Below are 112,097 nucleotides of genomic sequence, written 5' to 3'. Positions count from 1 at the left end.
AGCAGAGCAATGACCAGGCTGGCCGCCGCCCCCATCAGTGCCTTGGTTTTGCGGGCGCCGGTCACAGGATAATCCGGCAGCGGCGCTGGCTCGATCACCGTCAGGCGCTCGGCCTGATGGCTGGTTTCCAGCCGGAACCCGACCTCGGCCTCGTTGCGGCGGGCGGTCATTTGCGCCAGCTCCCCCTGCAGCTGCTCCATGCGGCGTTCGTAGGCCCCCAGCCTGCGCTCCACTTCCGGAGTGGTCTGCAGAGAGGCCTCGAGCGCGGTCTTGCGCTGGCTCAGAAGTGCCTCCTGCGCATCCAGCGTGGCCAGCCGCTGCTCCGCCTCTTCCTGAAGGCGCCGCGCGGTGGCAGGACGTTCGGTCGCCTGAGCCTGATCGGCGGCACGGCGGATTTCAATCCGCTCGCGGGCGATCTCCAGCAGGCCCTCGTTCATCGCTGCGATCTCGGCCCTGCGGAATTCGATGGTGCCGGGCAGGGTCACATCGTTTTCAATGCGGTAGGCGGCGACCTCGGCCTCCAGCGCCGCAACCTGATCCGCCAGAGCAGCTTCCTTTTCGGCAAAAAAGCTGAGCGTTTCGCGGGCCTGGTCTATGCGGTTGGCGATGCTGAGTTCGATCGTACGGCGGCCAAACTCGCTTGCGACCTGCTGCGCCTGATCAGCCGTGGGCATCCGCGCGGTGATTGTCAGCACCGAGATTGTGCCGTCGTCGGCAAAGCCCTCGCGGGCGGCAGCAACGCCGGTGATCTGCACCGCAGTGCGCAGCTGCACCACCTTTTGCAAGTCAGTCAGGGCCTCTTGATCAGCATAAAGGCCGAATTTCTCGATGATTTCCAGCAAGGTGCCCCGCGCCATCAGGCGCTGCTCTATCAGCTGCATGCGCCTGGCAGAGGAGCCTTCGACAGTGGACTTGGCCAGCTCACCCGCAATCTGCGGCTGCGTGATTTGCAGCACCTCGGCGGTTTCGTATTCATGCTGCTGGCTCGCGGCCAACCAAAGGGACACGAGACAGCCAAGAACAAATACGCAGGCTATGGTGAACAGCCTGCGCCGCACCATGTCGAGAAAATCACCCAGAGAATAAATCGGCCCCATTTGTCTGCTCTCATGCTGCCGGGGTGTCCGGCCCGTCCCATTTCTGCCGGCCTCGCATACGCCGCCGCCCGGCTATTAACCATAGCAACCGGGCTAAACTATGGCGGTTATACATCAGAGAAGCGAACTGTCCGACTTGCGTGCCCGGTTCAGCACCACGCCCAGAAGCTGAGTGTGGCCCGCCAGCATTTTTTCGCAAGCCGCCAGCTGCGCGGCAGTGGTGCTGGTGCCGTCCGAGATAATCAGCACCCCGTCAACCTGCGGCAGAAAGGCGGCGGTGTCGTCATGTTCCAGCACCGGCGGCAGGTCGAACAGCGCGACATCGGCCCCGCTGCGCAGCATCAGGCCGTCCAGGGTTTCGATGCATGTGCCGCTGTGCAGGATTTCAGCCGCATTCTGGTCTGCCGCGTTGTTCAATCCAACCGCCAGCGATGGCAGCGGCCTTAGCAGGTGCTCCTCCATCAGCACGGTGCCGGACAGGACGCCGGTCATGTTGGCCGGTGCCTGCAGCCCTAAGGCACAGGCCACTCCCGGGCGGCGGAAATTCATGTCCATCAGCACTGTACGGCTGCCTGGAACCCGGGCCAGGCTGAGCGCCAGGTTGACCGCCGAAAACGTAGTGCCGCAACCCGCTGCCGGGGCCGTCACGGCAACCCGTTTCCAGCCCCGTGCCTTCAGGGTGTGGAGGAGGCGGGTGCGCAGGAGGTCAAAGGACTTGGCCGCAGGCGCGGTGCGGAACCGGCTGACCAGGGGCAGGCGCGCCTCTTGGTGCCCGGCGCCGTCAAAAGGAACCTGGCGGATACGGTCCCAAGGTTCCGGCAGGGTGGCCGGGAGCAGAGACGGAGCAGCGGACGCAGGCACAGCCAACCGGCTGCCCCCCTCCGTATCAGCGGTAAAGGGAGTGGCTGCCGCCGGGGCACGGCGGCGGCGGAACCGCTTGAAGCCTTGCTCGGTCATACCGTCCTTGTCGTCCTTCCGTGTCTCGCGCGGGCCGCGCAGCGGTCCGGCACCGATGGCCTTTGATGGTGCAAAATGCTTCACAACCGTGCTCCCTGCAATGGCCGGCCGATCCGCTGCCTTTCTCCCTGGGCGCAGGAGCAGCAGATCAGAAAGGCGTTAATATCCCGTCCCCTTCAGCACCACCCCGGCCGTCCGCCAGATGAGCGCCAGATCGCTGCCCAGCGACAGCCCCTGCCGGTACTCCGCATCCGCCTGCGCGCGGCTGGCAAAGCTGCCCTCGTTCCGCACAGACACTTGCCAGACGCCGGTAATTCCCGGCCGCAAGGCGAAATAGGCCCGCGCATCACCATAAAGCGGCAACTGTTCCGGCATCATCGGGCGCGGCCCGACCAGGCTCATCTCGCCGCAGGCCACATTCCACAGTTGCGGCAGTTCGTCCAGCGAGGTTGCACGCAGGAAGCGCCCTACGCGGGTGATCCTCGGATCGTTCTTGAGCTTCTGGGTCTCGTCCCACTCCCGGCGCAATTCGGGGTCGGTTTTCAGATAGTGCTGAAGAAGCTGATCCGCGTCCCGCACCATGGTGCGCAATTTCAGAATACGGAACAACTGCCCGCCGCGGCCCAGTCGCGCCTGGGTGTAAAAGGGCCTGCCGCCCTCCAGCCACAACGCGGCGGCACATAACGCGATCAGCGGTAAAACCACCGGCAGGCTCAGCAGCACAAACAGCAGGTCCAGCCCCCGCTTGCCCAGGGCCGCATAGGGTCCGATACGCGTGCGCCGTGCTGCCTGACGCACCGGCGCAAGACTGTTCAGAGCAGCATTCAAATTGGCCGGCTGCACAGGCAAAGCGCCGAGAAAAGGAGCGGCCTCGGCAGTTTGCCTGCCTTCCACATCCACCCGCACAAAAGACAGCCCCGGACCACCGGAAACCGCATTTCTCATTCCACATCCCCTCGTTCCAGCCAATCCCCACGGCTGGGCCGCCGCAAAAACAGCGGACTTTGACAACTCAACCTGACAGTCCGCAGGCCAAAGGCCGCGGATTGCCGCTACCGATATTCAGGTTTGAAACGGGGCACGCCCCCACGCGCCCGCGCCGTTTTCAGCTGCCGCCCAATACCTTGGCGGCGGTGATTTCCAACACCTTGACCTAATTAAGACAAATTTAGGCAATTGCGCGCAAAATTTTCATTTTCACGCCAAAATTCCGTAAATCACGCAAAGTGCAATGAACCGGCGGAAACAGTGGGTGAAGAGGCAGAAGATTGTTTCGCCAGGACGCAAGGCAGTGGTGGAATCGAAGCAGCGGCGAGAAAGCGCATTAGGCAGCGCGGCTGGCCTTTGCTTCGCCCCCTGGGCTTTCCCTTTACGGAGCCCAAAGGCCTCCATCCTCCCCCCTCTGCAGTGCTGGTTGCAGCAGCTGAACTCAGAACCGGAGCGCCAGGACAGGTGTGCGCAATCGCCTGCGGATAGCCGGAGGCCTGTGATTCGCGCAACTCCCCGGAATTGGTGCGAAGCAAACAGCAGCAACCGTTCTCAAGCCCAGCGCCGGGGCTAGCCCGCAGGCCGCCCACTTGCCCGGTTCCTAAAACACCGCCATAAGCCACGGTCAAGCGATGGCAGAGAAAGTGAGGGCATGATGCAGTCTACCGGCAGCGGCGCCAGCTGGCTGGCCGCCAATCTCGACGGGAAGACACTGACGGCCTGGGCCGTGACCGGAGGCACGGCAGGCCCGGCGCAGGTGCTGCATCTGCAGGACCATAGCAAAACAGCTGTGGCCGCGGGCTTGCGTCAGGCGCTGGCAGGCTCAACGCTGCCGGTGGTGCTGGGCGGCAGCGGCCTTGCGGCGCCGCAGGCGGTACCCGCAGAACCCGCCAAGCTGCCGCTGACCCGAGCGCGACTGGAAGAGCTAACCGTCCATGCTCTGCCGGGTCTGAGCCAATCTGCGCCTGCGGGGCTGATACAGGCGGCGGCAGCCAGACTGACCGGCTTCCTGCGGCTGAACCCTGAATGGGACGGGGTGGTCTGCCTGCCGGGCACGTTCGTGACGCATTGGGTCCAGGTCAGCGCCAGGGAAGCGGTCAGTTTTCAAAGCGCGCTGAGCGGGCGACTGGCGGCAGCAGTTGCCCGGCAGATGGTAATGGAGGCAACTGGCGAATGGGATAAAGCGGCGCTGACAGAGGCGGCGGCCGACGGGATTTCCAAGCCGGAACTGCTGGCGGCGCGGCTGGCATCGGTGCAGGCGGCAGCGGCCCTGGGGCAGCTGACCTCAGAAGCTGCGCGCGGGCGGCTATGGGGACTGCTGCTGGGAGCTGAGCTGGCCGCTGCCCGCCCCTATTGGCTCGGCCAGAATGTAGCCCTGCTTGCCGAAGCGCCGCTGGAGCCGCTCTATGCCGCCACGCTGGAAGCGCAGGCGCTGCCAGTCACGCTGGCGGATTCCCGCCGCATGACGCTGGAGGGGCTTACCAGAGCCTGGTCCGCCAGCTAACCCCAGCGTCAGCCTGATTTCCCGGCTCCTTCAGGCACCTGCCCTGAAGCGTGTTCCCCTGCCTGACGGCGTTTCCGGCGGGCCGGCAAAGCACTGGCCGATCCGCATCCAGTCAGCCGCTGCCGGCCCTCGGACCAGCAGGCGGGTGTCATCGATGCTGCGCACCTGTGTGACAACCCGTGCGAATTCCACCGCGGAGCCTTTGACAAAATTGGAATCCTGGGGTGCGTTCCAATCCCAGACCGCCCCCGATGGCCCGGTCAGCTGCACAAAGGGCGCAGGCTCCGGCACCTCCAGCGCACGGTTTCGGAAGCTCCAGCCGAAAGTCGCCACTCCGAGATGCGCGATGTTGCGGATACGGTCGTGCTCCTGCCGCTCTTGTCCCAGCAGGTCGAACACCTCTTGCCCGTGTGCCCAGGTTTCCATCTGCCGGGCTGTGACCGAGCTGAGCGCGCTCATGTCCGGCCCGATCCATTTCAGCCGCGATTTTGGCTCCGCCGCTGTGAAAGCATCAGCACAGCGCTCTGCCCCCTCCCGCCACGCCTCGAACAAAGCCCGGCCGCTGAGGCCGTCCAGCCAGGGGAACTGGCATGCCAGAATGGAACGGCCGGTCTGCATGTCCCGCAGGACCGGCGCGATGAAAGCTGCAAAAGCGTCTTCCCCCTGTAGCGACGCCTCTGCCGCAGCATTGAACAGGTGCAGATGCCCCAGCACATGGTCGATGGTCCAGCCCTTGAACTGGGTTTCGCGGTGAAACTCCGCCTCTGGCAGGTCCTCCAGAATGGCCGCCAGGACGTGGCTTTCCGCGCGGAAATCTTCGGCCTGCTGCATGGTTCCTCCACCGTCTGCTCCGACCGGCAGGTTAGCCGTTCCGGGTGCAGGCTGGAAACCCGGACGATGCGTCACGAAGACATCGCCGGGAACAGTGCCTCAGGGCAGCGGACCGGTCTTGAACAGGCGTATTTTCAACCCGCCATGTGCGACCGGCGCGCCGAACGGGAGAAACGGAAGATTGGTGGCCTTGGCCAGACTGGTTTCCGAGGTCACAATACCCACGCGCCAGCCGGAGAACCGCTCCGTCAGTACCTGCCCCAACGCGCCGTAGAGGGCATAGAGCAGTTTCTTATTGCCGATCCTGGCGCCATAGGGCGGATTGACGATGACCAGGCCCGGCGGGCCATCCGGGCGCTGCAGGTCGCTGACCGCGGCTTGGGCAAAACGGGTGCATTCGTGCACGCCCGCCCGGTCCGCGTTTGCTGCTGCCATCTCAACGGCGCCCGCGTTGCGGTCGGAGCCGTGGAACAGCATGTCCGTTTCGCGCGTCTCGGCCTGCTGCTTCAGTTCTGCCCAAGCGCCCGCATCAAAGGTCGCTAGCTGTTCAAAGGCATAGCTGCGGCTGCGGCCGGGCAGCAGGCCCTTGGCGATCTCCGCCGCTTCGATCACAAAGGTGCCGGAGCCGCACATCGGGTCAATAACCGGTTCCGTTCCGTCAAAGCCGCATTCGCGCAGGAACAGGGCAGCGAGGTTCTCCCGCATCGGTGCCTTGCCGACCGCCGATTTATGGCCGCGCTTGTGCAGCCCCTCGCCCGAGGTGTCGACGCTGAAGACGCAGAGGTTGTCCTCGATGCGCAGCTTCACCGTCAGCTCGGCATCCTTGGTGACGGGGGCGCCGAGCGTTTCGGCAATGGCCTTTTCCACCCGCTGGGCGGCTGCGCCTGCGTGGTAGATCTTGGATTTCTTGTTGGTGGCAACCTCGACCTTTACCGGCACGTCCGGGCGCAGCACATCGCCCCAGGGGAACTTGCGCGCGCGTTTGTCGAGCTGAGCAAGATGGAAGGCGCGGAATTCGCCGATGCGCGCCAGCACCCGCGCGGCACCGCGCACTGACAGGTTGGCACGCCAGACCTCCGTCCAGCCGCCCTGCACCGTTACCCCGCCCGGCACAGCCTTGGGTGCGGCAAAACCCAGCTCTTTGGCCTCAGCCAGCAGCGCCTGTTCCAGTCCCGGCGGCGCGGTCAGGAAAATCTCGAATGTGCTTTCTTGCGTCATGCCGTCTCTGTAGCGGGAATGCCCTGGCACGGCGACTGCTTTTTTTTCAACGCAAGCCGGGCGAGAAGTTGCGTAGCGTCACAACCCGCAATGCTGCAATGCGGCATGCCCGAACTTGCAAAACACGCTCTTCAGAAAATTACTTTTTCCTTTAAAAACAAATTAGTATGCATTACTAAAAAATTAGTTTGACAACATAATCCAAGATATGAAAACTCTGTAACAGTCAGGTGCCTGGAGTGCATTACTGACCTTACAGACTTTTCAGGGAGGAAAAGATGCGCAGGTATCTTTTGTCCGCAGCGGCCGTTTGTGCGGTGGTTGCGGGAACAATGGCGCATGCCGATGAAACGGCCGCCAAGAAATGGATTGATGAAGAATTCCAGCCGTCGGTTTTGACCAAAGATGAACAGCTGTCGGAGCTGCAATGGTTCATCAAGGCGGCCGAGCCCTACAAGGGCATGGAAATCAACGTGCTGTCCGAAGGCATTCCGACGCACAGCTATGAATCCGAGGTGCTGACCAAGGCCTTCGAGGAAATCACCGGCATCAAGGTGAACCACCAGATCCTGGGTGAAGGCGAGGTCGTTCAGGCGGTGCAGACTCAGATGCAGACCAAGCGGAATCTCTATGACGCCTACGTCAATGACTCCGACCTGATCGGCACCCACTCGCGCCTGCAGCTGGCCTACAACCTGACTGACATGATGGCAGGCGAGTTCAAGGACGTGACCAACCCCGGCCTCGACCTGGATGACTTCATGGGCACCCAGTTCACCACCGGCCCGGACGGCGACCTGTACCAGCTGCCCGACCAGCAGTTCGCAAACCTCTACTGGTTCCGCAAGGACTGGTTCGACCGCGAAGACCTGCAGGCCGCATTCAAGGAAAAATACGGCTATGACCTGGGCGTTCCGGTCAACTGGTCCGCGTATGAGGACATTGCCGAGTTCTTCAGCGAGCACGTCAAGGAAATCGACGGCACCGCGATCTATGGCCACATGGATTACGGCAAGCGTGCGCCGGACCTTGGCTGGCGGATGACCGATGCCTGGCTGTCGATGGCCGGTGCTGGCTCCAAAGGTGAGCCGAACGGCGTGCCGATCGACGAATGGGGCATCCGCATGGAAGAAGGCTCCTGCAACCCGGCAGGTGCCAGCGTGACCCGCGGCGGCGCCGCCAACGGCCCGGCAGCGGTCTATGCGATCCGCAAGTGGGACGAATGGCTGCGCAAGTACGCACCTCCGGGTGCGGCGTCCTATGACTTCTACCAGTCGCTGCCGGCACTGGCACAGGGCAACGTGGCACAGCAAATCTTCTGGTACACCGCCTTCACCGCCGACATGGTGAAGCCGCAGTCCGAAGGCAACAACACCGTCGACGCCGAGGGCAGCCCGCTGTGGCGGATGGCGCCCAGCCCGCACGGCCCCTACTGGGAAGAAGGCCAGAAGGTTGGCTATCAGGACGTGGGCTCCTGGACCTTCCTCAAGTCCACCCCGCTGGACCGTGCTCAGGCTGCCTGGCTCTATGCCCAGTTCGTCGTCTCCAAAACCGTGGACGTGAAGAAATCGCACGTTGGCCTGACCTTCATCCGCGACTCTTCCGTGAACCACGAAAGCTTCACCGAGCGCGCACCCAAGCTGGGCGGCCTGGTCGAGTTCTACCGCTCGCCTGACCGAGTGGCATGGTCACCGACCGGCATCAACGTGCCGGACTATCCGAAGCTGGCCCAGATCTGGTGGCAGCAAATCGGTGACGTGAACTCCGGCGCCTTCACACCGCAGGAAGCGATGGACCGTCTGGCCGAGGAAATGGACATCACCATGGCCCGTATGCAGCGCGCAGACGAGCAGGCGAATGTCTATGGCGGCTGCGGCCCGCGCCTGAACGAAGAGAAAGACGCGGAGTGGTGGTACGCCAATGGCGGCGCCAAGCCGCCGCTGGAGAACGAGAAGCCGCAGGGCCAGACCGTCAACTATGACGAGCTGGTGGCCCGCTGGGCAACCAACTAAGGCCTCCTCCCGGCCCGGCCAGCGATCCCCATCATCTGGCCGGGCTGCATCAGGCCCCGGAGGACCCCTTTCCGTCATCCGGGGCCTTTTTCCCTAAGATTCCAGCGCGCCCCTGCCCCGCGCGCAAACAGGCCGCCTGCCAGAAAGTCAAAGCAAGATGGCACTCGAACTCAAGGGTGTGACCAAGCGCGTCGGCGCCATTCAGCACATCAAGGAAACTTCCCTGCTGCTGGAGCCCGGTCACTTTAACGTCCTCCTCGGCGCCACCGGCTCCGGAAAGACCTCACTCATTAAACTGATGGCGGGCCTTGACCCGATGGCCAGCGGCCAGGTGCTGATGGATGGCGAGGATGTCAGCCGTCTCAGCACCCAGAAGCGCAACATCAGCCTGGTGCATCAGTTCTTCATCAACTACCCGCACATGACGGTGTTTGAAAACATCGCCTCGCCGCTGAAAGTGGCTGGAATGGCGAAGTCGGAGATCGAAGGCCGCGTCGAAGAGGCCGCCGCGATCCTGCAGCTGAAGCCGATGCTGCACCGCCGCCCGCATGAGCTGTCCGGCGGCCAGCAGCAGCGCTGCGCCCTGGCCCGCGCGATTGCCAAGGAAAGCCGTGCGGTGTTCCTGGATGAGCCGCTGGCCAACCTCGACTACAAGCTGCGCGAGGAGCTGCGCGACCAGCTGCCCGAACTGTTTGCAGGCCGCGGCGCGGTGGTGGTCTACGCGACCTCCGAACCCGAAGAGGCGCTGCTTCTGGGCGGCAAGACCGCGCTGATGCGTGACGGCCGGGTGACCCAGTTCGGCCCCACCGCCGAGATCTACCGCAACCCCGGCAATGTCGATGCGGCGCGGGTGTTCTCCGACCCGCCGATCAACACCGCCGAGATCACCAAGCAGGGCAGCATGGCCCGCCTGGGCGCCGGCGTCACCTGGGAGCTGAGCGGCGCTGCCGTTGGGCTGGCAGATGGCACCTACACCATCGCCATCCGCCCGCACCACGTTCTGCCTGTGGCGAAAAACGGCGCCCATGTGCAGCTGTCAGGCCAGGTGCAGGTGACCGAACTCTCCGGCTCCGAAAGCTCCGCCCATTTCGACATGGGTTCCGGCAGCTGGGTCTCGCTGGCCCACGGCGTCCACCCCTATCAGGTGGGCGAGCTGCACGACTTCTACATGGACCCCGCGCAGGCATATTTCTTTGCCCCCGACGGCAGCCGCGCGGCGTGAGGCATCAATGGCTAAAATAACTCTCTCCAAACTGCGCCACAGCTATCTTTCGACGCCGAAGTCCGACTCGGATTACGCGCTGAAGGAAATCGACCTCGACTGGACCGACGGCGGCGCTTATGCGCTGCTCGGCCCCTCGGGCTGCGGCAAATCCACCCTTTTGAACATCATCTCGGGGCTGCTGGTCCCGTCCGAGGGCCAGATCCTGTTCGACGGCAAGGACGTGACCGCCCTGCCCCCGGATCAGCGCAACATCGCCCAGGTGTTCCAGTTCCCGGTGATCTACGACACCATGACGGTGTACGACAACCTGGCGTTTCCGCTGCGCAACCGCGGCCGGGACGAGGCCACCGTGCACCAGCGGGTGATGGCGATTGCCGAAATGTTGGAAGTCACCGGCATGCTGGACCAGAAGGCGGCCGGATTGTCACCGGACAATAAGCAGAAGATCTCCATGGGCCGCGGCCTGGTGCGCGAGGACGTCAACGTGGTGATGTTCGACGAGCCGCTCACCGTGATCGACCCGCACCTGAAGTGGAAGCTGCGCTCCAAGCTGAAGGAGCTGCACCAGCGGGTGAAGGCGACTATGATCTACGTCACCCACGACCAGACCGAGGCGCTGACATTCGCCGATCAGGTGGTGGTGATGCAGTTGGGCGAAGTGGTGCAGATCGGCACCCCGGTGGAGCTGTTCGAACGCCCCGCGCATACCTTTGTCGGCCACTTCATCGGCTCGCCGGGAATGAACATCTTGTCTTGCGAAGTACACAGCGGTGCCGCCGTGTTCGCAGGCCAGCCCATCGCGCTGGAAGGACCCATTCAGGGCGCCGCGGAGGGCCAGACCGAAATCGGCATCCGGCCTGAGTTCGTCTCGCTGGCGGACCACGGCCTGGCCGCAACCGTCACCAAGGTCTCTGACATCGGCCGCCACACCGTGGTGGAATGCGAGGCCGGCGGCTGCCGCGTCAACGCCGTCACCGAAGGCGCCGCGCCGGAAAAAGGCAGCGCCGTGCATCTGGCCTTCCGCCAGGACATGACCCGGCTTTACGTGGACGGCTGGCTTGCCACCGCCCCCGCCAATGCCACCGGCGAACAAGGAGCAGCCTGATGAAAACCGAAAACCAGAAAGCCTGGTTCTTTGTCCTGCCGGTGCTGGCGCTGGTCGCCTTCAACGCGCTCATTCCGATGATGACGGTGGTCAACTACTCGGTGCAGGAGACCTTCGGCGACAACGTGTTCTTCTGGCAGGGGCTGGACTGGTTCCAGCAGATCCTGCGCTCCGACCGCTTTCACGCGGCGCTTGGCCGCCAGTTCATGTTCACCTTCCTGATCCTGATCATCGAGGTGCCGCTGGGCATCGCGATTGCGCTGTCGATGCCGCGCAAGGGCTTCTGGGTGCCGGTGTGCCTGGTGCTGATGGCGCTGCCGATGCTGATTCCGTGGAACGTGGTCGGCGCGATGTGGAACATCTTCACCCTGCCCGACATCGGCCTGTTGGGCTACTTCCTGAACCATGTGCTGGGTATCTCCTATGACATGACCCAGGATCCGGTTGCGGCTTGGGTGACCATTGTCACCATGGACGTGTGGCACTGGACCTCGCTCGTGGTGCTGCTGTCCTACGCGGGCCTGGTGTCGATCCCCGACGCCTATTACCAGGCGGCCAAGATTGACGGCGCCTCCAACTGGGCGGTGTTCCGGTTTATCCAGCTGCCGAAGATGAAAACGGTGCTGACCATCGCCATCCTGCTGCGCTTCATGGACAGCTTCAACATCTACACTGAGCCGTTCGTGCTCACCGGCGGCGGTCCCGGCAACTCCACCACGCTGTTGTCGATCGACCTGGTGAAAATCGCGCTTGGCCAGTTCGACCTCGGCCCAGCCGCTGCCATGTCGCTCATCTATTTCGCAATCACTCTGTTGGTCAGCTGGCTGTTCTACACGCTGATGACCAAAGACGACCTGAACTAAGGGAGGGACCACAATGCAGAAACGATCCATCGTCCCCATCGTCTATATCCTGTTCCTCATGCTGCCGATCTACTGGCTGGTGGCGATGAGCTTCAAGACGACCAATGAAATTCTCGCGGGCTTCTCGCTGTTCCCGCAGACTTTCACGCTGGACAACTACAAGACCATCTTCACCGATCCCAGCTGGTACTGGGGCTACATCAACTCGATCGCCTATGTGTCGATCAACACGGTGATCTCCATCGCGGTGGCGCTGCCGGCGGCTTATGCCTTCAGCCGCTACCGGTTTTTGGGCGACAAGCAGCTGTTCTTCTGGCTGCTGACCAACCGGATGGCGCCTGCAGCGGTGTTCGCCCTTCCGTTCTTCCAGCTCTATTCCGCGGTGGAGCTGTTCGACACCCACCTGGCCGTCGCCCTGGCGCATTGCCTGTTCAACATCCCGCTGGCGGTGTGGATCCTGGAAGGCTTCATGGGGGGCGTGCCCAAGGAGCTGGACGAGACCGCATTCGTCGACGGCTATTCGTTCCCGCGCTTCTTTGCGACGATCTTCATTCCGTCGATCAAGGCGGGCGTGGGTGTGGCAGCTTTCTTCTGCTTCATGTTCTCCTGGGTGGAACTGCTGCTCGCCAAGACCCTGACCGCCGTCGCCGCAAAGCCGATTGCCGCCACCATGACCAAGACCGCGTCCTCCGCGGGCTATGAACTGGGGCTGCTGGCGGCGGCGGGAACTCTGACAATCATTCCGGGCGCCATCGTGATCTGGTTCGTCCGCAACTACATCGCGAAGGGCTTCGCGATGGGGAGGGTGTGATGCTTTCATGGATGGCCTGGACCTGGCCCACTGCCCTGTTGTTCATCGGTATCTTCAGTGCCATCGGCGTGCTGATCATCGCCGAAATCCGCCACCCCGGCGGCGCGGCCCGCAAAGGCGTGCTGGGCCTCACCACCACCCGCGGCGACCGGCTGTTCATCAGCCTGCTCGGCACCTCCTACATCTTCCTGGCCTGGCTGGGCCTGGTGGGGATGCCGCTGTGGTGGCCGCTGGGCCTGTCAATCGCCTGGGGTATCTTCTGCTTCTGGAAGGTCTAATGAGCTGAGCCCATACACAATCGGGACAGGCCTTGAAGGCAAACCTGCCCTGCAAAGCCTTCCCGGCCAAACCCTGAACCAATGCGCCAGGGACCACCGCAAAGACCGGCCCCTGGCCCCGCAACCTGCTGAGAAGCCTCGCGTGACGGCGCACATATTGACAACAAAGCCCAGCCGCCGCGCATCTTCTAAAAAAATAGTTTTCACGGAAGCCTGCTTCCCCTAGCATGACTGGAACGATCACATGAGCCGGACTGCCGAGGCGATGCGCAAGAAACACGACACTTCCCTGCTGACCGAGGTTGAGCTGGAATTCATGACCGTGGTCTGGGACATGGGCGGCGGCACCGTGCGCGACATCCTGGCCGAACTGAACAAGATGCAGGAACGCGCCTATACCTCGGTGGCCACGGTTCTCAAGATCATGGAACAGAAGGGCTTTCTCACCAGCGAGCGCAAGGACCGCTCCCTGGTGTACCGCCCCGCCGTTCCCAAGGCAGAGTATCAGAAAACATCTCTGAAGAACCTTTCGAGCAAGCTTTTCAACGGCGCGCCCGCCGCATTGGTGGCGCGGCTGGTCGATGATGAGGATGTGACCGACGAGATGCTCGAGGAGATGCGGGCGCTCTTGGATGAAAGGCTGGGGGATAATGAACGCTGATGTTCTGCTGAATGCCTATATCGATCTGAACATACTGCTGCTGGCGGGCACGCTGTTGTGGTTCGCTGCCCGCAAGGGGCTCGCGCGCAGCCCTCTGGGACGTGCCTACCGGCCGCAATTGCGGCTGTTGAACGGAATGACAGTGCTTCTGGCGGCTTCACCGCTGCTGATCCTCGCTTTCACCCGCTTCGTCATCGCCCATCCGCCGAATTTTTCCGACATGCTGGTATCGCAGTATCTGCAAGGCAATGTCAGCATGAGCGCAGGCACCTTCGAGACCACCTTGGGCCTGCGCGAGGATGCGGTGCGCGGCCTCACCAGCCTGCAGCCGGCCTGGGCGCAGGCGGTAGCGGCCGCCTTTGCCGCCGGGATGCTGATCTGCCTGGCGCATGTCGCTGTATCTGTTTTCCGGCTGCGCCAGAATCTGTCAAATGCCTTTATTTGGAAACGCATCGGCCGGATGCAGCTGATGGTGTCCGATGAGATCCGTGTGGCCTATTCAACACGCGGGCCGTTTTGCCGCTATGTGGTGCTGCCCACACAGCTGCTGAATGACCCGCGCGACCTGCGCCTGACCATCGCGCATGAACTGCAGCACTTCCGCCAGCGCGACATCGAGTGCGAGTTCCTGCTGGAGATTCTCCGCCCCCTGTTGTTCTGGAACCCCGCGTTTTACCTGTGGCGGCGCGAGGTGCGGCTGCTGCGCGAATTTGCCTGCGATCAGGCCCTGATGGCGCGGCCCTCTTTCGATGTGCGCGCCTATTGCGAATGCCTGATCCGCGCTTGCGCCAATGCTGCACGCGGCCCGGCATTGTTCATCCGCCGCAGCCCGGCGGTAGCGCTCGTCGACCGCCGTGAAACGCGCCGCGGCGCGTCGCTGCAACGGCGGATCATTGCGGTCACGGCAATTCAGCCGCAGGGGCTGAACACGCTTGGCTGGGGAGTGGTTTCCCTGGCAATGGCCGGCGCAGTGCTGGCAACGGCAATGCTGCTGCAGCGACCAAGTGACTGGAGCCATGACCGCATCATGCTGTCGACCATCGTCAACCTGGAGCGCATGGCAACCCGCAACAGCGCCCCAGACCTTGCCGTCAGTGCGCTCAACGGCGGTTTTGCCGTTCCCAGCAAGTAACCACTTCAAGACGGTCCCGGAGTGTTCCCTGCGAAAAGCGGCTGCAACCTGATAATCGGGGCAAAGGCTTTTTCCGGTTCAGGTTTACTCCTGTGTCCGCGAACGGGAATTTCCCGTTCTGAAGGCCTGACGCAGCAGCTGCAGCCGGCTGGCGGCCTCCAGTCGCAGCCGCGCTCCCAGGCTGGCACGGCTGATACGCAGGCTGACGGTTTGCATCCGGCTGTTTGTCATCCGCTTGATGTTGTGGCGGGCAGACCACAAGTTGAACGATGTTGCCCCCCCATCCAGGCTGTGCTTGAGAGACCGGTACATCAACGCCGTTCCGGCCCCCAGCTCGCAACCCTTGGGGGTGATGGCGGTGAAATAGCCGTGATGCGTTCCGCCATACTCCGCCAGATTAAAGACAAAAGCGGCAGGCTCTCCCTGACAAGACACTGACCAGAACCGAAGCGTTCCGTCCCGCGCGCAGCCGCGGATCTGGTCTGCATACAGTTTCAGGCCAATACGGCGCATGCGCGGGCAGTCCTTCCAGCTGGCGGCCACCACCGCGTGAAGAACCTGCACCGCGGCCTCTGGATCATCATCTTGGGTAAACAGGCTGACCTCGCAACTGGCAGCCATCTTTCGCTCGGCAGCGCGCAGATTGCGGCGGTTCTTGCTGCTGAGCTGAGCTTCCAATTCGGCGCTGCTCGACACGCCTTCCGCCAGAAAGTATCCCAGTCCGGGACTGCGCCCGACACTATACCCCTGCCGCACGAAAGCCTGGCCCAGCCAGCGGCCCAACCGGTTGCCCTCCGGCAGGTTTTCAAACGTGAGGTCCAGCCAGCGCATCCGCTCTAATGCCCGTATCAGCGCTCCGGCCAGTTCATCCTGATTTTCCTGCGGATCAGTCAGGAAATCGAATGCCGGAGAGGACCCGAAGACCGGCGGCCCGCCACGCCAGGCCAAGGCAGCCTTCCAATCGCGCCGCCGGAACAGCGGGACAAACCCAGCCAGCTCCTGACCGCGCCACAGGCATAGGCAAGCAGGCTGCTGCCCGACGGCAACCGCCGCACGCGCCCAAGGCAGAAAGAACCCAGGCCTGTCATAGGCGCCGGCGCCGGCCCCTGCAGACAGCGCCCCGAGATGTTCTTCCATCGCCTGCAGTTCACCCAGGCTGCTAACTGTTTCAACACGCAGCGGCTGCATGTGTGGCTCTCCCTATCCCTGCCGATCCTGCGGCCTGATTACGCCCCGAGGCCCGCTCGCTGCTTGCGGCCAGACCCAAGAAGGAAACTCTGGCGGCCGCCGCTTGGCCAGCTGATGCTGAATCGCCGCGAACAGAACCTGCGGCACGGCATGCGCCATCAGCTCCGCTGCCCTCGCCACACGCAGATCCAATGCCGATAGCGCCTGCTTGCGCTGACTATGCGTGGAGAAACTGGAATTCGGAGCAAACTCTGGCGGCAGAATGGCGCTCTTCGCCAGACCGGCCGCAGCCAGCACCGGCGCAAGTGCCCTGTCCGGCTCCCTGCGCAGAGCCTCGAACTCAACCTCGAAGACACGTCCCTTGCCCAGCTGCCGCTGCAACCGCCGCATGCAGCGCTTGTGAAACACGTTCGAGGCGCAGCCCCGCCCGATCAACAAGGCGCGCTTGGGGTAGGGCGGCGGCCGGCGGCCATAAGACCACAGGCGGGAGCGCAGGAAGCCCTGACTCTGCCGGGTGACGCACAGGAAGAGGGCTGTTGGGACGGCCTTGGCGATTGCCGGACCAAGCAGCGTATGATGAGGCGACTTTTCTACCCATGCTGCCGCCCCTGTGCGCTGCACCAGTTCCTCCATCAACCGGCAAAAGAGCTCCGCCGGGCTGGCGCTGGCCTCTGCAGCCTGCTCCCCCTGCTGGCGCGGCATGCTCAGAAGCCGGAAGTACTCGCTGCTGAGGAAGTCCCCCGCCGCATCGGCACGCCAGCCGGGACCAGGCCAGGGCTCCATGGCGGGAGCAAAATGGGAAAAAAAGACGCTTTCATGAACCCCGTGGTGACGCTCTGCCGTTACTGCGGAAATTCCCGGCTGTGCTGCCAGCAGGTTGGCTGCAAGCGTGGTGCCGGATCGTTGCAGGCCCAGAACAAAAATAGGTGTGACGTTCGGCATGCTCATATCCGCCCCGTGGCCTGCGTTCGCAACCCGCGGTAAGCGCGGCGCAGGTTGAACAGCAGCATATGAGCGGGCTGGCGCAACGGCAGCACATAGGCTGGCACCAGTGGAATCACCTCGGGACGGAAGGCCGATTTGAACTGTGCCCGGTTTTCGGCTCCCCGCGTGCCGCCGGAGCCGCTAGCCCCGGGCAACCCCGCGGCCCCGGCCATATCGTAGTGTGCAAAGCCCTGTTCTTGTGCGGCTTTCAAGGCCTCCCAGACCAGCGGATAGCCCGCTGCAGCGCAGGAACAGTCCGTGGCGCGCGCCAGAACCAGCCAGAAGGCGCGGCCGCCGTCCGCGACCATTACATGACCCGCCACCAGCCTGTCTTGCTGCCAAGCCAGAAGAAACGCCCCCTTGTCCCGCGTCATCCGCCATTGCGCTTCGACCGGCGGCACGGATTCAAGACCCAATCCGCGGCTGCGAAAGAAATTCTTCATCAGGGGCTCGAACTGCAACGCCTCCTGAAGACTCGCTGCAGGGCGCACATCGATGCCGGCCTTCTCCGCCTTGCGGATTTGGCGTCTGCAGCGCTGTTTCAATCTGGATTGCAACTGCTCCTCGGTCCCATGCAGAGCAACCAGGCCGGTTTCCGTGTGCTGGGACTGTCCGCTTTCAGGAAGCCGGACTGCGCCCGCGGCCTCTAGCAGGGCGCAAATCTTCATCACATCCTGTTCACCGCTCCAGCGCGGGTTCAGTTGCATCGAGCAGCATCCTTCCCGGCGCAGCCGTTCTGCAAACGCAGGCAGAATACGGGCCAGGTCGTCCGGCGTTCTTGTGACGGGCCCGCGCCGGAAATTGGCCAGATAGCGTCCCGGCGCCATCCGGGTCAGCCGAACGACACCGAAACCGGCAAGACTGCCGTCCGGGGAATAGGCGGTCATTGACACGTAATGGTGGCGCGGCGGCGGCGGGCAATTTGCCGTGTAGTCTGGCGACTGAAGCCAGGTGGCGGAAGGGCAGCCTTGCAGGAAGGCCCTTAGTTCACCAAACGCCGCGGGCGGCAAGTACTGATCCAAGCTGACCCGGATCCCAGCATCTGCGGCACAAAGCGTCTGCAGCATCGTCACAGCCTCCCCTTGCCATCTGCAAGGATATCTGCCCGCCTCGACCGGCGGTTCGCCAGCAGGCCCCGCTGCCCTGTCAGCCCCCGCAATGCGTCCTCAAGCTTCAGCAGCCAAAAGGCAAGGCCGCCCCGCCGCACGCCCCGCAGGCGCCGGACCTGATATGACCCGGTTTCGAAATCCCTCAGGTAATGCGTCCTGCGCCCGAATTCGAAACGCACAGGCTGTCCCTGCCCGATCACCGCCTGAAGACTGCGGTACATAACGCAACGCCCCGGCGACAATTCGGAAAAGGCTTCGTCAAATTCAGAAAACAAGCCGTACCATGTGCTTTGGCAGCGGACCGCACAGAAAGACGCGATGTCCTGTTCACCCGCCCGCAACAGAACCAGGCTGCCGCAGCCCCGCGCTGCGAGGCGCCGCCACAACTCCTGAAGAAAAGCACCGCCGCCCAGCAAGGCCGCCAATCCGGTTCCCGACTTCTGCTTCCAGCTGCGCTGCGAAAGCTTGAGCATTCTTTGAACCGGCGCATTGTCCTGCGACTGAAACACGTCCAGCTCCGCCTTGGCCTCTTGCAACTGCCTGTTGCTGACGCGGACTTTCTTGCGAAAGGAACGGCTGCGGGTTTGAAGGTAGCTTTCCCAATCCCTGAGGTTTTCTGCGATAGAGCTGCCCTGAGCGCGGTCCTGCCACAGCTCCAGCCCGCCAAGCCGCAGGCAACGGGTAGCCAGCACATCGCGGGTGCAGACCCGGAACAGGGCCAGTTCGATGCCCGCCCGCGGCGCCGCCCTGCAAACGGCTCCGAGCAGCGCCCTTAAGGCTTCACGGCTGGTGGCGAGGAACTCGAAAAATCCGGCATAGTTGCACATCCAGCCGGTCAGCACCCGCGGCCGGTAGAAGGGCAGCAGCTTGCTGAACCGCTTGCGGACCAGGCACATCGGCGCGGCAGCGACCATTCTCCCTGCCTGAAAAATGGTGATGATCCGCAGATCACCGGCCGGGCCAAATCCCGCATGCTGTGCCGCAAGCCAGTCAAAGGAGGAATACAGACGCCCGCGGCAGCGTTCATGCATGCTGCGCCACTCCGTTTCCAGCTGCGCGACGTCTTTCCAGCGGCGCAGGATCCGGGTCTGCAGCTGTTCTGGCGCTGCTGCTTTCAGGGCCGCGCCGTCATTCATCGGCCATCCTCCGCGCCGGCGCCCAGCGCACGCTGTGCACCCCAGCCATGGACCGAAGAATTCCAAACCCCATTGCCGCATGACCCAGCACAAAGAACCGGGCCGGGCCGGAGCCGGGCAACCGTGCGGCAGGCGGCCAGACCAGCGCTCCAACCGCCACCCCGTAAACAGCCAGCTGCCCCAGCAGGGCGGCGGAATAGATACCACCTTGCGAAGCCGCCGCGGCGAGGCTCAGCGCCAGCAGCACAGGCAGGAGAAATGCCACCAGCCGGCGCAGCCCTTTGTGCAGCAGCAGTTGCAGCGCGTAGAGCCCGTGTTTACCGGGGTTCATCAGCCTGCGCATGCGCATCAGGGCCCGCCAGCCCCGTTCTGTAGAGCGGACCCTGCGCATGAACTCGTCCCCGGTATGACTGGTGACAACTTCCTGCGCCAAGGCCCTGGGTTCAAACACCAGACGGCGGTGCTTTGCCGGGGCTTGCACCGAGATGTAAAAGTCGTCGGCAACATCTCCGGGGACCCGCTCAGGCACAAGTTCGCGGCGCATGGCGTATAGTGTTCCTTGGGCCGAAACGGCTCCCCCCAGGCGGCTCTCAGCTGCTTTCAAGGCCGCATCATACGCCCAGAACAATCGCTCAGCCCGCGCCAGCCAGCCACCACGTCCCTTGCCGTGCTGCGGTTGCAAGCGGCCGCAGACACCACCGGTTCCCTGCCTTGCGAAGGGTGCCAGCAGATGCCGCAAGGCACCTGGCGCCAGCATGCTGTTGGCGTCGGAGAAGACCACCACATCTGCATGGATCCGGGCCAGCCCGGCAGTCAGCGCCTGCGCCTTGCCGCCATGCTCCGGCGTCTGAAAGGCACGTATGCGCGGGCTGTTCAGCGACAGCGCCTGCTGCAGTGTCGCGTCCTCTGAGCCATCGGAGACCACCAGAACGTCTACCCGGTGCGGACCGCAGTCCTGTTTCAGGACGGTCTTCAGCTTGTCCCGGATCGCGGCTTCTTCATTGCGGGCTGCTATCAGCACCGTGGCATGCAGCGGCGTTTCCGGGGGCAGCGGCGTCCGGCGACCAAAAATTCCGGCCAGAATGCACCATAGCAGCCCGTACCCCGCCAAAGAGAAGGCAACCAGCCCGGCGCATACCCAAAACAGCAAGATCATTCTGCTGCCCTCCCCAGCGCTGCCGCGGAATGGGTGCGGAACAGATCAAGCTGGCGGCGTGCATTGGCTGCCAGTGAAAATTCCTCCTCCACCAGCCTGCGCCCTTGGCGGGCGATGGCATAGGCCGCCGCCGGGTTTGCCTGCACGTCTTCCAGCGCCCTAAGCAGGTCTGCAACTGATCCCGGCTCAATCAGGAAACCGGTCTCGCCCGGGCGGATCAGCTCGGGAATACCGGACACATTGGTGGAAATGACCGGCCGCTGGAACGCAAGCCCCTCAATCGCAACATTGGGAATGCCCTCCGTTCGCCCGGCCGGGCCGATCACCGAAGGCACAGCTATAACATTGGCGCTTTCATAAAGTGTGCTGACCGCAGCAAAATCCTGCTTGCCCAGGAACCTCACCCGCTCTCTCAGGCCCAGGTCTGCTGCCAGCGCTTCCAGCTCTGCGCGCTCCGGTCCGTCCCCTGCCAGCGAGCAGCGCCAGTCCGGAATATCTGTTGCGGCAAGCGCCCGGAGCAGCACGTCAACACCCTTTCGCACCTGCAGCGAGCCGACATAGACCACGTGGAACGGCCCGTCCTGCGACGGCGGGCCAAGCTGCGGGATGCTCTCCACATCGACGCTTGAGTGGATAACCTGAATGTCCTCTGCGCGCAGGCCGCGGACGTGACTGGCCAGGAACGCGCGCCCGAAATTGCTGATGGTGCGGACAAAGGCGGCTTCACCCAGCTTTTCCGCAAGCAGGCGCTGGGTCCGGAAAATATCATGGGCACGGCAGCTGACCGAATAGGGGATGCCGGTCAGCCGGTGAATCACCCAAGCGGCAGTTGCGGGATGACCTGCAAATTCTGCATGGACATGATCGGCGCCCCAATCTGCCAGTTCGCGGGCAATCGCAGAGGCCGCAACGGACACAACCGCGGACTTGCCGGCCAGAACCGGCTTGCCGCCCTGCTGCGCGCCGATCACCGTCAGCGGACCGGCCAGGCGGCCCAGGCCGGCCGTGAAACTGGCGAGTGTGCGCGGGCTTACCAGACCGACATGGCGGGCAATGGCACGGGTCGGTCTGGCAAACTCATGCAGCACTTCGGAGGAGTTATAAGGCGCCAGGTGGTACAGCCGGACGTCGGCTCCCGATTCCAGGAACTTCATCACATCCCGCAGAATGAAGGTTTCAGTGAACTTCGGATATTCCGTGACGATGACTGCCAGCCGCATGTCAGTTACCCTTCCCCCCGCTGCCTGCTTGGCCTGTGCCAGCTTCCCCGGCGTCTCCCCCAAGGCTTAACGTCCGGGCCGCCACGCAAAGTGCTGGCAGGATCCACATAAACTTAGTGTCCTCGTTGGGCATGAACAGCGACGCGATCAAAAACGCGGCAAAACCGTAGGCCACTGCCTTGGCAAAAACCGACAGGCCTGGCACCCCGGCACGCGCGGTCTGTGCAGCTGCCTTCAATGCGGTCAGCATTACCCCCAGGAACAGGGCCAGCCCGATCAGCCCGAGTTCAGCGGCAACTTCCAAATAACTGTTGTGCAGCTGCCGCGGCACCGGTTCCCGTCCCGGATACCAGCGGAAATCCTCACCAGCGTAGAAATGCGGATAGTTGCCGGGGCCAACGCCAAAGACCGGGTTTTCCCAAAGCAGCTGCAATCCGATTAGGTTATAGGAGAACCGGCGCAGCAATGTGCGGTCCGATCCCTGCTCAAAGATTGTGCCCATCCGGTCCCAGTAGACGTCGGGAACGAATGGCAGCGACACCGCCCCCGCCGCGGCAAGGCACATCAGCATCAGCGGAAACAGGCGATGGCTGCGCTTCTGCCACATGTAGACCAGCGCAATGAGCACCAGGGCGATTGCGGCGGATCGCGCCAGCGTCAGCACCAGCGCGGCCATGCCCACCAGCACCACGGCGCCGCTGAACCATCTCAATGGTTTGTGCTCGAAGAACAGAACTGCTGCGGTCACCACTGTGCAAAGCAGCATATGCGCCGCCGTCGTGGGGTTGTAATTCGAGGCCCCCGCACTGCGCGCCTGACCCTCGAATTGGGCGGTGGTGGCGGCGGCTTCAGTTGCCACCAGCCGCACACCGAGCACAGTTTCGGCAAGGACAAACAGACCGGATACTAACCCGGTTCCCACCAGCACCCAGACCATTGCGCGTAGCCGCCCCGGGGTATCCGCCAAAGCAACAATCAGAAAGAACAGAACTATCACGCTGGCGAAACCGATCACATGCTCCTTGCCTGCCGCGCGAAATTCGCAGGTTAGATAAGATATGCAGAGCCAGATCATGAACAATATAACCAGTGACTTAGTCCGGCTGGCCGGCCCCAGCCGCAGATGCCGCGGTTTGCTGTAGCTCTGCAGCAGCAGCCCGCCCAAGGCCGCTGCACTGAGCAGCTTAAATGCCGACAGCGGCAAGGCCTTGGAAAAAATACCCGCCAGCGCGTCGAGGTGGGAAAACACGACCAGCAGCAGCGCCGCCGCATATGGGTTTAGGGCAAGTATCCCGCCAGCGGCCAAACCAGGCACCAGCAGCAGGCCTGCTTTTGGAGACAGTGCAGAATAGGAGACCAGCAGCAGCGCCAAGAAGCCAAGGCCGCCCGCCAGCAGCATATATCCGGTCAGCCGCCAGATCATGCCCGGTGCGCCTCCTGGCGCTGCCGGCTGCGATGCCTGCGTGCTCTCAGGCGTTTGTGAACTGCCTTGCTGAAGCCGGCCGCCAGGATCACCAGATACCAGTATGCGTTGCCCTGAAAGCAACGCACCGTAGCATGGAAGTGCCAGGCATCGACCCAGGCACTTGCAAAGCCAGCTGTATTTTCGCCGACATGCACCCTGCTGATCACCGCCGGATCCTCCCCTGCCCGGTTGCAGCCCTGACCCGCAGTGGTGGCCAAGTAGCCTTCTTCGGCTGCGATCCGGCGCGCCAGGCTGGAGGTGCGGTTCTGCGGCCAGCAAAACAGCACGGGCGCTTTGCCAAGGCGGGCCTTGAACTCGGTTCGGCAACGGGCCAGTTCGGCGCGGACCCTGGCGGTATACTCCGCTCTGGTCTCCAGTTGGCCGTCTGCAAAGGCGGGCGCTGCCAGGGCTGCGTCGCTTTCCGGGATTGCGGTTCCTTCAGGAACGGCCGGAGGGGCTTCCGGCAGATACCAGCTATGCTTGCTTCCGCGCATGGCGGCCCATTGCATCCAGGCGTGCTGCTTCCAGTTCTCCCGGGTGAGACGCCCCACGGCACGGGGGCCGACCGGCACCCGGGTGTGGTCCACCCCGTGCGGCTGCACGTCGAAAACCTTGTCCGGGCTGTCCCGGTCCAGCGCCCGTATCTCACCCCAGCTGAGGTAACCGTCCCAGAAATCCGGCCAGCTGGTGTCCTCCAGGGTCAGCGGCGCGGGCCGGTCCGGAGCGGCAAATTCCAGAGAAACAAACAGCGTCGCCCGCATGCGGTGCCGGCGCAGGATCGGGGCCGCCGCAACCCAGTTGTCCAGATAACCGTCATCGAAATGCAGCAGCACGGTTTCCGCAGGGACGGGCAGGCAGGCACGGCGGCGGCGGATGAATTCTGCGGTATCCATCGCCGTGCAGCCCATCCGCTGCAGCTGCGACAGCTGACGGTCCAGAGTTTCCGGTCGAACCGAGGTTTCAGCCGCCCAGGGCAGCCAGGAAGCATCGGCACTGACACTGTGCCAGGTGAGGCATGGCACGCCGCCGCGGCGGCGCATCCAGCCATCCGCGATCCACAGCCAGCCAGCCAAGGCTGGCAGGCCAGTCCAGGCCGGCACGTTTTCTGCCGGCAGCGCCCCCAAAGCCGGCAGAAGCCAGGCAATCAGAATAGCGGCAATGCCAGCCCCCCAAATCACAAGCGCCCGGCGCCGCTGCGCCTTGCGGCAGCCTCCGGCCAAGGATGTGTTGTGCCTGCGCACCCCCGGTCACCTCCTTTGTCAGCCTTTCAGGTAGACCCCGAAAACATTCTCCACACCCTGCGCCTGAAGGCGGGCAGTCAAGCCTTGGAGCGTTTCCTCGGCCACGGTGCCTGGGCGTATCCCGATCACAACCCAGTTGAACCCCCTGGCTTGGTTCATGGAAAAACTCTCATCCGCACCGCCCAGATCAGTCACCTTGACCCCGTTAACAGGTGCCGCCTCGGCACGCCCGTCCAGCAGCCGCCCAAGCTGTACTACCGTCTCACTGGGACCGCCGGGCACAGCCTGAAGCGCAGTTGAACCTCCTTGCGCCTCTGCGGTTCTGGCGTTTCCCTGCTGATACTGCGCATACTGCTTCTGGCGCCCCTTGAGGCGGCGCAGCGCAACTTCGATCACCGCGGTTAAACGGCGGCTTTCCTTGTCGCTTCCGACAGCCGTCACCGCCCCCTGCCAGGGAATGGCATTGCATTGCAGGTTCATTTGTTTGGCGAGTTCCGCCAGCTTGGCCCGGTTAGGACGGCGCAGCGGCATAATGCCCAGGACACGCGGGCCGAACAGCCGCCGCAGGTCGGCGTCCGTTTTGACCGTGCTGGAAAACGTATCCGCGCATATCACAAGAAAGGCCGACGCCATGATCCAGCCGGCGATGGCAAAGACGGTATTGACGATTACCCTCGGAAAGGCGGGGTAAACCGGCACGATTGCAGGATCGATGACCCGTAAAGCAGCAAAATTGTTGGCCCTGGCCAACCGCAGCGCGTTGATTTGATCTTCCAGCTCAGAGAAATTGCCATTGCCCTTGGCTATTTCCTGGCTCAGCACTTCTTCCATCCGGCGCGAGGCGGCGTCAGCCTGGGCGCGGGCATAGGAAACATACTCCTCGGCCACGAAATTGGCTGCCGCCGCGGCCGCCTCGGGCTTGCCCCAATAGACTTTGATCTTAAGGATGTAAGTGCCTTCAATCATATCCACATCAATGGAATCCTGCAGTGTCAGCACTGCGTCAGTGTAGGGATCGATCTGCACGTGGCGTCCAGAGTTCACGATGTTGTAGACCCGGCGGGCACTGCGCCGGAAACTGGTGAAGCGCTCCGCAATCTGGTTCTTGAGACCCGTAAGCCGGCGGTCAGCTTCTGATGGGGCTGAAGCCGCAGCCGCCGGCCGCGGCAGTCCTTCAGCCTGCTCCGCTATCATCCGGTCAACGGTCTTGGCGGCGATTTCCCGGCTCAGGAGATATTCGATATGCGTTTGCGTCAGCAGATTTGCCGGGTTGATTGTGGTTGAGCGGACAAAGTTCTGGCTGAAGGCCAGTTCTGTCTGGGTCGGCAGCAGCGAAACCTTGGCCGACGCGGTGTACACTGGCGAGAGGTACAGGAGAAAGGTGCTGATTGCGGCGGTACCGCCGACCAGCACTACAAAGGTGAAGGCCACCAGTCCCCAGTAGTAGCGCAGCAACTGGCGGTAATGAGCAATCATGGCCGTCCTCCCGGACGGTTGCGTGCTACTCCGCAGCAAAGTCCCGTCAAACGTGCTGCAATCGCCTGCCGCCGCCAGCTCCTGGTCATGATGAAATTACCGACGATTGCAGCAAGTAGCGCTCGACGAAATGCCGGGCCCCCCTCGATGTGGTGGAATAGGTCGCATAGTTGGCAAATCCGCTGCGGCCGATGCCGACCGGTTCGCAATGTTCAATTCTGGCCCGAACTCTGAGGCGGCAAATACGGCCGGACTTGCGTTTCCGCACCAGCATCAGAAAATGCTCGCCTTCCGGAAAAGGGCGGGTGGAGACAAACTGCACAATCTCGTCCGAAATGCCGCAGATCGCTCCGACGTGGGTGCTGTTGCCGGCGGACAGTTCAACTTTACTGTCAGGGGGGCAATTGAAGCCGGTCCGCAGCCATTTATGCTGCGCCAGCGGACGGAATTGGTCCGCAACTCCGGACAGCGCAAGCCGGGCGGATTTCGTCAGCACGCAGAAGCCGACATAGGCCAGAAAGCCAAAAGCAGCACGGTAGCGGATCGGAGTGCGGCAGCACATCCGGTTGAATCTTGCACGCAGGTTCTTGGGTGTTTCGTGGGTCATCAGCGCCTGTGCGAAACCGACAAGCCCCGGTCGGATACGGAAGCGCTCCTCGTAACCGGGCGCCTCCTCGCGGTAGAGGTCTTCGATTTCCGGCCGGATCGGGCGCGGGCCGACAAACACCATGTCGCCGCGCAGGATGTTGATAAGCTGCGGCAGTTCGTCCAGCCGCGAACGGCGCAGATAAAGGCCGATGCGGGTTTCCGTCATAGAGCGGCGCGGCAGTGTCCGGTCACTGGTCACGGTTTCGGCGCTGTGGCTGAGCGTGCGGAACTTCAGGATATTGAATTCTTTCCGGTCCTTGCCAAGACGGCGCCCTGCATAAAACACGGGGCCGCGAACCAGCAGTTTTTGCATGATAATGATCAGCAGCATAAGCGGGCTGGCAAGCGGCAGCAGCAGCAACGCCAAGCCACGGTTGATCACGGCATCCAGAAGCGGCCTGGAAGGCGCGTAACCGGTGCGCAGCTCAGCGCCGCTGAGCAGCCCCTTGGCCTTTACGCCTGAAAAGGGATCAGAAGCCGGACCCGGAACAATTTCTTCCGCCCCGATACCCTCTGTCGCCTCCGCAGCGCCTGAACGCTGCATTTTTGGTTTGGCCCTGCGGCTTACCGCCCCCGGTCTCCGCGGAGAAACAGTAATCTGATCCTCAATACGAGTTGAAGCGCCGCCCCCCCCGGACGGGCCGCGAAAGAAAACCCGGTTCATTGTATACCCCCATACAATTCCCAGTATTTGAGATAGTTCCGCAGGCCCGTTCACCGTCCCTTAAAAATAGGAAACGGTGAAATCTGCGATGTCCCCTGCCCCCATTGCAATGGAAGGAGACGATTCGTGTCAATTGACCAACCGGCATACGCCAAAGGGCGTACAGAACCATAACTCATTGTTTAAAGTAATAAATTAAAAATTGATGCCCACACCCTTTGGCCGATCGGCCGTGCGTTCCGCCGCGGCAGAACAACAATTTCCCTCAAACCAATGGCCGTATTCAGGAACGGAGCTAAGGTGATTAGCTGGTAAAGAATTCCTTGGTTTCAGGAAAGTGCCGCGTATGAAGCAGCGGGGAACACTGCAAAATATTATCTCGGTCACTTTCTGGAAAACCGCCGGGATGGGGCTGAGCCTGATAATTGCATTGGCCATTGCAAACCTGTTTGGCGCGGGGCTTGCAACGGATGCCTTTTTCTTTGCCCGCCGGCTGGTCTCGAATGCTGCCGCCGGGCTGGAACGCGCCTTTCATCTGCTGCAGGTTCCGCCGCTGGTACGGCTCGCGGAGACCCGGGGACCGGACGCATTGTCCGTGCATTTGCGCAAGCGGCTCTGGCAGGTGTTTCTTGCAGCTGCAGTGATATGCGCTGCAGCCTTTGTTTTTTCCGAGCAGATCGTGGCGCTTCTCGCCCCTGGTTTTTCCGGCGCACAGCGGCAGGCCGCAGAAACCTATTTCCGGGTTCTGCTGGCGGTTCTGCCGCTGTCCGCCGCAACAGCGCTGGCGGGAGCGACACTGAACGCGCTTCGGCTGTTCCGGATGCCCGTGATTGCCCGGCTGATACCGCGTCTTTGCGCGGTCGCCGCCTTGGCTCTGGTGCCCGTATTCGCCTTCGGCATTGGCGCCGTTGCGCTTGCAATTGCAGCAGGCACGGTTTTGATGGCAGGACTTTTTGCATTCTGCCTCCGCCAGGCCTTGGCCCGCAGCTGGACGCCTGTCAAAACGCCTTCCCCGCAGGTCCCCTATTCGCAGCGGCGCATCTGGGCGATGCTGCTGTCGCAGTTTCACGTGATCGGTGCAGCCTGGATCGACATGGCCATGGCTTCGCTGACCGGAGAAGGCGGGATAGCCACGCTGGAGTTTGCCCAGAGGATGACCAACATGGCGCCCGGCGTGGTCACCAGCAGTGTGGTGGTTGTTTACTATACTGAATTTGCGAGCCATCTGGCTCAGGACAACCGGGATGCATTCCGGACCAGCGTGCAGGAGGCCCTGCGGGCCACGCTGTTTTTTGTAATGCCCGCCGCCGTTGCGCTTTTCATGCTGAACAGGCCGCTGGTCTCGGCGCTGCTGGGGCATGGCGCGTTTGCCCCCTGGGCGGTGGCACAGACAGCCGGCATTGTCGCCTGGCTGGCTCCGCTTCTCCTGGTCAATGCAGTGCTGGGAGCCTTGGCATCAGCACTGTTCGCAGACCCTCGGCTGCCGCATGTCAGGATCATTGCCACTTCGATCAGCGCTGCCCTGGCTGTCAGGGTTGCTCTTAACTGGTTGCTTCTGCCCGAATTCGGCATTCTGGCAGTGCCCGCAGCTTCGCTTGTTTCAATGACCCTGCTGATGGGGCTTTTGTACTTCTGGCTGATCCGCTCCCACGGGCCGCTAATTAAGCTTCAGGAAACATGGCCTTTTGCCGCAATGGCGATTGCCTCTGCGGCTGCCGCCATCGCGATCCGGCTAGCTCAAACAGCGGCCGGATCCGGCACTGCCGGCCGGGTTGAAATGATCCTGTTGATCGCCCTCTGCACCCTTTGCGGCGGGCTGGTCTATGTGGCCGCTGCAACGCTTCTGAAAGTCCCGGAAACCGCGCGGATCCGTCTCTTGCTGCACAAGGCTGTGCGCCGGGGGGCTGCGTGAACCGCTCACGGGTCATCCCAAAATCGCCGCCGCTGCGGCTGCATCTGCGCCGCAATGCGCTGCCATTCCCCTTCGGCAGCCCGCACACCTCCCTGACCCGCAACGGGCGGTTTGCAATTCGCGAAGGGCTGCGCGCTCTGGGACTGCCCAAGGGTGCGAAAGTGCTGCTCCCCGCCTGGCATTGCGGGTCCGAGGCAGACGCGGTTCTGGCGGCCGGCATGAAGATTTCCCTTTACCGGCTGCAGCAGGACCTGTCCGCGGATCTTGATGACATACGGCGCCAATTGCAGGGCGGCGCTGTCGCGGCGGTCTATGCCATCCATTACTTCGGCTATCCGCAACCCCTCAGGGAACTGCAGGCCCTGGCGCGGGAACACGGAGCAGCGGTGATCGAAGATGTCGCGCTCGGTCTGTTTTCCTGCACCCCTGACGGCGCCTCACTGGGCGGACAGGGGGACATGTCTGTGTTCAGCCTGGTGAAAACACTGCCGTTGCCGGATGGTGGTGCGCTCTGGCTGCGGCGGCCCTGCTGCAAAGCGACGGACCGGCTGACAGCAATGCCGTTGCGGCCCGCGCTGGCTGGCCTGAAAGGCGTCCTGCGGCGCGGGATTGCGGCTCCCCGGCCAGTAGCAGATGCGCCCGCGCATCTGCTTGAAGCCTGGCACCCTCGCGCCGGAATATCCGAAACGGACATGGGCGGGCGAATATCTCCATTCAGCCGGATTCTGCTGCGTATGGCTGACAGCGGCAAAGTGCGTGCCGCCCACCGGGCAAATTTCAAAACCCTGCAGGACAACGTGCCGCGGCACGCCGGAATGCACTCCCTGATGCCGGACCTGCCAGCCGGCGCCTGTCCGGCATTTTTTCCGCTGTTCACCCGGAACGCGGACCGGGTGCATGCTGCCCTGCACGCGGAAAACATCCAGTCCGTGCGCTTCTGGCGGCAGTTCCACCACGCGGTGGACCTAGCCAGCCATCCCGAAGCTGAGGCGCTCAAACGCTCAGTGCTGCGGCTGCCTGTGCATCCGGGCCTCCGGCCGCAGGATCTGCAACGGATCTGCGCAGTGCTGCACCAGATCATCTGACCCCCTTCAAAGCTGGCAGAAGCGGACATCATCCAGCAGCAGTTCCACCGTCTGAGGGTTTGAATTTGCGGTCACCCCGACCTGGAAACGGTCAGCCTGTTCCTGCACGGCAACATCCATGTGGCGGGACACGACTTCCTGCGTCAGAACCGTGGTGCCGCGGGCGTCGCTGACCACTTCGCCATCCAGCCTCACAACCGAACGGCCCTGTTCCCCGGCGCCCAGCGTCACCTGCCAGGACAGCTCATGCCAGACACCCGCCGCCATCATGTGCGGAACCGATGGAAGAAACGCCTGTTTGATGCCGATCTTGGAACGGTCCACCCGCAGCATTCCGCGGCGCAGGTAGAGCCGCACACCTGGATTGGTGTCCAACCCGCATGAGGCGCACTCAAGGTCCATCAGGATCAGGCTGTTGAGCGGTGTGCCGGGCGGAAAATAGAACCGGGCCTGCATCAGGACCACGCTGCCGGCCTGCAGCGGCTGGAAACGGTGAACATAGTCCGCCTTACCGACCTTACCCTTTTGTTTGGGACCTGCTGTCAGGCGCGCCACCTGATTTCCCGGATGCAGCGGGTCCTCGGCGGGAACCGCCGCGCCGCGCTGCAATTGCACATGCGCGAAACCGCGCCCTTCGCCGGCATCGTCAAAACGCCAGTGCCGGCTGTCCGCGGAGCATTGGCTTGCAGCAGCGGTGCTGCCAACCGCCAGACCGGCTGCGACTGCCAGAATGAAACCCGCCCGCCTGCGCGGACGGCACTTGAGCAATGCCATTGCGGAGCTACTCTCAGTTGAACACAAGCAAAGTATATAGAGCCCATTTCCGGTTTGACCCGGGAATTGCCCTGAAGGACGGAGCAGGAGCACCATGCAACCGCAGCGCATCGCCTTTGCCCTGCCGCATCTGAAGGCGGGCGGGATCGAGATGGTGGTGAAGTCACTGCTATGCAGCCTCGACCGCAGCCGCTGGGCGCCGCTGCTGATCCTGAACCGCGCCGAGGGCGAGCTGCTGGCGCAGCTGCCCTCCGATTTGCCAATGCTGGCATGCGGAGGCAAAGGGCTGCTGCTTCGGGCCTCGGCAATGGCGCGAATGCTGCGCAAGCACCCCCCTGCGGTTCTCTACGCCGGCACAAATGCCATGAACCTCTCCGCTGTCCTGGCAGTCTGCCTGCTGCCGCTCCGGATCCGGCCGCGGCTGATTATCTCCGAACACACTACGGCGGAAAACTATCTGGCCGGTGCGCGCCATCCGCGGCTGCGGAAAACCCTGATCCGCATGCTTTATCCAAGGGCGGACCGGCTGGCGGTGCCGTTGCAAGAGATCGGCGAAGGCTGGATTGAGGCGCTGGCTCTGCCTGGCCCGCCGCTGGCATGCCTGCCGAACCCAGTTCTGAACGCGTCCGAGCTGGACCGTCTGCACCGCGACCCGCCAAACCGGCGGCAAGGGAGAATAGTGGCCGCCGGGCGGCTGATCCCGGACAAGGGGCATGACGTGCTGATCCGTGCTTTTGCGCAAGTGCGGCAGGCCTGGCCGGGCACCCGGCTGCTGATCTACGGCACCGGTCCGCAACGCTCTGCGCTGGAAGCATTGGCACGCAGCCTCGGCCTGTCGGATCATGTTCGGCTGATGGGGTATTCCCCGGACCTGTTGCGCGAATTCGCGCGGGCAGAGCTGGCGGTTCTGCCGTCTCTGCGCGAGGGGTTCGGCAATGTCGCGGTGGAGGCCCTGGCAGCAGGCACGCCGCTGATCGCCAGCCGCTGCCCGGGGCCTGAAGCGATCCTGCAAGGCGGCAAGCTCGGGGTGCTTGTTCCCCCCGGAGACGCCAATGCCCTGGCCGGTGCAATCCTTGAGGCGCTGCGCTCGCCTCCGGAGCAAAATTTGCTGGCTTGCGGACAGGAGGCGGCCGCCGCCTACTTGGAAGAACGCGCCGCTTTGGCGTTTGACAGGTTCGCAAGCGGATTGTTGTCCGCGGATAGTCCTCCGCACTCCACGGCAGGCCGCAAAGCAGCAGGCATCCGGTAGGGCGGGGTCCCTGCTGCGAAGCCTGGGCGGCCAGCAGCCGCTACCCCGGTTCCGCCACTGCAAACCCGCCGCGGCGGACTTCCACAAGATCCCCGGGCAGAACCTCTGTGTCCAGCGCAGCCGGCAGCACCTGCTCTCCCTGACCGGCATTGCGGCGGATGCGGTACTCCGGCGGCAGCAGCGGACCTGTGGCAGGCACTTGGCCCAACGCCGCGGACAGCGCCCTTATCAGTTCGCGCGAGGCGGCGATTTCGGCTTCTTCGGTGCGGATGGCGGCCATCACCCTGGCCAGCTCCGCGGTGATGTCTTCCGCTCGCATCCGGCGGGCATCCTCGACCGAGGCCAGCAGGTTGACTTCCGCCTGACGCGCACGGGCTTCATAGCTGGCCGACAGCATCAGTTCGATATTCTCGTCGTTGTAAATGCTGCGCAGCTGGCGCACCCGCTCAGTGCTGGTCAAACCGCGGTCAAGAAGGCTTTCGAGATCCTTCAACGCTTTAGCGCTGGTTTCAATTTGCTCACGCAGAATGGCCTGCTGATTGGCCAAGGCACTGGCTTCCCTGGCGGCCAGATCCGCCTGGGTCTGCGCAGAGGCCGCCCGCACCCGGTCGCGTTCCACCCGGGAGCGCAGGATCGCCAGTTGCTCGGCTATCAGCTGGTCCGCCTCCGGCCCGGCCAGAGCCGAAAATTCCGCATCTGGCTGCAATTCGACCGCACCGGAACTTTCTGCCAGCAGCCGCAGCCGTTGCGCATGCAGATCCACCATTGCGGACCGGCGCACCGCAATCTTGGAGCGTTCGTCCGCGATCCGTATGTCCAGCTGGCTGGAGGCTGTCTCGCTTTCGCGCGGGTACAGCCCGCCGGACACTGCCAGGATGCGCCCGACCGTCAGCCCCTCGCGAAACGCGATTTCACCGGGCGAGACAACATCGCCCAGCGCGTATACCGGACGCCAGCGCGCTATGCTCACTGCAACTGATGCCGGCAGGCCCGTGCGATCGCTCAGCAAGGCTTCAAGCTTCGCCTCCAGTTCCGCCGGGGTCTGCCCTGCCGCCGGCACTTCGCCAACGACATGCAAGGAAAGCTTGCCATCGGGCCGGATCCTGTAGTCCCGCGACAGGTCTTCGCGGTTCAGCACCGAGATGCTGACGTCGTCTCCCGGCCCCAAAGCTGGCGATCCCGCGACTGCCGTGGCAGCAGCCAGGCAGACAAACACGGCCACTCCGGCGAACCGGGCCTGCAGCTTGGTATTGAAAGTGCGGCGGGCCATCCGCGGTCCCTCCTTATGCCAATTGGGTCAGCCGACGAAGGCGGACCGCTTTCTGGTGCGCAATTGTTTCAGCTTGCGTGCTCTTTTACCCACCGGGCGCAGCAGGTCCTGGGTGGTCAGCAACAGGTCGCCCCAGCCGTAACGGCGGCAGACACGCAGCCGGTGAAAAGTTTCGAATTCATCTCCCAGACGATCCAGGAACGGTGTTGAGCGCAATGTGTTCGAGGTCTTGAGACCACGCTCAATGGCAGCCTCGATCCCCCGCCAGGCCATGATCCGTCCCGGAGAAATTTTGCCGTATGTCTCGTCGAAATCCAGAACCAGCCCGTAAGAGGTGCCGCCTGCCTCGACGCACAGGCTGCTGGCCGCCGGGCGTCCGTCAATGGTCAGCAAATGCACCGCCATCGTGCCGCTGGCTGACATCCGCCGCCAAAGCTCCTGAAAGAAAAGCCGCGTGCGTTTGCCGGTGCCGATGTCAGTGCCCAGCCGGGCTTTCCAGGTCCGGGCCGAAAGCGCCAGCGCAGCCTCCAGGATGCGGTCGGCTGCGGCACCAGGACTGTCTGCGGTCAGCATTTCATGCTCCCGCTGCTGCAGTGCCCGGCGGCCGGCGCGCAGCGAACTTCGGAACTTCCTGCTGCGCCGCGCCAGGCAAGCCTCCAGACCATCATCATGGCGGCAGACCACTGCCCGGATTTCCTGGCGCTGCCGGGTGCGGAACCGGCTTCCGCCCTCCGTCCCGCTGATCCGGGCAAATGCCGCCGCCGCCCGCATCGGCGTCAGATCCGCGATGTCGCAGTCCCGGGCCGCCAGCATTTCCTCCAAAAGCGCGGCAGCATCCGTCTCTTGCCCCGGTACGGCCAGCACATCGTGAAACCCCGCCCGGTCGCTGCACAGCATCGACAGTTTGCGCATCTGCGGCCCGCCCCGCCACAGCGGTTCCCGCTTCACGCCCAGCGGCAGCGCCGCCGTCAGCTGGCCATCCCGCCAGGCACAGCCGATCCTCGGTGCGGCCCCTTCCCCGAAGGCCGAGGACCAGGACAGAATCCAGTCCATTGACGAAAACGGTCCTCCGCCGGAGGCGCCATGCAGTTCCGTCCAGGCAGGCTTCAACGCTTCCAGCGTGCCAAGATCCGTTATGATTTCCGTTCTTACACCCACAATACCCGCCAGCCAGCACACATCTATGCAACCTAGAGGGCCTTCAGGCCTTGTCCACGCGGGCGGCTGAATATTCCGCCGCCATCTGGACAGGCAGATTACCGCAAGACCGGGGCCAAACCGTCGGCGGATAAAGGACCAGTGTTTTTCCGGAGCGGCAAAGCGCCGGGCAGACCGGGCAGTTCCGGCACGCGGGCGCCGGAAACCGCCGGGCCGGCTCAAGAGGATAGCAGCCGGCGCAGCATCAGCCTAGCAATGTGCCATGGCACGCGGAACACCGCGGCCGCTGGAAGATCAAATCAAACGAATGGAGTGTCTCACATGAAAAAATTCGCGCTGACCGCCGCCGCCCTCACGGCTCTGGCCGCTTCGCCTCTGGCGGCGATGGAATCCATCACCGAAGCCGATACCGACGGTAATGGCACCTATTCCCTGGAAGAGCTGCAGGCGGCCTTTCCCGATCTGACAGAGGAAACCTTTGCGACCATCGACGCCAATGCCGACGGCGAGGCGGATCTGGCTGAGGTGAAGGCAGCGGAGGAAGCCGACCTGCTGGCAACGGCCGGCTGATCCCGCGGCAAGGCGGCTCCCCCTAACCCCCAGCCGCCTTGCCACTTACCTCGTCCCAAAAGTTAAATGGTGCAAGGCCCTGCTCTGCAGGGCCTTTTTTCACGCGGCCACTTGCGAAGCTGCCGCAGTTGCGCCTGTCCGCCCGCTACCGCTGCGGCTTGCTCAGCGCTGCCAGCCGTTGCGGAGCGGTCACTACGATATGCTTGCGGGAGGATTGAACGATACCGTCCCTTTGCCAGGCCGACAAAAGGCGGCTCACCGTGTGCAGCGTGGTGCCGGTCATCTCGGAGATATTCCGTCGGGTCACGGGAAAGGCGATCTCGATCCCCTCCTCCACCACGCGACCCGACTGGGTTGCCATCCGATGCAGCGCCGCCGCAACGCGCTGCTCCACTGCTTGCGTCGCCAATTCAGTGATCCGCGTCTGCATCTCGCCTAGCCGCCGCCCCAGGGTTTCGTAGCTTTCAGTGGCAAAGCCCTGGTATTCGGCAGTAAACTTCGCCCACAGGCGCACCGGCCAGGACAGCGCCAGCGTTTCCGAGGCGGCCACTGCGGTTGCCGGGTAGGTATCGCGGTTCAGCGCGGGCGCAATGCCGAACAGCTGACCCGGCGAAATATGCAGCGCAATGATCTGCTCTCCGCCCTCCGTGGTCTTCACCACCCGGACATAGCCATCCAGCAACAGGTGGAAGCGCTCGGCATCGTGCCCTTCGCGGAAGATTTCGGCGCCTTCGTCATAGCGCCTGGGCAGCGCCTGATCGAGGATGTCGCGGATCTGGCCGCGCTTCAGGAGGCTGAAGGGCGGCAGCCCGGTCAGAAGGCTTTCGTCGAGCTTTGACAAGAATGCACCGAGAGTTTGCTGCAGAACAAAGTGGTCCCGCCGCCGTTATCGCATAGTGGCGGCTGAGGAAACAACCATGCGGGAACGCGGGGTAATCCGCTCCGGAGTAAGTTTTGCTCATCCCTGCCCGCTGGCTCTGACCGCGGGGTTTGGCGAAAGATTGCGTCCCTTGCGCCAAACCGGCGGGCGGCACCTGACCAGCGCCGCCCGCCCTTCGTTGACCGGACGCGACGGAGGCCATCATGGCTGCGCGGACAAACAACACTGAGCCTGTTCTGTTTTCTTACGGCTTCCGGCCGTTCTTTCTGGGCGCCTGCCTGTTTGCCCTGCTGGCCATTCCCGTCTGGCTGCTGATCTGGCAAGGCGGCCTGGACTACAGCGGCCCTTTTCCGGCCACCGATTGGCACATACACGAAATGATCTTCGGTTACGGTGCCGCGGTGGTGGCGGGGTTCCTGTTCACAGCGGTGCCGAACTGGACCGGCCGGATGCCTGCACGCGGCTGGCCGCTGGCGCTGATTTTTGGCCTTTGGCTCTTGGGGCGGCTTGCGGCGGCCGGGTGGCTGGGACTGACCGCGCTAGGTGTGATGGCTGTGGACTGCGCTTTCCTGGCCGCCGTCATTGCCATGATCGCACGTGAAATCATCGCGGGGGAGAACTGGCGCAACCTCAAGGTCCTGGTTCCGGTCACCCTTCTTGGTGCCGCCAATGCCTGTTTTCATATCGAAGCTATGACAACGGGCGCGGCGGATGTTTCGCGCCGTCTGGGCATAGCGGTGCTGATCTTCCTGATCATGCTGATCGGCGGCCGCATCATTCCCAGCTTCACCCGCAATTGGCTGGCTCAACGGGGGGCCGCTCGGATGCCGGTTCCGTTTGGAACCTTCGATGCGGTGACGCTGGTTTTTGGTGCCGCCGCGCTGCTGGCATGGACCGCAGCGCCCTGGGCCGCCGTCAGCGGCGCGCTGCTGCTAGCCGCCGGTCTGCTGCACATAATGAGGCTGGCACGCTGGCGCGGTCTTGCCGCATTGCCGGATCCGCTGCTGCTGATGCTGCACCTGGCCTATGCGCTGGTGCCTGCCGGGCTGGTCGCAGCAGGCGGCGTGCCCTTCGGGATGCTGGAACCCGCAGCCCCAGCCCACATTCTGGGCATCGGCGCCATTGGCGGCATGACCCTGGCTGTGATGATGCGCGCGGCCATGGGCCATACCGGCCGGCCCCTGGTTGCAGGCCCTGCCCTGACCATTGCCTTCATGCTCTTGCTCGGCGCAGCAGCCGCGCGCATTGCAGGCGGCGCGGAACTGGCCGCTGGCCTGGATGGATTCACCGTCTCTTCCGGCCTGTGGACTGCCGGCTTTGCGCTGCTGCTTCTGAAGATCGGCCCATGGCTGGTCACCCGGCGCATTGGCCGCAAACAGGTCTCCGGCAAACCGGCCCGGACCCCGTCATAGCCTGCTTCAACAGCCGCGAAGCAGGTTTAGCTCACCTTATTTTTACGGCCTTCTCAGATGTTGCCAATCCGGTTAACTAGGGCTGACAGAGGACGAGGAGGCCTGAATGCGGTGGAATACTGCTGCCGCGGCGGCGTTGTCGCTGCTGGTGTGGACAGTCCAGAGCCTGGCCCAAACGGCCGGGCTCGAAGCGTTTCAGCGCCCCGAAAGGGTGCCCTTTCCCGCTTCTGCCCCCTATAGCCGCGAGGTCGCCACCCTCGGTAAAATGCTGTTTTTCGACCCGCGCCTTTCCAGCGGTCAGAACATAAGCTGCTCCAGCTGCCACAATCCTTCCTTCGGCTGGGAAGTGCCGGTCCCCAAAGCCATGGGCGCAGCAGGCACGCCAGTCCGACGGCATGCGCCGACCCTCCTAAATGCCGCCTGGATCACACCGCTGTTATGGGATGGGCGTGCCGCCAGCCTGGAAGAGCAGGCCATCGGACCGATCACTGCGGGGGACAAGATGAACGCCACCTTCAGCGGCATCACAGAACGGCTGTCGGCGGTGCGCGATTACCGGCTGTGGTTTGAGCGACTGTTTCCTGGCAAAGGCATCCGCAAGGAAACCGTGCTGACCGCGCTGGCCACCTACCAGCGCACCATTGTCAGCGGTGTCGCCAGCTTCGACCGCTGGGTGGAAGGGGATGAAACGGCCGTTTCCAATGCCGCCAAACGGGGCTTTGCGCTGTTCACCGGACGGGCAAATTGCGTGTCCTGCCACGCTGGGTGGATGTTTACAGACAACCGGCTGTATGACATCGGCTTGCAGGCTAGCGATCCGGGCAGCGGCGAACTGGAGCCGCCCGGCAAGGGCCAGATCCACCGCTTCAAAACCCCGGGCCTGCGCAATATCTCGCTGCGGGCACCCTACATGCACGATGGGTCGCTGGCATCACTTGAGGAGGTGATCCGGCACTATGCCGCCGGCGGGGCCGCGGCTCCAGGCCGCACCCCCGACATTGAAGGCTTTGCCATTACTGGCGATGAAATTGCAGACCTCATTGCCTTTCTGGAAACGCTGACGGACACCGGAACCAATGTGCCGTCCCCAATCCTGCCGGCCAACTGATGCACGCGGCTGAGGGCTCCCGGACATGAATATAAAAAGATCGATTGTCCTGCCGGTTCTGGTGATTGCGGCGGCGGCATTGTTTGCTGCAATTCTGGTTGGCGGCATGGCGGTTTTTGCTTCGGCCCGGAAGGATGCGGTGCTGGAATCCTCGCTGGAAGTCACCCGCCGCACCAGCCGCGTCACCGCCGGCATCACCACCGCTGAGGTCTACGCGCTGGAGGTGCTGTCTATGACACGGCTCATCCCGCAGGCAGAGGTGGCCCGGCAATTCCAAAGGCATTTGAATGCAATCAACAGCGACCTCACTGCGCTTCAGGACCTGCCGCTTCAGGCCCCGCTGCGGGCCGAGGTCAAGGCGTTGGACAATGCCTTGGCGGACTGGTGCGTTAAGGCGGTTGTGCTGCTGGGCATCAAGGCTGAACCAGAGGTCCCGACACTCGGCGCGCTAGCGATGAGCAGCGAGGCCGTCACCCGCCAGGCTGATACCGTGACCGCCCTGGCTGCTGAGTATGCCGGTCGGGCAGTTGCGGCGGCAAACGAGGCGCTGACTCGAATCCTGGTGCTGGGGCTGACCGGGACCGCACTGCTGATGACAGCGGCGCTGATGTTTGCCATGCGCAGGGCGCGCGGCTTTTCTTCCGCGATGCAGCTGGCAACCCGAAAGCTGCGGCGACTCGCCACCCGTGAACACCCTGCAGTTCCGGCAAGCGGAAACGAGATTGCTGCCGTGTTCACCGCGCTCGACACGCTGGAAACCAGCCTGCAGGAAAAGAAACGGATCGCCGACCGGCTGTTGCAGGAAAAAGCCCGGGCCGAAGCCGCAACCGAAACCAAATCCCGCTTCCTGGCCACAATGAGTCACGAAATCCGCACGCCCATCAATGGCGTGCTCGGGATGGCAGAGGTGCTGAATGAGACCAGCCTTACACCTGAGCAGAAGTCCTGCACCAGCACCATCCTCGCCTCTTCCGAGGCACTGCTGCGCATCGTCAACGACATTCTTGACTTCTCCAAGCTGGAGGCGGGCAAGACACAGATGCTTGAGCAGCCTTTCAACCTGCGCGACGTGATCTACGACGTGGCGGCGCTGATGTCGCCCAGCGCCACCGCCAAGGGGGTGGAAATCTGCATTGATATCCCCGAAGGCACTCCGGCGGTTTTCCTGGGTGACGGCGGACGCGTGCGCCAGATCCTGATGAACCTCGTTGGCAATGCGGTAAAGTTCACGCTGGAGGGACAAGTCAGCCTAACGCTCAACTACGACGACAGCCATAAAATTCCGCTGTGCATTGATGTGCGGGACACCGGAGTCGGCATCCCTCAAGACAGCATTGGCCAGATCTTCCACGCCTTCGAGCAGGTCGAGAGCACAACAGCCCGGCGGTTCGAGGGCACAGGTCTAGGGCTTGCGATTTCCTCGCGCCTGGCTCATGCGATGGGCGGACGGATCGATGTGGCATCTGAGGTCGGCAATGGCTCCTGCTTCACCGTATGCCTGACGCTGCCGGTGGCAGAGCCGGTTCCGCCCGCCACGCGGCCGTTTGCCGGCAGGCATGTGGCAGTCATTGCCGACCTTCCCTTTTCCCGCGATGTGAGGCTGCGCCAGCTGGAGTTCTGGGGTGCAACCGCTGTCGCTTCTCCCAGCCTTCAAGAGCTGCTGGTGCAGCTGGAAGCTCAGCTGCATGACGGTTGCCGGCCGGATCTGGTTCTGGTCGAAACAAGCCTGCCGCTGGAGCAGGCCAGGGCATTCTGCCTGCAGCTTCACAGCCTGCCGGGCTGCCGCGATCTGCCGATCGTTTTCTGTGCAGGCAGTCCCGTGATCGCCAGCTATCAGGCGCTCAGGGACTGCAGCACGGTGCATGTGCTGATGAAGCCTGCCCGCGGCAAACTGCTGCTCCAGACGCTGCAGGAAGCCCTGAACACCGGGGCAGTTCCCTCGGACGCCCCCCGTCCGCCCGATACCGGGCGCGCGGCAGACCTGTTCGGCGAGCTGCGGGTTCTTGCTGCCGAAGACAACCGCACCAACCAGCTGGTGCTGAAAAAGATGCTTGCCCCGACCGGCATTCAACTTACCATTTGCGGTAACGGCCAGGAGGCCGTTGACACATTCGCCGTTCAGGATTTCGACCTGGTGCTGATGGATATGTCGATGCCTGTCATGGACGGGCTGGAGGCGACCCGGCGCTTGCGTGAGCTGGAACGGGCTAATGGACGCAAGCCCTGCCCTGTTCTTGCGCTCACCGCTAATGTCCTGAGTGCTGATGAAACTGCCTGCCGTGCGGCCGGAATGGACGGGTTCCTTTCCAAGCCTGTGCGCAAGAAGGAGTTGCTGGACCATATTGCGGAGTGGACATGCAGCCCGTCCGCAGGAGGAGCAGATTCGCAGGTCAACCAGGCCTGAAAAGGACCCGCTTCGGCGGCCTCAAGAGATATACCCAACAACTTCCGCGCTAAAAAAACATCACGAAAACTCACAATTTCTCACAAAAATATGATAAACTGAAAGGTGATCCTGTGTCCCTGGCCGTATTTTTTAGTTGGGGCCAGCAGGTGGCTGCCTGCCGCAGTTCGCTGGGGAGCGTGCAGTGCGCGGCGGCATTTTAGTAAAAGTAACGAGTGATTGGGGGATCACATGTCCAATTTAGAGATCGGGGCCGCGCGCCCCGCTGATGGCACTTCCGCAAATCCCGACCATCCGGACTGGGGCGCAACAAACACAGCGCTGATGCTGATGGCGCCCAGCGGCCTGGGCCCGAATGGAGAAATGGCCGGTGGCGACCGGCCCAACCCGCGCGAGATTTCGAATATCCTGTCACAGCAGCACGGCAGCACGCAGACAGCCGGAGGCGCCTCCGACTTCCTATGGATCTGGGGGCAGTTTCTGGACCACGATCTGTCACTATCCGGCGCAGAAAGCGAAATCACCGCACATATCAAAGTGCCCGCAGGCGATCCGTTCTTCGATCCCTTCGGCACCGGCCAGGCGATCATTCCCTTTACCCGGGTGGAGCACCACCACGACGGGTATCACAACGAGATCACGGCCTATATCGACGCTTCAATGATCTACGGATCGACCGAAGAGATGCTCAACGCAATACGGGGCGCCGGCGGCAAGCTGAAGATGACAGAAGACGATCTTCTGCTCCGGGACGGAGACGGCTTCCTGACAGGCGACGTCCGTGCCGCTGAAAACGTCGCTTTGACCTCGATGCACACCCTGTTCACACGCGAACACAACCGCCTGGTCGATGAATTGGCCGCAAGAGACCCGATGCTGACAGATGATCAGCTCTTTGAAGCCGCCCGCGCCCGGGTCGAGGCTCTGGTGCAAGCCGTAACCTTCAAGGAGTTCCTGCCTATCCTGATCGGAGAGGATGCTTTCGGCGCCTATCAGGGCTACAACCCGACTGTTAATCCGGGGATCGCTATAGAATTTTCCACTGCGGTCTACCGGCTGGGACACACGCTGCTCTCCGCCAATCTGAAACGCGTTACCGAGAGCGGAGATCAACTGGATCCGCTGGCCCTGCGCGATGCTTTTTTCCAGCCGCACTTGATCAGCCAGAAAAACATGATCGAAAACGTGCTGCGCGGCGCCGCCACGCAGACCTCGGAAGCCGTTGACACCAAGGTGGTTGAGGACGTGCGCTCCTTCCTGTTCGGGCCGCCCGGCGCCGGCGGGCTGGACCTTGCCGCTCTCAACATCCAGCGCGGCCGGGATATGGGCGTTGCCAGCTACAATGAGCTGCGCGAAGCCCTGGGGCTGTCGCCGGCCGAGAAATTCTCCGACATCACGTCCGACGCAGCATTGGCGGCCAAACTCGAGGAGGCTTATGGCGATACCGATTTGGTCGACGCCTGGATTGGAGGCCTGGCCGAAGATCCACATGGCGATGGCCTGCTGGGCGAAACCTTCACGATCGTCATGATCGATCAATTCACCCGCCTTCGCGATGGCGACCCCTACTGGAGCGAAGAGCGCGAGGGTATTCCGGATAAGGAACTGACCGAGCTGTGGGATACAAAACTGTCTGAGATCATCGTCCGCAACACGGACGTCAGCCTGCTCCAGAAAGACGTCTTTGTTGCCATGGACCGCACGATCGGCACTAATGGCAGTGACGACCTGACAGGCAGCAACGCTCGCGATTTTATTCACGGGCGCAAGGGAGCAGATTACCTAGAAGGGCGCGCAGGAAATGATGACCTGCGGGGGGGCAACGGATGGGATACCCTGGTCGGAAACCGCGGTGACGACTGTTTGGCCGGCGGCCAAGGCAGAGACCTTCTGAGCGGCGGCTCCGGGGATGACTTTATTTTCGGTGGTGCACACAATGACCGCCTCAACGGTGGCACAGGCCACGACGAACTGCTGGGCGGCAACGGTAATGACCAGCTGCGCGGCAAAGGTGGCAATGACATTCTGGATGGGGGCGGTCACAACGACTTGTTGATTGGCGGGATGGGCGATGACCTGCTCACAGGTGGTGCCGGAGCCGATCTTTTTGTATTCCGGTCATCACACACTGGCGGCGACACCATCACGGATTTCGAGCTTGGCGTGGACCTCATCAAGGCGTACGGCGCGACACGCCATTCACTGCAGATCACTGACTACGGAGATTATATCGAGGTTTCCGACGGTGGTAATTGGTCTGTAGCCCTTGAGGGTCTCACGCTGAGAGACTGGCACGACTCCGGCTTCAATCTGTTCTGAGCAGGCAAAATGCACAATCCCCTTGGGGCGAGCGGCAATTTTGGGCCGCTCGCCCTATCGGACACAGGATGACGCCGATCGGAAACTTCCCGCCCCCCCCTCCTGGCGGATGTCGTAACTCCCCAAAACGCTGACGCAATCGAAAGACAGCCGCGTGCCGCGCAGCGCCTAACATTCCCGACCATACTGCCGTCAGGATACTGATCCCGATCCGGCGGCAACCGGCACGGGGGAGGACGCGCAGCCATGAAAGACAAGACGACAACCACAGAACAGGCAATGGCGCTGATCCGCGACGGCGACGTGGTGACCACCACTGGCTTCGTGCAAAGCTGCATCCCGGAAATGCTGCATGCGGCGCTGGAAAAGCGTTTTCTGGCCGAAGGCGCCCCCCGCGACCTCACCCTGATCATGTGCGCGGGCGCAGGCGACAGCAAGGGTTTAGGCACCGGGCGGCTGCATCACGACGGGCTCCTGCGCCGGGTGATCGCCGGCAACTTCGGCCGCATGCCCAAGGTCGCTCAGGCCGCGCAGGAGAACAAGATCTGCGGCTACAACCTGCCTCAGGGGGTGATCTCCCAGCTCTACCGCGCCTGCGCCGCCGGCCAGCCCGGCCTGTTCTCCAAGGTCGGACTGCACACCTATGTCGACCCGCGCCATGGCGGCGGCAAGGTCAACAAGGTCACCGAGGAGGACATCGTCCGCTACCACGAAGTCGACGGAGAGGAATGGCTGTTCTACAAGGCCACGAAAATTGACGTCGCCTTTATCCGCGGCACCAGCGCCGACCGTTCCGGCAACATCAGCATGGAGCGCGAGGCGCTGACGCTGGACTGTCTGGCCCAGGCGATGGCCGCCCACAACAACGGCGGCATTGTCATCGCCCAGGTGGAACGCATCGTCGAGGACGGTTCGATCAAGCCCAAGGACGTGAAGATCCCCGGCCTGCTGGTGGACTGCGTCTGCGTCGCCGATGACCCGGAGATGCACCGGATGAACTACGGAGTGCAGCACAATCCGGCGCTTTCCGGCGAAATCCGCGTGCCGGTGGAGGGCATCGCCAAGATGCCGCTGGACCAGCGCAAGATCATCGCCCGCCGCGCCGCCTTCGAACTGCCGCCGAACGGCGCCGTGAACCTTGGCGTCGGCGCCCCCGATGGCGTCGCGGCCGTGGCAAACGAAGAAAAAGCCACCCCCTACATCACCCTCACCACCGAGGCCGGCGCCGTCGGCGGGGTGCTGGCAGGCGGCTCCAGCTTCGGCTCCTCCGCCAATGCCGACGCCATCATCGACCAGAACCAGATGTTCGATTTTTACGACGGCGGCGGTCTCGACCTTACCTGTCTCGGCATGGCCGAATGCGATGCCGAGGGCAGCGTCAACGCCTCCCGCTTCGGCGGGCGCCTCAACGGTTGCGGCGGCTTCATCAACATCTCGCAGAACTCCCGCGCCGTGGTCTTTGCCGGCACCTTCACCGCGGGCGGCCTGAAGGTCGCGGTTGAAAACGGCGAGCTGCGCATCGTCCAAGAGGGCCGTAACAAGAAGTTCGTGCGCCTGATCGAACAGATCACCTTCTCCGGCCCCTACGCCTCCCAGCGCTCGCAGCCGGTACTCTATGTGACCGAACGCTGTGTGCTGCAGCTGACCCCCAAGGGCCTGGAGCTGATCGAAATCGCGCCCGGCATCGACCTGCAGCGCGACATCCTCGACCAGATGGAGTTCAAGCCGATCATCGAAAACGTCGCCCTGATGGATGACCGCATCTTCCAGGATGAGCCGATGGGGCTGATGAACGACCTCCTGAACCTCAACCTTTCCGAACGCGTCACCTATGACGCCGCCCGCCACACCATGTTCCTCAACCTCGAAGGCTGGAGCGTCCGCAAGAAGCAGGACGTCGAGGACCTGGACCGGGTGCTGCAGGACGCCTTCGCCAGAAGCGGCCGCGATGTCAGCATGGTGATGAACCAGAACGGCTTCCGCATCGCCGAGGACCTGCAAGACGACTACGCCGCCTCGGTTGGACAGACGCTGGAGAAAAACAGCGCCACGATTGCCCATTACACCACCAGCGCCTTCATGCGCTTGAAGATGCAGGGCGAGCTTGCCAGCCGCGGTGTGCAGCCGCACATTTTCGAGAGCGGCGAGGAGGCGCACCAGCAGGCAATCTGGGGATCCTGACTGCCGCAGTTTTCAGGGCCGGCTCCACATTGGGCGGGCCCTGGCAAGTGCTGCCATTCCACTTATTCAGCCCATCTGCCCCTGCCCTCTGCAGCGTGGTTTTTCCGGACGGCATCCAGCACCCAGGCTCGCCTTTGGAAACAGGCTAGCACGTTGAAACTCTGACTATTTCCGGCACTGCCGCCCCCCCCGGGAGCCACTGCGGCAAGGACTGCAGCAGGATTTCCGGCGGAGCCGGAAAAAGAACTGCACTTTTTTTCAAAAACCCTCTTGCACCCCTCCGAAACAAACTTTAGACAGCGCCTCACCGATGGGGTGTAGCCAAGTGGTAAGGCAGCGGTTTTTGGTACCGTGTACCGTAGGTTCGAATCCTACCACCCCAGCCATCGGCCTCTCAAACAAGAAATTAAGGCACTCCCGGGACCCGTAGCACCCGAAATGCCCCCCGTTTTCGGCCCCAGTTGGTTGGCGTGATGGTGGCGGCTTCTGAACGGGTGCTCAGGGTGGGTCGGGAGGCCCCCAGTAGATCGCTGGAGGCCATCGCCACGGTTTAGAGCAAGCTGAGCGTCCCATCTAGAACCAGTAGTGCTTGTTCATTCCAGATGAATGGTCGGACTTTCGGAACTGTTACCATTCCACCGTGCGTAATGAACCGCTGGCCTTCGCAGATCGCCTCCAAAACTTCTTTGCGAAATCGCCAAGCCAAAATTTCCTTGGGGCCCATAGGCGTGTCTGGCGTCGTCAATCGATGCGCCTCCAGCAGTTTTTCCGGCTGAATTTGGTAGCCCAAAATTGTGTTTGCCGGGGTTGTGGTGCCCATGTCGATTCCGCCGGTACGTAAGTTTTCGTCCAAGATCACCGCGTCTGGGATCCATCCACCGGGCACAGGAATGTGGGCGTAATCATGCGGCGCAAACACAACGCGTGGAGGCTTCGTCAGGAAGTACCGTTCCTGCACTTTGTATTGACATTGATTTTTCGAAGGGCAAAAGGCACATACGTCGCGTTTGAGGTTCTCCGACCCCACGGCCAGCGCCAATTCTATGCGGCCAAGCGATAAACACATTGGCTCGTCTCCTCGCAGTTCTGGAACTCGAAGAGATACCCCGCAGGAAATTCCCTTGGACCAGTGCAAATTGCGGCTTGCAAGCGCCGGCTCCGCCCATGATCTTAAATGCTCTAACTCGTCACTTGGGAACAGTTCCCAAAGTTCAGGTGGCAGGAGCGCCTGCGCCTCCAGGCTGCCCCGCCCCTCAGGATGCCGCCCCAGATACCGGCTAAGCTTATCAAGATCGGTCATCACATCGTCAGCAATTTCCTGCGCGATCTCGACCGGCTTACGCAGTCCGGACATGTCAGGAAGATTGCTTCCATCCACCATCGGTTCGAGTTGCCCCTGAAACTCACTCGATACCACCACCTCGATCCAGAGAGTGACGGCTACGACCCGGACCATGACCGCTCCGATTCTGCTGCGTTAAATCCGTACTCACCACAGGCATTTTTTGAAAGTTTTTTGATTCTTGTTGACCGTGTGAAAGTTATCTTGCATTTTTGCCAGACAATCCGTCACCACCGCAAGGTCCGCCACGTTGCCTGCCCCTGTCCGTTCCCAACTGACCCATGCCCTCGAAACCGGTTCGAAAGCCGAGCGGGCCATTGCCAATTACATGCTTAGCACCTTGGATCAGGTTCCTTTCGAGACCGCCGCCAGCCTCGCCGAAAAAGTAGGGGTAAGCGAAGCCACGGTCGGCCGGTTCTGCCGCGGAATCGGCTACACCAGCTTCAAGGACCTGAAGGAGCATCTGAAAGACGATCTAGGGGATCACCCCTGGCTGGTCAGCGACCGGCTGAATGAGCTGCGCAATACCGCGCGCGATGACGAAAGCCATCTTTCCCAAGGGATGGAACTGGAGATCGCCGCGGTCGTGCGGATCTATGAATATGCCCGGTCCCCGGAATGGCAGAATGTCGTCGCCCGGCTGGCCAGAACCCAAAACGTCTATGTTGCCGGGTTCCAGACCGAACGCGGGCTTGCCCAGTATTTCGCCAACCAGATGCAATACCTGCGCGACAAGGTGACCCTGGTTGACCTGGCAGGGGGAAACTTTGCCGAAGTCCTGGCCACGGACCCGGACGCTTGCTTGGTGATCTTCGAGGCCCGCCGCTATTCCCGTCTGGCCAAGCTTCTGGCACGCGAGGCGAAGTCCGCCGGTATCCCGGTTACCCTGATTACCGATGTGTTCTGCGACTGGGGCCATGAGGCCGCCGACGAGGTTTTTGCCGTGCCGACCCAATTCAATCAGTTCTGGGATTCCACGGCGCAGATGGCAAGCCTGTCCAATCTCATCATTAACGGCGTGTGCATGGAACTGGGACCCCAGGTCGAAGAACGCCTGAACCGGATTGCCGGACTGTACGGCCGCTTCACCGGCCATGTCGGCGATCCGGTCGCCGCCATTGAAAAATAAACAGAATTTGGGAACGACAGGAGGACTACCCATGACATTGAAGAAGACACTGACCCTCGCTCTGGCGTCCGCCGCGATGGCCGCCGGCACAGCCTCGGCGGACGGGCTGCGGCTTGGCACAGAGGGCGCCTATCCGCCGTTCAACTACATCGAATCTGACGGCAGCATTGCCGGTTTCGACGTGGAGATCGGGCTGGAGCTGTGCAAACGCATCGGCGAAGACTGCGCAGTGGTGGCGCAGGATTGGGACGGCATCATCCCCGGTCTTCTGGCGGACAAGTATGACTTCATCATCGCCTCGATGTTCATCACCGAAGAGCGCAAGAAACAGGTCGATTTCACCGATCCCTACTACCTGGCCGCGATGACCCATGTGGTGCCGAAAGGTTCGGACATCACCGAATTCACCAATGAGGCGCTGTCCGGCATGGTGATCGGCGCGCAATCAGGCACCACCCAGGCCGACTACATCGAGGCGGCCTATCCGGACGCCGACATCCGCCTCTATCCGACCCAGGACGAGGTCAACCTCGACATGGCCTCGGGCCGCATCGACCTGCAGGTCGGAGACATGCTGCCGATGCTGGACTGGACAACCAAGAGTGATGACGGCGGCTGCTGCGAACTGGCAGGCGAGCCGATCACCGATCCGGCCTTTGTCGGCGACGGCGTCGGCATTGCCGTGCGCCAAGAGGATGACGCGCTGCGCGAGAAGCTGAACGCCGCGCTGGCCGAGATCCGCGCCGACGGCACCTACAAGGCGATCAATGACAAGTACTTCGACATCGACGTCTACACGATGAAGTAACCGGGGCGCTTCCCTGGTCCCTCCAGCCTGAAAAGGTCATCCATGTTTGAACTGTTCTCATACGGTGATGCCGGCTGGGGGGACGAAATCCTGCAAGGGCTGGCGATCACGGTGCAGCTGGCCATCGCCACACTGCCCGTAGGCCTGTGCATCGGCTTTCTGGCCGCCTTTGCCTCGATGTCCCGTGCGCGGCCGCTGCGGTTTCTGGGCTTCGGCTACACCACCATCATGCGCGGCCTGCCCGAGATCCTGACGCTGTTCGTGGTCTACAATGGTGCTGGACTGCTGATCAATGCGGTCCTGCGCTGGTGGGCGCCTGAGGCCTCGCCCATCGACTTCAGCCCGTTTGCCGCCGGTGTGGTGGCGCTTGGCATGGTGTTCGGTGCCTTTGCAGCCGAAGTGCTGCGCGGCGCGTTCCAGTCGCTGGACCGGGGCCAGGTGGAAGCGGGGCGGGCCATCGGCATGACCGGCCGCAAGATCTTTCTGCGCATTCAGCTGCCGCAGGTCTGGCGCTTTGCCCTGCCGGGGCTGGGCAACCTGTGGATCAACATGCTGAAGGATACCGCGCTGGTGTCCGTCATTGCGCTGGATGATCTGATGCGGATGACCAAGGTCGCCGTGGGCGTGACCAAGCAGCCCTTCACCTTTTACCTGCTGGCCTGCCTGATCTACTGGGCGATGTGCGTCCTGTCCGAACTGGTGCTGGCGCAGATGGAACGCCGCGCCAACCGCGGCATCCGGAGGGCCTGAGATGAGCCCCGTCGAAATTCTGGTGCAATACTGGCCCCGGCTGCTGGACGGCACCCTGATGACGATCAAGCTGACGCTGCTGGGAGCGCTGATCGCCGCCGCGGTCTCCCCGGTCTTTGCGCTGGTCCGCGTCCATGCCGCACCGATGGCGCAAGCGCCGCTGCGGATCTATGTGTCGTTCATGCGCGGCACCCCGATCCTGGCGCAGCTGTTCCTGATCTTCTACGGCTCGGGCCAGTTTCGCCCGCTGCTGCAGGAGTGGGGTCTGTGGAGCTTTTTCCGCGATCCGTTCAACTGCGCGCTGCTGGCCTTTGCGCTGAACTCCACCGCCTATCAGACCGAAATCCTGCGCGGCGGCGTTCTGGGCGTGCCCCGCGGCGAGATCGAAGCCGCCAAGGCCATCGGCCTCAGCCGGTTGAAGACGCTGCGCCGGGTGGTGTTCCCGCATGCCTACCGGATTGCCTGGCCCGCGCTCGGCAACGAGGTGATCCTGCTGATGAAAGCCAGCGCTTTGGCCAGCGTCGTCACCGTCTTCGACCTGATGGGCCGCACCCGGCAGGTGTTTTCCAAGACGTTCGACTTCTCGGTCTATCTCTGGGCCGCGCTGATCTACCTCTGCATCACGGCCATTTTCGTCCTGCTCTGGCGGCAGGCCGAACGCCGCCTCAGCCGCCACATCGGCACGCGCAATACCCCTCAAGCCACCGCCCAGCCCCTGAAGGAGACACGGGCATGACCGCACCGGATACCATTGTGAAGGCCGAAGACATCCACAAGTCCTTTGGCAATGTCGAGGTCCTCAAGGGGATCTCGCTGGAAGCCAGGAACCATGACGTGATCTCGATCCTCGGGTCTTCCGGCTCGGGCAAATCGACCTTCCTGCGCTGCCTGAATTTTCTGGAAACGCCGACCTCGGGCAAGGTGACCGTGCACGGCGAAGAGATCCTGGTGAGGAACGGCAAGCCGCAGAACGCGCGCCACATCGAGGCGACCCGGGCCCGGCTGGGCATGGTGTTTCAGCAGTTCAACCTGTGGACCCACCGCACGGTGCTGGAGAACGTGATGGAAGGACCGGTCCAGGTCAAGGGCGAGAGCAAGGCCGAAGCCCGCGACCGCGCCGAAATGCTGCTGCGGCGGGTTGGCTTGCAGGAGCGCATGCAGATGTACCCCGCACAGCTGTCCGGCGGCCAGCAGCAGCGCGTGGCGATCGCCCGCGCCCTGGCAATGGAGCCCGACGCGATCCTGTTCGACGAGCCGACCTCGGCGCTTGACCCGGAGCTGGTGGGCGAGGTTCTGAAGGTGATGCAGGACCTGGCGGCCGAGGGGCGCACGATGATCGTCGTCACTCATGAGATGGGCTTTGCCCGCGAGGTGTCCTCTGAGGTGGTCTTTCTTCACGAGGGCTGCATCGCTGAGCAAGGCCCGCCCGAAGAGATGTTCACCAATCCCAAAACAGAAGAATTCCGCCGGTTCATCGCCAAGGCGATGTGATCCCGGCCCTTATTCAGGTTTCAGATATGTCCAGTGACGCCCTCCTTTCCCCCGTTCCCCTTTACCAAGGCATCCGCATCGAGAGCGCCGAGCTGCGCATCGTCAGCCTGCCGCTGCTCACGCCTTTCGTAATTTCCTCCGGCACGATGACCGCCAAGACCTTTCCGCTGCTGGTGCTGAAGGGCGAAGGCATCGAAGGCGTGGCCGAAGCGGTAATGGACCCGGCGCCGGACTACCTCGAAGAAACCATTTCCGGCGCGATGACCTTCCTGCGTGAGGTGCTGCTGCCGCAGATCGTCGGCAAGCGCTTTGCCTCGCCCTATGATCTGCAGCCGGTCCTGTCGCCCTGGCGCGGCAACCGCATGGCCAAGGCGGTGGTCGAGATGGCGTTCTGGGACCTTTGGGCGAAAAGCCTCGGCCTGCCTTTGCAGGCGGCTCTGGGCGGCACCGGCGATCATGTCGACGTCGGTGTGAGTCTGGGCATCGCGCCGGAGGAGACCACGCTGGAGCGGGTCGGCGCGGCGCTGGAGCAAGGCTACAAGCGCACCAAGCTGAAGATCGCGCAGGGCCATGACATCCGCATCGTCGAGGCGGTCCGCACCGAATACCCCGACATCAAGCTGACCGTCGACGCCAATACCGACTACGGGCTGGCGGATCTGGCGGTGCTGCAGGCGCTGGACGATTTCGGACTGGATTACATCGAACAGCCGCTGGCCCATGACGACATCCACGACCACGCCAAGGTGCAGCGCAGCCTGCGGACCTCGATCTGCCTCGATGAAAGCATCCGCAGCGCCAGCAACGCGCGCAAGGCGCTGGAAACCGGCGCTGCGCGGGTCATCAACATCAAGGTCGGCCGCGTCGGCGGCTTTGCCGAAGCGCGCGCCATCCACGACACCTGCGCCGCCTTCGGGGTGCCGGTCTGGTGCGGCGGCATGCTGGAAAGCGGCATCGGCCGGGCGCACAACATCCATCTGGCGACGCTCGCCAATTTCACCAAACCCGGCGATACCTCCAGCGCCAGCCGCTATTTCGAACGCGATATCACCAACGAGGCGCTGGAGGCGCGCAATGGCGAAATGCCGGTGCCCCGGCAGGGGCCGGGCATCGGCGTCACGCTGGACCGCGCCTATCTGGAGACCGTCACCGACCACACCGAGGAGGTCACCGCATGAACATGCCGAACGCTGGCCTGGTCCTGCGCGAGCTGAGCGGCGTCGCCGAGCTGAAGCACGCGGAGTGGTTTCAGAAAGAAGTCTGGGGCGAAGACGACCCGCCGGACAATTCCGATCTTATGCTGGCGATCCAGCACGAAGGCGGCCTTGTTGCGGGAGCTTTCAAGGACGGGCGCATGCTTGGCTTTCTGTTCGGGTTTCCGACCAGCCAGCCGCATATCCAGCACTCCCACCGGCTGGCGGTGCATCCTGACAGCCGCGGCATGGGGCTGGGCATGAAGTTGAAATGGTTCCAGCGCGACTGGTGCCTGGCGCGCGGCATCACACTGGTGCGCTGGACATTCGATCCCTTGCGCCGCATCAATGCGAACCTCAACATTGCCCGTCTCGGCGGCACAGCCAGCACTTATTACCAAGATTACTATGGCGAAATGGTCGGCATCAATGCCGGCATTCCATCCGACCGGCTGCTGGTCGACTGGCACCTGACTGCTCCCCGCGTCGAAGAACTGGCAAAAGGGCGGAAAACTGTCGCGCCCGGCGTGGCAGAAGGAACCATGATGGTGGAAGTTCCCAAAGACCTGGACAGGCTGCTGGTTTCAGATCTCGACGCAGCAATTTCCGAGCGCCTTCGTGTGCGGGAAGAAATGACTTCAGCCTTCGCTAAGGGGTACAAAGTTGATGGTTTCGATGTCGAGACCTGCTGTTACCTTTTTAAAAGATCCTGAGGCAAAGAATGGACACTATTACACCAATCATCTGGTAACTGAGCCACACCTGTCTTCGAGTAAAATTAGTTCGTGGCTTCTGTTATTGAGAGTCCGAGTGCGGAGCAACAAGGAAGCACGTCATCCCAGCGTATGCAGCATCTATGTCTGCCTATCGGTACTGGATGGAACAGGTCATTCGTGGCGCGATCGCTGAATGTCCAAATAGGACGGATCGCACCACTTTGGCATCGAGGGCGGTTTTCGGACTTTCGCTGCGTCAATCACGAACGGGAGGAACGCGCATTTAGCGGCATATGTAAACTCAGCGGCTTGCAGCGGTCCAATAGGGTTTCGAACTGCATCGCGTACGGCACAGCTGACTTTGGCCTCCTCTGCAGCATTCATGCCAAGTCGATGGGCAAAATCGGCGGCAAAAGGCGCTCCAACTGGCTCCGCAGCTGATGACCGCGAGCCGCCCTTACCGTTACATTCCTAACCCGTCGACATGGTGCGTAGGCAAATGCACTCAAATTGGTTAAGTGAATTTACCCCGCGTGCATTTCTTCGAGATGCAATCTGCACATTGGTCTCCTGATCTTCATAGCGACCGATCTCTGCCTTTCCAAAAGCGGTTGCTGGGACGATGGATGTTGTTGACGGATCCTGGGCTCTCATGTTTTCAGAGGAGTACTTTCCTGATTGGGCTCAAGAGCTCAAGCCTTTGCTAAGGTGATCCAGCAGCAGCCGCACTTTTGGGGACAGGTGACGGTTATGAGGGTATATCGCCCAGATGCCGTCGTCGGGAGCGCGGAAGCGTTCCAGCACCGGAACTAACTCAGCCGCCTCAATCCGGTCTTGAACGTAGTAGTCCGGCAATTGGATGATACCGATCCCTTTCAGTGCCGCGTCAACCAGCGACCAGCCGCTGTTGCAGCGGACGCTGCCGGTGACCCGGATATGGCGGGGCTTTCCCCGCTCATGAAACCGCCAGAAATCCAGCGTCCCTTGCAGGCAGTTGTGCTGGTCTAGCTCGGACAGCGTATGGGGCATGCCCCGCTCTGAGAGATAGCCTGGCGAGGCACAAACGTGGTGTGCTCTCGACGCCAGCCGTTTAGCCATCATGGTGCTGTCTTCGAGGTCCCCGAGCCGGATGGCCAGATCAAAGCGCTCGGCCACGAGGTCGAGCCTCTGGTTCGTCAGTGTCAGGTTCACCTCCAGGTCGGGGTAGCGGACGGCAAAGTCGTTGATCAACGGCGCGATCCGATTTTCCCCGTAGGTCACCGGCGCAGTCAGGTTGAGGCGGCCCTTGGGGGTCTGGTGCAAGTCGGTGACCGCGCGTTCGGCCTCGGCCAGACCATCCAGCACCTGCCGGCAGTGATTGTAGTAGATTTGTCCGGTCTCGGTGATCGAAACCTTGCGTGTTGTGCGGTAGAACAGCTTGACCGCCAGCCGTGATTCCAGCGCGCCGATCTGGCGGCTGACCTGCGCTGTGGAGATCCCCAAACGGTCCGCGGCCGCGGTGAAGCTTCCGGCCTCCGCAACCGCCACGAATTCAGTGACACCTTCCCAGCTGAACACTTTGTTTCCTTTCAATTCCAATGCGCTTTGCCCGCCCTCATTGTTACCAGACCGCAATAGTGATTTGCAAAGTTCGGCAATTAACGCAGGGAGGGAATGGTCTATATCGCTTTCGACGCAATCGAGCCCGGCGGCAGGCCGGGAAACCAACCGTTCTAACTGCAAAGCGAACCCGTATGACCGACATCATTAAATCCAAGGCGGCCATCGCCTGGGGCCCGAAACAACCGCTCTCCATTGAAGAAATCGACGTGATGCCGCCGCAGGCCGGAGAGGTCCGCGTGCGCATCATTGCCACCGGCGTCTGCCATACTGACGCCTTCACCTTGTCCGGTGATGACCCGGAAGGCATCTTTCCCGCCGTTCTGGGCCACGAAGGCGGCGGCATCGTTGAATCCATCGGCGAGGGCGTCACCAGCGTTGCCGTCGGTGACCACGTCATCCCGCTCTACACGCCGGAATGCGGCGAATGCAAATTCTGCAAATCCGGCAAGACCAACCTGTGCCAGAAGATCCGCGAGACCCAGGGCAAGGGCCTGATGCCCGACGGCACCACCCGTTTCTACAAGGATGGCGAGCCGATCTTTCACTACATGGGCTGCTCGACCTTCTCGGAATACACCGTGCTGCCGGAAATTTCGCTGGCCAAGGTGAACCCCGCAGTGCCGCTGGAAGAAGTGTGCCTGCTGGGCTGCGGTGTGACCACCGGCATCGGTGCTGTGATGAACACCGCCAAGGTCGAAGAAGGCGCGACCGTTGCGATCTTCGGCATGGGCGGCATCGGCCTGTCCGCGGTGATCGGCGCAACAATGGCCAAGGCCAGCCGGATCATCGTGATCGACATCAACGAAAGCAAATTCGGCCTCGCCCGCAAGCTGGGCGCGACCGATTTCATCAACCCCAAGGATCATGACAAGCCGATCCAGGACGTGATCGTGGAGCTGACGGATGGCGGCGTCGACTATTCCTTTGAATGCATCGGCAACGTCAACGTCATGCGTTCGGCGCTGGAATGCTGCCATAAGGGCTGGGGTGAATCCGTGGTCATCGGCGTCGCCGGCGCCGGACAGGAAATTTCCACCCGTCCGTTCCAGCTGGTCACCGGCCGGGTCTGGCGCGGGTCGGCCTTTGGCGGCGTCAAGGGCCGGTCGGAACTGCCCAATTACGTCGAGCGCTACATGCAGGGCGAATTCAAGCTGAACGACTTCATCACCCACACCATGGGCCTTGATGACATCAACCAAGCGTTTGACCTGATGCACGAAGGCAAAAGCATACGCACCGTCATCCAATTCGACAAGTAACCCGACTGCAAACCCAAGGCTGCGCCGGCAACGGAGCAGCCAGCACATATGATTTCGAGGCCCGGAATGTCACTGGAAATTGCAAGCGCCAGCAAAAGCTTCGGCGGCTGGACCAAGCACTACACTCATTTTTCGGAAGTGCTGAACTGTGACATGCGGTTTGCGATCTACCTGCCGCCGCAGACCGCGAACGGGCAGAAAGTTCCGGTAGTCCACTGGCTGTCCGGGCCGACCTGCACCGATGAGAACTTCATGCACAAGGCAGGTGCGCAGCGCATCGCAGCGGAATTGGGCATCGCACTCGTGGCACCGGACACCAGCCCGCGCGGCGACGCGGTTGCCAACGACGACAGTTATGACCTCGGCCAGGGCGCCGGGTTTTATGTCAACGCGACGCGGTCGCCCTGGAACCGCCATTACCATATGTATGACTATGTTCTGGACGAGCTGCCGCAGCTGGTCGAGACGGCCTTTCCCGTCAGCGGTTCAGCTTCGGTCATGGGCCATGCGATGGGCGGTCACGGCGCCCTGGTACTGGCCTTGCGAAACCCCGGCCGCTTTCGGTCGGTGTCGGCTTTCAGCCCGATCAGCAATCCGGTCAATTACCCCTGGGGCCGCAATGCGCTGACGGCCTATTTGGGTGAGGATGCCAGCGCGTGGTCCGAATTTGACGCGAGCTTGCTGATGCGCAAGGCAACGCAATTCGTACCGGCACTTGTAGATCAGGGTGATGCTGACGCGTTCCTGGATGAACAATTGCAGCCGGAAACGCTGGAGGCGGCGTCCAAGGTCAGCGGCTACCCGTTAAAGCTCAACCGGCGCGACGGTTATGACCACAGCTATTACTTCATCGCCAGCTTCATTGACGACCACCTGCGGTTCCATATCCAGCACCTTGCTGCTTAGCACCTATCCCAGCAGTCGTCATAATTCCCGAAGGGAGATCACATGAACGATACCGCCCTGATTGGCCTGTCTCTGGCTTCGGTCATGTTGCTCGGCTTGATCCACGTGCTGGCGGACATGTTCCGCTGGAAGAAGCGGCAACTGCCCCAGAAATACTGGCTGTCCTTTGCCGACGGCATCTCGATCAGTTATGTGTTTCTCGGCCTCTTGCCCAAGATCGTTGAAGGCACGGCATATCTTCCTGATACGCTTGGCCGCACGGCGGATATTCTGAAGGACAACCCGTTCCTGCCACTGCTGATTGGTCTGGTTACGTTTTACGGGCTGGAAAGGCTGGTCGAGAAACCGGGCAGTGCAAACGGCGCCCACGCAGGCCACGAGGCGACCGGGCTTCGAGTGACGATTCACCTTGCGTCTTGCACCGTCTACAAGGCCGTCATCGGCTATTTGATCGTGCAGTTGGAAAACCCGGTTTCCATGGCGGTCTTTGTGGTCTCGATGGCGGTCCACTTCCTCGTCGTGGACTATCGGATGATGGACATCCACAAGGGAGTTTATCAGCGCTTCGGCCGGTGGGTGCTGACCCTGGCAATCCTAATCGGCTGGATCGTCGGTGTCCTGACACTGATCTCGCCGACGAGTGTCACGCTGCTTCTGGCCTTTGTCGCCGGGGGGATTGTCCTGGTGGTTCTTGAGGAAGAATTTTCCCGCGAACACCCTTAGTCATTTCCGGCGTTTGTCGCTGCAGTTGCGATCTATCTGACGGCACAGATTGCGATTTGACTTCGCATCAGCGCGCGGCTGCCAAACCTCGTTCGGGGGTTGCCGTTCAGCCGGCCTCCGCCAGTTGCGCCCGGATAAGGTCCGCCGTCTGCGCGAGCGACGCGCCGCCGGGGTTCGGCGGCAGAGAAAACGCCTCGATCCCGTCTTCGAGATACCGTGCCGAAGAGACATCGTGGCGGTGAAACATCGGCACCACATGGGCATGCGCGTGCTGCACGTGAATACCGGTGTAGAAAAAAGAAACCCGTTCGACGCCCCATTCCCGTTTCATCGCCCGCCCCAGCCGCTGCCCAACGGCCATGATCCGCGCTGCGGTGATCTCTGGCAGATCTTCGAACCAGGGATAGTGCTGCTTGGGAATGATCAGCGCATGGCCTTCGCGGATCGGATGGAGATCGAGAAACGCAATCACCAGATCGTCCTCGAAAACCTTGTGTGCGGGCAAATCGGCCTCCGCAATTCGGCAAAAGATACACTCGTCGGTCATCTCAGCTTCCATCCGCCAGCCTCATACCAAAGTCACGTTACAGCGGCGGGCACCCGCTGCAAGTAATTGTCGAGTAGGCTTGGGGTCAACGGGCGCTGTGCCGTTTACGTACGGCAGGTATGGGCCACCGTGGAAAGGGCAGAAAATGTGAATTTGCCAAATCTTCGATGACAACCTCACTAACCTGTGAAAGCGGCCATTCTCAGCCGGGAGATCAATTTCTGCAATGCCGCAGGTAGCGGGCAGCCGGAGTGGCTGCCCTCATTTATGAAGGGTCGAGTTTTTCAAGGCAGGAACGTCAGTCCGCATGCAAGCACCACCCCGGTCACCATCAGCACCACCAGGCAATAACCCATGATATCCTTGGCCGAGAGACCGGCAATCGCGAGCGCTGGCAGCGCCCAGAATGGCTGAATCAGGTTGGTCCAGGTGTCGCCCCAGGCCACGGCCATTGCCGTCCGGGCGGGCTCGACACCCAGGGCCGCGCCGGCTTCCAGCATGATCGGCGCCTGCACCGCCCATTGGCCGCCGCCGGAGGGCACGAACAGGTTGACGATGCCTGCGGACAGGAAGGTGAACAGCGGCAGCGTTTCCGCGGTGGACACCGAGACGAACCAGTTCGACATCGTGACCGCAAGGCCGGAGCCCACCATCATTCCCATGATCCCGGCGTAGAAGGGGAACTGCACGATGATGCCGCTGGCGCCGTCCACCGCCTCCTTGACCGAAGCCAGGAACTGCGACGGACGGCCATGCAGCAGAATGCCCAGGAACAGCAAAGTGAAGTTGACGATGTTGAGGTTCAGCCCGCTGTCAGTGCCGAAGATATAGTAGCCGACATAGCCCAGTCCAAGCACACCGGAGGCCAAGGACAGCGCCATGCTGTTTTCCAGCCGTGCCGATGGCGTCTCCAGTGCGGTCCGGTCAGCCGCATCCTCCTCGCCCAGCTTGGCGGGGTCGATCGTCACTTCCTGTCCTTCGGGCGGGGTGATCAGCCAGTTGACCAGCGGGATGACGATGAACAGCGCCAGCAGGATGCCGAGGTTCATTGGCGAGAAGATGGTTTCGCTGGTCGGCACTATCCCGATCCTGTCAGCGGTGAAATGCCCGTCGGTGGCGATCACCAGCGGGACGGAACCGGACAGCCCGCCATGCCAGACCATGAAGCCGCTGTAGGCGCTGGCGATGGCCAGCCGGTAGTCCAGCCGCGGAATGCAGCGGGCGAGTTCCCGGGCAAACAGCGCGCCGATCACCAGGCCGAAACCCCAGTTGATCCAGGCCGCAACCAGCGACACGAGGGTCACCAGGACAATGCCCTGACGGGGGGTGCGGGCCAGTTTGGCCAGCACCCGGAGAAGGCGCTTGAACACCGGTGTGCTGGCGACCACGAAACCGGTCACCAGGATCAGCACCATCTGCATGGAGAAACTCAGCAGGTTCCAGAAGCCTTCGCCCCAGAACTGGGCCATCGCCACCGGCCCGTGGCCTTCTATCAGCATTCCGGCGCCGAAAACGGCAAGGGTCAGCATCAGGACCAGCACGAAGGCATCCGGAAGGTAACGCTCGACCATGCTGACCGAGGCGCGGGTAATTCCCTGTATCATTTTGTATTTCCTCCGGTTGGATCACTTCCGCGGACGGATCGGCATCCGGGCAGCGAGGCCCAGCTCCGTTTCCAGGACCTGCGCTGCCGACAGCAGATCAAAGTCGCCTTTCGGCTTACCGATCAGCTGCAGGCCCACCGGCAGGCCGCTGCGGGTCGTGCCGCAAGGGATCGAAATTGCGGGGCATCCCGTCAGCGTGATCACGAAGGTCAGGAACATCCAGTCGATATAGCTGGTCAGTTCCTCGCCGCCGATGTGGGTCGGGAAACGCTGCTCCACCGGATAAGGCGGCACCGCCACCGTCGGGCAGGCCAGCAGGTCGAAAGTCTCGAAGAAGGCGGCGACGTTGTGGAAGATGGCGGCGCGGACGCGTTCGGCACGCAGCACCTCGTCGGCGGTGATGTTCTGGCCCTTCTCGATGTTCCAGATGATTTCCGGGGCCACCCGGTCGCGGTCGGTTTCCAAGAGATCGCCGCGCAGGCTGGCGACCAGCACCGCACGCAGGGTCTGAAAGGCCTCCAGGCCGCCGGAGAAATCCGGGCAGGCCTCTTCGACGTCTGCGCCGGCCTGGACAAAGGCCTGCGTGCCGGTGCGGCAGATGTCGGCCACCTCGGGATCCACCTGCGACAGGTTCAGATCCGGCGTGAAGGCCACGCGCCTGGGCGCTTTAGGTGTCCGCACCGCTTCCACGAAAGGTGTTGCGGGCGCCGGAAAGGACAGCGGGTCCCTGGGATGCGCATGGGCCAGCGAGTCCAGCATCAGCGCCGCATCCGCCACATTGCGGGCCATAGGGCCCTCGACCCAGAGCGGATCGAAGGGCAGAAGGCCCGCCCCGCGCGGCACGCGGCCGACGCTGGGGCGCATGCCCACGATGCCGCAGTAGCTGGCCGGAATGCGCAGGCTGCCGCCAAGGTCGTTGCCGGTGGCCAGCCAGGCTTCGCCCGCTGCCAGCGCCGCCGCCGAACCGCCGGAGGAACCGCCCACGGTCATCCGCAGATCCCAAGGGTTGCGGGTGGCGCCGAAAACGGGATTGAAAGTGTTGGCCCCGGCGATTTCGGGAACGTTGGACTTCGCCATGGGAATGCCGCCGCTTTCTTCCAGCGTCTGCACCGTAAAGTCGGATGCCTTTGCCTTGTTTTCGGCAAAGATCGGCGAGCCGTAGGTCGTCACCTGCCCGGCGACATCATTGTAATCCTTAACCGCGACCGGCAGCCCGGCCAGCCAGCCGGGCCGGTCCGCGCCTGCGTGCTGCTGCGACGGGAACGCCTTGGCTGCCTTGCGCGCCTCCTCGAAGAAACGGATCGGCAAGGCGTTGATGTCCGGCTCAACCTCTTCGATCCGGGCGATGGCCGCGTCCACAAAATCGAGCGGTGCGGCGTCCCCGCGTTTCAACACTGCAATCGCCTCGGTTGCCGTCATGCTGATGAATTCATCGGTGGTCTCTGGTTTTACAGTCATCTGGGCTCCTCCCCATAGGTGATGTTGGTCTGACTTCAGCCGCCTGCCAGCGTTTCAGCTCGCGGTATCGCTGGCGGCGGGGGTGTAAAGATCGGCGAAATGCCGGCGCAGCTCGGCCTTTTGCACCTTGCCCATGACGTTGCGCGGCAGCGCGTCGGCCAGCAGGACCGTTTTCGGCTGCTTGTAGCGGGCCAGTTCCCCGGAAAGGGCCTTGAGCAGGGTAGCAGAGTCGAGCGATGCGCCGGGTGCCGGCACGACGATGGCGGTCACCGCTTCGCCGAAATCGGGATGCGGCACCCCGATCACGGCGGATTCGGCCACGCCAGGCAGCGCGTCGAGGGCGGTCTCGATCTCTTTGGGATAGACGTTGTAGCCGCCGCTGATCACCAGATCCTTGTCGCGGCCGATGATGTGCAGGTAGCCGTCGGCGTCAATGCGGCCCAGATCCCCGGTGATGAAGAAACCGTCCTCGCGGAATTCCGCAGCGGTCTTCTCCGGCATCCGCCAGTAGCCCTGGAACACGTTGGGGCCGCGGACCTCGATCGCGCCGGTCTCTCCCTGCGGCAGGGCAGCGCCGGTTTCGCGGTCGGTGATCCGGATGTCCACATCGGGCAGCGCAAAGCCGACCGCGCCGGTGCGGCGCTCGCCGGCATGCGGGTTGGACGCGATCATGCAGGTTTCCGTCATGCCGTAGCGTTCCAGGATCACATGTCCGGTGCGCTCGGCAAACCCGGTATGCACGTCCTGCGGCAGCGGCGCGGAGCCCGACACAAACAGCCGCATGCCTGCTGTTGCCAGGGGGCCCAGCCGGGGCGACTTCAGCAGCCGTGTATAGAAGGTCGGCACCCCCATCAGCACAGTTGCATCGGCCATCTCGTCAATGATCTGATCGACGTCAAAACGGGTCAGAAAGATCATCGTCGCCCCGGCGGACAGCGCCATGTTGCAGGCCACGAACAGCCCGTGGGTATGGAAGATCGGCAGCGCGTGGATCAGCCTGTCGCTGCCGCTGAACCGCCAGGCTTGGTTCAGCGCGACGGTGTTGGAAGCCAGGTTGCCATGGGTCAGCACCGCACCCTTGGAACGCCCGGTGGTTCCTGAAGTATAGAGGATTGCCGCCGGATCATTTGGGCTGCGCTCGACCGGCGCCGGCTGAGGCACGGCCTGCGCGGCGCGCTGCATCAGCGTGCCGCCGCCGTCAGCACCCAGCGTTTCCACCGCCAGCGCGGCGGAAGCGCGTTTCGCGTGCTGGTCCACAGCTCCGGGATCGCAAACAAACAGCCGCGGCTCGGCGTTATCCAGGAAGTAATCGATCTCGGCACCAGTGTAGGCAGTGTTGAGCGGCAGAAACAGGCCGCCCGTCCGCAGGCAGGCCAGATAAAGAAGCACCGCCTCCGCACTTTTCTCCACTTGCACGGCAACCCGGTCGCCCGGGCGCACGCTCAGCTCCTCCAGCGCGGTGGCAAGCCGCAGAACGAGATCGTTCGCAGCGGCATAGGTGATGGGCGGCTGGCCCGGGCGTTCAAACATTACCTTGGCGCCATCCTTGCGGCAGCTGGCATCGAACATTTCAGGGATGGTACTGGTCATTGTCTTGTCTCGCTTCGCAAATGGTGTCGGAGTGCCGGATGGTTCAGGCGCCTGGGCCTTTACCGCTCCGCAGAGCGCGCCGGACGGCGGGACCGCAGGCCACGGTGCCCTCGCTGGCAAAAGCCTCGTGGCGGGCTTCGATCTGATCCAGCTCATAAAGATAGTTGATCATCAGGCCGTGGGCGCGCTGCAGCGCCCCTTCGGCCAGATCAGCGGGCCAGTTGGTCCGGTGCGCGGAGGCGCCGTTGCCCAAGTGAAAACGCGCCACCGGATCCGCGGGCAGACCTGCGCCGGTCTTGCCGTGAACAAAGTACCGCGCCGCCCAGGTCTGGACCTCGGGCGCGAGGGCCTCGCGCAGTTCTGCATCCTGCCGCCAGCCCTCCGCCGCCAGTTCCGCCGCCAGCTCCTGCGCACCGGCGTCCTCCTGTCCGGCCAGCCAGGGGGCAAAACCCGGGGCGGGCGACAGGGTGACAAAAGTGCGGATCTGCGGCAGCTCCTGCGACAGGTTGCGCACCACCTGCTTGATCAGAAAATTTCCGAAGGAAACCCCTTTGAGTCCCGGCTGGCAATTGCTGATGGAATAGAACACCGCCGTATCGGCGGCTTCGCCCCCAGCATCGCTGCTCCCTGTCAGCAGCGGTCCTATGGTGCCGGGGATGCCTTTGCACAGAGCGACCTCGACAAAAATCAGCGGCTCGTCGCCGGTAGCCGGATGGAAAAAGCCGTAGCACCGGCGGTCAGACGGCTCGAGCCGCCGCCTCAGATCGTTCCAGTCCTTGATTTCATGCACTGCCTCATAGGCAACAATTTTTTCAAGGATTGCCGCGGGCGAGTTCCAATCAATCCGCCGCATCACCAGAAATCCTCGGTTGAACCAGGACGACAACAGGTGGCTGAAGTCGCTGTCCAGCGGTGCCAGTTCCGGCGCGCCGCGCATCAGCCGCAGCAGGTCCTGGCGCATCCGCACCAGCTGCAGAGTGCCGCCGGTCGGGTGGTTGAGCATGCGCAGCAGGCTTTGCCGCTTAGGCTCCACAGCCTTGAACAGATCTTCCAGCGCCGCCTCGGTCCTGGCGGTTTCCCATTCCGCATAGGCAGACCGGACTGCAGCAGGATCTGCACTGAAGTCTTCCAAAAGCATCCGGAAGAAACGCGCCTTGCCCTCATCATCCAGCTCGGCGTAAGCGGCCAGCGCCTGTTCTGCCACCGCAATCCGTGAAGCTTCGCCGCCTTTGCGCATGAGTTCAGCGCAGCCGCTGGCAAGCCTGTCCGCGGCCGGTTGCAAGGACGCTTGAGCCGTGGGCTTCGAGCGCATGCGGTCTCCGATGCTCTGCAAAAGGTCGCTCAGCAACGTGATATTCGCCCCGGTCATCACCTCTCCTCCCTAATCCTCCCCCTTCTTATACTTCAATATCGCTCTGTTGTATATAACATGATGTTTTGTGGATTAATCATGCTCAAGCTTCTATATTCCTTGCAGGATTTCAGGGGAGCGCCGTGCATGGCTCGAAAATCAAATACAGTGCGCATCCGCGAAGCGCTCGAAAACGCCATCGTCAATGGCCGATTCGCGCCTGGCATGCGGATTGACCCGGAGGCTCTGGCCCGTGAGTTCGAATGCTCCCGCACCCCAATCCGCGATGCGCTCCAGCAGCTTGAGGCGTCTGGTCTGGTCCGGATCCATTCCAAACAGGGCACCTTTGTCACCGAGTGGAGCGTGGAGGAACTGGCAGAGCGGTTCGAAGCAATGGCTGAATTGGAGGCCACCTGCGCGCGCCTTGCTGCAAGGCGGATCACAGAGGAAGAACTGGCAGACCTGGAGTTGCGGCACGAAACCTGCCGCCATCTGGCTGAGGAAGAGAGGTTCGACGATTACTACTCGGAAAACTCGGCCTTCCATGCCTGCATCTACCGGGCAACCCACAATGCCTTCATAGAACAGGAGGCAAAGCGCCTGCATTCAATGCTGCAGCCGTACCGCCGCATTCAGCTGCAAGTCCGCAACCGGGTAAAGAGATCGTTCCATGAGCACGATGCCGTGGTTGCAGCCATTCGCAACGGCGACGATCAAGCCGCCGACAAGGCTATGCGGGACCATGTGCTTGTTCAAGGCGACCGCTTCCATGATCTGCTTGCCGCACTGCGGATGGATGCCCTGCAAAGGAAGGAAAGCGCTTCCTGATTATGCAGGCTCGCCTGCTTAGTAATTATTGGGGGAAGCTCCACCCTTTCTTACGTATCGGAAATGCATACAGCTGCGCAGGAAGTTTCATCTTAGATGCTGCGCGCTGGCTGAACGGCCAGACCGGGGAAGCAGCAGCGCAGCAACTTAGAGGGCAATCAAAGGCAGGAAAGGGCCGGCCTCTCCCACCAGGACCTGAAGGACGCGCCCATTGCCGCCGCGGCGCGGAGATCGGCTGGTTTGAGCCCATCTTGACAAATGCTGCGCGGCACAGGCAAGTGATAACTGCGCAAAGCAGCTCTCCGGTGTCTTTAGTCATCACATCCGAAAGGAACGAAGCTGCTGGCCATGCCTTCGTTCATCGTCATGATAGTCAGAAGGTTTGCGAACTCTATCTCTTTCTCCGATTGCGGGCAGATGTTTCCCCGGTATTGGCAGCCGCCGGCAATGAACTGTTCGTTTTGTTCCAGAAATCCCGGGCGCATCCCTGCGGCTCCAAGAATGCTCACCGCATCATCAACAGCGCTCCGGTAGAGAGCGCATTTTTTTCGCTCCAGCTGTCAGCCGCGATGCTGCCGGCGCTCGCGCTTGCAGGAATTGCAGAGGTAAGTGCGCAAGGCAGAACGAAGAGAAGCAGAGGTTTACTCATCGGGATAGGGATCCAGGGAGGGCAGCAAAAGGTTGGTTGTGGCGATGCGGGCAAGCTCGGCCAAATGACCTTTCAGGATCAGTGCCCCATGTTTGCTATCGGCGATAAAGAAGGACATTAACAGTGGAGCCCGTGAGGGAGGGAAGACAGCCGCCACCGACGCGGCCTTGCCATCCTGAGTGACGGATGTTTGGCAGAACACAGGCCAGGCGGCGGGAACCCCTGAACGCAACCCCGTGCCAGTGGGCGCCCCCAGGCAGGCAAAATGCTCCTAGGAATGCCCCTGCGCCTAACTGGCTTGTTTCGGGCATGTCGGACCGAAGCAATCATGAACAAAGCAAGGAGTTCGCTGCCTCACCTCTTCCAGCCCGCGGCAATTACTCTCCACAACTGCCAAGCCCAGCTGGTGATGAAGCTGTTCTGGACGCACAAAACAGGGGCTTCGATCCGGGCATCAGCAAGGCCGCACCAATCACCGCAGATTTTTCGCCGTATCAGGAGCCTGAACCGGCCACAGCCAAAGCAAAGCGCTCTTTTTCTCTACCGGGCCTTCAACGGCTGTGCAGGATCTCAGCGTTAAACACCCGGCGCCAGGAAACCAACGGCTCCTGCCGCTCATCCGGTTCACTGGATTGTTTGGCAAAAATACCCTATAGTGGTGCGGCTTACCAACAATTCTGCTTGCCGGACGTTCCGGATGTTCCGCCATGCAGGGAAAGGGGGCGGGATGCTAATCGTGGTCGCACTCGTCTTGATCGTACTGGGGTCCATTGTGTTCCACCTGCTGAGCCCGTGGTGGTGGACTCCGATCGCGTCGAACTGGGACTATATCGACGACACGCTGGTCATCACCTTCTGGATCACCGGCGCAGTGTTTGCTGCCATTGTTCTGTTCATGGCGTACTGCGTGCTGAAGTTCCGGCACCGGCCGGGGCACAAGGCGGAGTTCGACCCGGAGAACAAGCGCCTGGAGTGGTGGCTGACCGGTGTCACCGCCGCCGGGGTGGCGGCGATGCTGGTGCCCGGGCTGTTCGTGTGGAAGCAGTTCGTCACCGTGCCGGAGGAGGCAACCGAGCTTGAGGTCTTCGGCCAGCAATGGAGCTGGGCCTACCGGCTGCCCGGTGCCGACGGTGTGCTGGGCACCGCGGATGCCGAATGGGTGAACGGCGAAAACCCCCTGGGTGTCAACCCGCATGACCGGTTCGGCAAGGATGACCTGATCGTCGAGGGCGGCGAGATCTATCTGCCGGTGGACCAGCCGGTGAAGCTGCTGCTGCGCTCGATCGACGTGCTGCACAACTTCTACGTGCCCGAATTCCGCGCCAAGATGGACATGGTGCCCGGCATGGTCACCTACATCTGGTTCACGCCGACCCGCACCGGCAATTTCGAGGTGCTCTGCGCCGAATACTGCGGCACCGCGCACCCTTTCATGCGCGGTTATGTGACCGTGGTGGAGGCCGAGGAATACCAGGAGTGGCTGCAGGAGCAGCTGACCTTCGAAGAATACGCCAGCAATGCCCGCGCCGCGCAGCCGGTGCAACTGGCGGAGAACTGACCGGCGCAATGCCGGAAGCAAGGCCTGACCGGGCCGCCCCCCTTCTGCGGCCCTGATGGCCCGGCGCGCTGAAAGCCGCCGGGGACAGAGGACACACGCAAGGAGGAAAGCATGGTAGACCGCGGTTCCGACGACCGGATGCAACTGCCGCCGCGCGAAGTCGCAGATGTGATGCCGCCGCATGCGCACAGCTGGATCGGCAAGTACGTTTTCTCGCAGGATGCCAAATACATCGCCATCCAGTATTCCGGCACCGCCGTGGCGATCGGCCTTGTGGCGCTGGTGATGTCCTGGCTGATGCGGCTGCAGCTTGGCTTTCCCGGCACCTTCGACTTCATCACCGCCGAGGCCTATTACCAGTTTGTCACCATGCACGGGATGATCATGGTGATTTACCTGCTGACCGCGATTTTCCTCGGCGGGTTCGGCAATTACCTGATCCCGCTGATGGTCGGCGCGCGGGACATGGTGTTCCCCTTCGTCAACATGCTCAGCTACTGGGTCTATCTGCTGGCGGTGCTGGTGCTGGTCGCCAGCTTCTTCGTCCCCGGCGGCCCGACCGGCGCGGGCTGGACTCTGTACCCGCCGCAAGCGGTGCTGTCGGGCACACCGGGCGGGGCGCAAAGCGGCATCATCCTGATGCTGGTCTCGCTGATCCTGTTCATCATCGGCTTCACCATGGGCGGGCTGAACTATGCGGTGACCGTGCTGCAGGCCCGCACCCGCGGCATGACGATGATGCGGCTGCCGCTGACGGTCTGGGGCATCTTCACCGCCACAGTGATGGCGCTGCTGGCCTTCCCGGCGCTGTTTGTGGCCTGCGTGATGATGCTGTTCGACCGGCTGCTGGGCACCTCCTTCTTCATGCCGACGCTGGTGGAACTGGGCGAAAAGCTCAGCTACGGCGGCGGCAGCCCGATCGCCTTCCAGCACCTGTTCTGGTTCTTCGGCCACCCGGAGGTCTATATCGTGGCGCTGCCCGCCTTCGGCATCGTCTCCGACCTGATCGCGGTGCACGCGCGCAAGAACGTGTTCGGCTACCGGATGATGGTCTGGGCCATCGTGATCATCGGCGCGCTCAGCTTCATCGTCTGGGCGCACCACATGTATGTCAGCGGCATGCACCCGTGGTTCGGCTTCTTCTTTGCCACCACCACGCTGATCATCGCCATTCCGACCGCGATCAAGGTCTACAACTGGGTACTCACGCTCTGGAAAGGCGACATCCACCTGACCATCCCGATGCTGTTTGCGCTGGGGTTCATCGTGACCTTCGTCAATGGCGGGCTGACCGGGCTGTTTCTCGGCAATGTGGTGGTCGATGTGCCGCTCTCCGACACGATGTTCGTGGTTGCCCATTTCCACATGGTGATGGGGGTGGCGCCGATCATGGTGATCTTCGGCGCGATCTACCACTGGTACCCCAAGATGACCGGCCGGATGCTGAACGAGGCAATGGGCCAGATCCACTTCTGGGTCACCTTCATCGGCGCTTATGCAGTGTTCTTCCCGATGCACTACGTCGGCCTGGTCGGCGTGCCGCGGCGCTATTTCGAGATCGGCGAGCCTGAATTCCTGACCGCGCCGGTGGACGGGCTCAATGCCTTTATCTCCTCCGCCGCGCTGATCGTAGGGGCGGTGCAGGTGCTGTTCCTGTTCAACATCTTCTGGAGCCTGCGCCACGGCCGTAAAGCGGGCGGCAACCCGTGGCGCGCGGCCTCATTGGAATGGCATACCCCCGAGACCCCGCCCAGGCACGGCAACTGGAATGAGCTGCCCGATGTCTACCGCTGGGCCTATGACTACAGCGTGCCCGGAGCGCCCGAAGATTACCTCGCCCAGAACGATCCCTGGGTCCCGGACGGGGAGGAACGGCGGCTGTGACGGTCATTCTTGCCTTTCTGGCACTGGTTGCCCTGGTTGCGGGCCTGTGGCTGTCCCAGCAGCGGCTGGCCTCCAAGCCCTGGCTGGAGACCGGGATCGCGCCCCTGGCGGGGCACGGGCCGGGCCGGGCGCCGGGGTTCATCTTCATCGCGGTGTTTCTGGCCGTGGCCGGCGGTCTGTTTGCGATGCTGGGCAGTGCCTTCGTCATGCAGATCGAGGAGACCCCCTGGGAGCTGGTACCGCTGCCCGGTCGGGTCTGGCTCAACACCGCGCTCCTGCTGCTGGCCAGCCTGTTCCTGCAGTTCGTGGTGATCTCGGCACGGGCCGGCACCACGCGCTGGCTGCGCGCCAGCCTGATCGCCGCCAGTGTCGCCACGCTCGCCTTTCTTGCCGGGCAGGTGCAGGTGTGGATCGCGCTGACCGCAAGCGGCTACCGGCTGGAGGGCGCCCCGGCGGCGAGCTTTTTCTATCTGATCACCGGCCTGCACGGGCTGCATGTGCTGGGCGGCATCATTGCGCTGGGGGCGGTCTGCCTGCGCCACGCCGGCGCAGGGGACGTCAGGGCGCTGCTGCCGGGCGTCCGGGCCTGCGCACTGTACTGGCACGCGCTGCTGGCGTTCTGGCTGATGCTGTTTGCGCTGCTGCAGGGCTGGGGCAACGCGTTTCTGGCGCTGTGCCGCGCCGCCGTGAGTTGAGGGGGAGAGAAAACATGGAGAGCAAATTCCAAGGCCAGGACCAGACCCTGCTGCAGCAAGGCCACAGCGGCTTTGCCGCCGACTGGAGCTCGGACCAGCGGGTGTTCAAAAAGGTCTCCTGGGGCAAGGCGATGATGTGGATCCTGCTGCTCAGCGACACCTTTGTCTTCGCCTGTTTCCTGGTCGCCTACATGACCGCGCGCAGCTCGACCACGGTGGACTGGCCGAACGCAAGCGAGGTGTTCGCCCTGCACATCGGCGGCCACAACTTTCCGCTGCTGCTGATCGCCATCATGACCTTTGTGCTGATCTCCTCCTCCGGGACGATGGCGATGGCGGTGAACAATGCCTACCGCAAGGCCCGCGTTCCCACCGCGCTGCTGATGCTGGCGACTGCGGCGTTAGGCGCCGCCTTTGTCGGCATGCAGGCTTTCGAGTGGACCAAGCTGATTTCCGAAGGCGTCCGGCCCTGGGAAAACCCCTGGGGTGCCGAGCAGTTCGGAGCCAGCTTCTTCATGATCACCGGCTTTCACGGCACCCATGTCACCATCGGGGTCATCTTCCTGGTGATTATCGCCAGAAAAGTCTGGCGCGGCGATTTTGACCGCGATGAGCGCAGCTGGCTGTCGAGCGGCAACGGCGACTATGAAGGCGTCGAGATCATGGGGCTGTACTGGCACTTCGTCGATCTGGTCTGGGTCTTCATCTTTGCATTCTTCTATTTGTGGTAGGGAGACAGTATGGCACATTCATCGCAGACCGCCGGGACGCACGCCAAGGCTGCCGTTGATGAGCACGGCGGCCAGCAGCATCCGATCAGGCTCTATCTTCTGGTCTGGGGGCTTTTGTTCGTGCTGAGCGCGGCGTCTTATTACGTCGATTACGCCGGCCTTCAGGGATTGTTGCGATGGACCCTGATCCTCATCTTCATGATGCTGAAAGCAGGCCTGATCGTGGCCGTTTTCATGCATATCGCCTGGGAGCGCCTCGCCTTGAGCTATGCGATCCTGCTGCCGCCGCTGGCTTTGATCGGCCTGCTTGTGATCCTGCTGGTGGAGTCCGATTACACCGTGGCGACCCGGGTGATGGAATTCGGATCCCGCTAGGTCCAGGCGCCACAGACTTCATGAGCGCTGCGTATTCCGCCACTCGAAATAGGCGGGCCGTGATAGCAGCGGACTTTCCTGGCTGACCGGCGTGCAGATGATCCGTCCGGGCCAGTTTCCCGAACCCGCGCGGCAAGCAACTACTGGGGGTCGCCCTGTTCTGCGGGGGACAACCTTCCTCAACCTCATCGGCTTGTGATGCCGGGATAGGGAAAACCAATATCGAAGGACAACCATTCCCGGTCTGAGCTGGCCAGCGCCCCTGTCAGCACCTATCGCCGCGGGTGAGAGCAGGCGGAAGCCTGCACTGTGTGCCGGTGCCGCCTGACAGCAAGCCCGCGTGGCTCAGACGGCAGCAAACGCGATTCCGGCAACCGCGAGATACCTGCCCCCCTTCGCAATGGTCACGATAAGAGCGAAGCGCCACAGCGGCTCGCGCAGGAGCCCTGCCGCCAGCGTCAGCGGATCTCCGATCACGGGCACCCAGGACCCGAGAAGGCTCCAGCGGCCCCATTTGCCGTACCAGGCGGATGCGCGATCCAGCCGCGCGCGCGACACCGGGAACCAGCTGCGATCCGAGAAATGCATCAGATACCGCCCTGCCGTCCAGTTGAGGATTGATCCCAGGACATTTCCTGCCGTTGCGACCGCCAGAAGCAGCCATACCGGGTGGCTGCCGCCAATCAGCATTCCGGCAAGCACAGCCTCTGACTGGGCAGGCAACAGCGTTGCAGCCACGAGGGCTGCCGTAAAAAGGCCGGCGATGGAAACCATCTCAGAAACGCACGGGCCAGCGGCGGTGCAGGTCGTCAATGATGACCTCGTGCTTGTGCCCGCTCGTTCCGTGCTCCTGCAGATGCGGGTGGTCAGGCGGCAGATCGTCGTGGGTGTGCTCAATTTCCCCGGCCGTTCCGCCGGGCCACTGCATCAGACAGGTCACGATTCCGGTCCCGGCCAAGGCGGCCAGGACAGCCAGCGCGGGGACGGCGCCGAACTGTGTCATCAGCCAGCCGGACAGCGGATAGGTGACAAGCCAGCAGGCATGCGACAGCGCGAACTGCGCGGCAAACACAGCGGGCCTGTCCTCAGGGTGCGCCGAACGCTTCAGCAGCCGCCCTGAGGGGGTCAGCACCGCGGAATAGCCGAAGCCGGCAAGCAGCCATGTAAACAGCAGCGCTCCCCAATGCAGACCCGATGCGGCGGTGACCCCGGCGAGTCCAAGCAAGGAGAGGATCATGAGGCCCGCACCCGAAAGCATGACAGGTCGGTCGGGAATCCGGTCCAGAAGCCTTGGCAGCAGCAGCGCTGCCGCCATGGAGCCCGCGCCGAAGGCGAACATCGTCCAGGCCAGCGCGCTTTCCGGCAGGCCGAGCAGACCGCGCACCAGCACGACCGAGTTGACCAGCACCATCGCCCCGGCCGCCGAAACCGAAAGGTTGAGCGCAAGCAGGCCGCGCAGGCGCGGGGTTGCCAGGTAAATGCGCATTCCGCGCGTTGTGCGGTCGTAAATCCCCCGCGGCTTTGCGGCCTGCGGGCTCGGCAGCATCACGGAAACAACCAGCAGTGCAGAGGCGGCAAAGCCTGCGACGGTGCCGAGGAACAGCGTATCGTAGCTCATCATTGCCAGCAGCAGCGCCGCCAGCGTCGGGCTGATGATGTTTTCCAGATCATAGGCCAAACGCGAGAGCGAAAGCGCCCGGGTGTAGCGCGCCTCATCGGGCAGCACATCGGGGATCGTGGCCTGGAAGGTGGGCGTGAAGGCCGCCGAGGCAGACTGGAGCAGGAAGATCAGCACGTAGACCTGCCAGACCTCGGTCACGAAGGGCAGCGCCAGCGCCGCGGCAGCGCGCACCAGGTCCAGCACGACCAGCAGGCGGCGGCGGTTCACCCGATCCGCGAAAGCACCTGCAACCGGGGCAATCCCCACATAGGCCACCATCTTGATGGTGAAGACCGTGCCCAGCACCATCGCAGCGCTGTCACCCGCCAGATCATAGGCCAGCAGCCCAAGCGCAACAGTCGCAAGACCCGTTCCCAGCAGCGCAACAACCTGCGCGAGGAAAAGGTGCCGGTAGGTGCGGTCAGACAGGATATCCAGCATGATTGCCTCAAAGGTAACGTGAAATGGCCTTGAGTTCGGCCCGGTCGGATTCGGAGTTTTCACCGTCGAGGCAGTGATCCATGTGGTCATGGATCAGCGCCTGCTTGGCGTTGCGGACGGCTTTTTCCACGGCCTGAAGCTGCTGCGCGACTTCGAGACAGGGGCGCCCGCCTTCGATCATGCCGATGACCGCGCGCAAATGCCCTTCGGCGCGTTTCAACCGTGCGGAGAGCTTGGGATGGCTTGCATGCCGGTGTGGTTCTATCATAGGAGTGAGCTATCCCCCCAAGGGGGATAAAGCAAGATGGCGTTTAGAGAGCCACGAGCGGGACATGGTGCAGGCACGGATTGCCGGGAAATGGATGGATTGGATGCGGCGGGGCCTGGCCGCGCTCCTTTGCCTGTGCCTTGCGTTCTGGTCGCCCCAGCGAGCCGCCTCCCACATCCCGGATATGGTTATCACCATCCAGGACCATGCGGAGATGATAGATACCCACGGCCATAGCCACGGGTTCGAGGAAGACCTCGCCTGGGCTCTGCACGGCCACAGCCATGATGCAGCCGATCATGACCACAGCCCGGCGCTTCTTGTCCGGGGCTCCTTCGCCGCAGTGCGGGACGTCCCCGAAGCGGCGGCTCCCCCCGCCGGGCCGTCCTGGCGTCCGGGTCCGGTCTATCCCCGCGAGCGGCCTCCGCGCATGTGATCTGGTGCCGCCCGAGCGGCCGCCACACAGAATCCACACACATTTTCGGAGACCAACATGACCGCAGTCTTCCGGGACACGCGCCGCGCCGCATTGCGCAGGCCGCTGTTCCTGACAACTCTTATCCTGCTTGCGCTCGGCGCAACTCAGGCCGCAGCCCACAACGTCACCGAAGGCGACGCCGGCTATATCCAGGAGATCTGGGGAGTAAACATCATCCCCTTCATGTATCTCGGCGCCAAACACATGGTGACCGGCTACGACCACATCCTGTTCCTGCTCGGCGTCGTCTTCTTCCTCTACAAGATGCGTGACGTCGGCATCTACGTCAGCCTCTTCGCCATCGGGCATTCGACCACGATGCTGCTTGGCGTCTGGTTCGGCTGGGGCATCAACGCCTATGTCATCGACGCTATCATCGGCCTCTCGGTGGTCTACAAGGCGCTGGACAACCTCGGCGCCTACCAGCGCTGGTTCGGGTTCCAGCCCAATACCAAGCTGGCGACGCTGATCTTCGGCTTCTTCCACGGCACCGGCCTGGCGACCAAGATCCTCGACTACGACATCGCCTCCGAGGGGCTTCTGGCCAACCTCCTGGCCTTCAATGTCGGCGTCGAACTGGGCCAGCTGATGGCGCTCGCCGTGATCCTCATCGTCATGGGGTTCTGGCGGCGCTCACCGCGCTTTTTCGCCCAGGCCTACACCGCCAACGTCATCATGATGACGCTTGGCTTCATTCTCACGGGCTACCAGCTCACCGGCCTCTTCGTGGCCGCCTGATCCAATAGGAGAACCTCTCATGTTCAACGCAGAGAAACCAAGCCTCGACCAGCTTCCTAGCTCGAAGCAGCTTGTACGCTCCACCGCGATCGCCGGCGTCTCGGCCGTTGCGATCCTCGTTACCGTGGTGCTGCCCGCCGAATACGATATCGACCCGACCGGCATAGGCCGCGTCATCGGTCTCAAGGAAATGGGCGAGATCAAGACCCAGCTCGCGGACGAGGCAGAGGCCGACCGGCTGATGAACCAGGCTACCGAAGAACAGTCCAGCCTGCTGAACGACGTGCTTGGTCTCTTCGTCGGAGCCGCCTATGCGCAGGAAGCCACCTCCGAAACCACCGAGGCATGGCGCGACGAGACCATCTTAACGCTGGAGCCCGGCGAATCCGCTGAATGGAAGCTGGTGATGGAGAAGGGCCAGACCGCGCAATACCGGATGGCCGTTGAGGGCGGTAAGGTCAACTTCGACCTGCACGGCCACGGCGGCGGCAACTCCGTCACCTATGAAAAGGGCCGCGGCTCCACCGGCTCCGAGGGCGCGATCCTCGCTGAGTTCAACGGCGAACACGGCTGGTTCTGGCGCAACCGCGACAATGCGGATGTGACCGTCACGCTTCAACTGAAGGGCGAATACTCCGAAGTGAAGCAGGCCTACTGATACAGGAAGCCGCCACGCGCCTTATAGGTGATGCTGGCGGCTTCCTTCCTGAACACTTTCTGGCGCGCGCTGCCTTGCCGGAGCACCGGCCAGCTGCATCCCCGTTCTCATGACTGACAGCAGGGGCACGGCGGGCCCGGACCGTCTTAGGTGCCGTTCTTCACCTGCCGCTGCAGCCAGGCCGCAAAGCTGCGGGCTGCCGGGCGGGGAACGCCGGCGGGGGTGGCAATGAAGTAGCCCTTGCCCTCGCCCTCTGTGAACAGGGCGCGCAGGCGGCCGGTCTCCAGGTCTTCCAGAACGAACTCCTGGACACTGACCGCAACCCCCTGGCCGGCACGCACCGCCTGCATCAGCAGGTTTCCCGGCAACTGGGTCCGCGAGCCGCGCAAGCTGTCCTTGACGCCCCGCGATTCCAGCCAGCGCGAGGCCTCGGTGGTGCCCAGCTCCTCCAGCCACGGCAAGTCCAGCAGATCCTCCGGAGCGGAAACGCTGCGCCCGTCCAGAAGCCTGTCCGCAGCAATCACCACCATCGGCGACCGCAGCAGCATCCGGGTCTCCAGCCCGGGCCAGATCCCGTCGCCATAGCGGATGGCGATGTCGATGCCGCCGGGTTTCAGCTCAACAATTTCGCCCCTGGGGTCCAGCACCAGATCGACCTCGGGATGGTCCGCCTGAAACCCCGCCAGCCGCGGCATCAGCCAATGAGCGGCGAACATCGGCGTACAGGTGACATGCAGCGGCCGCGCGGCCCCGGTTGCTGAGATGTCCTGCAGCGCGGTCTCGATCGCACCGAACCCCAGCTGCAGCGCCCGCGCCAGATGCGCGCCGTCCGCGGTCAGCTCCAGCGCCCGGCCGCTGCGGTCCAGCAGGGCCGCCCCCAGATAAGCCTCCAGCGCCCGCAGCTGCTGGCTGATTGCAGCGTGGCTGACATTCAAAGCCTCCCCCGCCCGCACGACATTTCCGGTCTCCGTAAAGGCAGAGAAGGCCCTGAGCGCCGCCAGAGGCGGCATGTGAAGCCAATCCATATGTAATCCCAACTTACACATTGCGATTATTCTTAACTCGCAGGAATCGCCGGTTCAGGCAAGAGTCGTGAACAGACGCCAGAACAGGAGATCCTGACATGCTGACTGACATTTACGCCCGTTCGATGATGACCGCCGCCCGGCAGGACTGTGTGCGGCTGCGCGATCTGACCCCTGCCAAGCCGCTGCCGCGCGGAGCCGGGCTGCTGGCCCGGCTGGCCGCCTGGCTGCAGCGGCGCCCGGTGAAAACGCGCTGCGTCCGGCCGCAGAACATCTGAGACCGAAGCCTTCGGGTAACCTCTCCGGGAACAAAAAATGCGCCGGTTTTCCAGGAAACGCGCGAACAGATCGGAAAACCGGCGCATGGCCCGCTTGGCCTGCACGTTGGCCTCGCGGGATTTCTTGCCGCCCGGGAGGGGTCTTGGCCAAGCAGCAATCTCTTTCACCTGCGACACTACCGCGGGTCCGGCGGGCAGAGTTTGATGTTGATCAAACCGGCGTAAATAATTTGCCCGGTTGCGGCAGAAAACTACTCTCAAACCATGGCCAAGGAACTGCGCGAACAGACCACAAGCGGCGCCCGCGCGCCGCTGTCGGCGGATGAAGTCGGCGCGCTTGCGCATCTGTACCGCGGCGAAATCTACCGCAGCACGGTTTGGCGCACCCGGCTAGACACCACCACCAACTGGTCGGTGGTGACACTGGGCGTGGCCCTGTCGATTTCCTATTCCTCGCCGGAAGCCTCGCCGCTGCCGCTGATCCTTGTCGGGGTGCTGATCATCTTCTTCCTGATGCTGGAAGCCCGCCGCTACCGCTACTTCAACGTGTTCCGCGCCCGTGCCCGCTGGCTGGAAACGCATTTCTACACCCCGATGCTGCTTGAGGGCGACCTGCATCTGGAGGACCACTGGCAGGATGTGCTCGCCGCCGACTACCTGCGGCCCGAATACCATGTCGGGGTGATGACCGCGATCGGGCGGCGCATCCGGCGCAATTACTTCTGGATTCTTCTGATCCAGACGCTGGCCTATGCGGGCAAGCTGGCGGTGCATCCGACCGGCGTGTCCAGCTGGCAGCAGGCCCTGGACCGGGCCGACATCGGCCCCTTCCCCGGAGAGATGGTGCTGGCAACCGGCGTTTTCTACGTGGTGCTGTGGGGCGGCATCGCCTGGTGGAGCGCCCGCAACGACGCCGCCCGCGCCCGCAAGCGCAGCTCGAAAACCTCGATGGGCTGAAGCGGGCGGGGCTCAGGCCGGCCACAGCCACCAGACATAAGCCCCGTAGCCCGCCAGAAGCACTGCGCCCTCGCGCCGGGATAGCCGCAGCCCGGTCCAGGCCAGTGCCAAGAAGACCAGAGTCACCGCCAGCATCACCGGGTTGTCGAACGCCGCAATCCGTTGCGGCACGTCCGAAGGCGCGATCAGCGCGGTGGCGCCGCCAATGCCCAGGAGGTTGTAGATATTGGAACCGATGATATTGCCGAAGGCCATCTCGCCCTGGCGGCGCAGCGCCGCCGCGACCGAGGTCGCAAGCTCGGGGGCCGAGGTTCCCACAGCCACGACCGTCAGGCCGATCACCGTCTCGGAAACCTGCATCAAGCGCGCCAGTTCAACCGCCCCGTCCACCAGCAGCCCGCCGCCGCCAATCACCAGCGCCAGCCCGCCCAGGGCGGTGGCCAGCGGGCGCCACACAGGCAGCCTGGCCGTAGCTTCAGGCGATACCGCCGGATCGACATGTTCCAGCGCAGCGGCTTTTTCGTAGAGCGCGCCATGCTCCGCCGCGGGCGTTCTCTCCTGCCGGATGGCGAACCAGACATAGGCCGCCAGCGCCAGCACAAAGGCCAGCCCGGCAGTCCGCGTCACCGGAACGGCCACCGCCAGCAGCGCGAACACCGCCGTTGCCCCCAACAAGACCCCCCCGTCCCGCCGCAGCGCGGCCGACTGCACCGCGATCGGCGCAATCAGCGCCGACAGGCCGGCGATCAGCAGAATATTGGCAATGTTGGAACCGGTGATGTTGCCATAGGCAATCCCCGGCGCCCCGGCCAGTGCCGCCCGGACAGAAGTCACCAGCTCGGGCGCCGAGGTGCCGAAGCCCACCAGTGTCAGCCCGATCACCAGCGGCGACACCCCGAACCGCTCGGCCACCCTCACCGCGCCGCGGACCAGAAACTCGCCGCCAAGAACCAGCAGCAAAAGCCCGCCCAGAAGCGGAAGCCAGATATCAAACACGTGAAACGTCTCCAAGGATGGCCCGGTTTGTTCCAGAGCCGTGCAGCCGGCACCGCTCCCCTGCCCGCCTGGCCTTCGCCCTACCGGCTGTCATCAGTGGATGCCCGCCGGAAAAATGAGATCTCGGCCCCTCCCGTTTCAAGGGGCAGAGCAAAATTATTGCCGCCAGCCGGGTTGCAGAACTGCCGGTGCCGCAACCGGCTGCGGCACCCGCCCCTTTGCACAGCCGCAGGCGGATTGGGCGGAAACCGGCGCATCAGGGCCGCAAAATGGCAAAAGACCGCCTGCTGCAGAAGGTTCAGCGGCCTCCGGCTCCCGCAGGCCTTTCCTCTGCAGAAGCTGAGTTATCTTGTTTCACAAGCACGGCCGCCGGGTTCCCGGCGGCATCAGTTAGAAGGTATGCTTGTTATGAAACGAAAAGTTGTCCCCGCCCTGCTCCTGCTCTCCGCCGCCACGGCATCGCCTGCCCTTGCTGGCGACTGGGAGGGCGGCTACATCGGCGGCCAGATCGGCTACGGCTCCGGGGACTTTGACCTCGGAACCCTTACCGACCTCGACACCGATGGCGCGGTGGGCGGTTTCACGGTCGGCTACCTGTGGGAGCTGGGCGATTGGGCAATCGGACCCGAACTGCAGTATGATTTTTCCGATCTTTCGATCAATTCGGGCGGCGCTTCCGGGGACTTCGACGGGATCGCCCGGCTGAAACTGCGGGCCGGCTACGACCTGGGCAATGCGCTGCTCTATGGCAGCCTCGGCTTTGCCTACACCAACTTTGACGGGCTGTCGGGGGTAACGGGCATCGACCTTGACGACCCCGGATATGTCATCGGCTTCGGCTACGACCATCAGATCAACGACCGCTGGGTGATCGGCGGCGAATACCAGTATCACAAGTTCGATGATTTCGGCACCGACGGCAACGATGTCGATTTCGGCACCCTGCACGTCCGGGCAATGTTCAGGTTCTGAACCCTCGGGCTGGGGCCTGCGCAAAAGGAAAGGGGCCGCAAACCGCGGCCCCTTTGCCGTTTCAGCCGGTCCGGCGTTTATTCGCCGCCGCCCAGCTGGTGCACGTAGGCCGACACCGCGCGGATCTGCGCTTCTGTCAGGCGGGTGTTCCAGGCCGGCATCACGCCATAGCGCGAATTGGTCACGGTCTCGGTAAGCGTTCCGTAGTCGCCGCCATAGAGCCAGATCGCATCGGCCAGGTTCGGCGCGCCCTGCGCGCGGTCACCGGTGCCGTCCTTCATATGGCAGGAGGCGCAATTGTCCGCAAAGACAACCGACCCCGCGTCCACCTTGGAGGCATCCTGCGGCTCGCCCGACAAGGACATCACGTAGTTCACCACCTGGCTGATTTCTTCTTTCTCAAGAAGCTCGTCGCGGCCGAAGGCAGGCATCTCGGAGTAGCGCGCTTCGTCGCTGTCCTCGTTGCGGATGCCGTGGGTGATGGTGGCATGGATATCCTCCACCGAACCGCCCCAGAGCCAGTCGTCGTCCAGGAGGTTCGGATAGCCCTTGGCGCCTGCCGCGCCGGAGCCGTGGCACTGGGCGCACCAGGTCTTGAACACGGCGGAACCGGCGGACACCGCGTAGGAACCCAGTTCCGGGTCTTCCGCGATGGCGGTCAGCTCGACCGCCTCCAGCCTGGCGTTGACCGGCGCGTTGGCTTCTTCCACCGCGGTGATCTCCGCCGCGACATCGCCGCGGGTGGACCAGCCCAGCACCCCGGCGGTGGCGCCGTTGATCAGCGGCCAGGCCGGATAGGCGATGGTGTAAAGGACGCCCCAGATGATGGTGGCGTAGAAGGTCCACAGCCACCAGCGCGGCATCGGGTTGTCGAATTCCTCGATCCCGTCCCACTCGTGGCCTGTGGTGTTCGGATCGCCTTCGAATTTCTGCGATTTCTTGCTCATGCCCTCGCCTCCTTATCCGCGGCGGGTTGGTCCTGGCTGGGCGCAGGTGCGTCGTCATGCCGGAACGGGATGTTTGCGGTGTCCTTGTAGGCCTTGGTGCTGCCCGGGCGGAACGCCCAGACAATCACACCGATGAAGAAGGTGAACAGGAACAGCAGCATCCAGCTGTCGGCGAACTGCCTGAGGAGTGTGTAGAGTTCCATACCAGCCTCCCTCAGCGGCTCGCGTCCGGGGTGAAGGTCGAAAAGTCGACCAGCGTGCCCAGCATCTGCAGATAGGCGATCAGCGCATCAGCCTCGGATATCCCCGGCTTGCCATCAAAGTTGCGCACATTGATGTCCTCGCCATAGCGCTCCAGCAGCCCGTCATAGTCGCTGTCCGGATCGGCCTGGGCGCGGAAGTCGGCCTGCGCAGCCTCGATCATCCCGTCCGTGTAGGGCGTGCCCAGCATCGCGTTGGTCGCCATGATGTCGCCGATGTATTTGCCGTCGATCTTCTGCTCCTCGAGGAAGCCGTATTTCGGCATCACCGATTCCGGCACCACCGACTGCGGGTCGCGCAGGTGGTCTGCGTGCCACTCATCCGAGTAGCGGCCGCCGACGCGGGCCAGATCCGGCCCGGTCCGCTTGGAGCCCCACTGGAACGGACGGTCGTACATCGACTCCGCTGCCAGCGAGTAGTGGCCGTAACGCTCGACCTCGTCGCGCATAGGACGGATCATCTGGCTGTGGCAGACATAGCAGCCTTCCCGGATGTAGACCTCGCGGCCCGCCATCTCGAGCGGGGTGTAGGGTCGCATCCCCTCCACCTTCTCGATGGTGTTTTCCAGGTAGAACAGCGGTGCGATCTGCACCAGGCCGCCGATGGTCACGACCAGGAAGCTGAAGATCAGCAGCAGGGTCGCGTTGGTCTCGAGGATCTTATGTTTGTCGAGAATAGACATTGCTTCCTGGCTCCTTATTCAGCCGGGACCGGGACCGTCAGGCTGGCCTCTTTGGCCGGCGCCTTACGGACCGTCATCCACAGGTTGTAGCACATGATGATTGAGCCGGTGAGGAACATCACCCCGCCAAGGGCCCGGCCGATGTAAGGCCAGAACTTCGCTGCCACAGTGTCGGCAAAGGAGTTCACCAGGAAGCCGTTGGCGTCCACTTCACGCCACATCAGGCCTTCCATGATGCCGGTCACCCACATCGAAGCGGCATAGAAAATGATGCCGAGAGTGGCCAGCCAGAAGTGCCAGGAGACCAGCTTGAGGCTGTAGAGGCTTTCGCGCTTCCACAGCGCCGGCACCAGGTAGTAGAGGGCGCCGAAGGTGATCATGCCGTTCCAGCCCAGCGCGCCGGAATGCACGTGGCCGATGGTCCAGTCGGTGTAATGCGACAGCGAGTTCACCGCACGGATCGACATCATCGGGCCTTCGAAGGTGGACATGCCGTAAAAGCCCAGCGAGATCACCATCATCCGGATCACCGGGTCGGTGCGCAGCTTGTCCCAGGCGCCCGACAGGGTCATCAGGCCGTTGATCATGCCGCCCCAGGAAGGCATCCACAGGATCACCGACATGACCATGCCGAGGGTCGAGGCCCAGTCCGGCAGCGCGGTGTAGTGCAGGTGGTGCGGGCCGGCCCAGATGTACAGGAAGATGAGCGCCCAGAAGTGGATGATCGACAGCTTGTAGGAGAACACCGGACGCTCGGCCTGCTTGGGGATGAAGTAATACATCATGCCCAGGAAGCCCGCAGTCAGGAAGAAGCCTACGGCGTTGTGGCCATACCACCACTGAATCATCGCATCCTGCACGCCCGGCCAGACGATCACCGATTTAGAGCCCCAGATCGACACCGGAATGGTCATGTTGTTGATCAGGTGCAGCATCGCCACGGTGACGATGAAGGACAGGTAGAACCAGTTCGCCACATAGATATGCGGCTCCTTGCGCTTGATGATGGTGCCCAGGAACACCGCCAGATAGGCAACCCAGACGATGGTCAGCCACAGGTCGACGTGCCATTCCGGCTCGGCGTATTCCTTGGACTGGGTCGAACCGAACAGATAGCCGGTCGCCGCCAGCACGATGAACAGCTGGTAGCCCCAGAACACGAACCACGCCAGGTTGCCGCCCCACAGCCGCGCCGCGGAGGTGCGCTGCACCACATAGAAGGAGGTCGCGATCAGCGCGTTGCCGCCGAAGGCAAAGATCACCGCCGAGGTGTGCAGCGGACGCAGGCGGCCGAAGTTGGCCAGGCCGTCGGCCCATTCAAAATTCAGCGCCGGAAACGCCAGCTGAAACGCAATGAAGGTTCCCGCCAGGAACCCGACCACCCCCCAGAAGGCAGTGGCGATTGCGCCAGCGCGGATCACGCTGTCGAAATACTCGTTCTCCAGACCGGCGGCGGCCGGCTTCGGCTCGTCGGTTCGGCGCAAAGTGTAGAGGAACAGGCCGCCCGCCACGATCATCACGATGATCGCATGCACCTGGTAAGCCAGATCCCGCGCGTAGTTGGCACCGATCATCGCAAACAGCGTGACCAAACCAAGCGCTATCAGCTTGATATAATTAGACATCTTGCGTCCCTTTGCCATGCCCCCGCGATTCTTCCGGATCCGGGAACGTTATAAGACCGCGCCCTTCATGCAGAACGCGCCTCCCTCGCGCCTTGATCTGCATCAAGACAAAACCGGGCGACATGTGACACTTCTTCCCGTGCACTGAAACTCCACGCACCCGCGCCGGCCAGGCCCGCGGTGCCTATTCCGCCGAGAGGTGTCAATGTCCTACAAGTCCTTGCTTACCGTTCTTACAGCTGCGGACACCGCAGCGGCGCCTTTGGCGCAAATTGCGGCTCTGGCAGAGGAATTCGGCGCGCATGCAGACGCGCTCTGCCTCGGCGTCGACCGCACCCAGACCGGCTACTATTACGCCGGCGCAAATGCGATGGTGCTGCAGGAAACGCTCGCCCGCGCCCAGGAGGAGGCCGGGTCAGTCCAGGCGCAGGCGGAAGAAACGCTGCAGCAGGCCGGCGTGGTCTTTGGCACAGACAGCGGGGTGGCGCAGATCGCCGATATCGGCCGCCACGTGGCGCGGCAGGCGCGGTTCTCGGACCTTGTTGTGCTGGGTCAGCCCTACGGCGCCGGCAAACGCGCCGAGGCGGAGCCGATTGTCGAGGCGGCGCTGTTCGAGGGCCGCGCCCCTGTATTGGTGGTGCCGGACAACGCCGCGCCGCTGAAGGCGCCCAGGACGGTGCTGGCGGCCTGGAATGAAAGCATCGAGGCCATGACCGCCATCCGCCGGGCGATGCCGTTCCTGAAGGGCGCGGATCTGGTCCGCATCGCGGTGATCGACCCGCCGCAGCACGGGCCGGAACGTTCCGACCCCGGCGGATTGCTGGCGCAGATGCTGGCGCGGCACGGTGTGACCTGCGAGATTGACGTTCTCAGCAAGACAATGACCCGGGTCTCGGACGTGCTGAACCGCCACGCCGCCGACACCGCCGCCGATCTGATCGTCATGGGCGCCTACGGCCACTCCCGCTTCCGCGAGGCGATCCTGGGCGGCGCCACCCGCAACATGCTGGAACAGGCCAGGGTTCCGGTTCTGATGGCGCATTGACGCCTCGCAGCCAGGCCGCTCCCAACAGCAGAAAGGCGCCCCGCAAGGCGCCTTTTCCGTCTTTGCAACCGGTGATCTAGCCTGCCTTGCGGATCAGGCCGATCAGGAACAGCAGGATCACCGCGCCGATGGTGGCGTGGATCAGCGACCAGAAGAACCCGCCGCCTGCGGCAAACCCCAGCGCCGGAAAGATCGTCCCGGCCAGAAAGGCCCCGACCACGCCAACGATGATATTGCCAAGGATGCCGAAGCCGCGCCCTTGCATGATCTTGCCCGACAGCCATCCCGCCAGCGCCCCGATGATCAGCATGCCGATAAGGCTACCAAACTGCATTGCCGCCTCCATTTGTTGTTACGCAACCATTAGAGCACAGCTGCTGCGCCGGGTCACGCGCAGCGGCAGCCGGGCACGGCTACCCCTGCCGGACGTACTGCATCCCGCGGAAGGCGGCGCGGAATTCTGCCGTCTCCGCCGCCAGCGCCGCCGGGTCCTGCGCCCGCAGCCCGCGGGCAATCAGCTCTGCCAGCTTCGGCGCATGCTCCGGCGTGACACCGCGGCGCACCAGCTCGGGCGTGCCGAGGCGCAGCCCGTTCATGTCCCCCGGCACCTCTGCAATGGGCAGGCCGATACCGCAGGCCAGGAAGCCCGCCTTGCGCAGATGCATCGACGCCGCCTGGCCGCCCCCGAACTCCGCCGCTTCCAGCGCGAACTGGTGCGACTGCGTCATGCCCCGCGCGGCGGCAAAAACCGGCAGCCCCTGCCCCGCCAGCTCCTGCGCCAGGGCCAGAGACAGCTGCGCCATCGCCCGGGCATACCCCGCGCCGTGCTCCACCCAGTCCAGCAGGCTCATCGCCAGCGCTGCCGACTTGGCCGCGTCGAAATTCGCGGTCATGCCGGGGAAGGCGATGGCATCCAGGTGTTCGGCGATTTCTGCGTCATTGGTGACGATCAGCCCGCCCGCCGGGCCGCCCAGGCTCTTGTAGGTGCTCATCGTCATCAGATGCGCGCCCTGCTCCAGCGGGTTGGCCCAGTGGCCGCCGGCAATCATGCCGCACTGGTGGGCGGCGTCGAACAGCACCTTGGCCCCAGCCTCATCCGCAATCGCACGGATCTCCGGCACCGGATGCGGGAACAGGTTCAGGCTGCCGCCGATAGTGATCAGCTTCGGCCGCACCTTGAGCGCCAGATCGCGCAGCGCGTCCAGATCAAGAGTATAGCCATCCGCATCCACCGGAGCCGGATGGGTGTTCAGCCCGTAAAGCCCCGCACAGCCGCCGGCATGATGGGTGACGTGGCCGCCCACGGCGGCCGGCGGCGCGATGATCGCATCGCCCGGCCTGGTCAGCGCCATGAAGCCATAAAGATTTGCCAAGGCGCCCGAGCCCACACGGATCTCCGCGTATCGCGCCTTGAAAACCTTGGCGGCGACCGCAGCGGCGATTACCTCGATCTCCTCGATGGCTTCCAGCCCCATCTCGTACTTGCCGCCGGGATAGCCCAGCGACGGGCGGCTGCCGAGGCCGGAGGCCAGCAGCGCCTCTGCCGCCGGGTTCATTACATTGGTGGCCGGGTTCAGATTAAAGCAGTCGCGATCGTGGATCTCCGCATTGCGGTCCGCCAGCGCGGTCAGGCGCGCGGCGGTTTCTGCGCTGGTCGCAGCGGCGGTCCTGGCGGCCATCTTCTGCACATAGTCCTCGCAGTCGGCTGGCACCCAGGTGCGTCGGGCAAGCTCTGTCATGATTTGTCTCCTTCGCCAGTGGCGGGTTTGTCTCTGCCCCCATAAAACCGCCGCTGCCCCCTTGCCCGCAAATCAGATTTCCAGAAAACTAGGGCTAGAAAAATTGAGGCTAAGCCATGGCTGTTTCCCCGCCCCCTGCCCGGTCCCTGCCGCTGACGGCCCTGCGCGCGTTTGAGGCCGCCGCGCGGCTGGGCGGTTTCTCTGCTGCCGCGCAGGAGCTGGGGGTGACACCCGGCGCGGTCTCGGCGCAGATCAAGGCGCTGGAGGAGGCTTTGCAGGCGCCGCTGTTCGACCGCCGCCCCAAGCAGGTGACACTTACGGCCCTCGGCGCGCGGGTTCTGCCCGGGTTCACCGAGGCCTTCGACCAGCTCAATGCCGCCACCCGCCGCCTGCGCGCAGAGGCACAGCCCAGCACCGTCCACATCGCCACCCTGCCCGCCATAGCGCAGTTCTGGCTATCGCCGCGCCTGCCCGGCTTACGCGCCGCAATGCCGGAGATGGCGGTTTCTGTCACCGCCACAGAGGCGCCGCCGAACCTCAAGCGCACGCCCTACGACCTTTGCCTTTTCTACGGCGGCGGTTTGGGGACAGCGATCGAGCAGGATGTGATCTTCCCGGTCTGTGCGCCCGCTATGGCCCGGCAGCTGCGCACCCCTGCGGACCTGCAGTATGTGCCTTGCCTGTCAGACGCGGTCTGGGCGCAGGACTGGGAGCACTGGCTGCAGGCCGCCTGCCCCGGCGAAACCCTGCATCTGCGGGGACCGGAATTCTCGCTCTATTCCCTGGCGGTGGAGGAGGCGGTCAATGGCGCTGGAGTGCTGATCGGCCATCAGGCGCTGGTGGCGCCGCTGCTTGGCAGCGGCAAGCTGGTGGCACCCTTTGCGGAAAGAGCCAGCCTGCCGCGGGACTTGCGGCTGTGGAGCCTGCGCCCCTCCGGCCCGCGCAGCCCGGCGGCGCGGGTGGCGCGGTGGCTGGCGGAAAACAGTCAGGAAACGCGGTGACAGACCGCCTCAGCCGAGGAAACCGCCGTCACTGTCGTCGCCGGCCTCTTCCATCAGGCGGCGCATGTCGGGCACGGTCACATGCCGTTTGCCTTCCAGCTCGATGATGCCGTCCCGCTTGAGAGCCGAGATCTGGCGGCTCACGGTTTCCAGCGTCAGACCGAGGTAGTCGGCCATCGCCTCCCGCGTCAGCGGCAGATCGAAGACCATCCGGTTGGTTGCCCCGCCCGGTGTCAGCGAGGCGTCGCGCCGCGCAATGATCGACAGCAGGCTGGCGATCTTCTCCCGCGCGGTCTTGCGGCCCAGCACCAGCATCCACTCGCGCGCCGCGTCCAGCTCGTCCAGGGTCATTTCCAGCAGACGGTGCGCGATATGCGGGGTGCGCTCCATCAGGTCCTCGAACGGCTTCTTGCGGAAGCAGCACATTACCACATCGGTGGTCGCGACCACGTCATAGGCCGCGCCTTCACGGCCCGGACGGCCGACGAAATCGCTGGGCAGCAGCAGGCCCACCATCTGGGTGCGCCCGTCCTCCATCGTCTGGGTCAGCGAGGCGATGCCCGACACCACGGAGCCCACGAAGTTCATCGCATCACCCGACCAGATGATCGGCTGGCCGGCCTCATAGGTGCGGTAGTATTTAATCGCGTCCAGCTCTCCGAGCTCCTCCGCGTTGCAGCGTGCGCAGACAGCCCGGTGGCGGATCGGGCAGTCACCGCATCTGGTTTGGGCAAGTACAGGAGCGTTCATTCGCTGGTCCGGATTGATCTGGGTCAAGGCTCTGGTTCACGCGCTGCCATAACGCTAATTGAATGGAACAGAAAGCTCAATTGGCCGAGCTGGGTTTGTTTGACGCCAAAGTGCCGCGCTACACCAGCTATCCTGCCGCGCCGCACTTCGGCAAGGGGACTGATTCCGCCCAGTTTTCCGGCTGGATATCGAGGATTCCCCCCGGCAGCAGCATTTCGCTGTATGTGCATGTGCCGTTCTGCCGCAGATTGTGCTGGTTCTGCGCCTGCCGCACGCAAGGGACCCGTTCCGGCGCCCCGGTGGAAGCCTATGTCCAGGTTCTGAAGGCGGAAATTGCCCTGCTCAAGCGGCGGCTGCCCGACGGGATCACCCTGTCGCGGCTGCACTGGGGCGGCGGCACCCCGACGCTTCTGAGTGCGGAACTGATCCGCGATCTGGCCGGTGCGATCACCGGAGCAGTCCCGCTGGCGCCGCGCGCGGAATTCTCGGTGGAGATCGATCCGAATGAAATCGGGGAGCGGCGGCTGGAAGCGCTGGCGGAGGCAGGCATGAACCGCGCCTCGGTCGGGGTGCAGGATTTCGACAGCACCATCCAGCAGGCGATCGGCCGTTTCCAGAGTTTCGAGGCCACGCGTGACGCAATCGATCAGCTGCGCGCGCATGGAATCCGCAGTCTCAACGCCGATATCCTCTATGGCCTGCCGCATCAGACGCCCGCGATCATGACCGAAAGCGTCCAGAAACTCTTGTCGCTGACACCGGACCGCGCGGCGGTCTACGGCTATGCGCATGTGCCCTGGATGGCCGGACGGCAAAGCATGATCCGCTCCGATACGCTGCCGACGCCCGAGGCGCGGCTGGAGCTTTTCGAGACCGCCCGCCAGCTGTTCCTGTGGGACGGCTACCGGGAGATCGGCATCGACCATTTCGCCCGCCCCCACGACGGGCTGGCGGTGGCGCAGCGGACCGGGCGCCTGCGGCGCAATTTCCAGGGCTACACAGACGATCCGGCAGAGGTGCTGATCGGCATCGGCGCCTCGGCGATCTCGCGCTTCCCGCAGGGCTATGCGCAGAACGCGCCCGCCACCTCGGCCTATGTCCGCGCCATCCGCGGCGGGCAGTTCGCCACCGCCCGCGGCCATGCCTTTGGCGGCGAGGACCTGCTGCGGGCGCGGCTGATCGAGGCGCTGATGTGCGATTTCCGCATCTGCCGCGAGGAAATCCTGACGCGGTTTGCCGTGACCGGGGACCGGCTGGAGCAAATGTTTGCCATCGCGGTTACCGCTTTCCCCGGCATGCTGACGGTGTCCGCCGCGGGGCTGGAAATCCGCGATGAAGCCCGCCCGCTGACCCGGATGATTGCCCGCAGCTTTGACGCCTATGACCTCAGCACTTCAGGCCACGGCACCGCCATCTGACACCTGCGCAGGAGACCCGGCGCCCTCCCGCCCGTCGCAACTGCGCCAAAGGCTCAGCGCTCCCGTTGGGCCAGGCTCAGCGCCAGCGGCGCTGAGCCTGGCCCAAGGCCGCCAAGGGGGTCCGGCGCAGCCGGGACGCCTGCGGGCGCGGGAGCCTTCCGCTGCTTTCCAGGCAGCGGCGGATAGGTCAGCACCGCTGCCGCAATGTTTCGCGCGCGAAACATTTGGTCGCATCTGCTGCCGCAACTTATGGGCGTTGCGTGCAGTGCGAACGCATAGATGCAGCAAAGCCTGCCACAGTGTTAAGCAAGGGCGTCTTACCCGGCAGCGGCCAGCAGCTTGCGGGTGTACTCCGCCCGCGGGTTGACGAACAGATCCTCCGCCGCGCCGGTCTCCACCACGTCGCCCTGGTTCATCACCACCACCTTGTGCGACATCGCCCGCACCACGTTGAGGTCGTGGGAAATGAAAAGATAGGCCAGCCCGTAGCGCGTCTGCAGGTCGCGCAGCAGTTCGACAATCTGCACCTGCACCGTCATGTCCAGCGCCGAGGTCGGCTCATCCAGCACCACCAGTTTCGGGCGCAGCACCATGGCGCGGGCGATGGCGATGCGCTGGCGCTGGCCGCCGGAGAACTCATGCGGGTAGCGGTCCATCGCCGCGGGATCGAGGCCCACTTCCGTCATCACCTCCGCCACCAGTTCGCGGGTGTCGCGGTGCTGGTCCACCTTGTGGATGGCAAGACCCTCGGAAATGATCTCGGCGCAGGTCATCCGCGGGCTGAGCGAACCGAACGGGTCCTGGAACACGATCTGCATGTCCTTGCGCAATTTGCGCAGGTCGCGGGTGGACCATTTGCGCAGATCCTGGCCCTGGAAGGTCACCGCGCCCTCCGACGCAATCAGCCGCATGATGGCCAGTGCCAGCGTGGTCTTGCCGGAGCCGCTCTCCCCGACGATGCCGAGCGTTTCGCCTGCCCGCACCGAGACCGACATCGGGTTCACCGCCTTCACATGGCCGACGGTGCGTTTCAGAAACCCGCGCTGAATCGGAAACCAGACTTTGAGGTCCTTGGCCGACACCAGCTCCTGCGCATCCGGGGCAACCGGCTGCGGCTGACCGGAGGGCTCTGCCGCCAGCAGTTTCTGTGTGTAGGGGTGCTGCGGGTTGGCAAAGAGTTCCGCTGCCGGGCCTTCCTCGACGATCTCGCCGCTTTTCATCACGCAGACCCGGTCGGCGATGCGGCGCACGATGCCGAGGTCATGGGTGATGAACAACAGCCCCATGCCCTCGCTTTCCTTGAGCTCTGCCAGCAGGTCAAGGATCTGCGCCTGGATGGTCACGTCCAGCGCAGTGGTGGGTTCATCCGCGATCAGGATGTCGGGCTTGTTGGCCAGCGCCATGGCGATCATCACCCGCTGCCTCTGGCCGCCCGACAGCTGGTGCGGGTAGGAGGTCAGCCGGTTTTCGGCGTCGCGGATGCCGACCTTGTTCAGAAGCTCCAGAATGCGTTCCCGCGCGGCCTTCCCCGCCAGCCCTTGGTGCAGGGCCAGCGATTCCGCCAGCTGGCGCTCGATGGTGTGCAGCGGATTGAGCGAGGTCATCGGCTCCTGGAAGATGAAGCTGATGTCATTGCCGCGCACTTTCATCAGATCTCTTTCCCGGGCGCCAACCATTTCGGTGCCATTGTAGGTCACCGACCCCTCGACCGTGGCGCTGTCGCCCAAGAGCGAGACGGTGGAGAGCGCCGAGACCGATTTGCCGGAACCGGACTCGCCCACCAGCGCCACGGTTTCGCCGCGGTCCACGGAGAAAGAGACGCCGCGCACCGCCTCGGTCACCTTGCCGTCCTGGCGGAAGGAGACGCGGAGGTTTTGGACATCCAGGAGGGGGGAGGAGGTTTTGCTCATTGTTCTTCCCCTTGCAATCCCTTGATGAGGGCAGCGCCCGGCCGCGGGCAAAAGCGGAGCGCCCGCCAATGGGGGCGGTCGGGCGCTGCCCGGCCTGCGGCCGGGCGGGGCATATCATGGGCACCCGCAACTGTCATGAAAACGTCTTCCGAGGATCAAAGGCATCGCGCACACCTTCGAAGATGAAGATCAGCAGCGACAGCATGATGGCAAAGGTGAAGAAGGCGGTGAAGGCAAGCCAGGGCGCCTCCAGGTTCTGCTTGGCCTGCAGCGTCAGCTCGCCCAGCGAGGGTGCCGAGGACGGCAGGCCGAAGCCAAGGAAATCGAGACCGGCCAAAAGGCCGATGGTGCCGGTGATGATGAAGGGCAGCATGGTCAGCGTCGCCACCATCGCGTTCGGCAGCATGTGGCGGAACATGATGGTCAGGTTGCCGACCCCCAGCGCCTTGGCCGCGCGGACGTATTCCAGGTTGCGGGCGCGCAGGAATTCGGCCCGCACAACGCCGACCAGCGCGGTCCAGCCGAACAGCACCATCAGGAAGACCAAGAGCCAGAAGCTGCGGCCCAGGATCGCAAACATGATGATGATGACATAGAGCGAATTCACCGAGCCCCAGACCTCGATCACACGCTGGAAGACCAGGTCCGTGAGGCCGCCGAAATAGCCCTGCACGGCCCCCGCCAGAATGCCCAGCAGGCTGGCGGCCCCGGTCACCATCAGGGTGAACAGGATCGACAGGCGGAAGCCGTAGATCACCCGCGCCAGCACATCGCGCTTGGTGTCATCGGTGCCCAGCAGGTTCAGCCCGCCGGGCGGCAGCGGCGCCGCGCCGGGGCGGTCCACCGTGGTGTCAAAGCTGTAGGGGATCGGCGGCCAGATGGTCCAGCCTTGGTGGAAATCCTCAGCCGAATAGGTGCCTGCCGCGATCTTCTCCAGGATGGTTTCGGGCTCGTCAATGCAGTCCTCGATGCCGCCGGAGCGGATCAGGCATTCGACCTCGGGGTCGCTGTAGACCGCCTCTGTCTGGAAGTCGCCGCCGAACTGGGTTTCCGGGTAGAATTTGAATACCGGCGCGTAGACCTCGCCGCGGTAGCTCACGAGGATCGGCTTATCGTTGGCGATGAACTCGGCAAACAGCGACAGGCCGAACAGCAGCGCAAAAATCCACAGCGACCAGAAGGCGCGGCGGTTGCGGCAGAAGTTGCGCCAGCGGCGCTGATTGAGGGGGGAGAGCGCCATGGATCAGCCTTCCCGCTTTTCAAAGTCGATGCGCGGGTCGACCACCACATACATCAGGTCGGAGATGATGCCGACCACCAGCCCCATCAGGCCGAAGATGTACATGGTGCCGAACATCACCGGGTAATCGCGCGCGACTGCGGCCTCGAACCCCAGGCGGCCGAGCCCGTCGAGAGAGAAGATCGTCTCGATGATCAGCGAGCCTGAGAAGAACACGCCGATGAACACCGCCGGGAAGCCCGCGATCACGATCAGCATCGCGTTGCGGAACACATGGCCGTACAGAACCCGGTTTTCGCTGAGGCCCTTGGCCCGGGCGGTCATCACGTATTGCTTCTTGATCTCATCCAGAAAAGAGTTCTTGGTCAGCAGTGTCAGCGTCGCAAAGGCCGCGATGGTGGAGGCGGTGACCGGCAGCGCAATGTGCCAGAAATAGTCCATGATCTTGCCGAACAGGCTGAGGCTCTCCCAGTTGTCCGACGTCAGGCCGCGCAGCGGGAAAATCTGCCAGTAGGAGCCGCCGGCAAACAGCACCAAGAGCATAATGGCAAACAGGAAGCCGGGGATCGCATAGGCGGCAATGATCACGCCGCTGGTCCAGGTATCAAACGGCGAGCCGTCGCGCATCGCCTTGCGGATGCCCATCGGGATCGAGATCAGATAGGCGATCAGCGTTGACCACAGGCCAAGCGAAATGGACACAGGCATCTTTTCCAGCACCAGGTCGGTGACGTCGATCTTGCGGAAATAGCTCTCGCCGAAGTCAAAGCGGGCGTAATTTCCGAGCATTATCAGAAAGCGTTCCAGCGGCGGCTTGTCGAGGCCGAACTGTTCTTCCAGCTCCTTGATCAGCTCCGGCGGCAGGCCCTGGCGGCCGGCGTAGTTTTCATTGGCGCTGATCGCCTCGGTGCCGGTGTCGCCGCCGCCGCCGGCGAAGCCCTCGAACACGTCGCCGCCGCCTTCGAGCTGGGCGATGATCTGTTCCACGGGGCCGCCGGGCACAAACTGCACCAGGGCAAAGTTCACCAGCAGGATGCCGAACAGCGTCGGGATCACCAACAGCAGGCGCCGGAGGATATAGGCTGCCATGTCCGTTCCTTACCGCAGTGCGCCGGCGGCCTTAAGGGCAGCCTCACGCTCGGCGTCGATCCACCACAGGTCCAGAAGGCCGGTGTCATAGGGCGGCAGGTTTTCCGGCTGGCGGTACATGTCCCAATAGGCGATCCAGTTCACGTCCAGATACCAGGTCGGCACCATGAACCGCTTGGCCCGCAGCACCCGGTCCAGCGCGCGGGCGTTGGCGCGCAGCTCCTCCTGGGTGCCGGCCTTGACAATGTTGTCAATCAGCGCATCCACAGCCGGATCGGCCAGCCCCGCCGGGTTGAACACCGAATATTCATGCGCCTCCGATCCGAAGTACTGGTAAAGCCCGGTCGAAGGCTCCAGCGACATCGGATAGGCGTGGGAGATCATGTCGAACTCCTTCTCCCGGCGGCGGCTGGTGTACTGGGCGTAATCAACCCGGTTCACCACCGCATCCACCCCCATGGTGCGCAGGTTGGAGACATAGGGCTGCACGATGCGTTCGATGGTCGGGCTGTCGGCCAGGAACTCGACCTTCAGCGGCTCGCCTCGTGCATTGCGGCGCATGCCGTCATCGCCGACGGTCCAGCCCGCCTCATCCAGCAGTTTCATCCCCCGGCGCAGGTTCTTGCGGTCGCCGGGGCGAGATGCCTTGGAAGCATGCGCCATCACCGGCTCCGAGGTCAGAATGGACGGGTCGATCTGATCTCCCAGCGCTTCCAGCACTTCCTTCTCGCGGCCCTCGGGCAGGCCTTGCGCGGCCAGCGGCGAATCCTGCCAGAAGGAGGAGCGGTGCCGGAACAGCCCGTACTGCAGGCTCTCGTTGGTCCACTCGAAATTGAACGCCAGCTGCATCGCCTCGCGCACGCGGATGTCCTGGAATTTGGGCTTCAGCAGGTTCATCACAAACCCGCTGGCTGGCGGCACGTTGCCATCGGGGATTTCACCCTTGATCACCTGGCCCTTTTCCACCGCGGCGAATTCATAGTTGGTCGCCCAGTTCTTGGAGTTGTTTTCGGGGCGCAGCGTATAGACGCCTGCCTTGAACCCCTCCATCGCGGCGACATCATCGCCGAAATACTCGACCCGGATGCGGTCATAGTTGAAGCGGCCGGCGTTCACGTTCAGGTCCTTGCCCCAATAATCCGGGCTGCGCTTGTAGACGATACGCTGGTTCACATCCGCGCTTTCCAGCACGTAGGGGCCGGAGCCGATGCCCGGATCCAGCCGCGGCTCATCAATGCGGCGGTTCTCCGGATCTGCCTCGAACCAGGCCTTGGAAAACACTGGCGTGCCGCCGACCTGGGTGATCATCGCCCGGCGCGGGAAGTCAGGGGAGAAGTGGAACTTCACCCGGTGCGGCCCCAGCGCCTCGGCCTTGGGAATGCGCTTGCGCACCGCCTCGGCGTAGGATTGCAGCCCCTGGTCCAGCAGGATGTTGTGGGAAAACACCACATCCTCGGCGGTGACCGGGCTGCCGTCGGAAAATTTCGCTTCGGGCCGCAGGTTGAAGATCACCCAGTCCTGGCTTTCCGGGTACTCCAGGCTTTCGGCAATCAAGCCGTAATAGGACCCTGGCTCGTCGTAGGATTCCACCAGCAGGCTTTCGTAGTGGCTGGAGGACAGCGCCCCTGCCCGGCCCTTGCGGGTATAGGGGTTCATGCTGTCGAAAGTGCCGACAGCGGAAATCGACAGCTCGCCGCCTTTCGGGGCTTCCGGATTCACATAGTCGAAACGGGCAAAGCCTTCCGGGTATTTCAGCTCCCCGAACTCGGCAAAGCCATGCGCCTTGATGATGGCCTCTTCGGCCCTGGCCAGCGTCGCGGCCGCCAAGGCTAAGATCAATCCCAGCGCCAGTGCCGCAGCCGCCTGCAGCGGGTTCACTCTGTCCTGGGCGCGGGCCCGCGCCGCAGCTTTGGCGGTATTCATCTGCCATGACCTCCTGTGCCCGGAACTTCGGCCCGGGTTATCCGGCCCCAAGCTAATGTCCGGGGGTGGTAACATTCAAGTTGAGATTGGGTGATCAGACGGCCGATCTGGGCATAAAGCAGCCGAAACAAGGGCCTATGCGCCGCCGCCCTTGCCCGCAATAAAATTGCCTGCCAGCCTCGGATCACGATTGTGTTATGAACCGAGGGAGTTTGCGATGCTGAAGTCCATGAAACTATCCGCCCTTGCGGTCGCCGGGGCCGCCGCGCTCAGCGCCTGCGCCCAGCAGGAAGAGGAAGTTGTCTACACCAGCCCCGAAGAGGCTTATTGCGTGCAGACCGGCGGCAGCTACGTGCTGCGCAGCGGCAAGGCGGGCACCATCGGCGTCTGCATCCTGCCTGACGGCACCGAGCGCGATGCGCTGGCCTATTACCGCGAAAACAACCCGGCCTGAGCCGTCACCGCTCATGGGGACAAAAAAAGCCGCTGCAAACCGCAGCGGCTTTTCTTTCGGATAGCTGGGACAGCGGTCGGGATCAGTCGTCCAGGCTGTCCAGATAAGCGATGAGGTCCACCCGGTCGCTTTGCTTCTTCAGGCCGGAGAACGACATGGTGGTGCCCGATGCGTATGCGGACGGCTTGGCCAGGAAGGCGTCCAGCTCTTCCGGAGTCCAGGCCTTGCCGGCCATGCCGGTCAGTGCGCCGGAATAGCCAAAGCCGGGTGCGGAGGCGATCTCGCGGCCGACCACGCCGTACAGATACGGGCCGGTGGCGTTGGCGCCGTCTTCCAGCTTGTGGCAGGCAGAGCATTTTTTGAAAACCTTGGCGCCTTTGGCGGCATCGGCAGAGGCCATCAGCTCTTCGAAGCTGACTTGCGGCTCATCGCTGCCGGCATCTTCAGCCGAGGCAACTTCGATCACATAGGCGGCCTCACCATGGCTGTCCACGTGATACAGGCTCTCAGCGGCCCATTTGCCCAGCAGGAGAACCAGAAACGCGCCGCAGACGCCTGCAGTCGCTTTGGTAAGGGTCATTGTGTCAAACATGAATCGCGGGTCCATTTAGCTGTCTGCTGGGGTGTCTAAGGCTTCCCCTCCCAAGTGGCAAGGTATAGACAGCGCGACGAAACGCCCAATTATTGAAGTTTTGCACGGGGAACACACCCATGAGCCGCAAAATCGCCATTCAGGGGGAGCTCGGCTCCTACAGCCACGAGGCCTGCCGCATCGCCCGCCCCGGCATGGAGGTGCTGCCCTGCCGCACCTTCGAGGACATTCTGGAGGCAGTGCGCAGCGGCGAGGCAGAACAGGCGATGCTGCCGGTGGAGAACTCCACCTACGGGCGGGTGGCCGACAGCCACCGGCTGCTGCCGCACAGCGGGCTGCACATCATCGACGAGGCCTTCGTGCGGGTGCATATCAACCTGCTCGCGGTGCCGGGCGCCAGGCTGGAAGACATCCGCGAAGCGCATTCGCACCTGGTGCTGCTGCCGCAATGCGCCACCTTCCTGCGCGAGCACGGCATCCGCGGCCGGGTCAGCCCCGACAACGCCCGCGCCGCCCGCGATGTGGCCGAGGCCGGCGACAAGCATTCGGCGGCGCTGGCCAGCGAGCTGGCCGGCGAGATCTACGGCCTGGACGTGCTGGCCCGCCACATCGAGGACAACAGCGACAACACCACCCGCTTCCTGATCATGGCGAAGGACATCGATTACACCCGCCGCGGCGCCCACAACATGATCACCAGCTTCGTGTTCCAGGTGCGCAACATCCCGGCGGCGCTCTACAAGGCGATGGGCGGCTTCGCCACCAATGGCATCAACATGACCAAGCTGGAAAGCTACATGGTCGACGGCTCCTTCACCGCGACCCAGTTCTATGCCGACATCGAAGGCCACCCCGAGGATCCCAATGTGCAGCTGGCGATGGATGAGCTGAGCTATTTCACCACCAATGTGGAGATCCTCGGCGTCTACCCGGCAGACAACGGCCGGTTCTGAACCGGAGCAAGGCAAGCAGGGGCATTGCCCCTCTTCACCTCACGGCCAATTCACCCGAGGGCTATTTCCGGGCCGGATTGAGATCCTGCCCCCGCCGCGCGGCAGCGCGGCGCCGGGCCCAACGGCGGCGGTGCAATCTTTGATTGCGCCGAAGCGGGCGGGAGGGATCCCGTTTTGCCTTATTGTGCGGGGGAGTAAAGTGAGAGGCTGGACAGCGACCCAAGCGGGGCTCGTTGTGGCTGCTTCCTTCCGGACCTGACCAGGTTGGCGAGGCGCTTGCCCGCGCCAACCTCTCGAATCCCGATATAAGGACCGCCGCCGTGAATGGCAAGGGCCGCCGGGGCCGGGCTATAGCTGCAGGTCCAGTTCCCAGAAGCCGCTGCTGCTGAAGCCGCGGGGCGTGGCCATGCCGGCGGGCAGTTCCTGCAGGTGGCGGGCCGCGCCGGGGCCTGTCACCGCCACCGCCCGGGTGCCGGGCACCGGCGCCAGCCGCCAGGGGTACGGCGCCTGCGCCAGCGGCTCCGGCGGCAGCCGCCCGGCGATATAGTCGCGGATCGTCTTGCGGATGCGGACCGGCGGCAGCGCCAGCTCCGCCGCTTCCTCCAGCATCCGGAACCGCCCGCCGCCGCTGACCCGGTAGCTGTTGACCGCAACCGCAAAGCGCTGCCCGGGATCCACGGGACGGCCCTGCCAGCGCAGATCGGTGATCCGCCGCGCCTCCGGGCTGATCAGCTCCCCGGTGGCCGAAAACCGCGGCGGCTGCGTCACATCGATCCGGTAGCTGAGCCCGAAGATCACATCGAAGTTGTGCCCGGCCCGCTGCGGGTCGGTCAGCCGCTGGCCGGAGCTGCCCGGCACGATCCTGTTGAACAGCCCGGCGGACATTTCCAGCCAGTCGCGCAACTGAGCGCCGGTGACCTCCACCGCCCGCAATTCGTTCGGGAAGACCTGCAGATCGGCGATATTGCGGGCACAGAGGTCGCCCGCCGCGATATCGGTGTAGGACTGCGGACCCGAGCGGCCGCCGAACTTGCCCGGCGCCGCCGCCGACAGCAAAGGCAGACCCTCGGCGGCAGTGCCGCGCAGCAGCACCCGCGCCGCTGCGGCCTGAGCGCAGGCGGCCAGGGTCAGGCCCCGGTCCGGCGCAAAGAAGGTGAAATAGGAATGCATCGCCACCGGGCAGTGGCCCGCGGGTTCGCGCATCCGCTCCAGGGTGCGGGCATGGTCCTCTGCCAGCGCCTGCACCAGCCCGGGCTCTTCCGCCGCCAGCGGCTGCGCGCCGCCGCATTCCTGCTGCCGCGCCACGGCGTGCAGGGAGGCGCTTCCGGCGGCGGCCTGCCAGCCGCTGCCGGTGTATTCCAGCTGCAGCCGGATCACCCCCAGATGCGACCCGTGCGATCCCGGCATCACCACCGGCTTGGCAAAATCATGCTCCGGGTCCGGCAGGGTCAGATGGGTGTGGCCGCCGACCAGGGCATCGATTTCCGCCACCGCGGCCAGCTCCCCCAGGGCATTTTCGCTGCTGTCGCTGCCCGCCCGGCCGGACAGCCCGGTATGCGCCAGCGCCAGCACCATGTCACAGCCCTGCGCCTTCAGCCGCCGCGCCTGCTCCGCTGCCGCCTCGACGATACCCGCGGCTTGCAGCTGCCCGCCCAGCACCTGGCGGCACCAGACCAGCGTCTGCGGCGGCAGCACCGAAATCAGCCCGATACGCACCGGCGGCAGGTCCGGGCAGGACGGCACCGCCCGGTCCAGCACCGCGGCGGGCGCAAACGGCAGCACCCGTTCCGGATCGGCCGCGCTGAGGTTGGAGCACAGCACCGGGCAGGGCATGTCCTGCAGCATTTCCGCCAGCGCCTCGAGCCCGAAATCGAAGTCATGGTTGCCGAGGCCTGCCGCATCATATTTCAAGGTCTGAAAAGCGCGCACCAGCGGATGCGGCCCGGCGGCCCCCGGCAGCACCTCGCCCAGCGGCGCCCCCTGGAAGCCATCGCCGTTATCCACCAGAATGCAGGCCGCCCCCCGGCTTGCCGCCTCGGCCCGCGCCTCGGCAATCAGGGTGGCCACGCGCGACAGCCCGGCTGCGGTGCCCTGCCGGTCGGCATAATAGTCATGGCTCAGCAGGTTGCAGTGCAGATCCGTGGTGGCCAGCACATGCAACTCCCCGGCGCTCCGGGTGTCTGAGGCCCCAGCCCCGCTCTTCATGTCCAATTTCTTGCTGACACTTCCGGCCCGCCGCTCCCGCCAGCGCCTTTCAGCGCTCTTTTTTGTTGGCCCCATTTGAATCAACGTTTTTGCAGTTTGCAAAGAATCCTTTTCGCTGCCTGTTAACTTTTTCACTGACTGTTTGCGGCGCACCCGCGGCGGCGCCCTGTTCCGCTGTAAAATACCGCCGGGTCAGCCGCGCGGGTGTGGCCGCACGGCGACAGGCAAGCGCAGATCGCAGCCAATTGCTGGCAACAGCTGCGGCACACTGCCATGGATTGCCGCATTCCCATCGAGCGCGGCCATGCATCCGCGAGTCATAGGAGAACACCATGAAACGCGCGGAACAGGTGACTTTCGGCGGCGGCGGGCTGGAGCGCTCGGCGCATCTGCGCGGCGACTCCCCGGCGCTGGAGGCGGCCTGGAACAGCCCGCAGGCCCGGGTGCTGCTCTTGTGGCGCGGCAAACCGCTAGCCCGGCGCGACACTGAGGCCGGCCTGCCATGCGGCCTGGCCTGGACCGCGCCGCAGCACCCGCTGGCCGCCGCCGGCAAGAAGGACGCGCTGTTCCTGGGCGCCGCCGGCGGAGGCGCGCCGTGCTTTGCCTGCGATGTCAGCGATTGGCAGCCGGACGACCTGGACCAGGACGCGCTCAGCAGCTTTTCCGATGCCAGCGAGCAGCGGCATCCGGACCTGCCGGACACTCACGTCTTTGCCGAACTGCGCCGGATCATGACCCGCCTCACGCCGCTGGAAGCGGAACTGGCCGCCACCGCAAAGGCGCTGCTGGCCTGGCACCGGAGCCACCGGTTCTGCGCCTGCTGCGGCGCGCCCAGCGATATGGCGCAGGCGGGCTGGCAGCGGCTCTGCCCGGCCTGCAAGGCGCCGCATTTCCCGCGCACCGACCCGGTGGTGATCATGCTGATCACCCATGGAGATTCCGTGCTGATGGGCCGCTCCCCCGGCTGGCCGGAAGGGATGTATTCGCTGCTGGCCGGCTTTGTCGAACCAGGGGAAACCCTGGAAGCGGCGGTGCGCCGGGAAGTGCTCGAGGAAACCGGCGTCAGGGTCGGCGCCGTCAGCTACCTGTCCAGCCAGCCCTGGGCCTTCCCGATGTCCTTGATGATCGGCTGCGCTGGCGAAGCGCTGAGCCGGGAGATCTCCATCGATCCGGCTGAGATCGAGGATGCGCTGTGGGTCAGCCGCCAGGACATGATGACGGCCTATGCGGGAGAGCACCCGGTTCTGAAACCCGCTCGCAAGGGCGCAATTGCGCAGTTTTTGATCAAGAACTGGCTTGCGGACACGCTGGACTAGCGCGCATATTTGCCGGAAGCGGCACCCGCGAACCGCAAATGAGGCAGGCGACCATGGAATTTCACAGCAAAGAAGACATCGAAGCCCCGATTGCCGAGGTGTTCGAGGCGGTCTCGGATTTCTCCATGCTGGAGCGGTCTGCCCTGCGCCGCGGCATCGAGCTGCAGCGCACCGGCGACCCGGCCGAGCCGGAAAGCGGGCTGGCCTGGGATCTTGCTTTCAGCTTCCGCGGCAAGCAGCGCGAAGCCCAGCTGACGCTGGCATCTTATGCCCCGCCCTCGGCGATGGCGCTGGATGGCAGCGGCAGCGGAATCGACGGACGGATGGAGATCGAGCTGCTGGCCCTGTCGCCGCAGCGGACCCGGATGTCGGTGCGGCTGAAGCTGTCGGCGGCAAGCCTGACCGGCCGCCTGCTGGTGCAATCGCTGAAGCTGGCGCGCAGCAATCTCAACCGCCGCTTCAAGCTGCGATTGGCGGATTATGCCCGCATCACCGAAGAGCGCCTGAGCCGCACCGCCTGAGCCGCACCGCCTGGCGGAGTCCGGGCTAGGCCTGCGGCACCAGCCGCGGCCACAATGCCGCATTGGCGCGGGCAAAGGCGCCGAGGTGGCCGATCTTCCGCCCTCCGGCCTGCTGCGGGTCCAGCACCACCCGCCGCTGCGGCACATCCCCGTAGACATCACCCAGCCGCCAGACCGCCGCTGGCGGCACCACGTCATCATCCGCCATCGCAAACAGATCCACCGGGATGCCGGTCCCTGCCCAGCGGGGCTGCGGCAGCGCATTGCCGGTTTCCGGAAGGTAGCTGCCCGGCGTGGTGCACCAGCGCCGCCACTGCCAGTAAACGCCTTCGGGCAAGTCGGCCCCGAACCCTACCGCGCGCCCGGGCAGGTAACCCAAGGCACGGACCAGCGGCGGCACATGGCCGAACCAGAAGGCCAGCGCCAGCGCGCGGTAGGGCCAGGGATGATCGTGGTGGTGCACCAAGCCGCCCGCAACCACGATCATGCGGGCGACGTTTTCCAGGCCGTCCTGCAGGGGCATCAGCATCGCCCCCAGCGAGTGGCCAATCACAAACAGCGGCACGCCCGCAAAGCGCCGCTGCATCTCTTTGCGGGCGGCGGGCTGATCCGCCAGCGCCCATTCGGCCATTGTGGCCTTCGACCGGCGCGGGTGCCCCTGCGCCGAGTCCCCGAAATCCCGGTAGTCATAGGTCAGGCAGGCCATCTGCCGCTCCGCCGCCAGCCAGCGCGCGAAATGCCGGTAATAGCCCTGCGGCACCCCGGTTGCGCCGTTCAGCACCACCGCTGCCCTGGCCGGCCCTGCCGGGCGGTAAAGCCGCCCGGCCAGCACCGCATCATCCGCGGCAAAGCGCAGCTCCTCCACCCGGATATCCGCGCTGTGTTCTGCATGGCCGTCGAGCATGGGACACCTCCTAGACCGATTGGTCTACTCCACCTCTGGACCAATCGGTCTAATGATGTCAACCTGCCGGCATGACTGACGTGACGACACCCTCTGCCAGCCCTGACAGCCCGGCTCCGACCCGCGAGCGGCTGATCCTTGCGGCCGCCGGACTGTTCCGCAACAAGGGCTACAGCGGTACCGGCCTGGCCGAGCTGCTGGCCGCGGCCGACGCGCCCAAGGGCTCGCTCTACCATCACTTCCCGAACGGCAAATCCGACCTGGCACTGGCCGCGGCAGACTGGGCCTCGGAGCGGATGATGGCCCTGATCACCGCCTCCTTCGGCCCTGCGCCCACGTTTCAGGAAGGCGCCAAGACGGTTTGCTACAAGCTCGCGAAACTGTTCGACACTCAGGGCAAATGGAGCGGCTGCCCGGTCTCTGCCACTTTGTTCGAGGGGCCGGAGAACGAGGCCTTTCACCAGCACGCCGCCAAGCTGTTCGAGGGCTGGATCACCGAAACCGCAGCCCATGCCCGGCGCCTGGGCCTGGCGGAGACGGAGGCCCGCGCAGCGGCCGAGAACTTCTATATCCTGCTGCAGGGCGGCTGGCAGCTGGCGCGGGTGCGGCGCGATTCGGATGTGATCCGGGGACTGCACCTGCAGTTGCACAGGCCTGAAGGCGCGCAGAAAAACGATTGACGACTCGGGGGGGCAGCCGCTACCGGTTGTGGCGATGGTTCCCGCGCCACAGAATCTTGTGTCCGGGATGAAAAGGGAACACGGTGCGGCCCCGCCTTCCGGCGATGCCAACTCCGCGACTGCCCCCGCAACTGTAAGCGGCGAGCGACCCCGATAGAGCCACTGGCCCGATGGGCCGGGAAGGATCGGGAAAGCATCGACCCGCAAGTCAGGAGACCTGCCATCGGAAGTGAAACTCGAACCCGGGCGGGGTGTCCGGACAGGGTCTGATGGCACCGCGGAACGCCCGCTATTTCATCCGGTCTCCTGTCCCCCAGACCCCCGCACCACGCGCGGAGGGCGCCAACATGATGTGGACGGACAAAACGCATTTCTATGCGGCAACGGATTGCAAGCACCTGGGCAAGCCCTGCCCGGCAGCGGAGCGGATGATCGCCAAGCTGGCCGAGGCGATGACCAAGGCCAAGCCGCTGACCCAGGAAGATTTCGAAATCACAGGCACCACTGCGCTGGACGGCTGCCCGCGCAATTGCCCGGCGCAGTTCGCTGCCAGCCATGACCGCATCCGGCTGTTCTGCGGTGTCGGAGAAGATGCGCCGCGCGAGGGGCTGGACCGGTTTGCCGATGCAATCCTCAGCCGCGAGGGCACCGGCTTTGCTGCTTCCAGCCTGAACGCCCGCCCCTGCGCCCTGATGGAGGCGCTGCCCAAGACCGATGAGGCGCGGCAGGCCGAACAGATGATGGTGCTGTGAACCGAAGCTTGCCCGACCGGGCACATCTGGAAGGCCCCGCCTGCCCCGCCGGGGCGGGCGGTGTCATAGCCACTCGCTGCTGCCCCGCCGGTGACTTCTCTACGGTGAACAGGCCCAGGCCAGCTGTTCATCCGTCTCCACCGCGCAGGGCCGGACCGCACGCAGCCGCGCCAGCGCCTGCGCCGGGTCCTCGCCGCATTCGATCATCAGCCGCAGCACCGCCATGCCGGAACGGCCGCAGCCGCCCTTGCAATGCACCAGCACCCGGCCGCCGCCTGCCAGCGCCTGCCGCGCCGACTGGCTGGCCGCTGCCCATTTCGCCGTCACCGCGGGCGGCGGCGCCTGGAAATCCGGCACCGGCAGATGCAGCCAGCGGCAGGCCATGCTCTGGATATCAACCCCCAGCCGCGGCACCCCGGCAGCCGCATGTTCGGCCTCGGTGGTCATCGAGATCACCAGCCCCGGCTTCCATTGATAGATCTGGATCAGGTCGCTGCGGTAATCGCCTCCGCCGCCAGGCAGCCGGCACAGCGCCAGAATGCCGCCGCCCGCCGACAGCGCGTGAATGGTCAGACCCGCCTGCGCGGCGGACGTCCGCTCCGCAGGCGCCGAGGTATCATCAGATCGCATAGCGCCTCCTTAGCCGCTGCGCTCCTTCGCCCCCCGCAACTCCCCTGCCAGCAGCCTAGCGGCTAACCGGGCAAAGCCAAAGCGCTTTTGCAGTCCGCGGATTGCGCCCTTCTGCGGTGGACGAACGCGGCGCGCTTCAATACCCTGCGCGGAACGCGGGCGCCCCGCACACCGAATCCGGCACGAGACACCATGAACGACATTCCCAGCGGCACCGGCCAATCGAAATACCAGGTTCTGGCACGAAAATACCGGCCCGAGACCTTTGCCGATCTGGTGGGCCAGGACGCCATGGTGCGGACGCTGAAAAACGCCTTTGCCGCCGACCGGATTGCCCAGGCCTTCATCATGACCGGCATCCGAGGCACCGGGAAGACCACCACCGCGCGGATCATCGCCAAGGGCATGAACTGCGTCGGCGAGGACGGCCAGGGCGGCCCCACCACCGACCCTTGCGGCACATGCGAGCATTGCACGGCGATCATGGAAGGCCGCCATGTCGACGTGATGGAGATGGACGCGGCCAGCCGCACCGGCGTCAATGACATCCGCGAGATCATTGACTCGGTGCAGTACCGCGCCGCCTCCGCGCGCTACAAGATCTACATCATCGACGAAGTTCACATGCTGTCGACATCCGCCTTCAACGCGCTGCTGAAGACGCTGGAGGAGCCGCCCGCGCATGTGAAATTCATCTTTGCCACCACCGAAATCCGCAAGGTGCCGGTGACGGTCCTCTCGCGCTGCCAACGCTTCGACTTGCGCCGGATCGAGCCGGAAGTGATGATCGGCCTCTTGCGCAAGATCGCCATCGCCGAAGGTGCAGAGATCGCCGAGGATGCGCTGGCGCTGATCACCCGCGCCGCCGAAGGCTCTGCCCGTGATGCGACGTCCCTGCTGGACCAAGCGATTTCCCACGGGGCGGGTGAAACCACCGCCGATCAGGTCCGCGCCATGCTGGGCCTGGCCGACCGCGGCCGGGTTCTGGATCTGATGGACATGATCCTGCGCGGCGATGCGGCAGCAGCCCTCACCGAACTCAGCGCGCAATATGCCGAGGGCGCCGATCCGCTGGCGGTGCTGCGCGACCTGGCCGAGATCACCCATTGGGTTTCGGTGGTGAAGATCACCCCGGACGCCGCCGAAGACCCCACCGTCAGCCCGGATGAGCGCGCCCGCGGCCAGCAGATGGCGGAAAACCTGGCGATGCGCGTCCTCACCCGGATGTGGCAGATGCTGCTGAAGGCGCTGGAGGAAGTCGCTGCCGCACCGAACGCGATGATGGCCGCGGAAATGGCGGTGATCCGCCTCACCCATGTGGCCGACCTGCCCAGCCCCGAGGAACTGATCCGCAAGCTGCAGGACACGCCTCCTCCGCCGCCCCCCGGCCCCGGCGGCCCCGGCGGCGGCATGCAGATGCAAGGCATGGGCGCCCAGGCGCTTGGCGGCGCTGCACCGCAGGGCGGCCCGGCAGGCGGCACGCCGGTTGCGCATGGCGGCGGCGGCACAGTGGCAGCGCTGGCACCGCAGGTCAGCTCCGCCCTTGCCCGCTACCCAAGCTTCGAACATGTGGTCGAACTGATCCGCACCAACCGGGACGTGAAACTGCTTGTCGAGGTGGAAACCGGCGTGCGGCTGGTCTCCTATCAGCCCGGGCGGATCGAATTCACACCCTCCGCTCAGGCGCCGCGCGATCTGGCCGCACGGCTCGGCTCGGCACTGCAGAACTGGACCGGCGCCCGCTGGGTGGTCTCGATTGCGCCGGACGGTGAGGCCCCAACAATTGCCGAGGTCCGCGACGCAGCCGAAAACGCGCTGCGCGAGAAGGCTACGGCCCACCCGCTGGTGCAGGCCGTGCTGGAAAGCTTCCCCAAGGCCAAGATCACCCGCATCCGCACCCCCGAGGAACTGGCCGCCGAAGTCGCCGCCGAGGCCCTGCCCGAGGTGGAGGACGAATGGGACCCCTTCGAGGACGGGTGAATACCTGCCCCGAGACGGGATATCCTCCGGGTCCATACCCGGGTTTCCAAGCTTGATTTCAGCGATTTACAGCCGCGCCCGCCACCCACGGGCCGGTCTGGAGGCGGCTAATCTCGACGGTTCAGGCAATCCTACCCCTTGTTTCACGCCCCCGCGCCCCGTATCTGTCCCCCAAACCGGAATCTCAGGAGAACTCAGATGCTCAAAGGCCTCGGCGGTCTTGGCGACATGGCCAAGATGATGAAATCGGCACAGGAACTGCAGACCAAGATGGCGCAGATGCAGGACGACCTGCACAACGTCATGGTGACCGGCGAGGCCGGCGCCGGCCTGGTCAAGGCCACCGCGTCCGCCAAGGGCGACCTCAAGGGCCTGGACATCGATCCGTCGATTTTCAACGGCGATGACAAGGAAGTGGTCGAGGACCTGATCCTGGCCGCGATCAAGGACGCCCAGGCAAAGGCGGCGGAGAAGGCGCAGGAAGAGATGACCAAGCTGACCGAAAGCATGGGCCTGCCCAAGGACATCAAGCTGCCGTTCTGATCGGCGCCCGGCAACCATCCCGAAGGCGGCCCGGTGCGGGCCGCCTTTTGCATGTCCGGCAGCAAAACAAACCCCGAACATTTTGCGGCGCCGCTCTTGCGCTCCCCTGCCCCGATCAGCCTATATGGCAGGGCGGACAAGGGCCTGAGGCATGATCAAGAACTCCACCAGCGACATCGAAGACCTGATTGCCCTGATGGCCAAGCTGCCGGGGCTCGGGCCCCGCTCTGCCCGGCGCGCTGTGCTGCATCTGATCCGCAAGCGGGCGCTGCTGCTGACACCGCTGGCTGACGTGATGAGCGAGGTGGCGGCGACAGCGCGCGAGTGCCTCAACTGCGGCAATGTCGGCACCAGCGAGATCTGCCCGATCTGCACCGACGAGGTGCGCGGCAACGGCGAGCTGTGCGTGGTCGAGGATGTGGCCGACCTCTGGGCGATGGAACGCTCGGGCGTCTTCAAGGGCCGTTACCATGTGCTGGGCGGCACCCTGTCGGCGCTGGACGCGGTGGGGCCGGAGGATCTGCGCATCCCGCGGCTACAGGACCGGGTCGCCACCGAAGGCATCAGCGAAGTCATCCTGGCGCTCAATGCCACCATCGACGGCCAGACCACCGCCCATTACATCGCCGACCAGCTGCAGGGGCAAGTGAAACTCACCTCGCTGGCGCAGGGCGTGCCGATCGGCGGCGAGCTGGATTACCTCGACGACGGCACCATTTCCGCCGCGCTGAACGCGCGGAAGGAAATCTGACGGTCCGGCCGGGGACGGGACATTCGAACTTTCCGGCTACTCGCAGCTAGCCGTAAAACCTCCGCAGCGCCTGCACCGCCTGCGCCAGCGCGCTGTCATCCGCGTCCCTGTGCAGCACCATCCGGATGGCACCGGTGCTGCCGCCGCCGATCACCACGCCCTTAGCCGCCAGATGCGCCCGCAGCGCATCATTGCGCCCGTCAACCGGCGTGAAAAACACCATGTTGGTGGCCTGAGACACCTCCCCCGCCCCCAGTCCGCGCAGCACACCGGCCAGCTCTTCGGCCCGGGCATGATCCTCTGCCAGCCGGGCTGTGTTGTGCTCGAGCGCATAAAGGCCCGCCGCCGCCAGTACCCCGGCCTGACGCATGCCGCCGCCCAGCATCTTACGCCAGCGCCGCGCCCTGGCGATCAGATCTGCAGGCCCGACCAGCGCTGATCCCGCCGGTGTGCCCAAACCCTTGGACAGGCAGACCGACACCGTGTCGGTCAGCCCGGCCAGATCCGTTTCCGCGCACCCCAGCGCGGTGATCGCGTTGAAGAACCGCGCCCCGTCCAGATGCACGGACAGCCCTGCGGCCCGCCCGGCCTCTGCCGCCGCGGACATATCCGCCAGCGGCACCGCCAGCCCGTTATGGGTGTTTTCCAGCGACAAAAGGCGGCTGATGGCGAGATGGCTGTCATCCGCCTTCACCGCCCCGGCAACCACGCCCGGATCCAGCGCCCCGTCCGCGCGCACCGGCACCGGGCACAGCGCAATCCCACCCAGGACCGAGGCGCCTGCGGCCTCATAAGCATGCACGTGATACCCCGCGCCCGTGATGATCTCCTCGCCGCGCTGGCAGTGGGCCAAGAGACCGGCAAGGTTGCTCATGGTGCCGGTGGGCAAGAACAGCGCCGCATCCTTGCCCAGACGTTCGGCCAAAACCGCTTCCAGCCGGTTCACGGACGGGTCCTCGCCAAAGACATCATCGCCCAGTTCCGCCGCAGCCATCGCCTGCATCATGCCCGCATCGGGGCGCGTCACCGTATCGCTGCGCAAATCACAGAGGGCCGCATTGCCCCCCGCGCCCGCAAGCCCTGCATATTGGCTCATTCCGTCACCTGATCATATGCCAGCGCGGCCACAATATGGACGCGCCGGGTTTCGCCTCCGTTCAATGCGGTGTGGTAGCCGCGGGTGTCAGTGAAATACACCGACCCGTCCGCTGGCAAGTGGGTGACATGATGATTCACGATGAACAGCGACCCGGGGTTGGAAAGCACCGGGATATGCAGCCGCGGCTCCGGGTCGCGGTGCCAGGAGTTGCAGTTGTAGAGTCCTTTCGACAGTACCCGGGTCCGCCCGATGGGAAACCGCTTGGCAAGTTCGCTGTGCACATGCTCGAAATAGGTGCCGGCAAACTTCGGATTGAACTCGGAAAAGTCCACTTCCGGCACCAGATCCTCGCGCGGCTCCTCGACATAACGGTCATCCGCCCGCAGCCAGTACCGGCCTGACAGATCATTGGCGGTCCATTCCGTCTGCCCCGGGCGCCGGGTCAGCGGCAGCGCGGCAAAGCCCTGGTCCTGCAGGCCGCCCATGAACTCCTCGCGCCGCAGGCATTCTTCCAGCGCCTCCCGCAGCAGCTGGATGTCAAACCTCAGCTCCAGCCGCTGGATGCCCGGCCCGGGCACAAACTCCGCCACCGAAGCGGACTCGGGCATGGTCTTCATGGCTTGGCTGACGGTCTCGACATCGGCGTCTTTGATCTGCGGTAGAAAACTCATGCCGCGCGCTCCCAACTTCGTGCTGCTCGTGAGTGGTGTTGCATTCAGCGCCATCATTGCAGGCCGACTGCCGCAGATAAAGCCGGTCCTTCGCAATGCTTGTTGCAATATTCGCAACAAGTGGCAGGGTATTCCCATGCGCCGCAAGATCCCGCCAACTGCAGCTCTCCTGTGTTTCGAGGCCGCCGCCCGCTCCGGCAGCTTTGCCCAGGGCGCCCGCGCCATGAACCTGTCGCAAAGCGCCTTCAGCCGCCAGATCCAGGGGCTGGAGGCGCAGACCGGCCAGACCCTGTTTAAACGCGAACGGCAGCGGGTTCAGCTGACCGGCGCAGGCGAGATGCTGCTGCAGGAGCTGTCGCCGCTGCTGGAGGCGCTGGAGGCCGCGTTCTACCGGCTGCGCACCCGCGACAATCCTTACGGCGCGCTCAACATCGGCACCTATCCGACGCTCGGCAGCCGCTGGCTGATGCCGCAGCTGGCCCGGCTGGCGCAGGCGCAGCCGCGGCTGACGGTCAACACCATCACCTATCTGGACAATGCCCAGGTGGATGCCAGCCTGGTGGACCTTGCCATCGTGCAGGGTGATCCGCCCTGGCCCGGCTTCCGAGCCGATTTGCTGATGCCGGAAACCCTGGTGGCGGTGGCCGCGCCCGGACTGCTGGAGGCGCCGCTGCAGGACGCCGCCCGCCTGCTCGACCACCCGGCGCTGCAGCACACCACGAGGCCGCTCAGCTGGCAGATCTGGTTCGGGGATCTGGGCGAAGCGCTGCCCGCCCGCCCCACCGGCCCGCTGTTCAGCCAGTTCGAGATGCTGATCGACGCGGTGAAATACGGCCACGGCGTGGCGATCCTGCCGGAGCTTCTGGTGGCCCGCGAGCTGGCCGAAGGCACGCTTGTGCCCGCCCACCCGCACCGCTGCACCCCTGCCAGCGCCTATTACCTGCTGACGCCGCAGGCCAAGACCGGCACCAGCCGGATCGAGCGGGTCCGGGCCTGGCTGCTGGAGCAGGCGCCTTCCGGCTAAGCCCCGCCGCGCCGCGCGCCTGCGCGGCGCCTGGCCCAAGGCTGCCAAGCGGCCCCGCCAGGGGCAGCCGCAGGCGCGGGAGCCCGCCGTTCCATGCAACTACCGGAACAGCGCCTTGTAGAGCTTCTCTCTGGTGAAAGGCTTGTCCAGCACCTGCACGCCGTGCAGTTCCGGATAGCCCGCCTCCGCGGCGCTGAAGGCATAGCCGCTCATCATCACCGCGTTCAGGCCGGGCTGAACCTGCAGCAGCCGCGCCAGCGTCTCCCAGCCGCCGCGCCCCGGCATGCTCATGTCGATGACCGCGCCGTCGAACGGCCCCTGCGCCTGCAGCAGCGCAAGCGCCGCGTCATAGCCATCGGCCTGAGCCACCTTGCAGCCGCGCAGCTGCAGCAGGCCTGCGACGGCCCGGCGCACGGTGTCCTCGTCGTCGACCACTAGGATACGGCGCGTCTGGTTTGCACGCGGCACAGGCCCGGCGGGGGCCACCGCTGACCGACCGGTTTCCGCCGCACCGGCCGGGAAATAGAAACGGAAGGCACTGCCACGTCCCACCTGGCTCTCCACCATAAGCCCGCCGCGGTGGTTGCTGATGATTCCCATTGCCGCCGCCAGGCCGAGGCCCCGGCCGCCAGGCTTGGTGCTGAAGAAGGGATCGAAAACCCGGGCGACGGTGTCCCGCCCCATGCCGCCGCCGGTGTCACGCACCTCCAGCAGCAGACAGGGGCCTGCGGGCATCCTGCGCCCTTTCAGCAGCTGCCGCCGCTCTGCCGCGCTCAGGCGGCTGCGCCGGGTGGAGACAGTGACGGTGCCGGCGCCCGGCCCGATTGCCTCCACCGCGTTCAGAACCGCCTGCATCAGCAGCTGGCCCGCCTGCACCGGATCCAGCTGCGCCGTCAGCGGCCCCTCTGCCAGATCGAGCACCACCGCCTTGCCCAGCTTGCAATCTGCCGGCACCAGCGCCAGCGCCTCACGGACAATGAGGTTCAGGTCGCACGGCTCCGGCCGCGGCGCGCCGCCGCCCCTGGCATAACCCAGCAGCTGCCGCATCAGCCGGGCCGAGCCCTGCAGCCCAGCCTCCACTGCCTGCACATGCACTTGCGCGGCATGACCGGCCTCCAGATGCGCCAGCGCCAGCTCGCTGCTTCCCAGCATTGAGGCCAGAAGGTTGTTGAACTCATGCGCGATGGTGCCCGCCAGCAGCCCCAGGCTTTCGCTCTTATGCCGCAGCAGCAGCGCCTGCTCCGCCTGACGGCGCCGCCGCTCCGCCCGGCGGCGGCGCAACTCCAGAGCAATCCGCCCGGCGAACACTGCACTCAGGCCGCTTCTCGAGACTCTCTGGTCGATCTTGCGGTCATGCAGCAGCGCGAAATGGCCGAAGAGCTGCCCCTCCGCATCCCGCAGCGGAATCCCAAGATAAGCTTGCAAGCCTTGCGCCCGGAAATGCGTCTGCGCCGGAAACATTTCCAGCAGCCCCTCCGGCACCAGAAACGGTTCCCCTTCATGCAGAAAGGCGCACGGGGTTCCCTCATAAGGCACCACAGCATCCTTGCACAGCGCGGAGGCTTGCCCTCCCTCGCAGACAGCCAGCACCCGGAACCTGTCCGGGTTGTCTTCGCAGCGCTCGGCGATGAAGGCAGACCGCACCCGGAAAGCAGCCTGCAACTGTTCTGCCAGCTGCCGGAATGCTGCCCGCGGCGCAGGGCTGCCCGGTCCCCGCGCCAGCGCTGAAAGCGCCGCGGCCGTCTGCAGCCCGGCAAGCTCCGCCCCCAGCCGCGGCGCAAACCGCTGCATGACAGCGGCAGCTTCCGCCGCCAGCGCCGCGCCCGGCTCCTGGCGCCAGGCCGCCTGCACCAGGCCGACCACCGCGCCTGCGGCATCCTTCAGGGGAACACCTGCATAACCGTTGATGTTTTCCTCGGTGAACATCCAGTCCTTCGGATACAGTTCCTGCACCCGGTCCGGGACCACCCGCGGCCGGCCGCCCTGCACCACTTCAAGGCACGGGGCCCCGCGCGCGTCATATTCGAAATCCCCCAGCTGCAACCCGTCGAACCAGCTGGCCACCAGCTTCAGATGCCCTGCTTTACCGGCCTTCAGCCCGCTGACGGTGACCAGATCGGCGCCAACGCCCTGCGCCAGCTGATCTGCAAATGCCTGGCAGAACCCGCGGCCGCTTGCGGCGGCCAGTTCCTCCAGATCCAAGCGGCAGCCTTCCCCAAGCGCCGCGCCCCCGGATGCGTCCATAACCAATACTCCTGCCAACCCTGCGCGAACCGGCTTCCCGGGGCCGGACCGCTGGCATCACTCGCTAAACGCCATACCTTTCACATCGCGGAACCGCCCCGTACCAGAGGCGCGCCGCGCTCGTCTCAAACCTGCAGGCAGCCTGGAACACAGCTGCACCGCAACATCATGCTGCGCGAACAGCCGCCGCACAGTCAA

The 112,097-nt window shown here is 63.8% G+C and carries 103 protein-coding genes, 1 tRNA gene, 1 other RNA gene and 1 riboswitch (1 of these 106 cut by a window edge); of the genes, 55 read left to right on the top strand and 50 right to left on the bottom strand.

Features of this window, described 5'->3' with window-relative positions; genetic code table 11:
* From KUV26_RS15725 to KUV26_RS15715, 3 genes are all read right to left on the bottom strand, one after another.
* A protein-coding gene (locus KUV26_RS15725) for a DUF874 domain-containing protein (RefSeq protein ID WP_222509018.1) crosses the window boundary here: on the bottom strand, positions 1–1,097 show its 5' portion. 154 nt of this gene lie to the left of the window's left edge; only the first 1,097 of its 1,251 coding nucleotides appear in the window; the start codon lies at positions 1,095–1,097; its stop codon lies off the left edge, out of view.
* A 114-nt stretch (positions 1,098–1,211) separates the two neighbouring features.
* Entirely contained in the window at positions 1,212–2,138 is a 927-nt protein-coding gene (locus KUV26_RS15720) for a CpsD/CapB family tyrosine-protein kinase (RefSeq protein ID WP_222509017.1), read from the bottom strand.
* A 75-nt stretch (positions 2,139–2,213) separates the two neighbouring features.
* Positions 2,214–2,999, bottom strand: a complete 786-nt coding sequence (locus KUV26_RS15715; RefSeq protein WP_222509016.1) for a sugar transferase — start codon at positions 2,997–2,999, stop codon at positions 2,214–2,216.
* A 694-nt stretch (positions 3,000–3,693) separates the two neighbouring features.
* Between KUV26_RS15715 and KUV26_RS15710 the strand changes: the two genes are divergently transcribed.
* A complete protein-coding gene (locus KUV26_RS15710; protein WP_222509015.1) occupies positions 3,694–4,545 on the top strand; it encodes a 2-dehydro-3-deoxygalactonokinase in 852 nt (283 codons plus the stop codon).
* Between the two features lie 30 nt (positions 4,546–4,575).
* Here the strand turns inward: KUV26_RS15710 and KUV26_RS15705 are convergent, their stop codons facing one another.
* Positions 4,576–5,376 (bottom strand): TIGR03084 family metal-binding protein, encoded by an 801-nt coding sequence (locus KUV26_RS15705; RefSeq protein WP_222509014.1) that lies wholly within the window; start codon positions 5,374–5,376, stop codon positions 4,576–4,578.
* 99 nt (positions 5,377–5,475) lie between these two features.
* Positions 5,476–6,594: a class I SAM-dependent RNA methyltransferase gene (locus KUV26_RS15700; protein ID WP_222509013.1), complete on the bottom strand. Its 1,119-nt coding sequence runs from the start codon at positions 6,592–6,594 to the stop codon at positions 5,476–5,478.
* 278 nt (positions 6,595–6,872) lie between these two features.
* Between KUV26_RS15700 and KUV26_RS15695 the strand changes: the two genes are divergently transcribed.
* The 8 genes from KUV26_RS15695 (at position 6,873) to KUV26_RS15660 (ending at position 14,681) form a co-directional block, all read left to right on the top strand.
* Complete coding sequence (locus KUV26_RS15695; protein ID WP_222509012.1) at positions 6,873–8,606, top strand: ABC transporter substrate-binding protein; 1,734 nt, start codon at positions 6,873–6,875, stop codon at positions 8,604–8,606.
* 157 nt (positions 8,607–8,763) lie between these two features.
* The gene (locus tag KUV26_RS15690) at positions 8,764–9,828 is read left to right on the top strand and encodes an ABC transporter ATP-binding protein (protein WP_174148845.1); all 1,065 of its coding nucleotides are present in this window, start codon (positions 8,764–8,766) and stop codon (positions 9,826–9,828) included.
* A gap of 7 nt (positions 9,829–9,835) precedes the next feature.
* The gene (locus KUV26_RS15685; RefSeq protein ID WP_222509011.1) at positions 9,836–10,936 is read left to right on the top strand and encodes an ABC transporter ATP-binding protein; all 1,101 of its coding nucleotides are present in this window, start codon (positions 9,836–9,838) and stop codon (positions 10,934–10,936) included.
* Positions 10,936–11,799: a carbohydrate ABC transporter permease gene (locus tag KUV26_RS15680; protein WP_039189202.1), complete on the top strand. Its 864-nt coding sequence runs from the start codon at positions 10,936–10,938 to the stop codon at positions 11,797–11,799. Before KUV26_RS15685 ends, KUV26_RS15680 begins: the two co-directional genes overlap by 1 nt.
* 13 nt (positions 11,800–11,812) lie before the next feature.
* Complete coding sequence (locus KUV26_RS15675; RefSeq protein WP_222509010.1) at positions 11,813–12,610, top strand: carbohydrate ABC transporter permease; 798 nt, start codon at positions 11,813–11,815, stop codon at positions 12,608–12,610.
* Positions 12,610–12,888 carry a DUF2160 domain-containing protein gene (locus KUV26_RS15670; RefSeq protein WP_039150888.1) on the top strand — a complete coding sequence of 93 codons (279 nt, stop codon included), beginning with the start codon at positions 12,610–12,612 and terminating at the stop codon, positions 12,886–12,888. The genes KUV26_RS15675 and KUV26_RS15670 overlap by 1 nt, the downstream gene beginning before the upstream one ends.
* Positions 12,889–13,132: 244 nt before the next feature.
* Complete coding sequence (locus tag KUV26_RS15665; protein ID WP_261398924.1) at positions 13,133–13,549, top strand: BlaI/MecI/CopY family transcriptional regulator; 417 nt, start codon at positions 13,133–13,135, stop codon at positions 13,547–13,549.
* Complete coding sequence (locus tag KUV26_RS15660) at positions 13,539–14,681, top strand: M56 family metallopeptidase (protein ID WP_222509009.1); 1,143 nt, start codon at positions 13,539–13,541, stop codon at positions 14,679–14,681. Before KUV26_RS15665 ends, KUV26_RS15660 begins: the two co-directional genes overlap by 11 nt.
* 84 nt (positions 14,682–14,765) lie before the next feature.
* Here KUV26_RS15660 and KUV26_RS15655 read toward each other — a convergent pair whose 3' ends face one another.
* From KUV26_RS15655 to KUV26_RS15610, 10 genes are all read right to left on the bottom strand, one after another.
* Positions 14,766–15,869, bottom strand: coding sequence for a GNAT family N-acetyltransferase (locus tag KUV26_RS15655; protein ID WP_222509008.1), 1,104 nt, complete (start codon positions 15,867–15,869; stop codon positions 14,766–14,768).
* A gap of 12 nt (positions 15,870–15,881) precedes the next feature.
* A complete protein-coding gene (locus KUV26_RS15650) occupies positions 15,882–16,811 on the bottom strand; it encodes a sulfotransferase family protein (RefSeq protein ID WP_261399935.1) in 930 nt (309 codons plus the stop codon).
* A gap of 2 nt (positions 16,812–16,813) precedes the next feature.
* Positions 16,814–17,740: a lipid II:glycine glycyltransferase FemX gene (locus KUV26_RS15645; RefSeq protein ID WP_222509006.1), complete on the bottom strand. Its 927-nt coding sequence runs from the start codon at positions 17,738–17,740 to the stop codon at positions 16,814–16,816.
* A 182-nt stretch (positions 17,741–17,922) separates the two neighbouring features.
* Entirely contained in the window at positions 17,923–19,098 is a 1,176-nt protein-coding gene (locus tag KUV26_RS15640) for a GNAT family N-acetyltransferase (protein ID WP_222509005.1), read from the bottom strand.
* Entirely contained in the window at positions 19,091–20,254 is a 1,164-nt protein-coding gene (locus KUV26_RS15635; protein WP_222509004.1) for a glycosyltransferase, read from the bottom strand. Before KUV26_RS15635 ends, KUV26_RS15640 begins: the two co-directional genes overlap by 8 nt.
* Positions 20,251–21,474, bottom strand: a complete 1,224-nt coding sequence (locus KUV26_RS15630) for a glycosyltransferase family 4 protein (RefSeq protein ID WP_222509003.1) — start codon at positions 21,472–21,474, stop codon at positions 20,251–20,253. Before KUV26_RS15630 ends, KUV26_RS15635 begins: the two co-directional genes overlap by 4 nt.
* A gap of 1 nt (position 21,475) precedes the next feature.
* On the bottom strand, positions 21,476–22,897 hold the full coding sequence (locus KUV26_RS15625) for an O-antigen ligase family protein (RefSeq protein WP_222509002.1): 1,422 nt from the start codon (positions 22,895–22,897) through the stop codon (positions 21,476–21,478).
* Entirely contained in the window at positions 22,894–24,039 is a 1,146-nt protein-coding gene (locus tag KUV26_RS15620) for a polysaccharide deacetylase family protein (protein WP_222509001.1), read from the bottom strand. The genes KUV26_RS15625 and KUV26_RS15620 overlap by 4 nt, the downstream gene beginning before the upstream one ends.
* Before the next feature lie 159 nt (positions 24,040–24,198).
* Complete coding sequence (locus tag KUV26_RS15615) at positions 24,199–25,656, bottom strand: hypothetical protein (RefSeq protein ID WP_222509000.1); 1,458 nt, start codon at positions 25,654–25,656, stop codon at positions 24,199–24,201.
* A gap of 85 nt (positions 25,657–25,741) precedes the next feature.
* Complete coding sequence (locus KUV26_RS15610) at positions 25,742–26,848, bottom strand: sugar transferase (protein WP_222508999.1); 1,107 nt, start codon at positions 26,846–26,848, stop codon at positions 25,742–25,744.
* 466 nt (positions 26,849–27,314) lie between these two features.
* Here KUV26_RS15610 and murJ point away from each other — a divergent pair, with 466 nt between their 5' ends.
* On the top strand, positions 27,315–28,880 hold the full coding sequence (gene murJ, locus KUV26_RS15605; RefSeq protein ID WP_222508998.1) for a murein biosynthesis integral membrane protein MurJ: 1,566 nt from the start codon (positions 27,315–27,317) through the stop codon (positions 28,878–28,880).
* Positions 28,877–29,965, top strand: a complete 1,089-nt coding sequence (locus KUV26_RS15600) for a DegT/DnrJ/EryC1/StrS family aminotransferase (protein ID WP_222508997.1) — start codon at positions 28,877–28,879, stop codon at positions 29,963–29,965. The genes murJ and KUV26_RS15600 overlap by 4 nt, the downstream gene beginning before the upstream one ends.
* 6 nt (positions 29,966–29,971) lie before the next feature.
* Here the strand turns inward: KUV26_RS15600 and KUV26_RS15595 are convergent, their stop codons facing one another.
* Positions 29,972–30,739 carry a polysaccharide lyase gene (locus tag KUV26_RS15595; RefSeq protein WP_222508996.1) on the bottom strand — a complete coding sequence of 256 codons (768 nt, stop codon included), beginning with the start codon at positions 30,737–30,739 and terminating at the stop codon, positions 29,972–29,974.
* A 94-nt stretch (positions 30,740–30,833) separates the two neighbouring features.
* Here KUV26_RS15595 and KUV26_RS15590 point away from each other — a divergent pair, with 94 nt between their 5' ends.
* Positions 30,834–31,988 carry a glycosyltransferase gene (locus KUV26_RS15590; RefSeq protein ID WP_222508995.1) on the top strand — a complete coding sequence of 385 codons (1,155 nt, stop codon included), beginning with the start codon at positions 30,834–30,836 and terminating at the stop codon, positions 31,986–31,988.
* A gap of 40 nt (positions 31,989–32,028) precedes the next feature.
* On the opposite strand, the gene KUV26_RS15585 is transcribed toward KUV26_RS15590, so the two are convergent.
* Both KUV26_RS15585 and KUV26_RS15580 read right to left on the bottom strand, forming a co-directional pair.
* A complete protein-coding gene (locus KUV26_RS15585) occupies positions 32,029–33,258 on the bottom strand; it encodes a polysaccharide biosynthesis/export family protein (protein ID WP_222508994.1) in 1,230 nt (409 codons plus the stop codon).
* A gap of 27 nt (positions 33,259–33,285) precedes the next feature.
* On the bottom strand, positions 33,286–34,311 hold the full coding sequence (locus KUV26_RS15580; protein WP_222508993.1) for a GNAT family N-acetyltransferase: 1,026 nt from the start codon (positions 34,309–34,311) through the stop codon (positions 33,286–33,288).
* 426 nt (positions 34,312–34,737) lie between these two features.
* Here KUV26_RS15580 and KUV26_RS15575 point away from each other — a divergent pair, with 426 nt between their 5' ends.
* The gene (locus tag KUV26_RS15575; protein WP_222508992.1) at positions 34,738–34,986 is read left to right on the top strand and encodes an EF-hand domain-containing protein; all 249 of its coding nucleotides are present in this window, start codon (positions 34,738–34,740) and stop codon (positions 34,984–34,986) included.
* 145 nt (positions 34,987–35,131) lie between these two features.
* Here KUV26_RS15575 and KUV26_RS15570 read toward each other — a convergent pair whose 3' ends face one another.
* Positions 35,132–35,827 carry a Crp/Fnr family transcriptional regulator gene (locus KUV26_RS15570; RefSeq protein WP_222505234.1) on the bottom strand — a complete coding sequence of 232 codons (696 nt, stop codon included), beginning with the start codon at positions 35,825–35,827 and terminating at the stop codon, positions 35,132–35,134.
* A 242-nt stretch (positions 35,828–36,069) separates the two neighbouring features.
* Between KUV26_RS15570 and KUV26_RS15565 the strand changes: the two genes are divergently transcribed.
* The 6 genes from KUV26_RS15565 to KUV26_RS15540 all read left to right on the top strand — a co-directional run bounded on the left by KUV26_RS15565 (position 36,070) and on the right by KUV26_RS15540 (position 45,676).
* Positions 36,070–37,278, top strand: coding sequence for an NnrS family protein (locus tag KUV26_RS15565; protein WP_222508991.1), 1,209 nt, complete (start codon positions 36,070–36,072; stop codon positions 37,276–37,278).
* A gap of 106 nt (positions 37,279–37,384) precedes the next feature.
* On the top strand, positions 37,385–38,386 hold the full coding sequence (locus tag KUV26_RS15560; RefSeq protein ID WP_222508990.1) for a cytochrome-c peroxidase: 1,002 nt from the start codon (positions 37,385–37,387) through the stop codon (positions 38,384–38,386).
* A gap of 25 nt (positions 38,387–38,411) precedes the next feature.
* Entirely contained in the window at positions 38,412–40,790 is a 2,379-nt protein-coding gene (locus KUV26_RS15555) for a response regulator (RefSeq protein ID WP_222508989.1), read from the top strand.
* 231 nt (positions 40,791–41,021) lie between these two features.
* Positions 41,022–43,109 carry a peroxidase family protein gene (locus KUV26_RS15550; RefSeq protein ID WP_222508988.1) on the top strand — a complete coding sequence of 696 codons (2,088 nt, stop codon included), beginning with the start codon at positions 41,022–41,024 and terminating at the stop codon, positions 43,107–43,109.
* 246 nt (positions 43,110–43,355) lie between these two features.
* Positions 43,356–45,290 carry an acyl CoA:acetate/3-ketoacid CoA transferase gene (locus KUV26_RS15545; RefSeq protein ID WP_222508987.1) on the top strand — a complete coding sequence of 645 codons (1,935 nt, stop codon included), beginning with the start codon at positions 43,356–43,358 and terminating at the stop codon, positions 45,288–45,290.
* 311 nt (positions 45,291–45,601) lie between these two features.
* Positions 45,602–45,676 (top strand) — tRNA-Gln (locus KUV26_RS15540).
* Positions 45,677–45,840: 164 nt separating this feature from the next.
* Here the strand turns inward: KUV26_RS15540 and KUV26_RS23695 are convergent.
* On the bottom strand, positions 45,841–46,746 hold the full coding sequence (locus KUV26_RS23695; protein ID WP_261399921.1) for a hypothetical protein: 906 nt from the start codon (positions 46,744–46,746) through the stop codon (positions 45,841–45,843).
* Positions 46,747–46,882: 136 nt separating this feature from the next.
* Here KUV26_RS23695 and KUV26_RS15530 point away from each other — a divergent pair, with 136 nt between their 5' ends.
* From KUV26_RS15530 to KUV26_RS15500, 7 genes are read left to right on the top strand one after another with little or no spacing between them, the layout of a single operon-like run.
* The gene (locus tag KUV26_RS15530) at positions 46,883–47,761 is read left to right on the top strand and encodes a MurR/RpiR family transcriptional regulator (protein WP_222508986.1); all 879 of its coding nucleotides are present in this window, start codon (positions 46,883–46,885) and stop codon (positions 47,759–47,761) included.
* Between the two features lie 31 nt (positions 47,762–47,792).
* Positions 47,793–48,569, top strand: a complete 777-nt coding sequence (locus KUV26_RS15525; protein WP_222508985.1) for an ABC transporter substrate-binding protein — start codon at positions 47,793–47,795, stop codon at positions 48,567–48,569.
* 42 nt (positions 48,570–48,611) lie between these two features.
* The gene (locus KUV26_RS15520) at positions 48,612–49,319 is read left to right on the top strand and encodes an ABC transporter permease (protein ID WP_222508984.1); all 708 of its coding nucleotides are present in this window, start codon (positions 48,612–48,614) and stop codon (positions 49,317–49,319) included.
* Between the two features lies 1 nt (position 49,320).
* A complete protein-coding gene (locus KUV26_RS15515; RefSeq protein ID WP_222508983.1) occupies positions 49,321–50,055 on the top strand; it encodes an ABC transporter permease in 735 nt (244 codons plus the stop codon).
* Positions 50,052–50,810, top strand: a complete 759-nt coding sequence (locus KUV26_RS15510) for an ABC transporter ATP-binding protein (protein ID WP_222508982.1) — start codon at positions 50,052–50,054, stop codon at positions 50,808–50,810. The genes KUV26_RS15515 and KUV26_RS15510 overlap by 4 nt, the downstream gene beginning before the upstream one ends.
* Positions 50,811–50,836: 26 nt before the next feature.
* Positions 50,837–51,988: an o-succinylbenzoate synthase gene (gene menC, locus KUV26_RS15505; RefSeq protein WP_222508981.1), complete on the top strand. Its 1,152-nt coding sequence runs from the start codon at positions 50,837–50,839 to the stop codon at positions 51,986–51,988.
* Entirely contained in the window at positions 51,985–52,716 is a 732-nt protein-coding gene (locus KUV26_RS15500; RefSeq protein ID WP_222508980.1) for a GNAT family N-acetyltransferase, read from the top strand. Before menC ends, KUV26_RS15500 begins: the two co-directional genes overlap by 4 nt.
* Positions 52,717–53,403: 687 nt before the next feature.
* Here the strand turns inward: KUV26_RS15500 and KUV26_RS15495 are convergent.
* Positions 53,404–54,297, bottom strand: coding sequence for a LysR substrate-binding domain-containing protein (locus KUV26_RS15495; RefSeq protein WP_261399920.1), 894 nt, complete (start codon positions 54,295–54,297; stop codon positions 53,404–53,406).
* Between the two features lie 164 nt (positions 54,298–54,461).
* Here KUV26_RS15495 and KUV26_RS15490 point away from each other — a divergent pair, with 164 nt between their 5' ends.
* The 3 genes from KUV26_RS15490 (at position 54,462) to KUV26_RS15480 (ending at position 57,209) form a co-directional block, all read left to right on the top strand.
* On the top strand, positions 54,462–55,580 hold the full coding sequence (locus KUV26_RS15490; protein WP_409996949.1) for an S-(hydroxymethyl)glutathione dehydrogenase/class III alcohol dehydrogenase: 1,119 nt from the start codon (positions 54,462–54,464) through the stop codon (positions 55,578–55,580).
* 72 nt (positions 55,581–55,652) lie between these two features.
* Complete coding sequence (gene fghA / locus KUV26_RS15485) at positions 55,653–56,486, top strand: S-formylglutathione hydrolase (RefSeq protein ID WP_409996948.1); 834 nt, start codon at positions 55,653–55,655, stop codon at positions 56,484–56,486.
* A gap of 42 nt (positions 56,487–56,528) precedes the next feature.
* On the top strand, positions 56,529–57,209 hold the full coding sequence (locus tag KUV26_RS15480; protein WP_222508978.1) for a hypothetical protein: 681 nt from the start codon (positions 56,529–56,531) through the stop codon (positions 57,207–57,209).
* A 106-nt stretch (positions 57,210–57,315) separates the two neighbouring features.
* Here KUV26_RS15480 and KUV26_RS15475 read toward each other — a convergent pair whose 3' ends face one another.
* The 5 genes from KUV26_RS15475 to KUV26_RS15455 form a co-directional block, all read right to left on the bottom strand.
* Positions 57,316–57,756 (bottom strand): HIT family protein, encoded by a 441-nt coding sequence (locus KUV26_RS15475; protein WP_222508977.1) that lies wholly within the window; start codon positions 57,754–57,756, stop codon positions 57,316–57,318.
* A 284-nt stretch (positions 57,757–58,040) separates the two neighbouring features.
* On the bottom strand, positions 58,041–59,360 hold the full coding sequence (locus KUV26_RS15470) for a short-chain fatty acid transporter (protein WP_222505623.1): 1,320 nt from the start codon (positions 59,358–59,360) through the stop codon (positions 58,041–58,043).
* Positions 59,361–59,381: 21 nt separating this feature from the next.
* A complete protein-coding gene (locus KUV26_RS15465; RefSeq protein WP_261399918.1) occupies positions 59,382–60,818 on the bottom strand; it encodes an amidase in 1,437 nt (478 codons plus the stop codon).
* Positions 60,819–60,872: 54 nt separating this feature from the next.
* Positions 60,873–62,408 (bottom strand): malonate--CoA ligase, encoded by a 1,536-nt coding sequence (locus KUV26_RS15460; protein ID WP_261399917.1) that lies wholly within the window; start codon positions 62,406–62,408, stop codon positions 60,873–60,875.
* A gap of 43 nt (positions 62,409–62,451) precedes the next feature.
* Complete coding sequence (locus tag KUV26_RS15455; protein WP_261399916.1) at positions 62,452–63,777, bottom strand: malonyl-CoA decarboxylase; 1,326 nt, start codon at positions 63,775–63,777, stop codon at positions 62,452–62,454.
* Between the two features lie 129 nt (positions 63,778–63,906).
* On the opposite strand from KUV26_RS15455, the gene KUV26_RS15450 reads away from it, so the two are divergent.
* The 7 genes from KUV26_RS15450 (at position 63,907) to KUV26_RS15420 (ending at position 70,479) form a co-directional block, all read left to right on the top strand.
* Complete coding sequence (locus tag KUV26_RS15450; protein WP_222508976.1) at positions 63,907–64,587, top strand: GntR family transcriptional regulator; 681 nt, start codon at positions 63,907–63,909, stop codon at positions 64,585–64,587.
* A 278-nt stretch (positions 64,588–64,865) separates the two neighbouring features.
* A complete protein-coding gene (locus KUV26_RS15445) occupies positions 64,866–65,357 on the top strand; it encodes a hypothetical protein (RefSeq protein WP_222508975.1) in 492 nt (163 codons plus the stop codon).
* Positions 65,358–65,963: 606 nt separating this feature from the next.
* Positions 65,964–66,794, top strand: a complete 831-nt coding sequence (locus KUV26_RS15440) for a cytochrome c oxidase subunit II (RefSeq protein ID WP_222508974.1) — start codon at positions 65,964–65,966, stop codon at positions 66,792–66,794.
* Positions 66,795–66,905: 111 nt separating this feature from the next.
* A complete protein-coding gene (locus KUV26_RS15435) occupies positions 66,906–68,678 on the top strand; it encodes a cbb3-type cytochrome c oxidase subunit I (protein ID WP_222505618.1) in 1,773 nt (590 codons plus the stop codon).
* Positions 68,675–69,373 (top strand): heme-copper oxidase subunit III, encoded by a 699-nt coding sequence (locus KUV26_RS15430; protein ID WP_222505617.1) that lies wholly within the window; start codon positions 68,675–68,677, stop codon positions 69,371–69,373. The genes KUV26_RS15435 and KUV26_RS15430 overlap by 4 nt, the downstream gene beginning before the upstream one ends.
* Before the next feature lie 14 nt (positions 69,374–69,387).
* The gene (locus KUV26_RS15425) at positions 69,388–70,104 is read left to right on the top strand and encodes a heme-copper oxidase subunit III family protein (RefSeq protein ID WP_222505616.1); all 717 of its coding nucleotides are present in this window, start codon (positions 69,388–69,390) and stop codon (positions 70,102–70,104) included.
* A 9-nt stretch (positions 70,105–70,113) separates the two neighbouring features.
* Positions 70,114–70,479 carry a cytochrome C oxidase subunit IV family protein gene (locus KUV26_RS15420; RefSeq protein ID WP_222505615.1) on the top strand — a complete coding sequence of 122 codons (366 nt, stop codon included), beginning with the start codon at positions 70,114–70,116 and terminating at the stop codon, positions 70,477–70,479.
* Positions 70,480–70,824: 345 nt separating this feature from the next.
* Here KUV26_RS15420 and KUV26_RS15415 read toward each other — a convergent pair whose 3' ends face one another.
* The 3 genes from KUV26_RS15415 to KUV26_RS15405 are packed head-to-tail and all read right to left on the bottom strand — an operon-like array spanning position 70,825 to position 72,848.
* Positions 70,825–71,253 carry a YqaA family protein gene (locus KUV26_RS15415; protein WP_222508973.1) on the bottom strand — a complete coding sequence of 143 codons (429 nt, stop codon included), beginning with the start codon at positions 71,251–71,253 and terminating at the stop codon, positions 70,825–70,827.
* Between the two features lies 1 nt (position 71,254).
* On the bottom strand, positions 71,255–72,580 hold the full coding sequence (locus KUV26_RS15410) for an MFS transporter (RefSeq protein ID WP_222508972.1): 1,326 nt from the start codon (positions 72,578–72,580) through the stop codon (positions 71,255–71,257).
* A 7-nt stretch (positions 72,581–72,587) separates the two neighbouring features.
* Positions 72,588–72,848 (bottom strand): metal-sensing transcriptional repressor, encoded by a 261-nt coding sequence (locus KUV26_RS15405; RefSeq protein ID WP_222505612.1) that lies wholly within the window; start codon positions 72,846–72,848, stop codon positions 72,588–72,590.
* Between the two features lie 64 nt (positions 72,849–72,912).
* Here KUV26_RS15405 and KUV26_RS15400 point away from each other — a divergent pair, with 64 nt between their 5' ends.
* From KUV26_RS15400 to KUV26_RS15390, 3 genes are read left to right on the top strand one after another with little or no spacing between them, the layout of a single operon-like run.
* A complete protein-coding gene (locus KUV26_RS15400) occupies positions 72,913–73,284 on the top strand; it encodes a hypothetical protein (RefSeq protein WP_222508971.1) in 372 nt (123 codons plus the stop codon).
* Between the two features lie 57 nt (positions 73,285–73,341).
* Positions 73,342–74,064, top strand: coding sequence for a HupE/UreJ family protein (locus tag KUV26_RS15395; RefSeq protein WP_222508970.1), 723 nt, complete (start codon positions 73,342–73,344; stop codon positions 74,062–74,064).
* A gap of 19 nt (positions 74,065–74,083) precedes the next feature.
* Positions 74,084–74,722 carry a transmembrane anchor protein gene (locus KUV26_RS15390; RefSeq protein WP_222508969.1) on the top strand — a complete coding sequence of 213 codons (639 nt, stop codon included), beginning with the start codon at positions 74,084–74,086 and terminating at the stop codon, positions 74,720–74,722.
* Between the two features lie 146 nt (positions 74,723–74,868).
* On the opposite strand, the gene KUV26_RS15385 is transcribed toward KUV26_RS15390, so the two are convergent.
* Positions 74,869–75,747 (bottom strand): LysR family transcriptional regulator, encoded by an 879-nt coding sequence (locus KUV26_RS15385; protein ID WP_222505608.1) that lies wholly within the window; start codon positions 75,745–75,747, stop codon positions 74,869–74,871.
* 98 nt (positions 75,748–75,845) lie between these two features.
* Here KUV26_RS15385 and KUV26_RS15380 point away from each other — a divergent pair, with 98 nt between their 5' ends.
* Positions 75,846–76,025, top strand: a complete 180-nt coding sequence (locus KUV26_RS15380; RefSeq protein ID WP_222505607.1) for a hypothetical protein — start codon at positions 75,846–75,848, stop codon at positions 76,023–76,025.
* A gap of 264 nt (positions 76,026–76,289) precedes the next feature.
* Positions 76,290–76,982, top strand: coding sequence for a DUF2270 domain-containing protein (locus KUV26_RS15375; protein WP_222508968.1), 693 nt, complete (start codon positions 76,290–76,292; stop codon positions 76,980–76,982).
* Positions 76,983–76,994: 12 nt separating this feature from the next.
* Here the strand turns inward: KUV26_RS15375 and KUV26_RS15370 are convergent, their stop codons facing one another.
* Positions 76,995–77,978 carry a calcium/sodium antiporter gene (locus tag KUV26_RS15370; protein WP_222508967.1) on the bottom strand — a complete coding sequence of 328 codons (984 nt, stop codon included), beginning with the start codon at positions 77,976–77,978 and terminating at the stop codon, positions 76,995–76,997.
* A 408-nt stretch (positions 77,979–78,386) separates the two neighbouring features.
* Between KUV26_RS15370 and KUV26_RS15365 the strand changes: the two genes are divergently transcribed.
* On the top strand, positions 78,387–78,950 hold the full coding sequence (locus tag KUV26_RS15365) for an outer membrane protein (protein WP_222508966.1): 564 nt from the start codon (positions 78,387–78,389) through the stop codon (positions 78,948–78,950).
* A 77-nt stretch (positions 78,951–79,027) separates the two neighbouring features.
* Here KUV26_RS15365 and ccoP read toward each other — a convergent pair whose 3' ends face one another.
* From ccoP to ccoN, 4 genes are read right to left on the bottom strand one after another with little or no spacing between them, the layout of a single operon-like run.
* The gene (gene ccoP, locus KUV26_RS15360; RefSeq protein WP_222508965.1) at positions 79,028–79,897 is read right to left on the bottom strand and encodes a cytochrome-c oxidase, cbb3-type subunit III; all 870 of its coding nucleotides are present in this window, start codon (positions 79,895–79,897) and stop codon (positions 79,028–79,030) included.
* Positions 79,894–80,100 (bottom strand): cbb3-type cytochrome oxidase subunit 3, encoded by a 207-nt coding sequence (locus KUV26_RS15355; protein WP_222508964.1) that lies wholly within the window; start codon positions 80,098–80,100, stop codon positions 79,894–79,896. The genes ccoP and KUV26_RS15355 overlap by 4 nt, the downstream gene beginning before the upstream one ends.
* A gap of 11 nt (positions 80,101–80,111) precedes the next feature.
* Positions 80,112–80,840, bottom strand: coding sequence for a cytochrome-c oxidase, cbb3-type subunit II (ccoO, locus tag KUV26_RS15350; RefSeq protein WP_222508963.1), 729 nt, complete (start codon positions 80,838–80,840; stop codon positions 80,112–80,114).
* A 14-nt stretch (positions 80,841–80,854) separates the two neighbouring features.
* Positions 80,855–82,465, bottom strand: a complete 1,611-nt coding sequence (ccoN, locus tag KUV26_RS15345) for a cytochrome-c oxidase, cbb3-type subunit I (protein WP_222505600.1) — start codon at positions 82,463–82,465, stop codon at positions 80,855–80,857.
* Positions 82,466–82,670: 205 nt separating this feature from the next.
* On the opposite strand from ccoN, the gene KUV26_RS15340 reads away from it, so the two are divergent.
* A complete protein-coding gene (locus tag KUV26_RS15340; protein ID WP_222508962.1) occupies positions 82,671–83,510 on the top strand; it encodes a universal stress protein in 840 nt (279 codons plus the stop codon).
* A 76-nt stretch (positions 83,511–83,586) separates the two neighbouring features.
* Here KUV26_RS15340 and KUV26_RS15335 read toward each other — a convergent pair whose 3' ends face one another.
* Positions 83,587–83,844 carry a GlsB/YeaQ/YmgE family stress response membrane protein gene (locus KUV26_RS15335; RefSeq protein ID WP_039189143.1) on the bottom strand — a complete coding sequence of 86 codons (258 nt, stop codon included), beginning with the start codon at positions 83,842–83,844 and terminating at the stop codon, positions 83,587–83,589.
* 79 nt (positions 83,845–83,923) lie between these two features.
* Positions 83,924–85,249, bottom strand: coding sequence for a serine hydroxymethyltransferase (gene glyA, locus KUV26_RS15330; RefSeq protein ID WP_222508961.1), 1,326 nt, complete (start codon positions 85,247–85,249; stop codon positions 83,924–83,926).
* 116 nt (positions 85,250–85,365) lie between these two features.
* Between glyA and KUV26_RS15325 the strand changes: the two genes are divergently transcribed.
* The gene (locus KUV26_RS15325) at positions 85,366–86,250 is read left to right on the top strand and encodes a LysR family transcriptional regulator (protein ID WP_222508960.1); all 885 of its coding nucleotides are present in this window, start codon (positions 85,366–85,368) and stop codon (positions 86,248–86,250) included.
* Positions 86,251–86,259: 9 nt separating this feature from the next.
* Here the strand turns inward: KUV26_RS15325 and fnrL are convergent, their stop codons facing one another.
* Positions 86,260–87,000, bottom strand: coding sequence for a transcriptional regulator FnrL (gene fnrL, locus KUV26_RS15320; RefSeq protein WP_222508959.1), 741 nt, complete (start codon positions 86,998–87,000; stop codon positions 86,260–86,262).
* A 62-nt stretch (positions 87,001–87,062) separates the two neighbouring features.
* Between fnrL and hemN the strand changes: the two genes are divergently transcribed.
* Positions 87,063–88,418, top strand: coding sequence for an oxygen-independent coproporphyrinogen III oxidase (gene hemN / locus KUV26_RS15315; RefSeq protein ID WP_222508958.1), 1,356 nt, complete (start codon positions 87,063–87,065; stop codon positions 88,416–88,418).
* 317 nt (positions 88,419–88,735) lie between these two features.
* On the opposite strand, the gene KUV26_RS15310 is transcribed toward hemN, so the two are convergent.
* The 4 genes from KUV26_RS15310 to KUV26_RS15295 all read right to left on the bottom strand — a co-directional run bounded on the left by KUV26_RS15310 (position 88,736) and on the right by KUV26_RS15295 (position 94,580).
* Positions 88,736–90,328 carry an ABC transporter ATP-binding protein gene (locus KUV26_RS15310; protein ID WP_222508957.1) on the bottom strand — a complete coding sequence of 531 codons (1,593 nt, stop codon included), beginning with the start codon at positions 90,326–90,328 and terminating at the stop codon, positions 88,736–88,738.
* Between the two features lie 133 nt (positions 90,329–90,461).
* Entirely contained in the window at positions 90,462–91,568 is a 1,107-nt protein-coding gene (locus KUV26_RS15305; protein ID WP_222508956.1) for an ABC transporter permease, read from the bottom strand.
* A gap of 3 nt (positions 91,569–91,571) precedes the next feature.
* Positions 91,572–92,657, bottom strand: a complete 1,086-nt coding sequence (locus KUV26_RS15300) for a microcin C ABC transporter permease YejB (RefSeq protein WP_222508955.1) — start codon at positions 92,655–92,657, stop codon at positions 91,572–91,574.
* A 9-nt stretch (positions 92,658–92,666) separates the two neighbouring features.
* Positions 92,667–94,580 (bottom strand): extracellular solute-binding protein, encoded by a 1,914-nt coding sequence (locus KUV26_RS15295; RefSeq protein WP_222508954.1) that lies wholly within the window; start codon positions 94,578–94,580, stop codon positions 92,667–92,669.
* Positions 94,581–94,797: 217 nt separating this feature from the next.
* Here KUV26_RS15295 and KUV26_RS15290 point away from each other — a divergent pair, with 217 nt between their 5' ends.
* Positions 94,798–95,034 (top strand): DUF333 domain-containing protein, encoded by a 237-nt coding sequence (locus tag KUV26_RS15290; RefSeq protein ID WP_222505590.1) that lies wholly within the window; start codon positions 94,798–94,800, stop codon positions 95,032–95,034.
* Between the two features lie 82 nt (positions 95,035–95,116).
* Here the strand turns inward: KUV26_RS15290 and KUV26_RS15285 are convergent, their stop codons facing one another.
* On the bottom strand, positions 95,117–95,626 hold the full coding sequence (locus KUV26_RS15285) for a c-type cytochrome (protein WP_222505589.1): 510 nt from the start codon (positions 95,624–95,626) through the stop codon (positions 95,117–95,119).
* A 119-nt stretch (positions 95,627–95,745) separates the two neighbouring features.
* Between KUV26_RS15285 and KUV26_RS15280 the strand changes: the two genes are divergently transcribed.
* Positions 95,746–96,579, top strand: coding sequence for a prephenate dehydratase (locus KUV26_RS15280; protein ID WP_222505588.1), 834 nt, complete (start codon positions 95,746–95,748; stop codon positions 96,577–96,579).
* A gap of 198 nt (positions 96,580–96,777) precedes the next feature.
* Here the strand turns inward: KUV26_RS15280 and ffs are convergent.
* Positions 96,778–96,874: signal recognition particle sRNA small type (ffs, locus tag KUV26_RS15275), an RNA gene on the bottom strand.
* 53 nt (positions 96,875–96,927) lie between these two features.
* On the bottom strand, positions 96,928–98,784 hold the full coding sequence (locus tag KUV26_RS15270) for a 5'-nucleotidase C-terminal domain-containing protein (protein WP_222508953.1): 1,857 nt from the start codon (positions 98,782–98,784) through the stop codon (positions 96,928–96,930).
* 332 nt (positions 98,785–99,116) lie between these two features.
* Here KUV26_RS15270 and nudC point away from each other — a divergent pair, with 332 nt between their 5' ends.
* On the top strand, positions 99,117–100,100 hold the full coding sequence (gene nudC / locus KUV26_RS15265; RefSeq protein ID WP_222505586.1) for an NAD(+) diphosphatase: 984 nt from the start codon (positions 99,117–99,119) through the stop codon (positions 100,098–100,100).
* A 53-nt stretch (positions 100,101–100,153) separates the two neighbouring features.
* Positions 100,154–100,621 carry an SRPBCC family protein gene (locus KUV26_RS15260; RefSeq protein ID WP_222505585.1) on the top strand — a complete coding sequence of 156 codons (468 nt, stop codon included), beginning with the start codon at positions 100,154–100,156 and terminating at the stop codon, positions 100,619–100,621.
* A 25-nt stretch (positions 100,622–100,646) separates the two neighbouring features.
* Here KUV26_RS15260 and KUV26_RS15255 read toward each other — a convergent pair whose 3' ends face one another.
* Positions 100,647–101,525, bottom strand: coding sequence for a serine aminopeptidase domain-containing protein (locus tag KUV26_RS15255; RefSeq protein ID WP_222508952.1), 879 nt, complete (start codon positions 101,523–101,525; stop codon positions 100,647–100,649).
* Positions 101,526–101,596: 71 nt separating this feature from the next.
* On the opposite strand from KUV26_RS15255, the gene KUV26_RS15250 reads away from it, so the two are divergent.
* Together KUV26_RS15250 and KUV26_RS15245 are read left to right on the top strand one after the other, a co-directional pair.
* On the top strand, positions 101,597–102,205 hold the full coding sequence (locus tag KUV26_RS15250; RefSeq protein ID WP_222505583.1) for a TetR/AcrR family transcriptional regulator: 609 nt from the start codon (positions 101,597–101,599) through the stop codon (positions 102,203–102,205).
* Positions 102,206–102,223: 18 nt separating this feature from the next.
* Positions 102,224–102,445: riboswitch (cobalamin riboswitch) on the top strand.
* A gap of 107 nt (positions 102,446–102,552) precedes the next feature.
* The gene (locus KUV26_RS15245; RefSeq protein WP_222508951.1) at positions 102,553–102,957 is read left to right on the top strand and encodes a hypothetical protein; all 405 of its coding nucleotides are present in this window, start codon (positions 102,553–102,555) and stop codon (positions 102,955–102,957) included.
* Positions 102,958–103,056: 99 nt separating this feature from the next.
* Here the strand turns inward: KUV26_RS15245 and KUV26_RS15240 are convergent, their stop codons facing one another.
* The gene (locus KUV26_RS15240; protein WP_222505582.1) at positions 103,057–103,587 is read right to left on the bottom strand and encodes a protein-tyrosine phosphatase family protein; all 531 of its coding nucleotides are present in this window, start codon (positions 103,585–103,587) and stop codon (positions 103,057–103,059) included.
* A gap of 192 nt (positions 103,588–103,779) precedes the next feature.
* Here KUV26_RS15240 and KUV26_RS15235 point away from each other — a divergent pair, with 192 nt between their 5' ends.
* From KUV26_RS15235 to recR, 3 genes are all read left to right on the top strand, one after another.
* Positions 103,780–105,567, top strand: coding sequence for a DNA polymerase III subunit gamma/tau (locus KUV26_RS15235; protein WP_222508950.1), 1,788 nt, complete (start codon positions 103,780–103,782; stop codon positions 105,565–105,567).
* 198 nt (positions 105,568–105,765) lie between these two features.
* On the top strand, positions 105,766–106,110 hold the full coding sequence (locus KUV26_RS15230) for a YbaB/EbfC family nucleoid-associated protein (RefSeq protein WP_222505580.1): 345 nt from the start codon (positions 105,766–105,768) through the stop codon (positions 106,108–106,110).
* A gap of 151 nt (positions 106,111–106,261) precedes the next feature.
* Entirely contained in the window at positions 106,262–106,861 is a 600-nt protein-coding gene (gene recR, locus KUV26_RS15225) for a recombination mediator RecR (protein WP_222508949.1), read from the top strand.
* A 46-nt stretch (positions 106,862–106,907) separates the two neighbouring features.
* Here recR and ltaE read toward each other — a convergent pair whose 3' ends face one another.
* The gene (ltaE, locus tag KUV26_RS15220) at positions 106,908–107,957 is read right to left on the bottom strand and encodes a low-specificity L-threonine aldolase (RefSeq protein ID WP_222508948.1); all 1,050 of its coding nucleotides are present in this window, start codon (positions 107,955–107,957) and stop codon (positions 106,908–106,910) included.
* Entirely contained in the window at positions 107,954–108,631 is a 678-nt protein-coding gene (locus KUV26_RS15215) for a hypothetical protein (RefSeq protein WP_222505577.1), read from the bottom strand. Before KUV26_RS15215 ends, ltaE begins: the two co-directional genes overlap by 4 nt.
* A 136-nt stretch (positions 108,632–108,767) precedes the next feature.
* On the opposite strand from KUV26_RS15215, the gene KUV26_RS15210 reads away from it, so the two are divergent.
* A complete protein-coding gene (locus KUV26_RS15210) occupies positions 108,768–109,655 on the top strand; it encodes a LysR substrate-binding domain-containing protein (protein ID WP_222508947.1) in 888 nt (295 codons plus the stop codon).
* Between the two features lie 99 nt (positions 109,656–109,754).
* Here KUV26_RS15210 and KUV26_RS15205 read toward each other — a convergent pair whose 3' ends face one another.
* Positions 109,755–111,899 (bottom strand): response regulator, encoded by a 2,145-nt coding sequence (locus KUV26_RS15205; RefSeq protein WP_222508946.1) that lies wholly within the window; start codon positions 111,897–111,899, stop codon positions 109,755–109,757.
* Between the last annotated feature and the right edge of the window lie 198 nt (positions 111,900–112,097).

Source organism: Leisingera daeponensis, from assembly GCF_019801465.1.
GTDB classification, from domain to species: domain Bacteria; phylum Pseudomonadota; class Alphaproteobacteria; order Rhodobacterales; family Rhodobacteraceae; genus Leisingera; species Leisingera daeponensis_A.
The sequence above is the reverse complement of the archived record's forward strand: the minus strand, read 5'-3'. Positions and strand labels throughout refer to the sequence as shown.

What these genes read in the sequence shown, in the direction of transcription:
- KUV26_RS15715 (WP_222509016.1), bottom strand. Translation starts at nt 2,999, where the DNA reads ATGAGAAATGCGGTTTCCGGTGGTCCGGGGCTGTCTTTTGTGCGGGTG.
- KUV26_RS15710 (WP_222509015.1), top strand. Translation starts at nt 3,694, where the DNA reads ATGATGCAGTCTACCGGCAGCGGCGCCAGCTGGCTGGCCGCCAATCTC.
- KUV26_RS15705 (WP_222509014.1), bottom strand. Translation starts at nt 5,376, where the DNA reads ATGCAGCAGGCCGAAGATTTCCGCGCGGAAAGCCACGTCCTGGCGGCC.
- KUV26_RS15700 (WP_222509013.1), bottom strand. Translation starts at nt 6,594, where the DNA reads ATGACGCAAGAAAGCACATTCGAGATTTTCCTGACCGCGCCGCCGGGA.
- KUV26_RS15695 (WP_222509012.1), top strand. Translation starts at nt 6,873, where the DNA reads ATGCGCAGGTATCTTTTGTCCGCAGCGGCCGTTTGTGCGGTGGTTGCG.
- KUV26_RS15690 (WP_174148845.1), top strand. Translation starts at nt 8,764, where the DNA reads ATGGCACTCGAACTCAAGGGTGTGACCAAGCGCGTCGGCGCCATTCAG.
- KUV26_RS15685 (WP_222509011.1), top strand. Translation starts at nt 9,836, where the DNA reads ATGGCTAAAATAACTCTCTCCAAACTGCGCCACAGCTATCTTTCGACG.
- KUV26_RS15680 (WP_039189202.1), top strand. Translation starts at nt 10,936, where the DNA reads ATGAAAACCGAAAACCAGAAAGCCTGGTTCTTTGTCCTGCCGGTGCTG.
- KUV26_RS15675 (WP_222509010.1), top strand. Translation starts at nt 11,813, where the DNA reads ATGCAGAAACGATCCATCGTCCCCATCGTCTATATCCTGTTCCTCATG.
- KUV26_RS15670 (WP_039150888.1), top strand. Translation starts at nt 12,610, where the DNA reads ATGCTTTCATGGATGGCCTGGACCTGGCCCACTGCCCTGTTGTTCATC.
- KUV26_RS15665 (WP_261398924.1), top strand. Translation starts at nt 13,133, where the DNA reads ATGAGCCGGACTGCCGAGGCGATGCGCAAGAAACACGACACTTCCCTG.
- KUV26_RS15660 (WP_222509009.1), top strand. Translation starts at nt 13,539, where the DNA reads ATGAACGCTGATGTTCTGCTGAATGCCTATATCGATCTGAACATACTG.
- KUV26_RS15655 (WP_222509008.1), bottom strand. Translation starts at nt 15,869, where the DNA reads ATGCAGCCGCTGCGTGTTGAAACAGTTAGCAGCCTGGGTGAACTGCAG.
- KUV26_RS15650 (WP_261399935.1), bottom strand. Translation starts at nt 16,811, where the DNA reads ATGCCGAACGTCACACCTATTTTTGTTCTGGGCCTGCAACGATCCGGC.
- KUV26_RS15645 (WP_222509006.1), bottom strand. Translation starts at nt 17,740, where the DNA reads ATGACCGCCTATTCCCCGGACGGCAGTCTTGCCGGTTTCGGTGTCGTT.
- KUV26_RS15640 (WP_222509005.1), bottom strand. Translation starts at nt 19,098, where the DNA reads ATGAATGACGGCGCGGCCCTGAAAGCAGCAGCGCCAGAACAGCTGCAG.
- KUV26_RS15635 (WP_222509004.1), bottom strand. Translation starts at nt 20,254, where the DNA reads ATGATCTTGCTGTTTTGGGTATGCGCCGGGCTGGTTGCCTTCTCTTTG.
- KUV26_RS15630 (WP_222509003.1), bottom strand. Translation starts at nt 21,474, where the DNA reads ATGCGGCTGGCAGTCATCGTCACGGAATATCCGAAGTTCACTGAAACC.
- KUV26_RS15625 (WP_222509002.1), bottom strand. Translation starts at nt 22,897, where the DNA reads ATGATCTGGCGGCTGACCGGATATATGCTGCTGGCGGGCGGCCTTGGC.
- KUV26_RS15615 (WP_222509000.1), bottom strand. Translation starts at nt 25,656, where the DNA reads ATGATTGCTCATTACCGCCAGTTGCTGCGCTACTACTGGGGACTGGTG.
- KUV26_RS15610 (WP_222508999.1), bottom strand. Translation starts at nt 26,848, where the DNA reads ATGCAGCGTTCAGGCGCTGCGGAGGCGACAGAGGGTATCGGGGCGGAA.
- murJ (WP_222508998.1), top strand. Translation starts at nt 27,315, where the DNA reads ATGAAGCAGCGGGGAACACTGCAAAATATTATCTCGGTCACTTTCTGG.
- KUV26_RS15595 (WP_222508996.1), bottom strand. Translation starts at nt 30,739, where the DNA reads ATGGCATTGCTCAAGTGCCGTCCGCGCAGGCGGGCGGGTTTCATTCTG.
- KUV26_RS15590 (WP_222508995.1), top strand. Translation starts at nt 30,834, where the DNA reads ATGCAACCGCAGCGCATCGCCTTTGCCCTGCCGCATCTGAAGGCGGGC.
- KUV26_RS15585 (WP_222508994.1), bottom strand. Translation starts at nt 33,258, where the DNA reads ATGGCCCGCCGCACTTTCAATACCAAGCTGCAGGCCCGGTTCGCCGGA.
- KUV26_RS15580 (WP_222508993.1), bottom strand. Translation starts at nt 34,311, where the DNA reads ATGGACTGGATTCTGTCCTGGTCCTCGGCCTTCGGGGAAGGGGCCGCA.
- KUV26_RS15575 (WP_222508992.1), top strand. Translation starts at nt 34,738, where the DNA reads ATGAAAAAATTCGCGCTGACCGCCGCCGCCCTCACGGCTCTGGCCGCT.
- KUV26_RS15565 (WP_222508991.1), top strand. Translation starts at nt 36,070, where the DNA reads ATGGCTGCGCGGACAAACAACACTGAGCCTGTTCTGTTTTCTTACGGC.
- KUV26_RS15560 (WP_222508990.1), top strand. Translation starts at nt 37,385, where the DNA reads ATGCGGTGGAATACTGCTGCCGCGGCGGCGTTGTCGCTGCTGGTGTGG.
- KUV26_RS15555 (WP_222508989.1), top strand. Translation starts at nt 38,412, where the DNA reads ATGAATATAAAAAGATCGATTGTCCTGCCGGTTCTGGTGATTGCGGCG.
- KUV26_RS15550 (WP_222508988.1), top strand. Translation starts at nt 41,022, where the DNA reads ATGTCCAATTTAGAGATCGGGGCCGCGCGCCCCGCTGATGGCACTTCC.
- KUV26_RS15545 (WP_222508987.1), top strand. Translation starts at nt 43,356, where the DNA reads ATGAAAGACAAGACGACAACCACAGAACAGGCAATGGCGCTGATCCGC.
- KUV26_RS23695 (WP_261399921.1), bottom strand. Translation starts at nt 46,746, where the DNA reads ATGGTCCGGGTCGTAGCCGTCACTCTCTGGATCGAGGTGGTGGTATCG.
- KUV26_RS15525 (WP_222508985.1), top strand. Translation starts at nt 47,793, where the DNA reads ATGACATTGAAGAAGACACTGACCCTCGCTCTGGCGTCCGCCGCGATG.
- KUV26_RS15520 (WP_222508984.1), top strand. Translation starts at nt 48,612, where the DNA reads ATGTTTGAACTGTTCTCATACGGTGATGCCGGCTGGGGGGACGAAATC.
- KUV26_RS15515 (WP_222508983.1), top strand. Translation starts at nt 49,321, where the DNA reads ATGAGCCCCGTCGAAATTCTGGTGCAATACTGGCCCCGGCTGCTGGAC.
- KUV26_RS15510 (WP_222508982.1), top strand. Translation starts at nt 50,052, where the DNA reads ATGACCGCACCGGATACCATTGTGAAGGCCGAAGACATCCACAAGTCC.
- menC (WP_222508981.1), top strand. Translation starts at nt 50,837, where the DNA reads ATGTCCAGTGACGCCCTCCTTTCCCCCGTTCCCCTTTACCAAGGCATC.
- KUV26_RS15500 (WP_222508980.1), top strand. Translation starts at nt 51,985, where the DNA reads ATGAACATGCCGAACGCTGGCCTGGTCCTGCGCGAGCTGAGCGGCGTC.
- KUV26_RS15480 (WP_222508978.1), top strand. Translation starts at nt 56,529, where the DNA reads ATGAACGATACCGCCCTGATTGGCCTGTCTCTGGCTTCGGTCATGTTG.
- KUV26_RS15475 (WP_222508977.1), bottom strand. Translation starts at nt 57,756, where the DNA reads ATGACCGACGAGTGTATCTTTTGCCGAATTGCGGAGGCCGATTTGCCC.
- KUV26_RS15470 (WP_222505623.1), bottom strand. Translation starts at nt 59,360, where the DNA reads ATGATACAGGGAATTACCCGCGCCTCGGTCAGCATGGTCGAGCGTTAC.
- KUV26_RS15465 (WP_261399918.1), bottom strand. Translation starts at nt 60,818, where the DNA reads ATGACTGTAAAACCAGAGACCACCGATGAATTCATCAGCATGACGGCA.
- KUV26_RS15460 (WP_261399917.1), bottom strand. Translation starts at nt 62,408, where the DNA reads ATGACCAGTACCATCCCTGAAATGTTCGATGCCAGCTGCCGCAAGGAT.
- KUV26_RS15455 (WP_261399916.1), bottom strand. Translation starts at nt 63,777, where the DNA reads ATGACCGGGGCGAATATCACGTTGCTGAGCGACCTTTTGCAGAGCATC.
- KUV26_RS15450 (WP_222508976.1), top strand. Translation starts at nt 63,907, where the DNA reads ATGGCTCGAAAATCAAATACAGTGCGCATCCGCGAAGCGCTCGAAAAC.
- KUV26_RS15440 (WP_222508974.1), top strand. Translation starts at nt 65,964, where the DNA reads ATGCTAATCGTGGTCGCACTCGTCTTGATCGTACTGGGGTCCATTGTG.
- KUV26_RS15435 (WP_222505618.1), top strand. Translation starts at nt 66,906, where the DNA reads ATGGTAGACCGCGGTTCCGACGACCGGATGCAACTGCCGCCGCGCGAA.
- KUV26_RS15425 (WP_222505616.1), top strand. Translation starts at nt 69,388, where the DNA reads ATGGAGAGCAAATTCCAAGGCCAGGACCAGACCCTGCTGCAGCAAGGC.
- KUV26_RS15420 (WP_222505615.1), top strand. Translation starts at nt 70,114, where the DNA reads ATGGCACATTCATCGCAGACCGCCGGGACGCACGCCAAGGCTGCCGTT.
- KUV26_RS15415 (WP_222508973.1), bottom strand. Translation starts at nt 71,253, where the DNA reads ATGGTTTCCATCGCCGGCCTTTTTACGGCAGCCCTCGTGGCTGCAACG.
- KUV26_RS15410 (WP_222508972.1), bottom strand. Translation starts at nt 72,580, where the DNA reads ATGCTGGATATCCTGTCTGACCGCACCTACCGGCACCTTTTCCTCGCG.
- KUV26_RS15405 (WP_222505612.1), bottom strand. Translation starts at nt 72,848, where the DNA reads ATGATAGAACCACACCGGCATGCAAGCCATCCCAAGCTCTCCGCACGG.
- KUV26_RS15400 (WP_222508971.1), top strand. Translation starts at nt 72,913, where the DNA reads ATGGTGCAGGCACGGATTGCCGGGAAATGGATGGATTGGATGCGGCGG.
- KUV26_RS15395 (WP_222508970.1), top strand. Translation starts at nt 73,342, where the DNA reads ATGACCGCAGTCTTCCGGGACACGCGCCGCGCCGCATTGCGCAGGCCG.
- KUV26_RS15390 (WP_222508969.1), top strand. Translation starts at nt 74,084, where the DNA reads ATGTTCAACGCAGAGAAACCAAGCCTCGACCAGCTTCCTAGCTCGAAG.
- KUV26_RS15385 (WP_222505608.1), bottom strand. Translation starts at nt 75,747, where the DNA reads ATGGATTGGCTTCACATGCCGCCTCTGGCGGCGCTCAGGGCCTTCTCT.
- KUV26_RS15380 (WP_222505607.1), top strand. Translation starts at nt 75,846, where the DNA reads ATGCTGACTGACATTTACGCCCGTTCGATGATGACCGCCGCCCGGCAG.
- KUV26_RS15375 (WP_222508968.1), top strand. Translation starts at nt 76,290, where the DNA reads ATGGCCAAGGAACTGCGCGAACAGACCACAAGCGGCGCCCGCGCGCCG.
- KUV26_RS15365 (WP_222508966.1), top strand. Translation starts at nt 78,387, where the DNA reads ATGAAACGAAAAGTTGTCCCCGCCCTGCTCCTGCTCTCCGCCGCCACG.
- ccoP (WP_222508965.1), bottom strand. Translation starts at nt 79,897, where the DNA reads ATGAGCAAGAAATCGCAGAAATTCGAAGGCGATCCGAACACCACAGGC.
- KUV26_RS15355 (WP_222508964.1), bottom strand. Translation starts at nt 80,100, where the DNA reads ATGGAACTCTACACACTCCTCAGGCAGTTCGCCGACAGCTGGATGCTG.
- ccoO (WP_222508963.1), bottom strand. Translation starts at nt 80,840, where the DNA reads ATGTCTATTCTCGACAAACATAAGATCCTCGAGACCAACGCGACCCTG.
- ccoN (WP_222505600.1), bottom strand. Translation starts at nt 82,465, where the DNA reads ATGTCTAATTATATCAAGCTGATAGCGCTTGGTTTGGTCACGCTGTTT.
- KUV26_RS15340 (WP_222508962.1), top strand. Translation starts at nt 82,671, where the DNA reads ATGTCCTACAAGTCCTTGCTTACCGTTCTTACAGCTGCGGACACCGCA.
- KUV26_RS15335 (WP_039189143.1), bottom strand. Translation starts at nt 83,844, where the DNA reads ATGCAGTTTGGTAGCCTTATCGGCATGCTGATCATCGGGGCGCTGGCG.
- glyA (WP_222508961.1), bottom strand. Translation starts at nt 85,249, where the DNA reads ATGACAGAGCTTGCCCGACGCACCTGGGTGCCAGCCGACTGCGAGGAC.
- KUV26_RS15325 (WP_222508960.1), top strand. Translation starts at nt 85,366, where the DNA reads ATGGCTGTTTCCCCGCCCCCTGCCCGGTCCCTGCCGCTGACGGCCCTG.
- fnrL (WP_222508959.1), bottom strand. Translation starts at nt 87,000, where the DNA reads ATGAACGCTCCTGTACTTGCCCAAACCAGATGCGGTGACTGCCCGATC.
- hemN (WP_222508958.1), top strand. Translation starts at nt 87,063, where the DNA reads ATGGAACAGAAAGCTCAATTGGCCGAGCTGGGTTTGTTTGACGCCAAA.
- KUV26_RS15310 (WP_222508957.1), bottom strand. Translation starts at nt 90,328, where the DNA reads ATGAGCAAAACCTCCTCCCCCCTCCTGGATGTCCAAAACCTCCGCGTC.
- KUV26_RS15305 (WP_222508956.1), bottom strand. Translation starts at nt 91,568, where the DNA reads ATGGCGCTCTCCCCCCTCAATCAGCGCCGCTGGCGCAACTTCTGCCGC.
- KUV26_RS15300 (WP_222508955.1), bottom strand. Translation starts at nt 92,657, where the DNA reads ATGGCAGCCTATATCCTCCGGCGCCTGCTGTTGGTGATCCCGACGCTG.
- KUV26_RS15295 (WP_222508954.1), bottom strand. Translation starts at nt 94,580, where the DNA reads ATGAATACCGCCAAAGCTGCGGCGCGGGCCCGCGCCCAGGACAGAGTG.
- KUV26_RS15290 (WP_222505590.1), top strand. Translation starts at nt 94,798, where the DNA reads ATGCTGAAGTCCATGAAACTATCCGCCCTTGCGGTCGCCGGGGCCGCC.
- KUV26_RS15285 (WP_222505589.1), bottom strand. Translation starts at nt 95,626, where the DNA reads ATGTTTGACACAATGACCCTTACCAAAGCGACTGCAGGCGTCTGCGGC.
- KUV26_RS15280 (WP_222505588.1), top strand. Translation starts at nt 95,746, where the DNA reads ATGAGCCGCAAAATCGCCATTCAGGGGGAGCTCGGCTCCTACAGCCAC.
- KUV26_RS15270 (WP_222508953.1), bottom strand. Translation starts at nt 98,784, where the DNA reads ATGAAGAGCGGGGCTGGGGCCTCAGACACCCGGAGCGCCGGGGAGTTG.
- nudC (WP_222505586.1), top strand. Translation starts at nt 99,117, where the DNA reads ATGAAACGCGCGGAACAGGTGACTTTCGGCGGCGGCGGGCTGGAGCGC.
- KUV26_RS15260 (WP_222505585.1), top strand. Translation starts at nt 100,154, where the DNA reads ATGGAATTTCACAGCAAAGAAGACATCGAAGCCCCGATTGCCGAGGTG.
- KUV26_RS15255 (WP_222508952.1), bottom strand. Translation starts at nt 101,525, where the DNA reads ATGCTCGACGGCCATGCAGAACACAGCGCGGATATCCGGGTGGAGGAG.
- KUV26_RS15250 (WP_222505583.1), top strand. Translation starts at nt 101,597, where the DNA reads ATGACTGACGTGACGACACCCTCTGCCAGCCCTGACAGCCCGGCTCCG.
- KUV26_RS15245 (WP_222508951.1), top strand. Translation starts at nt 102,553, where the DNA reads ATGATGTGGACGGACAAAACGCATTTCTATGCGGCAACGGATTGCAAG.
- KUV26_RS15240 (WP_222505582.1), bottom strand. Translation starts at nt 103,587, where the DNA reads ATGCGATCTGATGATACCTCGGCGCCTGCGGAGCGGACGTCCGCCGCG.
- KUV26_RS15235 (WP_222508950.1), top strand. Translation starts at nt 103,780, where the DNA reads ATGAACGACATTCCCAGCGGCACCGGCCAATCGAAATACCAGGTTCTG.
- KUV26_RS15230 (WP_222505580.1), top strand. Translation starts at nt 105,766, where the DNA reads ATGCTCAAAGGCCTCGGCGGTCTTGGCGACATGGCCAAGATGATGAAA.
- recR (WP_222508949.1), top strand. Translation starts at nt 106,262, where the DNA reads ATGATCAAGAACTCCACCAGCGACATCGAAGACCTGATTGCCCTGATG.
- ltaE (WP_222508948.1), bottom strand. Translation starts at nt 107,957, where the DNA reads ATGAGCCAATATGCAGGGCTTGCGGGCGCGGGGGGCAATGCGGCCCTC.
- KUV26_RS15215 (WP_222505577.1), bottom strand. Translation starts at nt 108,631, where the DNA reads ATGAGTTTTCTACCGCAGATCAAAGACGCCGATGTCGAGACCGTCAGC.
- KUV26_RS15210 (WP_222508947.1), top strand. Translation starts at nt 108,768, where the DNA reads ATGCGCCGCAAGATCCCGCCAACTGCAGCTCTCCTGTGTTTCGAGGCC.
- KUV26_RS15205 (WP_222508946.1), bottom strand. Translation starts at nt 111,899, where the DNA reads ATGGACGCATCCGGGGGCGCGGCGCTTGGGGAAGGCTGCCGCTTGGAT.